The sequence below is a fragment of the Bacillus sp. 491mf genome (assembly GCF_900112415.1).
Classification (GTDB): Bacteria; Bacillota; Bacilli; order Bacillales; family Bacillaceae_G; genus Bacillus_A.
Genome location: NZ_FOLV01000002.1, coordinates 173,015 through 288,357, shown reverse-complemented (window position 1 = coordinate 288,357; position 115,343 = coordinate 173,015). Strand labels below are relative to the sequence as shown.

Below are 115,343 nucleotides of genomic sequence, written 5' to 3'. Positions count from 1 at the left end.
TACTTATTTTATTTTTATTCGGATTTTTACACTATGTACTACTTTGGGACGGCGACATTTTACATAATTACGCAATAAGTGGCTTCGTACTACTTTTCTTTTATAAAAGACAGCCAAAAACTTTATTAATCTGGTCTCTCATTTTATTAAGTATTTGGGAACTTTTTGTGTTGATGTTGAATTTAGTAGCACTAAATATGACACCTGAAGCACTTGACACTTTATCTGCACCTATCGTTCCCTTGTTAGATTGGAACTTGCAAGTTCAAGATCGCTTTACTACTTTTTACTCAGAAGAAATTAGCGGTTCTCTAATCATGCTACCAGAAACAGTTGGTCTCTTTTTACTCGGTCTATATGCCGGAAAAAAAGAAATGTTTCGCCGCGTAAACGAGATTGATACAAAACTTAAGAAATGGCAAATCATTACCTTCCTTGCTACTTTACCAACATGGGGGATTATTATTACCTACTTTACTATGAACGATCTATACGTACCGTTTTCAATGATTTCATTTATTACACTAAGTGGAAAGACACTATTCATTTTTTATATTTTTACACTTATGCGTCTCTTGCAGCATGCGAAATGGCAAAAGGTATTCCGTCCTTTCCAATATGTTGGCCGCATGGCATTAACGAACTATATCTCGCAAACAATCGTTTCGTTATTCGTATTTGGATTACTATTCAAGGCAAATATTATTTTTCCGCTTTGGGGCGGTACACTTTTTTGTATTGGCTTCTATATCATCCAAATCTTTATCAGCCGCTGGTGGCTCTCTCGTTATCAATACGGACCGCTTGAATATATTTGGCGCCTTGGCACATATGGAAAAGGCATGCCGCTAAAAAAACAAAGCAGTGTCTCATCTTGAGACACTGCTTTCTCTTACGCTTCAGAAACTGTACTTTGTATTGAAATCTGCTCTTCTTTTACCTTCGTTGTCCTTTGCGGAACCATATTAAACACAATATTTAAAAGCACTGCTGATGCACTTCCTAATACAATGCCGTTATCTGTTAAAATACGAACGCTCTCTGGAAGCTGGGAGAATAACGTTGGCACAACGGTAACACCAAGCCCCATTCCTACAGAACACGCCACAATTAATAAGTTTTCCTGTTTTGCAAAGTTAACGCTGCTTAACATTTTAATACCATATGCCATAACCATTCCGAACATAGCAAGCATTGCACCGCCTAGTACTGGCTTTGGAATAATTGTTGTTACTGCTGCAATCTTTGGAATAAATCCAAGGACAATTAGCATACCGCCGCATGTGTAAATGACCACGCGATTACGCACACCCGTTAATTGGACAAGTCCGACATTTTGTGAATATGTCGTATACGGAAATGCGTTAAAAATACCACCTAACACCATCGCAATCCCTTCTGCGCGGTATCCCTTCGCTAACTCTTTTTCACCAATTTCTTTCTTACAAATATCAGATAATGCAAAATATACACCTGTCGCTTCAACAATTCCTACACAAGCAACGAGAATCATTGTAATGACCGGCGTTAATTCAAATGTCGGTGTTCCAAAGTAAAATGGCTGTACTCCATGAAACCAGTCTGCTTGTGCTACTGCTTGTAAGCTTACTTTCCCCATTAACGCAGCAATTGCTGTGCCAAATAATAATCCTAATAAGATCGAAATAGAGCGAATGAACCCGTCAAAAAAACGGTACATGATGATAATAAATAATAATACACCGAATGCTAACGCTAAATTAGATACACTACCGAAGTCTTTACTTCCTACACCACCAGCCATATCGTTCATCGCGACTGGAACTAATGTAACTCCAATAACGGTTACAACTGAACCTGTAACAACTGGCGGAAACAGCTTTACAAGTTTTCCAAACACACGAGCAAATAACACAACGAAAAGTCCTGCTGCAATAATAGAGCCATACACTGCAGATACCCCGTACTGCTTACCAATTGCAATCATTGGTCCAACTGCCGTGAAAGTGCAGCCTAACACAACCGGAAGTCCAATACCGAAGAAGCGATTCGTTAACGCTTGTAAAATCGTCGCAATGCCGCACATTAATAAATCAATTGATACTAAATACATAAGTTCACGCTGATTCAATCCAAGTCCGCCGCCGACAATAAGCGGAACGATAATTGCTCCGGCATACATCGCAAGCATATGTTGAATACCTAAAGACGCAATTTTAAAAGGATGTTGCTTCATCATTCTACCTCCGCTACTTCGTGTTCCACAAAGCGAACTGTCCCGTTGTCAAGCGATGCAATTTCCGCAAGCGATTCTACATGAACACCACTCTCACGCAATTTACTGCCTCCATCTTGAAATGCTTTTTCAATTACAATTCCGATACCTGCTACTGTTGCTCCAGCTTGCTCTACTAAATTTATTAAGCCAAGTGCTGCCTGACCATTTGCTAAAAAGTCATCAATAATAAGAACACGATCGTCTTCGTATATATATTGTTTCGATATAGAGATTTCGTTCGTTTCTTGCTTTGTATAGGAATATACTTTTGCAGTATACATATTATCTTGTAATGTTAACGATTTACGCTTTCTTGCAAAAACAACCGTTACACCAAATTGTAATGCAGCCATCACAGCTGGAGCAATTCCTGAAGACTCAATCGTCACGATTTTTGTAATCTTTTCGTCTTTAAAACGCTTTGCAAACTCTTTTCCGATTTCTTGCATAAGCACTGGATCAATTTGATGATTTAAAAATGCATCTACCTTTAACACATCATCTGACAATACTTTTCCTTCACTCATAATTTTTTCTTTTAATAATTTCATAGTTTGTTCCTCCTCTTATGCAATAAAAAACTCCAAAAGCAGCCTTCACCCAATACAAGTGAGGGACGTGCTTTTGGAGCTTGCAAAAAAAGAATGCAACTATAGTAATATATTCGTCCTCACTCATAGTCGAAGCATTTACGGTACCTCGGTAGAAACTTGCAGGCCATATCCCTGCGATTATATGAGTGTTGCTAACTTATTTATTTTATAGAAGGATTATAACGCACTTTTTTTACTTTGAAAAGTATCTTCTTAAAAAACACGTACAAAAATTATTTATCAACCATTTTCGTTCGACTTTTGCAATCCTTTTCATTCCGTCATCATAATCCACTAATTTCAAAATCAATATTTTTACTCCTATTGTAAATCAACATGAACTTCACATTTTTTTCACATTTCATCATTACAAAAACGGCAAAAAACCATGATTTATCAACTTTTCATCATCAGCATAGTTTTAATTGTATTAATGAACAATTTTTGAAAGCAACGCTGACGATATAGAAATTGTCGGAATTTTTCGTATCATAAAACTGTAAGATTCACTTTCTCAAGGAGGGAGAAACATGGGGGAACGTAAATTACAACAACCGGTGAAGAGAAAACAAAAGGAGAGCTCACTTAAAGGTACATTAATTTTTGTTTTTTTCCTTGGATTCTTTTTAATCTTTACATGGTTTAGTGTATATCAAATTTTTGTAAATCGATTGTAGTATTACTCAGAAATAAGGGGGAGATGAGATATGCACTTGCATAAGTACGAAAAAATTTGGCTCATTTTCGGTATCGGTTCATTATTTGTTTTTTTAGCTGTAATTGGAGTAAGCGCGTTTTATATGGGAAACCAGCCGCCTAGTTGCTTAACGACAATCAATCCAGAAAAAGTAAATGCGACTGCTCCCTTTGATCACCCTGGTGTAAAGCAAGTCGGGAAAGATCATTATCAAGTAACCATTGTCTCACAAGCATTTTCCTTTACACCAAATGTCATTAAAGTGCCAAAAGGGGCCAAAGTTGACTTTGTTGTTGCAACGAAAGATGTTGTACACGGCTTTGAAATTGCGGGAACAAATGTGAATATGATGATCGAGCCCGGCTATGTGAGCACAGCTTCTCAAGTGTTTCACAAAGCTGGTGAGTATTTAATTGTATGCAATGAATATTGCGGAACAGGCCATCATATGATGAGCGCGAAAGTAGAGGTGACTGAGAAATGATCGCACTGCAAGATAAAATAAGTAAACGCGATGCAAAATTAGCAATGGCTCATATCCATGTTGCATTTATCGCTCTATTCTTAGGCGGATTATGCGGACTATTACAAGTACTTGTCCGATCTGGAAAGTTTAATCTTCCAGCTAATATTGGTTATTATCAAGTGTTAACAACACACGGCGTATTACTAGGACTCGTATTAACAACATTTTTTATTATCGGTTTTTTATTTGCTTGTATGAGTAAAACAACAGGCACTCTTTCAAAAGGCGTGCGGAGGACAGGTTGGATTGGCTTTTGGCTTATGACAATCGGGACCGCCCTGACCGCTGTTTTTATACTGTTAAATAAGGCCACCGTTCTCTATACATTTTATGCTCCGCTAAAAGCTCATCCTGGTTTTTACATCGGTCTTACCCTCGTTATTGTCGGCAGTTGGTTTAGCGGTTTTGCAATGTTCGCTCACTATCGCACCTGGAAGAAACACAATAAAGGAAAAGTCGGTCCATTGCTGAGCTTCATGGCTGTTATTACAATGCTCCTTTGGCTTGTTGCAACGATTGGCGTTGCTGCAACAGCACTCGTACAATTCATTCCTTGGAGCCTAGGCATTGTTGATAAAATTGATGTTCTTGTCAGCAGAACATTATTCTGGTATTTTGGTCATCCACTCGTCTATTTTTGGCTTCTTCCTGCTTATATGGCATGGTATGTCATCATTCCAAAAATTATTGGTGGAAAAGTTTTTAGTGATTCTCTCGCTCGTTTATCGTTTATTTTGTTCTTATTGTTTTCCGTTCCAGTTGGATTTCACCACCAATTAACAGAACCTGGAATCGATCCGGGGTGGAAATACTTACAGGTTGTTTTAACATTTATGGTTATTATCCCTTCATTAATGACGGCATTCTCTCTATTTGCATCATTTGAACAATATGGACGTTCAAAAGGAGCAACTGGACTATTCGGTTGGCTTCGTGTGCTTCCATGGTCTGACGCTAGGTTCTTTGCACCGTTCGTTGGAATGCTTATGTTTATCCCAGCCGGAGCTGGAGGACTTGTAAATGCAAGTCATCAATTAAATCAAGTAGTTCATAATACCATCTGGATAACAGGACATTTTCATTTAACATTAGCTACATCTGTTGTACTCACATTTTTTGGAATTGGCTATTGGCTAATCCCCCACTTAACAGGACGTGTATTGACAAAAGAGATGAATCGCCTTGCGATGATTCAAACTTGTGTATGGTCACTTGGAATGTTTTTCATGTCTGCTGGAATGCACTTTGCTGGATTATTAGGAGCTCCGCGCCGCTCTTCTTTTTCCACATACGGCAATGCACCACAAGCAGTTGAATGGATACCATATCAAATTGCCCAAGCAGTTGGCGGCACAATTTTATTTGTCGGAATCATTTTAGCTATCATCATTTTCCTAGACCTTGCTTTCTTCGCACCAAAAGGCCATACTGAATTTCCAGTTGCAGAAGTATCTGATGCATCTGATCAACCACCAATGGTCTTTGAGAACTGGAAACTATGGCTCGGTATTACAGCACTACTTATTTTATTCGCCTACACGATTCCGTTTATAGATATGATTCAAAATGCGCCGCCTGGTTCGAAAGGCTTTAAATTGTGGTAAATGAAAAGCAGAGGGAGCCCCCTCTGCTTCATTTCAAGTATATCTATTGAATCCATGTACCCGAAGGTCTAAATCGAATACATCATTTTTAAAAACTCATAGCGCCCGCCATTTGTCTCTTGAACAAATGTACCAACCGCTTTAAATCCTGCCTTCTTATATACTTTAATTGCCCTTTTATTAAATGTCGCGACTGATAGCGTCATATATTTAGGGTGATATTTTTTTTCACTAAAGGCTAACCCAGCCTTTACAAATTTTAATCCAAGACCATTTCCTGTTATATCAGGCCTCATCCCTAACCCAATGTCCACTGTTTGATTGTCTATCTTATGAAAACTAAAAAAGCCAACCAGCATTTTGTTTTCCTGAACTACAAATGTAGTGTCTACTCTTAATTCATCGTTTAAAAATCCTTCTAAATCTTCCATGTCTGCTTCCATATCATAAAAAGAATATTCCCCTTCATAATGCCAGTTATATGCGATTTCCCTTGCTTCCTCTTGTGTCATCGCTTTAAAAATATACCCCACTCTTTAACCCCCTAGTTCACAAAAAGGAGCTGCAATGAAGCAGCTCCTTTTCCTTTTTATAGTTCATAAATCTCTTTATACTTCGCCTCTAAATAATCTGCTAAATAATTCGCATTCAATCCTTCACCCGTTACATCTTGTAAAATTTCTAAAGGCTTTTTCGTTTTCCCATATTGGTGAATGTTTTTTGTTAACCATTCACGAATTGGTGTCACGTTTCCTTCCGCTAGTAATGCATCATAGTTTGGAATCTCTTCTAACATCTTATGTTTAAATTGCGCTGCGTACATATAACCAAGTGCATAAGATGGGAAGTAGCCAAACGATCCATCTGACCAATGCACATCTTGGAGTACACCCTGTGCATCCGTTTCTGGACGTATACCTAAATAACTTTCCATTTTATCATTCCATGCTGCTGGCAAGTCTTTTACTTCTAATGTTCCATCAAATAATTCTTTCTCCAGTTCATAACGAACCATAACATGAAGCGGGTATGTCAGTTCATCCGCTTCAATACGAATAAAGGAAGGTTTTGACTCATTAATTGCATCATAGAAATCATCTAGTGATACACTTTCAAATTGTCCATCACTAAATTGTTTCAATACATCATAATTCTTCTTCCAAAATGATTTATTACGTCCAATAAAGTTTTCAAAGAATAATGATTGTGATTCATGAATCCCCATTGATGTACCACTGCAAAGCGGTGTACCTTCTAATTCTTCTGAAATATTTTGTTCATATACAGCATGTCCACATTCATGAATTGTTCCGAAAACTGCCATGCGGAAGTCATTCTCATCATAACGAGTCGTAATGCGAACATCCCCTCTATTTAATGTTATTTCAAAAGGATGTATCGTTTCATCTAGACGACCGGCCTCGAAATTATAATTTAATTGTTTTAGTAACCCTAAAGTGAAATTCTTTTGTTGTTCTTTTGAAAAATGTTCAAATAAAGCATTTGTTTTTAATTCTTTATCGGACTTGGAAATTTCTTTTACAAGCGGAACAATACGCTCACGTAGTTGTCCAAATACATGATCTAACACTTCTACCGTAATACCTGGCTCATACATATCTAAAAGCGTATTATATTTATAAGTTTCATAACCCCAATATGTAATAAATTTCTTCTTATATTCAACAATTTTTTCTAAGTATGGCCGAAACATTTCAAAATCAGATTTTTCACGAGCTTCTCCCCAAATACTTTCCGATTTTGCTTGTAATTTGACAAACTCTTCATACTCGGTCTGTGGAATTTTTTTATTCCGATCATACTCTTTGCGGCACTCTTCTACAATTTTCTTCGTTGTTTCAGAAATTTTATTATCTGCAATTAGCTGTTCTAATTCTTTTAAATATCGTTCCATCTCATCAGAAGTCGATAATGAAAAAACCTCTGATGAAAGCATCCCAATTACTTCCGAGCGCTGATCGACACCCTTCTTCGGTGCTCCTGTTCGTAAATCCCAAAATATTAGACTTAATGCTTCCCCGTAATTTCCAATCTTTTTCACATATGCTAAAAATTCTTTTTCTACTTCATATGTAGCAATCGTCATATTATAAAAACCTCCTTTTTCTACCTCACCCTTATTTCGACATAAACAAATAAATTCCTTTTCTAATAGAAAAAAAGCTTAGCAAACGCCAAGCTTTTTCCGATTAAAAAGAGAAAGATGTCACTCTAAAGCACTGTACCTTCTACTGGAAGCACCTGTTTCACAGCTTCTACTACCTTTTCATTTTCATCTTCTGATAGGAATAACGAAATATATCCTTCATCTTCACTCGTACGAATTAAACGACCGATTCCTTGACGAAGACGTAAAATCATATATGGTACATCAACATCCCAAAATGGATCATTCACGTGCTTACGCTTCGCTTCAAATACAGGATCATTTGGAGGGAATGGAAGCGACCAAATAATAACATGAGATAAAGATGAACCTGGAATATCTAAACCTTCCCATAAATGAACCGCACAAAGCACAGTCTCTTCTTCATTTTGGAAACGAGAAACAAGCTGACTAATTTCCTGGTCTCCTTCATATAAGAACGGAACAGACATTTGCTCTTTATTCACATATTCTTTGAACGCCGCAAGCTCTTGTGTTGTGCGGAATAATACAAGCGTGCGTCCATTTGTTTTTTGAATGTTCTCAAGTGTATATTGACATTTTCGTTCCCATTCATTTTCCTTCGTATATGACGGTAAGTACACTTTCATTTGTTCTTCATAATCAAACGGTGAAGCAACAGAGAATGATAAATAATCTTTTACCCCTAAGCTATTTGCAGTAAACGCAAATGAGTCATTTTCTGATAATGTTGCAGATGAAAAGATGTACGGGATTTTTTTGGAGAATACTTTTTCTTGTAGCACTTCTTCTACAGCACGCGGCATAATTACAAGCGTAAAGGAACCATCGCTTTCTTCTCCCCACGTAATTACATTTTTCTCATGCATAAATAAGCGTAATGAATGCTCTAATACATCCAAATGCTCATCAACAATATTTAAATCATATGTGTTTACTGTGTACATTTCACTTTCAAAAACTAGCGCATCGCCGACTTCAGAGATTTTTGCATATAGGCGTTTCGCTTCTTTCGTGACTTTTTCTGTTAATTGAATTTCTAATCGATTAGAACCAGCAATTTCCTTCTTACTTTCTTTAAGCGCCTCAAAAAACTGCTCTGTTTGCCAAATTGTTTCCTCTACTAAATAAGCAAACTCTTCGCGAATATCATTTTGCAGTAGTCGTGTTAAAAGTTGTTCCATCATTGTTTGTTTTAAACGATACGTAAGTGCTTTTTGCGCTGCATACTCCACAAGATGACCTTCATCAAAAACAACGCAGCTACTCTCTGGTAACAATGGCATTTGTCCTTCACGTTTACGCGCATCATATGTCCAAATATGGTCCATATAGAAATCTTGCGAACAAATAATTAAATCTGCAGCTTTACGATAATGTTCACGAGATAATGTTTGTCCGCAGCGATGTCGGGACTCACATGTAAAACAATCTTGGAAATAATCCCACGATACTTTTGACCATTCTTCATCATTTAATAACGGAAACTCTTTGCGATCACCGTAATGAGTAAAGTTTTGCAGCGTTCCATGATCAAATACGAATTGTGGCAATTCATAATATAAATCTTCAATTACTTCTGGAGCTCGTCCACTCATTACATCTTCAAGTTTACGTAAGCATAAATAATTGTCCATTGATTTAGCTAGACGCACATCAACTGATAACCCTAATGCTTCTGATAATTTCGCAATGTCGCCTTCTTCTTTTACTAGCTGTTCAATTAATGTTTCGTCTGCACAAGCAATAACAGCTGGCTTTCCTGTATAGCGCGCATAACAAATTGCATATAGCAGATATACAATCGTTTTTCCTGTTCCAACACCCGCCTCAGCAAACATTACTTTTTTCTCTTGAAATGCTCGTTCTAATTGAAACGCCATAAAAATTTGCTCATCACGCTCTTCAAATCCCTTTTCTGGTAAAACGTCGTAAAATACGTCTCCAATCCACTCATTTAACTTGTCGAAAAAATTATCTTGTTTCCCCACTTCAAATGGCAACTTTTGCTTCGTAAACATGCTATTCCTCCAACTACTCAATTTCTATATAAAAAGACAGAGCAACTCCTCATATAAAGAGCAGTTGCTGTTTTCTTGTTGTTTGCACTACAATTGAGCGAAAAAAGTTTTCCTGAATGAAGGAAAACTTTTCTACTCTATCAATGATTTTAAATATCGCTTATCAATTAAAGTTTCATGTGATAAAGCTGATAAATACTCTTCACGTGCTCTTTCTAACTCATAATCGGCTACGCCGTGAAGGTTTACTTCCTTCTCTAATTCATCATACGTTCGATGAATAGCCTTTTGAATAATGGAAAATTGCAAACCATCCATTAGCGCTTCCTCCTTTAGATTATCGCATAATAGCAAGTATATGCGTTCTAAAGAAGTTTTATACTAATCGCGCGGCGGACGTTTACCGAAATACTGGTAGTAATCAGTGCGAATAAATCCATTAAATAACTTACGTTTCTTCGATGCATCTTTGCCAAACCATTTCTCAAATTCAGGATGGCTTGTTAATACATATAAAGACCACGTATCTAGCGGGCGGAAGGCCTGTCCCATCTCCGCATACATTTTTTCAACAAGAGGCTTTTCACTTAAACGTTCTCCGTATGGAGGATTCGTCACAACGTAACCGTATTCCTCTTTTGTAGTAAAATCTTTTACTTGCATTTGCTTAAATGTAATCAGATCACCAAGTCCTACTTCATCAGCATTATCTTGTGCAACCTGTACCATACGATGATCAATATCTGATCCGATAATTTGAAGCGGTTGATCGTAATTTGCTAAGTCCTCTACTTCTTCACGAGCTATGCGCCAATTTTCTTTACCAACCCAACCCCAACCATCAGAAGCAAATTCACGGTTAAAGCCTGGAGCAATATTTTGACCAATTAACGCCGCTTCAAGTGGAATTGTTCCAGAACCGCAAAATGGATCTACAAACGGACGATCTGGTTTCCAGTTTGTTAACATAATTAACGAAGCTGCCAGCGTTTCTTTTAACGGTGCATCCCCTTGTCCAACGCGGTATCCACGCTTATGAAGCCCAACACCACTTGCATCAATTGTCAACGTTGCCACATCTTTTAATAATGCAATCTCAATACGAAATAGTGGGCCATCCTCTTCAAACCATGTTGTACGTCTATATGTACTTTTCAATTTTTCCACGACAGCTTTTTTTACGATACTTTGACAATCCGGCACACTAAACAATGTAGATTTGATCGATTTACCGATAACAGGGAATTCTCCGTTTTCCGGGATATAATCCCCCCAATTTAGGGCCTTTGTTTTTTCAAATAATTCATCAAATGTTGTTGCCTTAAATTCACCAACTTTAATTTTCACACGATCCGCTGTACGGAGCCATAGATTACTACGACAAATAGCTTTTTCGTCCGCTTCAAACGTTACTTTACCATTGTCTACCTGGCATTCATAACCGAGATTGCGAACTTCTCTTGCAACAAGCGCTTCAATTCCCATTGCAGCAGTTGCAATTAAAGTAACTTTTCCCATCTTCATTCTCCTCATAATGTATAATCAAGCAATAATCAGCAATATAATCCTCTCTGCCGATCAGTAAAATTCATAACATCTTCATTCAATACAATTTCATTAAGTTTACAAAACTTTCTTTACCATTTTAACTCACATTCCAAAACTTCATACAAATAAAAAGCCCTCCTCTTACAAAGGAGAGCTGAACAAATTCATGATTGGTTCATAACGTTCTGTAAGCCATGTTCTGTACCTTTGTACTGCAAACGGCCCACGCCTCGTACTCCGGTGGCAATCATCTATCTACAGAGCAATTGCATCTGTCCTTTCCCATCGTTCATTTCCTTAGGAAAAGTTCCCCTACCAATATTTGGGTTTCTCGCTCGTGGGGTTTACCTCGTTCCACTCCCATCATTTCTTCTGGGACTTCGTCACTGTGGCACTTTAAAGGTAGTCAAACCATATCCAAATGGACTTAGGTTTTTTCCCTGCCGTTAATCCAGCTTTACGCCAAATTACCCTAGCTTATGACTTCGCTAGGCACGAACACTACGACCATCTCAGGTCGTGCGAGCATGGACTTTCCTCTACAACAAAAAGTTGCAGCGATTACCCAAACGTTATGACATGAATTAGTATAGTGGAAACACAAATATTTTGCAACGTTTTTTATCCGAAAAATACTACGAACTTATTTATTCTCTTCCATTACTCGTATAGTTTACTTCCAAATACAGCTTTCTCCAAATTCGAAAGACGTTTTAAAATGTCTGTATTTGTATTGTTATATACTGGTTGCGGAGTCGAAATTGGCGATGGTGTCGGTTGTACTTGTACACTCAACGCTTTTTGTTTTTGTTCTTCCAATTCTTGTTTTAAACGTGCATTTTGCTGCTTTAATTGCTCAACTTCCTTATGAAACGCCTCATAGTCCTTAATAATTAAATCTAAAAACTTATCAACTTCTTCTTGTTGATATCCTCGCATTCCTGTTTTAAACTCTTTTTCTAAAATATCTTTTGCTGTTAACTTAATTTTATCAGAAATCATTCATTCCACCTCAAGCCTTTACCAAAACTTTCATTACTTAAATTTTTTCAGAAACAGCTCATTTTGTCAATCATATATCTTTATTCCACTGTTCTTCTTCTATTATATCTTGTAAATCAGAAAAAAGTATGAAATAACATTGATAATTTTGAGTTTCTGCTTTTTTTCTTCCTACTTCCACCATATATTTAGGACTTCCGGGCTTTTCCTCATCATACATAGCAAGCAAAGCATCACTTTTTTCAATTAAAAATTGATTTTTTAAACGGAATTGCTCTGGGCTTTCATATTTTCGCTTTGTGATGCTATCCACATGATCCGCTTGCGAAAGAATAAATTCATAATACTCCCTATTGTTTTCTTTCCAATTTTCTTCCTGCTCTAAAAAAGGGGTAAATATAGCTAATTTTAAATCCGGGTATTCCAATTGTAAATCAAAGACCACTTCAGCCGTCCATAACTCTACCCCTAATTGCCCACTAATAATTACCCATTCTAATCCTTCATCTAACAACGAAAGTAACCCTTTGCGCACCGCTTTTTTTATGTACTCTACACCAGGATGTTCATTTGAGAAAAGGCCCAGTTCAAATGGTTTATATCCTGTAACAGCTACTACTTTCAAAATAATACGCCCCTTTTCAAAAAAAAAGAACTAGCAATTCGCTAGTTCTAGCATAGCACTTACTTTTTAAACATGCCACCTACATTTGGTCCCATGTTAGGCGCTGGTGATACAGCTGGACTCACATTCGGACCAAATGGCGATACTTGACCGCATGGGGTACATCCGCCGAATCCGCCAACCCCTCCAACTCCAGGGCCGAATCCGCCAACTCCTCCAACTCCAGGGCCGAATCCACCAACTCCTCCAACTCCAGGGCCGAATCCGCCAACTCCTCCAACTCCAGGGCCGAATCCGCCAACTCCTCCAACTCCAGGGCCAGGTCCACCAACTCCTCCAACTACAGTTGGCGGAGCAGGTTGTATAACATTCACGCTAGAGTTTGTTTGTGGGAAATAATGCTGCGACTGTACTACTTGGTGGTGAACATGTTTCATATGCGTTGGATGGATATGAGGTACAATCGTTTTTGAGCATGTGTGTGTTTCACAACATTTTGTCGGATGCACAACTGGCGGTGCTATTGTAATTGGTGAAACTGGGCCCAATCCTCCAAAACAAGGATGACAATGATACATAGTTTTTCTCTCCTCTCACAGTTTGAAAATAACCTTACATTTTACAATATGTGAAAAGAGTAAAAGCCGTTTGTAACAAACACCTATTTCTATATTGGAAATTTGTCTATAAAAATTGTTTAAAATTTGTGAAAATAAAAATAGTTAATGTAATCATAACAAAAAACAAAAGTAAAATAATTCTCTTCACATTCTTCCTCTCCATATACTTTATTTTTAATACTACTGCAATTGTAAAATGGATAGGAAGTCCGAACAACTATTTTTTATGACATTTCATCTGCCAAATTTGGGTATTTTATTAGTCTCCACATATCAAAATATCTTAAGACATTTCCCTATAACTTTTTACACGTCTCTTCCTATATAAAGACCTCAAAAAAACTACCTATATAATTTCAATTTTTTCAACTAACCATTCATAGGAAAGACACCCATGAATGGAAGTTTCACTTTACCCCGCTCTAACGGCTGGTATGAAGCGGAATCAGGAAGAGAATCGAACCATCCGTATGAGCCTAACCATTCATGGGAAAGGCGCCCATGAATGGAAGTTTCACTTTACCCCGCTCTAACGGCTGGTATGAAGCGGGATCAGGAAGAGAATCAAACCATCCGTATGAGCCTGATTGGTTCTACTAACCATTCATGGGAAAATCGCCCATGAATGGAAGTTTCATTTTACAAAAAAACCACCTACTTGTTTGACAATACCGGTAATTTGGTTCATTGCATTCATCATTTGGCCTGCGGTACCCATCATTTTATTAATGTCATAATTTCCGTCAGATGTTTTAAACTGCGACATAAAGCTGGAAAATTGGCTTGGCTGTTGTTTTGTAGAGTTTTGTTTATTCATCATTGGATATGGCGTATGTGGATAAAAAGAAGATTGAGTAGGTTGTTTCGGTGGATAAAACATCGACTGATTCATTTGTGGAAGTTGAAAAGGTTGAAAATAATTAGTGTAATTCATATAGTAAGGCGCAAAAGGATACATATTATAACGTAAGTATGGGTCTTGTTCATTCTGATACATGTTAGAACCTAAGTATGGGTCTTGTTCATTTTGATACATGTTAGAACGCAAGTATGGGTCTTGTTCACTCTGATACATGTTAGAACGCAAATACGGGTCCTGTTCACTCTGATACATGTTAGAACGCAAGTATGGGTCTTGTTCACTCTGATACATGTTAGAACGTTGAAACATGCATTCTCCCTCCTCTAACTGTTTTTTATACAGTTAGAATATGTAATCAAAAAAAAAATGTGTAATCGTCCTATAAATTGCAAATTTTGAATACAAACTTTAAATTTAAAGAAATTTAAATTTTCGAAAAATAAAAAAGTAAGCGTTTGTATGCTACCATTAAATAGAAAGATTCTTATGGGGGAGGAATCAACATGGTATTAGGGGACTTAAAACAAGAATTCGTCATAAAAAAGGGGTATGAACCAGAAGATTTAAATGAGTTACTTGATTTCGCAAGAAATTCTTATCTAAAAGGAAAAATTTGCTTATCAGAGTATAGAAGTATAATTCGTGAATTAGAAACAATAGGGGCTACAAAACCAACTTACGAAACAGAAAAAGATATTATAACAGAAGCATAAAAATAAGAGGGACTTTCCCCTCTTATTACTTACATTGTTCTAAAATATTTTGTAATGTATAATGAATCGCTTGATGCGTTTCAAAAAAACGTTTTCCATTCATTTTCCTCGCAAAGCACTGTAAAGAATTATTTTGTAAATTTGTACATACTTGTTCTATTTGCTGTACATGTATGTATTTAGGCTTTGTACGCTGCAACCACTCCAAAACGAATTGTTTCCATTCTTCTAAGTTTTGATCCACTAAAGATACGAATGGCTTTATATCATGATAAAAATCAAATTCACATTCTTCACTTTCTCTTTTTTTTATAATTGTTTCATCATTATACTCAATTAGTTTTTTTGTTAACTCAATCAATGTTGTATATTCCACTATTCTCACCTATATACTAACGGCTACTATTTGAAATGTTTGTACCCAGTTACCTTTCTCTTCATGATTTAATAATTTCGTTTCCATATGCTTCATATGCATTTCCATAATCTCTACTTTATTAACTACAAATTCTTTTTTATCCTTTAGCGCATGATCAACCCTAAGCGACACGTTCATTTCAAGCAAATCAAGAGTATTTAACATCTGATCCATCTTTTTCATTACATCTTCTTTCTGAACCATTTTCATCTTCAACACGCCTCCCTCTTTGCTTTTTCTTTGTCATGTTAATTCGCCAGCTCTATTTTTACTCCTGCATGCTTGACAAAACTAGTTGTAATTCGGCAAAGAAAGTGATTTTTTGTATGAAGTTTATGAAAGTGGCAACAATACGAAAGGGAGGTGTCGACATTGGCTAAAAATAAAAATGAAAACAAGAAAAAACAACCTCAAAGCAAACAAAATAAACCTGAAACAGGAAATCCAAAATTAGACGGTCCAAATTTTCCTGCGACATAAGACATAAAACTTCCATCAGTGAACATTCTTCTCACTGATGGTTAGTTAAACCAATCGGGCTCTTACGGATGGTTTCATTCCCGCTTTCCACAAAGCGGGATTTTTTTATTATATCATGAATAATACAAACTTTACTTGATTAAGATACCGACATTCTATCCCCTCTCTTCTATCTCCTGTTAAAAAAGGCTATGTAATGAAGCAAAGAAATGTAATTGTTTCTGTTTTTGACAAAACCATGCTGTCATTTCAACCTCTTCTTTCGGTTCTTCAAATAAAAACAGCTTTTCTACATCCACCCCTGTCTGAAACCAATCTTCCTCGGTCTTACGGTGATGAGAAACAACCGAAAATACATCACGAAGCTGCGGCGTATTTTGTTCATTAGTTGTAATGAAATATTGTTCATAATCGAATCTTGATCCTGTGTGAACTGTTTGAGAAGAAAATGTATAAAATAACTCCTTATAAGTTGGATGAAACAATAGCCATGCTAATCGCTTTCCGAGTTCAATTCTCTTTGTTAATGTTTCAAATTGATGTACAGAAAAACCGTATAATTCCCCCGCTATTGTCGGAAATATTACTGCACTAAAATGAAATAATTCTTGAAATTTAAACATGAATGTTTGAAAAATATGTTTTTGATAAAATGGATGCTCAATGATCGGTTCTTGAATGATAGATTGTTCATTAATAATAAGAGCTGTCATAAGTCGTTCCTCGTTTCTTTGCTGCCAAAAATGAGACCATTCCCCTTCCATAAATACCGAAACGGAAAACTTTTGTAATAAATGAAACAATGGCTTTTTCATTCGTTTGCTATATTCGTACAACAGCAACTGTGGATACGCATCTAAAAAAATAAGCCAATTCGCACGTTCATATGTAAGAAATAATTGTTTCCGTATCTCCTTAGATAAAACTTTCGGATAATATTTTCCTTCTAAATCTGTCATATTCCAGCCTGCATTGCGAGACACCATGCTAGCTAAAAACGACCAACGAATTTCTTTATTACGCTCATAATATTCCTTATAAGCATGCGTTCGTGAAATGTTATCCACATTTGCAAGAATCGTTTGTTGCTGAATATCATTTACAAGATATTTTTCTTCATTCGTATAAGAAGATATTTTTCTTTCTTGTCTTATTTTTTCATAGTTGTTTTGTGCAAACATAATGCTCTCACCTCATATCTATCTAAAAAAATAGCCCATTTTTTATTTTTTTTGATATAATCACCTTTGTAAGTAATTCTATGCAATTTGGAGTGGACAAATTATGACCATTCGTTACCCAAACGGAAGAAAGTATACTCAGACTCAACCAACTCATAGCCTGTCACCTATAAGAAAAGATACTTATAGTAACAGAGGAATGTCTCTTGAAGAGGAACTGAACGAAACAAATCAATACTATTTAACTCACAATATTGCTTGTGTGCATAAAAAGCCGACCCCTCTTCAAATCGTAAAGGTCGATTACCCAAAACGAAGCGCTGCCGTAATTAAAGAAGCGTACTTTAAGCAACCTTCTACAACTGATTACAACGGTGTGTACAAAGGCAAGTACATTGATTTTGAAGCGAAAGAAACGAGAAATAAAACGAGTTTTCCTTTACAAAACTTCCATCTTCATCAAATCAATCATATGAAAGAAGTATTAGCTCATAGCGGAATTGCATTCGTTATTATTAAATTTACTCTTTACGATGAATTTTATTTATTGGATGCAAAACATATCGTGACATTTTGGAATCGCCAAGAAGCTGGTGGACGTAAATCCATTACGAAAGAAGAAGTGGAAGAATGTGGATACTTATTACAATGTGGTTATCATCCCCGCATTGATTATATCCACACACTAGACACACTTTATTTTTCATGATAGAGTCAACAATAAGGCTCATTTTTCGACTTTTGGGGAGAAAATGAAAGGTAGGAGAAAGTATAATGTCAGAAAATTATCGTTCTCGTGAAGAACGAAAACAAGTTCAAAAACAGAAGCAAGAACATCCTAAACAAGAGAAACCAAAGAAAAAAGGTTCTTTTCTACGTAAATTTCTAATCGCTTGCTTATTGATCGGCATTGTGACACTAGTAGCTGGAGTTTCTGCTTTCTTTGTTATGGTAAAAGATGCTCCAAAACTAGATAAAGCAAAACTTGTAAATCCATTATCAACAAAGTTTTATGATAAAGACGGAAAGTTCATATATGAATACGGCGCTGAGAAGCGAACGAATGTCACATATGACCAAGTTCCAAAAGTAGTTGAAAGTGCCTTCCTAGCTACAGAGGATTCACGCTTTTACGAGCACAATGGGATTGATTTTAAGCGAACTACAAAAGCAATCTTCGAAAACGTGACAGGTGATTTTGGTTCTCAAGGCGGTAGTACTATTACACAACAAGTTATTAAAAACTATTTCTTGACGAGGAAAAAAACAGCAGAACGTAAAGTACAAGAATGGTATTTATCTTACAAGCTAGAGCAGCAATATTCAAAACATGAAATTCTAGAAATGTACTTAAACAAAATTAACTTAGGTAACCGTTCTTACGGAATTGCAACTGCTGCGCAAAATTATTACGGAAAAGATTTAAAAGATTTAAAATTACACGAAGCAGCGATGCTTGCAGGATTACCACAAGGTCCTAATAATTATGATCCTACGAAGCCGCAAAATGTGAAGGCTGCGACAGAGCGACGCGACACAGTATTATATTTAATGAACAGACATGGCTATATTACAAAGCAAGAGATGGACGATGCTAAGAAAATCCCGGTAACAGAAGGTCTTCAACCATCTCAAGAAGCAACACAAATGCCGTATCAAGCATATTTTGATGCTGCTGTAAAAGAAATCGAGTCAGAAATTAAAGATGTGAACATTGGTTCTGATGGTCTTAATATCTATTTAGCATTAGATACAAAAGCTCAAGATTTTGCGGATAAAATGTTGAACACTGAAGAGATCATTAACTATCCTGATGAAAAATTCCAAGGTGCATTCGCATTTATGGATACTGAAACAGGCGCAGTACGTGCACTCGGTAGCGGACGCGGTGAAAATAAAGCAACATTTAAAGGACATAATATAGCTGTTGATACGACAACGCGCCAAGTTGGTTCAACAATGAAGCCGATTTTTGACTACGGCCCTGCTGTTGAATACAAACAATGGTCTACGTATCACCAAGTTGATGACTCAACATACTATTATGAAACAGACCGAAAACGAGAAGTACGAAATTTTGACAACGGTCATAAAGGTACAATGTCTATGCGTGAAGCATTAGCGCAATCACGAAACGTTCCAGCTGTAAAAATCGCGAATGAAGTCGGACGAGATAAAGCACAAGCTTTCGCTGAAGGACTTGGTTTTACTTTTGGAAAAGATGGCGCTGTAGAATCATCAGCAATTGGTAGTAATGGAGCTTCTCCACTCACAGTTGCAGGAGCATATGCAGCTTACGGAAGTGGCGGTATATATCATAAACCACATTTCGTCACAAAAGTTGTCTATCCAGATGGGAAAGAAGTAAACTTTACTCCAAAAGGAAAACGAGTGATGAAGGATTCTACAGCATACATGGTTACTGATATGATGCGTAGTGTTGTAAAATCTAGTACTGGTACTGGTAAAGCGGCAAATATTCCTTCATTAGACGTTGCTGGTAAAACAGGAACAACAAACTATTCTACAGAAGACCTTAGGAAATACGATTTCCCTGATTCCGCAAGTCCTGATAGTTGGTTTGCAGGTTTTACACCACAATATACGATGGCTGTATGGACAGGGTATGACAAACCAAGTGAAGGCTATATTGACAAAAATACATCACCTATCGCACAGCGTATATTTAAAGCGATGATGAGTGAATTTGGAAGTGATACATCTCGCTTTGAAATGCCAAGTAGTGTAGAACGCATCGGTAACGAACTTTATGTAAAAGGTGCAAAAAAAGATGATATTCCAAAAATCAATGTAGATGCACCATCTTTAAATGCCTCATATGATGCTGCATCGCAATCCATTGCTTTAAGTTGGTCAGCTTCAGACGATTCAGACGTATCTTATTCTGTAAGCTATAAAGGTAGTGACGGGTCTGGCGGCAGTCCACAAATAAGTGGTACAAGTGCAACAATTAGCGGTGTCAAACCTGGCGCTACTTATACGATCTCACTTGTTGCGAAAAAGACTGGTGGTACTAGTACCCCAGCAACTAAAACCGTAGTCGTACCTGGCGGTGATGATACTAAGAAAAAAGCCGATGATGACGCAGCTAAGAAAAAGGCTGATGATGACGCTAAGAAAAAAGCCGATGATGATGCAAGAAAGAAAGCTGATGAAGAGGCTAAGAAAAAAGCTGATGATGACGCTAAGAAGAAAGCCGAAGAAGAAGCTAAGAGAAAAGCTGATGAAGAGGCTAAAAAGAAAGCTGATGAAGAAAAAAATAAACCACCAGTTGATAAGCCTCTAGTTCCACCAGCAAATACTCAGTAATTATGATAGTAAAAAAAGAAGCCATCTCCCTAACGGGAAGATGGCTTCTTTTGCATAATAAGTACTTTTACATATAACTTTTCCATTTCTTCATACAACTGTGTGAGCTGAATGAAGGAATGGTAATGATTTGGCTTATTCATAATGAATGAAAATCGTTCTAAAAAGTTAACTGGCTTTTTCTCAAGTCTGTCGATTTGTTCGCTCATATTTTGTAAACTTGTAACAGGTGTTCCATTCATCCAGTGTAAAATGGATAAAAGATGTCCTGCAAATTGCACCATCGGATCTTTCGCTTCTTTTTTGTTTCGATTTCGAAATAACATAGAAATCTCTTCTTTTTGTTCTTTCCATAAGCCTAATACAGTAGGAATGCTCATTTCCATCTCATTCCATGGCTTATATCCCTGCTCAATATCAAAGAAAAAGTACGTCTCCTCTAAAAGCTCCCCAAATGATCTCTCTGCATTGTATTCGATGACATTCATATCTTCAAAGAAAGGGTTGCACCGAAAGTCATTCGGTATTTCAAGTACTTGCTTCATTTCTTTTTCTTCTCCTTCATGCGCTTCTTTCCTTCACGACATAACTCTAATAGCTGGCATTCTTCACACTGCGGACGCTGTGCCTTACAGTGATAACGCCCAAAGAATATCATGCGGTGATGTGTTACGCCCCACTCTTCTATCGGTACTTTCTTCATTAACGTCTTTTCTACTTCTAACACAGAATCTTTCCATTTACATAAGGCAAGTCGTTTACTTACGCGCTCTACGTGCGTATCAACTGCAATTGCTGGAACACCAAATGCAACAGAGACAACAACGTTTGCTGTTTTTCGTCCTACACCTGGTAGCTTCGTTAATTCATCTCGGTCTTGCGGCACCTCTCCGCCATATTCATCAATAAGCATATGGCATAGCTTTTGAATATTTTTCGCCTTATTTCTGTACAAACCAATCGAGCGAATATCTTGCTGTAATTCTTCTAAAGACACCTTTAAATAATCTTCTGGTGTTTTATATTTCTGAAATAAACTTTTTGTTACTTTATTTACTAGAACATCTGTACACTGTGCAGATAGCGCAACCGCAATAACAAGTTCAAATGCGTTGTCATGATTCAGTTCACAATGTGCTTCCGGATACATCTCTCCCATTACATCGAGACAGTGTCTAATTTGTGTTTTATTTAGCATTATTTCCTCCTACCATTACTGCTCTAACCAATTATAAAATGGTACTTTTCCAGTATACTTCGTTTCTTGGCGTGATACTTGCTGATTCCGCTGTTGACTTTCTCTAAATTTCCGGCCTTGATTTTGTGCTTGATCGACTGTCTTAATACCGTTCTTCTTCCATTCAAACAGGATACGATCAATATAACGGAAGTTCAGTTTTCCACTCATAACAGCTTCACGAAGGGCTGCTTGAATTAAAAGAGGATCGTGATGATCTTGATCTTGCCACATCGCTAACGTCTCACACTCAAATGGAGATAAGGGTCTGCCAAATTCATGCTCAAATACTGTATATAAATTTATTTGTAATTGTTTTTGTTCTCGCTCTTCTTCTTCAATGTTTTCACTCATTAAAAAATGTAATATTTTTTCCCAAAGAGGCTGAAGTGAATAACTTTCACAAATCATTGCCCCAGGTTTCCGGCCTCCTTCTAAAGCTAAAAAACCTTTCTGAATTAACGCCTGAATAATCTCCATACACTTTGTTTGTGTAATCGTCATTCGCTCTGCAATTTCTCCTGGTGTCGGAAAAGAGTTTCCTGATTCTAAAAATGTGTGTACATGCAAAAGTACCATAAACTCAATTTCGTTTAAACCAAGTTTTTTGTAATGCATCATTAATAATTTTGGAATCGCAATACTACCTTGTTCAAACCATTCCAACATGATTTTCTTCTTCATATTCAAACACCTCGCTTTCTAGTATAACACACCTTTTCGTATTTCTTTTTGGCACAATTCGTCAAAAAAACCTCCCTTTCATATAGGGAGGTATCATTTGAACTGTCGAATAAAAAAACAGTTTGTAGAAGTCAGAATGAAAGAACTGTGCTTAGCCTTCCATTTTGTTCTTCATAAATCTATGAATACGTTCTAACGCTTTCTCTAGCTGTTCTAGTGAAGTCGCATACGATAAACGAACATTGTTCGGTGCTCCGAATCCTGTTCCTGGAACAAGAGCAACTTTTTCTTCTTCTAACAACGCTTTTGCCCATTCATCAACCGTTTCATAACCAGCTAATGCGACTGCTTCTTTTACATTGGGGAACAAATAGAATGCTCCTTGTGGTTTAATACAAGTGAACCCAGGAATTTGAATTAGCTTATCATACACGATATTTAGTCGTTCTTCAAATGCTCTGCGCATGATTTCTACAGGCTGTTGATCACCAGCATAAGCAGCAATCGTTCCGTACTGTGCAATTGAAGTAGGGTTTGACGTGCTGTGACTCGCTAAGTTTGTCATTGCCTTAATGAGTTCTTTATTACCTGCTGCATAGCCAATACGCCATCCTGTCATCGAATGCGATTTTGATACACCGTTAATAATAAGCGTTTGTTCTTGTAATTCGTTAGAAAGCTGAGCAATTGATGTATACTCGGCATCGCCATAAATTAACTTCTCATAAATTTCATCAGAAACGATTAAAATGTCATGCTCTAAACATACTTGTCCAAGCTGTTGTAGCTCTTCTTTACTATAAATCATCCCTGTTGGGTTGCTAGGTGAGTTAATAATTACAGCTTTCGTTTTCTCTGTAATTACTTGACGTAATTGCTCCGGTGTTATTTTGTAATGATTTTCTTCCAAACCATCTACATATACTGGCTCTCCGCCTGCAAGCTTCACTTGTTCTGGATAACTTACCCAATACGGAGTTGGAATAATAACTTCATCACCTTCATCAAGTAACACTTGAAACAACGTATATAAAGCGTGTTTTGCACCGTTACATACAATAATTTGAGATGGTTCATAAGATATGCCTTGGTCACGCTCAAATTTTTTGATAATTTCTTGTTTTAGCGCAGCTAATCCACCAGTTGGTGTATATTTTGTATAACCTTCTAACATTGCTTTATAGGCAGCTTCTATAATATGCTCTGGCGTATTAAAGTCAGGCTCTCCTGCTCCTAAGCCAATCACATCATGTCCTTCCGCTTTTAACGCTTGTGCCTTTGCTGTAATTTCTAACGTTGAAGATGGTGTTAGAGCAGCTACTCGCTTTGCTAATTTCATCCTGAGTTCCCCCTGCACTTATTTTTCAATACTATATCGTTTCAAAAACTTACCATCTTGAAAAGCAAGATAATAGTAAGTATAACGATTTTCATCATCAATATATGTAACTTCCCATAATGGAACATTGTTTTCGGCGCCTAATTTTGCTTTGACAAATTGCTTTGGTTTTCGTTCCTTTGCAACAATTTGCAATGCTTCTTTTTCAGAGATACCTTTGCTTGCTTTTTGCACCAAAATTTCTCCTTTTTTCTCAGGCACCCAAACGATATATTGTTCTCCTTTTTCATTCACACCTTGTACAACTTCATATGGAGTTTTGCCGTTATAATAATCGATTTTTGTTACGTTTGTGAGTTTTGCTTTTTCCTTTGCAACCTCAACTGTTTTCGATTCTTTCGGAACTTTTTTCTCCATAGACGTATTATAAATGTGACCCCCGTATAAAACAATTGCAACGATTACAATCAAAATTGTCAAAATCCACTTTTTCATTGTATCACTACGTTCTGTAAATCGTAAAAATTGCTGTCTCTTTTTCATTTTCGTCTAATGCTAATCCGAACATCAGATCTTTTTCTTTTAATGTTCGATTTAAACTATCAACAACCTTATATAAATCCGACGAGTACGTCAGACGCGTCGTTGATAATACTTCAATTTTCTTCTCCATGCAAACTCCTCCGTTACACAAAATTTCTAATTATAAAAGAACGCATTGCGGTTACAATAAGGGTACATTCTTTCCAACCCCTGCTTCATCACCCATCTATTATAGCAGGACATGTTCTTCAAAAAAAGGTTTGAAGTCGAAAACCGTTGTATTTCTATATTTAATGTATGAAAAAATAAAAATTCCTCCTACCCACATGTTACGCCTGAAGCAAATGTGCTTCAGGCGTTAACTTTTATAAAGTGAAATTTTCATTAGTTTTGAGTCTTATTCCCCCCAAAAAAAGTGGGATAAATTTATCTCAAGTTCCTCTACTGATGAAATTTCTACTCTTACTCCATTTTTTTGATTAAATCGTCTAATGGTCCTTCATACAGTGGAATACTTGGAATCGATTGAAGAAATCGTTTTCCGTAAAAAGATGCAGTAAGACGACGATCTAACACAAACACTGTTCCTGTATCCGTTGTTGTACGAATAAGACGGCCGAACCCTTGTTTAAAACGAAGAATTGCTTGCGGCAGAGCTAGTTGTGTAAATGGATCTTCTCCCTTTTCTTTTAATCGTTCACCTTTCGCTTGCATCATCGGCTGATGCGGTGATGTGAATGGAAGACGCACGATAACAAGACAACTTAATGCTTCTCCTGGTATGTCAATTCCTTCCCAAAAACTGCTTGTTCCTAATAAAACGGCCTTTTCAAACTCTTGAAACTTTCGAATCATTCTAGTGCGACTACGGTTATGAACACTTTGTGTTAATAAAAGGAATTCTTCTAGCTCATCGATCTTCTTTAATACCTCATATACTTCTTTTAACATTTCGTATGATGTAAATAAAACGAGCATTCGACCATTTGTAGCTTTCGCAATTTTTGTAATATGGTTCGAAACCGCTTTTACATACTCATCTTCCCTTACATGTTTAATATGCGGAACATCTGTTGAAACCATTAACTTTACTTTCTCTTCATAATGAAACGGTGATGGGATCGTTACTGTATTTGGTGTAAAATCCTCTAAACCAAGCTCCGCTTCTATATAATCAAACGTATCATTTACCGTTAAAGTGGCTGAGGTAAATATAACACTTCGTTTTCGCGCCAAAAATTGATCAGCAAATAAATCACTAATATTAACGGGCTGCGCGTATAAAATCGTTGCATGGATAGTTCCTTTCGTTTCAGCTTCCATCCATGTCACATGGCTCGTTTCTTCTAAAATAAGTATCCGTAACGATTGGGTCATTTTAGAAAGAACTTCAGTAAGATGCACAAACTCTCCGGTAACCATATGTAGTTCCCATTCACTTTGCTTTTGCAATATTTCACATTGTTTTTCTAATAGCGTAAGTACTCGCCCTAATTGGTGAACAAAACGATCTGTTAATTCCACAATACTGCGCCAAAGCTTACCTCTTTCCTTCTTTACATCATAACGATAAATAAGCGGGATATTTCCAGATACATGTTCCTGCTTTGTTTTTTGAAATATAAACGTGCGCATCATTTGAAATAATTCATCTGCATCAAACTTTATTTCTTTCAACATATAGCTAATCGTTTGAAACGTAGAACGTGAAGCAGTTTGTGATTGCTTCATCATATCATACGCTTTAGCTAATACATTAGATGTTTCTAGCGTACCAAATCGTGATAACACGATTTGAAAATACATACAAGAAAATTGCTCTCCTAACGCTTTACTTGCCGTTTCCTCAAGATGATGAGCTTCATCAAAGATAATATGTTCACATGAAGCAAGCAATGGTTCTCTACTTGCAAAATCCTGAAATAACAACGTATGATTTGTGACAACAACATCTGCAAATAACGCTTTGTTTTTAGCACGTTGGTAAAAGCAGCGGCTAAACCAGGCGCTTTGCATCCGACTCGGACTATGAGCATCACTGCAAATTCGTTCCCACAATAGCTTCCCGCCAGCTGGAATATTCAGCTCATCTCGATCTCCTGATTCTGTATCAAGGAGCCAAACTAAAATTTTCGCTTTCGTTAATGCATTATCATAATTGTTTTCAATTTCTCCCAATGCATGCTCAAATTTATGCAAACACAAATAATGCTTTCTTCCTTTTAACATTGCTACTTCAAATGGAAACGGAAGTATCGTTTTCAGCAGCGGGATTTCTTTTGCTAAAATTTGTTGCTGCAGCTGCACCGTTTGTGTGCTTATGACTACTGGTTGTTCTGTTTCTTTCGCATAAAAAATACTAGGGAGTAAATATGCTAACGTTTTTCCTGTACCTGTTCCTGCTTCAATTAACGAAAAACGAGCGTCTCGAAGCGCTTCGTAAACCTCATTTATCATCATTTGCTGCCCTTCTCTTTTTTCAAAAGACGGCATTACTTCCCTTAATCGGTGCATCGTTTCTGTTAAAAAAGAAGAAAAGTCAGTAGGAGAATCATCTCCAATCTGCAATGTATAATTACGTTTACCTAAAGCAATATTCCGATAGATGTCATATTGCTTCTCATCATCTGTTCCATGCATCATTTTATTTAAAATACATGCAGACATAATATCTCCAATGTTACTTTGAAACATATCACTTAGCTCATATAGCGATTGCAACGTAACGAGTGGCAAACTTTCCATTTTAGAAAGTAATTGTAAAAATATCTCTGCTGTTGCCATTGCATCACTATCAGCACGATGAGGCTGGTCATGATCAAAACCATACCTTTTGGCTAAATCGCGTAATTTATAACTATCAGCTGTTGGCAATAAAATATGCGCCAGCTCAACTGTATCAATTTTCGAACATGTTATTTCTGAGAATCCAGCTAGCCGTAATTCTTCTTTCAAAAAATTCCAATCAAAATGAACGTTATGCGCAACGAAGTACGCACCTTGTAATAGTTCAATAATCATCGGCGCCACATCTCGGAATAACGGAGCTTGTTTCACAAGTGTTTCATCAATCCCCGTCAATTCTGTAATAAATGGTGGAATGTCCCGTTCGGGGTTTACAAAAGAAGAGAAAATTTCAAGAATTTCTCCATCCTCTACAACAACTGCTGCAATTTGAGTAATTCTATCTTTTCCATCTTTCCAGGCATTCCCTGTCGTTTCTAAATCGACTACGACATAACGCTTACTCATCAATGACACCTCAATTTCTTACCTTTGCCCAACAAAATTTCTATAGTGTTACTATACCACGTTTTCCATCATCTTAATGAAAAGATACGAAAAATGAAATGATTTTGCTTTCCCATAAGAAAAGCTATCTCTTTTTTTCAGAGATAGCTTTTCTTATCCATTATAAAACCGTGCCTGCTTTTTCCGCTCCAAGCATTTCCACAATTTGATTATTATCATCTAAAACAGCAATTTTCGGAATATGTGTTAATACTTTGTCTTCTGAAACGAGTCCGTAGCAAATTATAATCACTTTATCCCCTGGTTGAACAAGACGAGCAGCTGCACCATTTAAACAAATGACCCCCGTACCGCGTTCTCCTTTTATTACATATGTTTCTAGACGTGCACCATTATTATTGTTCACAATTTGTACTTTCTCATTTTCCACAATCCCGACTGCATCCATTAGATCTTCATCGATTGTAATACTTCCTACATAATTTAAGTTTGCTTCTGTTACTGTACCGCGATGTAACTTCGCTCTCATCATTGTGCGAAACATAGTTGCTCCCCCTTATTGAACCGTAAATGTAATATTATCTATTAGTCGTGCATTTTCAAACTTTACAGCAATTGCAATAATCATACGTCCGTTTATTTGCTGGGCCTCAGTTAAATTCGGATACGCATATATATCAGCATAATCGACCATACCATGTGTATTTATTTCAATATATTCTTTAATGAAGTTCGTAATCTGTTCTGGACTACGTTCTCCTTTAACGATTTTCTCTTTTGCCATACATAAGCTTTTATATAAATGCGGTGCCTCTTGGCGTTCCCTTTCTGATAAGTAAACGTTGCGAGAACTGCGTGCTAATCCATCTTCTTCCCTTACAATGTCAACTGGCACAATTGTAACAGGAAAATTATAGTCACCAACAAATCCTTCAATAACCGCTACTTGTTGTGCATCTTTCATCCCAAAATACGCACGATTTGGCATTGTAATATTGAAAAGCTTCATCAATACTGTTACAACGCCTTCAAAATGACCAGGTCGCTGCCTTCCGCATAAAACATTCGTGCGCTTTATCACTTCAATATTCGTTGTTCGCTCTTCTGGATACATTTCTTCAACACTTGGATAAAATAAATAATCCACTTCTACTTCACGTGCTAAGCGCTCATCGCGCTCAATATCACGCGGATAACGGTCTAAATCTTCATTCGGACCAAATTGCAACGGATTTACAAATATACTTAATATAACAATATCATTTTCTTTTTTCGCTTGTCTCAGTAACGTCAAATGCCCTTCATGTAAAAACCCCATCGTTGGAACGAATCCAACTTTCTTTCCACTTGCACGAAGTTCACTTGCGATTTGCTGCATCTCTTGCACTGTTGTAATAATATTCATTACTGCTTTCCTCCGTATAGCGCTAAACATTCTTCTTCTTTCATCGTAAACGAATGTACTTTCTCTGGAAATTGTCTTAGCTTTACTTCATGAACATATTGTCCAATTCCTCTTACAATTTCTTCTTGTACAGACGTATATTGCTTCACAAATTTCGGAACACGATTAACACCATACGTAATCAAATCATGATAAACAAGAACTTGACCATCTGTTTGATTCCCAGCGCCAATTCCAATAGTCGGAATCATTAATTGCTTTGTTACAAGTTCCGCTAATTGCATCGGTACACATTCTAATACAAGTGCAATTGCTCCTGCCTCTTCACACCTTTTCGCATCTTCAAGCAATTTTTTCGCACTTTCTGCATCTTTCCCTTGCACTTTGTAGCCACCTAGCACACCGACAGATTGCGGAGTTAATCCTAAATGAGCTACAACTGGAATACCTGCATTTGTAAGGAAACGAATGATTGATACAACTTCATCTGCTCCTTCAACTTTTACAGCATGCGCACCGCTTTCTTGAATAATGCGGCGTGCGTTATTCATCGTTTCTGGCAGTGAAACGTGATAAGACATAAATGGCATATCCGTTACAACAAATGTATTTTTCGCACCGCGGCGCACTGCTTTTGTATGATGAATCATATCATCAACTGTTACTGGAATTGTTGAATCATATCCGAGCACAACCATTCCAAGAGAGTCTCCAACTAAAATCATATCAACTTCTGCTTCTTCAGCAAACTTTGCCGATGGATAATCATACGCAGTTACCATCGCAATCGGCTCATTTTGTTCTTTCATTTTCAAAAAATCCGTCACAGTTTTCACGAATTTCTCCTCCTTTATCTGGAGAGAGGAGATGGCCGGATGAAAAAACATATAAAAAAACCCTTCTGACCGTAAAAAGGCAGAAGGGTAGTATCATTCGGCAATATTCATCCCTCTGTCCTAGTCCTATTTTGGATCAAGGCAGAACCACATGTTTATTTTGATTTTCCCACATAGCGGTGCAGTTCCTATTGATACTGCCCATATTCGCCCTTATTATAACAAATAGCAAAACATAATTGCTATACTTTTCTAAAAAAGAAAATCATTTTCACATATAATAGCCCTTTGCTTTTTTTAGCAAAGGGCTCTATATAAATACAAATCTAATGAACAATAAATATGAAAGAAATGAAAAATAGCTTCTAAACGTTTCACTTTACTTCAATATCTGCGGAATGAATATGATGTACAATCCCGTCATGATCTTCAAGTACAAGGACACCGTCAGCTGTAATTCCTTTTGCAATTCCCGTAATTGTATTTGTCATCGTCCGCGCTGTAATTTCTTTTCCGATACTCACAGCGTAACTTTCCCAAAGAAGCTTAATCACTGAAAAACCACGTTCTAAATATTCTTTATATAGCTTTTCCATCTGCAAAAAGATTTGCTGCATCAGTTCAGCTCGTACAATCATTTTTCCGGATTCAATTGCTAATGAGGTAGCTATGTGCTGGATATCTTCAGCAAAATGCTCTTGCTTTTGATTCACATTAATGCCAATTCCAATAATAACAGCATTAATTTTATCAGGATCTGCTTGCATTTCTGTTAAAATGCCAACTACTTTCTTCCCATTAATTAAAATATCGTTCGGCCATTTAATGCCAACAGAAAGATTTGTGCATTTTTCAATAGCCTGCGCTACGCTCACGGCGGCTAACAATGTTAATTGCGGTGCTTGATGAATCGGAATTGCCGGGCGCAAAATAATGCTCATCCAAATTCCTGTCCCTTTTGGTGAGTACCACTTTCTGCTCAATCGGCCACGACCTGCTGTTTGCTCCTCTGCAACAACAATGGTTCCTTCAGCCGCTCCTTCATAAGCAAGACGAGCTGCGATTTGCTGTGTAGATGTTACTGACTCTTCAAAGTATACCGTTCGGCCTAGAAACTCTGTTTGTAAGCCAAGCTGAATTTCATTTGCCGTTACTTTGTCTGGTTTACTTGCAATCCGGTACCCTAAGCGTCTTACAGCTTCTAGCTCATATCCTTCTTCTCTAAGGACCTCCATGTGCTTCCACACAGCTGTTCTTGAGCATCCAAGCTTCTCACTAATCGTTTGACCTGATAGAAACTCATCATTAGCTTCAGAGAGGATTTGCAATAACTGTTTTCTTATAGCAGATTGCATCTATGCAGCCACTCCTTTATATACTCTTTCTCATTTTTTAATCGTCCGGATACAACTTCTTCTTCAATTTTTTGCAATGCATCAGCAACCCACGGTCCGGCTTGTTCCGTTGACCATGCTAATAAATCATTGCCACTAACTTGCAACTCTTGACGATTTGAAATTGGTAAGTCTTCATATACCTTTTCGACACGCTCAACATTCGAATGTAAATATGTATTCATTACGCCTTCGTATACGCGCTCCGCCATAACAGCAACATCTTTCCCTGCTTTATATAATAAAAATGCATCCCACTCTTGTTTTTCTCGTGCTTTTACATATAATATAACGGATACAATCTCTTTAATTTTTTTATTTGAGAATTTCCATTGTCGTAAAAAAACAGATGGATGTTCTTCTCTAACACAATATAAAAAGAACGCCCACGCTTCAATATCATTTTTAAAAAAGCTCCAATTATGCTCGGCCGCTTTTGAAATGAAGTCTCCGCACATTTGTAAATAAGGTAAATGCTCATATAATTTCGTTTCTACTAATAGCTGAAGTCCTTTTGCACAATGTGTACCGACAAGTAACTTTTCAAATTCAACTGCAATTCTTTCGATTGCGATATGTTCTAGTAAATGTCCATATTCTATAATGGCTTGTTTTGTTCTTTCTTCTAATGTAAAACCTAGTGAACTAACAAAGCGAATACCGCGCATCATTCGAAGAGCATCTTCTTGAAAACGGTCAACTGAATTTCCAACAGTTGCGATTTCCTTCTTGGCAATCGCTTCTTGTCCGCCAAATAAATCAACGATTTCTCCCGTTTCTTTCATTGCAATTGCATTCATTGTAAAATCACGGCGCTGCAAATCTTCATCTAACGAACGAACAAATTGCACACTGCTAGGACGCCTGAAATCTTCATAATCGCCTTCTGTTCGAAATGTCGTCACTTCATATGGAATGTCTTCTTGTAAAACAATAACCGTCCCGTGTTCAATTCCAACAGGAACGTGACGCGGAAATAGACGCATTACATCTTCCGGCAGAGCCGATGTCGCAATATCGATATCACCAATTGATCTACCAATAATATAATCGCGGACACTCCCACCTACAAAATAAGCTTCAAAGCCGTTCTCTGTTAACGTCTTAATAATTGAAGCTGCTCGTTTAAATCGTTGCATGTTTGTCATCCCTTAGTATGTCATAGTATATTGCTTCATATTGTGAAACAATCATTTCTGAGCCAAATTGTTCATACGCCACTTGGATAGAACGCTCGGCCATTTTAGCATGTAATGTATCATCTTGAAGAAGCTGCACAGCTTGCTGCGAAACGCATTCTATATCTCCTACTTCACATATGTATCCCGTTTCTCCGTGTTGAATGACTTCTGGAATCCCGCCAGTACGTGTAGCAATACAAGGGACACCGCACGCCATTGCCTCAAGTAATACGAGTCCAAAACTTTCCTTTTCAGACAACAGAAGCATGAGATCACTCATCGCCAAAAGCTCTGCCACATTATCTTGTTTCCCTAAAAATAAAACCTGATTCTCGATATCTAAATGCTTTACAAGCTGTACAATGGTACAAAACTCAGGACCATCACCAACGAGTAATAGTTTTGCTTTTACTTGTTTTACAATGAGAGCAAATGATTTCACAACATCCTGAACACGCTTTACTTTACGAAAGTTCGAAATATGAATTAATACTTTTTCGTCTTCTTGTATACCATATTCTTTTCTTAATTGTGACATATCACGCTGAAAATACACACGCTCATCAATAAAATTATAAACTGTTTGAATTTCTTTTTTTGTTTTTATTAATTCATACGTTTCTTCAATAAGTGAATGTGAGACAGCTGTCACAACATCAGATTGCTCAATTCCAAAACGAATTAAATTATTTAAAGAAGGATCAGACCCGAGTACTGTGATGTCTGTTCCGTGCAATGTCGTGACAATTTTAATATTCTCTCCAATCATTTGCTTTGCCAAATATGCGCAAACCGCATGCGGAATTGCATAATGTACATGCAATATATCTAACTTTTCTCTCTGTGCTACTTCTGCCATTTTACTTGCTAACGCTAAGTCATACGGAGGGTATTGGAAAACAGAATATTGATTCACTGTTACTTCATGAAAATAAATATTCGGATATACTTTATTTAAACGAAATGGCAATCCTGATGTAATAAAGTGAATTTCATGTCCACGCTCTGCTAACAACTTTCCTAATTCCGTTCCAACCACTCCAGAACCGCCAACAGAAGGATAACAAGTAATCCCTATTTTTAATTTCATTTTACTCCCCCTATTAAATCTTGATCTAATAGAATTGGTCTTTTGCTCATAAACCCTTCTGCATACATCACGCCAACTTCTTTTCCAAACATTTTTTCCCGTGCTACAACTGTCTCAACATATCCTTCCGTCAATGGCGTCATAACACCGCCTGGCCCTTTAGTAAATTGACTTTCATATGCCTCTAACGCAGCGATCTTGTCAGAAATAGAAGAACTAATATCAATGCAAAAATCTGGTTTATGAAAACCATTAATCATATAAAAATTGAGTGATTGCACACGATGCGGCGGAAATTCCGGCATATATTTACGAATTCCCGCTGAGAAAATGGCTTCTTCTACAAGTTTGGCGCAATTCGCATGATCTGGGTGACGATCTTCATAAAATGGTACGAATACAATTTGTGGTTTATATGTACGGATGATTTTCACGATTTCTTGAATATACTCTTCCTTCATATAGAGGCCTCGGTCTGGCATCGCTAAGTTCATACGTTTTTTGACACCAAGTGTGTGAGCAGCTTTCATTGCTTCCTGTTTTCGCAGCTCTACCGTTCCATTAGAAGAAAGATTTGCCTCAGTTAAATCACAAATCCCTACTTCATATCCTTGTTTTGTATATTTTGCTATCGTGCCTGCCATGCCAATTTCAACGTCATCGGCATGGGCACCAAAAGCTAATATATGTAATCCGTTCATGTTATTCCCCTCGTTTTCGTAACTTTCGATAATCTAAATCGCCACGCTCTAATGCATGCATTAAAAGCTCCGCACTTGCCATATTCGTTGCAAGCGGAATGGAATATACATCACATAAACGAAGAAGTGCATTCACGTCAGGTTCATGTGGCTGTGATGTCAACGGATCACGGAAGAAGATCACCATGTCTAAATCATTTTTTGCAATCATTGCACCAATTTCCTGATCTCCACCAAGCGGACCAGATTGGTATCTTGTCACAGACATACCTGTCGCCTCCATAATTCGAAGACCAGTCGTTCCTGTTGCAAACAACATATGCTTTTCTAAAATAGGTTGGTATGCATATGCAAACGAGACCATATCATTTTTCTTTTTATCATGGGCAATTAAGGCAATCTTCATCTTCATTTTTCCCCTTTAGTCAATAATATTTTCTAAACCATATACAAGATGATCTAAGTTCATCACTGTTTCAATAGAAAGTTTTACTCCTGACATAAATGATGCACGGTTAAAAGAATCATGACGAATTGTTAACATTTGTCCATCTCCGCCAAATAGTACTTCTTGATGTGCAATTAATCCTGGTAAACGTACGCTATGAATATGAATACCATCAACATTTGCACCGCGTGCACCTTCTAATTGTTCTGTTTCATTTGGATGTCCTTGTTGTTTTGACTCACGATTTTGACGAATTAAATCCGCTGTTTTCACAGCTGTACCAGACGGAGCATCTAATTTTTGGTCGTGATGTAATTCAATAATCTCAACATCTTGGAAATATTTCGCTGCCATTTGCGAAAACTTCATCATTAAAACAGCTCCAACTGCAAAGTTTGGTGCAATGATTGTACCAACTTGTTTTTCTTTTGCCGTTTCTGTTAATTGTTGTAATTCATCTTCTGTAAAGCCTGTTGTTCCGATGACAGAACGAATTCCTCGCTCTACTGCAAGTGTTACATGTTTTTTTCCGATTTCTGGTGTTGTTAAATCTAGCAAAACATCCGCTTCTACTTCATCTAAACAAGTATGTAAATCTGTATAAATTGGAGCATCTATGTTAGGCAATCCAGCAATGTCAGAAATTTTCTTGCCACCATGTTTATAATCAACAGCAGCAACTAAATTGAAATGCGGTGTTCTTTCCATAAGAAGTACCGCCTCATGCCCCATACGGCCTCTCGGTCCTGCAATAATTACTTTAATTTCTTTCATTATTCTTTCTCTCCCTCTTCTTTACGTGTCCAGCGATCCTTATCACGCGTATTAAACTTTTCCATAACTATATTATGAGCTGTTTCTAAATCGATGTTTAAGCTATTTGCCATACAAATCATCACAAATAATACATCTCCAAGCTCTTCTTCAATTGTACGCTCTTTTTCTGTGCTTTTCTTTGGTTTTTCACCATAATAATGATTAATTTCCCTCGCAAGCTCCCCCATCTCTTCTGTCAAACGAGCTAGCATTGCAAGCGGACTAAAGTATCCTTCTTTAAATTGACCAATATATGCATCTACTTCCTTTTGCAGATCTTTCATTGTTTTTTGTTCCATGATGTTCACCTCTAATCCTTCCATTATCATGTTAGCCAATTCATAACGATTTGACAAATGTTATCGCTTATTTATCACGTTTTTGAGGATACAAATCCCTTTCTAATCTTGAATGAACAGTTCCCTCTATCTCCATGATTAATATGTGTGAAGTTTTCTTGCCAATTTTTCTATATATTACGTATACTATCCATAAGAACAAGCTGTGATTATCACTACATACTAGGGGGATTCGCATGAAATTAAATTTAAAAATTCGAAACATTCTTTTCATCCTAATTGGTTCTGCTATTTTCTCATTTGGTATCGTTAATTTTAATATTGAAAACCATTTAGCAGAAGGCGGCTTTACTGGGATTACATTGCTGCTTTACTTTCAATTTTCACTGGATCCTTCCTATACAAACTTACTCTTAAATATACCAATCTTTTTTATCGGTTGGAAAATGCTCGGTCGTACAACATTTTTGTACACATTAATCGGGACATTTAGTGTTTCATTATTTCTTTGGGTGTTCCAGCGCTATGATGCGTTTAATTTACATTTAAACCTCCAAAATGATATGACACTCGCCGCTTTATTTGCTGGTTTATTTATCGGGGTTGGATTAGGAATCATTTTCAAGTATGGTGGTACAACAGGTGGTGTTGATATTATTGCACGACTTGCTCATAAATATATCGGCTGGAGTATGGGGAAAACGATGTTTATGTTTGATGCCGTAGTCATTATCATCTCAATCCTTACATATTTATCATACCGAGAAGGAATGTATACATTAGTTGCTGTCTTTATCGGAGCAAAAGTCATTGATTTTATGCAAGAAGGTGCGTACGCTGCAAAAGGAGCAACAATTATATCTGAGAAAAATGATGAAATAGCCGAAAAAATATTATCAGAGATGGACCGCGGAGCAACTTTCTTAAAAGGAATTGGTACATACACAAAAATAGAACGACATGTTTTATATTGCGTTGTTGCGAAAAATGAAATCGTAAAACTGAAAAGTATTATTACATCTGTTGATCCTCATGCTTTCGTTGCTGTAAGTGATGTGCATGATGTTGTTGGGGAAGGGTTTACATTAGATGAGAATAAAAACCCGTTACATAATTAATTATGTAGATTCTTCGCAATCACTCATTTTCTTTCTAAACAAAAGACAAGAAAAGATTTCGAACACGAGAACCTTTCTTGTCTTTTTGAATTTTAAAAGAAAAATTTTGTTTTTTATTGTCCTAAAAAGCCTTCATTGGGTCACTTTACCCGTCGTACTTTTTAGAATTTTCATGATTTAAAGAACTAATTATTACTAGATTAAACCAGTTTTTTTATTGTATTATATTTCCTAGAGATTATATATTACATTAGGGAGTGGAGCTATTTGACTACTGAAACTCTTATGTTATCAAGTAAAGAAGTATATGTATTAATCAGTCTGTTTCATCATGAAACAATGATTAAAATTGAAAGTTCACTCGATAATTGGTTGGATGTTAGGTAAAAATGCATACAAATAATAAAATAAAATCTTTTTATTTTTCATGAGGTGCATAATGGACAAATATAACGGCAACAACATAGAAGATTGTATACAAATATTAATACCATACGATATAAGAAATATTGTCGGGGCCTTCGTATGGTTTTTTATGAATTTTTTTCTACTCATCATTCTATTCATATTTCCACCGCACGCTATATATTCTTACGCGGCTCTTCCGTTTTATGTGATATGTAATCTATGGAGTATTTGGATTTTGATTTATAAGCCTCGGCAGCCTCAATTGCAGCATTTACTATATTCCGGATTTGTCGCATTCAGTATTTTATTTTGCAGCTTTATAGCTGTTCAAAAGTTAGCTTACGAATTCGTAGAACTAGAGTCACCTTTATTTTTTATCCTATCGCTGATTGCATATGGCTTAATTGTTTATAAATCCGAGTTATTCTGGATTGAATATTTTACAGCCCGCTTAAGAGGGATAACTGATCCAGATGTAAAAATTCCTAAAATCGTACTTTTTTCAGGCTTAGGCTATATGATTGGGCAAGTTAGTATTGGGATTTTGAGCCAAAAATCTATAGCGATTGTGTTGATCATTATCTTATCATTTGTTTCAATTGTTTTCCTGGCTCTAAGTACCCATTTGTATTTTTACTTTGATTTCAAAAAACAATTCATTATTTCAGGACATTCAAACATATTACATTCTCAAAAGAAGCCTAAACTTACAAGAAAGGAAAGAAGGCAACACTATTAGATTATGAAACGAAAGCATAACGATAAAGAGACAGCTTAACATATAAATACCACTATACCCCCTCTTTTAGGCGGAGAGCGCAACTGGCCGTGCATAGAAGCGGTCATTCGGTATTTAAAACGAAGGGAGAAAATGAATGCAAGTCATGTTGTATTCTACATAACGGTGACTTATAAAGAAAAGTGGAGCCGACTGTTTAGGCAGAACTAGACAAAGATGTCGAAAAATGAAAATAGATTTATAAAGAGGCAATATAATCAGTCATAGGCTCTGCACTAGAAAAACGAGTTGAATTTTATGGGGAGATTTATATGGAAAAATATCATGGAAAAAGCACAGAACAAATTATGCAAACATTGATGCCCTTTAGTGTTAGATCAAGTGTCATTATGGTATGGGTTGTTATTAACTTTATGGTCTTAACACCATTTTTATTTCCTCCGACCTTTACCATATATTTATATATAATTTTACCTTTTCTTTTGATATCTAATATATGGGGTATTTGGGTATTTTTTCATAAACCACATGAGTTAAGATTGGTACACATATTATATAATGGATTCATGGGAGCAACTTTTTCTTTCGGAAGCTTCATAGTGATTCAAAAATTTGCTTATACTTTTATTAAGATTGAAACACCGCTGTTTTTTATTGTTACTTTTTCTCTTTACATTTTTACAATTTACAAACTAATTTCCCTTGGAATAAAAAGTTTTTTAAGACGATTAAACAATGAGGAAAAAGACAACATAAAAATTTCTCCAATTGTGTATGTTTCAGGGCTGGGATATATTATTGGGCAGATATGTATAGGTTCATTATCGCAAAATGGTTTAGCAATCCTCTTAATTTTAATCTTTTCTTTACTGGCTGTTGTGTTTGGTATATATGGTATACATCTTTATTTTTATTTTGATCTAAAAAAGCAAAAAACAAGTTAGATTCCTTTAATTCTCAACATAAAACAAATACTAAACTTACAAGAAAAGAAAGAAGACAATAATATCGGATTATAAAACAATAGCATAACGATAAAGAAGGTAGCTTAACATATAAATGTTAATTAAAAAACCAACACAAACCCTCTCTTTTTAGAGGAAGAGAGCAACTGGCCGTACATAGAAGCGGCCAGATCCTTTTCCTGCCACAGCCATGTTTAAGGAAAAAATGAGTGCAAATTCTGTTGTATTCTACATAGCAGCGACTTATAAAGAAAAGCGGAGCCGACTGTTTAGGCCCGTTGGCTAAGGGTCTTTCACACAGAAGATGTTTTTTACCTTCTCGTGTGGAAGGTTCTTAGACATGAGGGCTTAGGAGGCAGAGCTAGACAAAGATGTCGAAGCATGAAACTAAATATGCTCCCTCAACTTTTCTAAATCCTCATGAATCAAATCCAATAAACTACGATTATAAAAGATTGAAGCGGGGTGGAATGTCGGGAAAATTGTATAGGTTTTCTCTGTCCAAGTATAGGTTGTGCTATTAGGATTTTCTAGTCGCCGAACAGGTTGCGTAAACAATTGACCGTGCATCTCTGACACCTTTTTATCTGAACCAACTAAACGTTTGAGGGCAATGTTTCCGAGTGTAACAATAATAGGTGCATGAATATGCTCAATTTCGTAATCTAAAATTGAAGCGTGAGCAAGTATTTCCTGCTGATTTGGCGTACGGTTGTACTTACGCTTCACAATTTCTCCATTCCTTTCTCGTTTCTCGCCCCATTTATACGGACGACTACGTACTGCACTCGTAATGTATACTTCTTCCCTTGTTATACCAATTCTCTCAAGAAAGTCCATAAGCTGTTTACCAGCTCTTCCGCTAAAAGGGATCCCGTTATGAAATTCTGTTTCACCCGGCGCTTCTCCTACAAGCATCAATTTTGGATTTTGTGGTCCTTGTCCATATACAAAGCCTTCAACAGGATAGGAAGACATTCGCTCTCTTGCTTGCTTCACTAATTGCTCTGGATATTTCATGTTTATCACCTCTTGCATGTTATACTTTTATTAAAGTACAATTTGAAACGTCCTTGAACATGGAACCTACCGCCTAAAACTCAAATTACACAAGCGATACCCTGTCTTTGAAAGTAACATGATAACTGCCCGTTTCCTTACATTTCTCCGCTAATTGTAGTCTTCCTTCAGTACTTAATAGGCTCGGCGTATATTTTCTAAGTAAATAAACTAAACAGTCGGCTCCGCTTTTCTTTATAATTCGCTGCTACGCAAAATATAATATACTCACTACTAGCTTGCTCCTTTTGTTTTAAACATTGCATGTGACAAACAAAGAACTAACTGTTTCTATGCACAGCCAGATGCTCTCATCCCCGCCTAAAAAGAAAGTTTTTATACCTTTTTATATAATCATAAAAACAAAAATCCAAAAGAAAAAGACTATCAAAATCGATAGCCTTTAATCATCATTACGTTGCATTCCTGTATAAATTAATACGAGACGAAGCAGTTCAAATACTGCTACGGCCGCTGCCGCAACATACGTAAGAGCTGCTGCATTTAATACTTTACGAGCTTGACCATATTCATCCGTTGTTACAATACCAAGCGCTTCAATTTGCTTCATTGCCCGTTTTGATGCATCAAATTCAACTGGTAATGTAACAAGCTGGAATAACACTCCGCCTGCTATCAAAATAATTCCTAATAACAACAAATTTGCCATATGTGCAAACAAACCAATCATAATAAAAACCCACGACATGTTTGAACCAAAATTTGCGATAGGAACAAGCGAATGACGGACTCTCATAAAACTATAATCTTTTGCGTCTTGAATCGCATGTCCAACTTCGTGTGCAGCTACTGCCGTACCAGCAACAGAATGACTATAATAGTTACCTGTCGATAAACGAACTGTTTTCGATCTTGGATCATAGTGATCAGATAAATGCCCTGGCGTTTCCTCTACCGCTACATTATACAAACCATTCTCATCTAAAATCTTACGAGCCACTTCTGCTCCTGTCATACCAGAAGTTGAATACACTTGTGAGTATTTACTATATGCGCTGCGTACTCTAGACTGTGCATACATCGGTATGATCATGATGATAGCAAAGTAAATTAAGTAGAAACCCATCATGAACCTCCCATTGAATTTTATTATATAGTAATAACCATTCTATTTTTTTCCCATAACATTGTCAACAAAGAAACCTTACAACATAGCTTTTATCTTTCACTTCGTTTGAAAAAAACTATCTATTTTTGGAATGAAGCGTACTTTTTTGTTTTTCTTTTTCTCCTTTATATTTTCTCCAGCCCACATAAGTTAATGTAAAAATAATAATTCCACCCGTTACAGTCATAAACCATATAAGTGAAGAATCTACCTCATCCTTTTTCGCTGTACGAAAAATTTTTGTCAAATCATCTTTTATTATTTTCACTTGCGTTTGTCCGTTCTTATTTTGGATCATCATATAACGAAATTCATCTAAGTATGACAAATGAGAATTCACACGTTGCAACTCTTCTTCAGACAAATCAACCATTAAACTTGGATAAATAATATCAAACTCATGCAAAAATACGTTTAATGCCTCTTGAAAATGATCATGCTCTTCCTTTTGCATTGCATTTTCAATTTTCCCAAATGTACTCATCACATTTTCTTCTCGTTCCACCCAAAGCGGCTGATATTTCGACACTTCTGCATCCATCACAAGACGAAGCGCGAGCACATCATCTATTTTTATTTGTTTATTAATCCCTTGTCGTTCTAATGATTGTAGTGCTTTATCATAAGCAAGAGAAATTACACGAATATGCTCCGGTGCTATTTTCTTTTTTTGATCAATCGTTAAAAATTGTTTTGAAAAATATGTTAACAGTTGCGTCGCTTTGTCATACTCTTCTTGTTTCACCAATTGCAACGAGTCATCTAATAACTCAGTTATCTCATTCCAACTAGCTGCATATATCCGAACAGGAAACAATATAAACATAAACGCTATGATTCCAGCTAATACTTTTTTCATTCTTGTCCCCCCTATAGCTTCTAGTTCAATATATGAACAAGTGGACAAGAATAGACCTTGAACCTATTACAATGAAAGTAAGAGGTTAATTTTCTGATGAGGCATTACAATTTTCTATATGTAATCCTCTCTTTTTTATAAAAAAACGATATAGAAAATAACAACAAGCACTTCCAAGCAAAATCAGTAACAAAATGATACAGGCTGCATGCATAAAGAATTGTTCTGGTAACATACGAATAATCGGATCAGTATCTGGATCAAACAACCAATAATCGTTTTGAAAAAGAAGTTCATGAAAAAATACAAAACTCTTTTCAAAATTGATTGCGATTGGGAGTATGAGTGCGATCGGAAAAATAATTGTAAAAATCGCTGCATGGAGCAAAACCTTTTCCTTTTGTTTTCGTATAAGATAAACTCCTCCGATAAAAGATATACAAATACCTATGTACATAGCATATTGAATGGCAACAAGAATATTTTTCACATCAACAAAATGAATCCTTCCCTTCTCAGACATTTCTAAAGTTGGGAAATGTAATGGTTTATGATAAAAAGGAGAAAGATAAGTAATAAGCGCATCATAATTTTGAATAATTGCTTCTTTTGTCATACTTGCCATTTGCGGTATATTTAACATATCAATCTCTACGTAATAAATTCCTTTCCCATATACAACACACATAACTGCAATTGAGAAAATACTAAAAGCAATACAAAAAGGAACAACACATAATAAGACTCCGTTCCAAATTTTCGAATATACGCTGTGTGAATTCATTCCTCTGCTCCATTCCCTATTTTTTATTTATCCCGCTATTAAGATAGTTTTGGGGATAACTGCCCGTAAAAGCCCGATTGGTGAGAACTTTCCATCAGTGGGGATAACCCGCCCCACTGATGGAAGTTTCACTTTACAAAGAAAGCGTTAATCTTTTTTCTCTTAGACAAAAATAATATGTAGTAGCCAATACAACGATACTAAGCCAAAATGTAAAATAGCCAATTTGGCGTTCATACATATACATAACACTATATTTCGGCATTTGTCCCCATACATAATCGATAACATCATTATGTAATGTCCAAATAACTGTAATGATAAAATGCCAATATTTTATTCGATAAAATGGTGCGTATAAAAGTCCTTGTACAGCCATTGCCATATGAAAAACAATGAGTATATATCCTCCTATCCCAATATATCCAATTACAATAAGAGTTAATACATTTACTACAACAGCCCAAATTCCATATTTGATTAATGTTACCACCGCTAAAGCTTCCATTAGTCCCCAATTTTTCTTTTGTATAAACGCAATTAATACAAACACAAAAAACAAACTTGCTGTTGGACTATCTGGAACAAACGGCCAAAAAATAGCCGGCGTTTCTATTAGTTGATTTTTATACCAAATATACCCATAAATTGTTCCTAATATATTAATAATGAGCAAAATCCATAGAAAAGAACGTTGTCTTAATAACAAATAAATATATGCCAAAATAGAACTACCTCAACTTTCCAAAATGAACATCACTGTGATGCATAAACTGTAGCATGAATGCATTTGGTTACAACCCTACTGCTATTGACGAGGAATAACCCCCACTAATAAGAGTCTTACTTTATTATAGCAAATTCTCTTCCTAAAATAGAAAAACTGACTACAAAATTGTAGTCAGCTCTTATTTATCCCGCTATTCGCGGACATTAAGACCTCCACTGATGGAAGTTTCACTTTATTTTTTGTTATATTTTCCAATAAATTCCGACATTTTTTTCAACTCTTCATCTGTTCCTTTAAAAACCCCTTTTGGCATTGCGCCTTTTCCATCTTTTGCAATTTTTGCAATTTCTTCTGGCTTTAATGTCAAATTTTGCAATGCTGGAGCTGCTGCTCCCCCTTGTAAGTTTTCACCGTGACAAGTTAAACATGTATTTTTTTGCATAAGTTTATAACCGTCATCATTTTTATCAACTTGTACCGTTTTTACAATCGCACCTTGTTTTTTTGCAGCTGCCCAGTCATGCGTAGCAACAGATTCCCACGTTAGGAAAACGATAGATGCCAATGCTAAAAGCATAAATCCTGTTGCAACTGGACGCTTAAATGGTCTGCGTTCTGGCCCCCGATCAAGAAATGGAGCAAGTAATAATGCGCCAAATGCGATACCCGGCATAATAAATGCACCAATGACCGTATACGGACCAGATGCGTAAGAATATTTTAACAATTGGTATAGAAATAAGAAATACCAGTCTGGAAGTGGTATATAACCTGTATCTGTAGGATCTGCAATTCTTTCCAATGGCGATGGATGCGCCACCGTCAAACAAAGATAGCCAATTAAAAAGACTGCACCAACCATCCACTCTTTTAATAAAAAGTTTGGCCAAAATGCTTCCGTTTTCCCTGGATACTCCGAGTAATCTTTTGGAATATTCGGTTTTCTAACAGCAGGTACTCGCGAGTCTCCGACAAACTTCATTCCTTTGCCGCGATGCATAGTCTCCCTCCTTTAATTATGTTCTCCCTTTAAATCTAATATCATCTTATAGCGGACCAGAAATACCTTGTTTGCGAATCATAAGGAAGTGAACTGCCATTAATCCGAGAAGTGCAGCTGGCAAGAAGAATACGTGAATAGCAAAGAAGCGAGTTAATGTTTGAGCACCGACAATTTCGGAGTGGCCGGCAAGCAACGTTTTTACATAAGGTCCAATAAGTGGTGTTTGTTCTGCAATTTGAATCCCTACTTTAGTTGCGAATAATGCCTTCATATCCCATGGTAATAAATATCCTGTAAAACCTAATCCTAACATAACAAAGAAAATAAGAACTCCAACAATCCAGTTTAATTCACGAGGCTTTTTATAAGCACCTTGAAAGAAAACTCGAAGTGTATGTAAAAACATCATCACGATAACGAGACTAGCTCCCCAGTGATGCATACCGCGAACAATTTGTCCATATGCCACTTCATTTTGTAAGTAATAGACAGATTCCCACGCATTTTTTATATCTGGTACATAATACATTGTCAAAAACATTCCTGATAAAATTTGAATAACAGTTACAAAAAATGTAAGACCACCAAAGCAGTAAACAAAGGCAGAAAAGTGATGCGCTGGGTTCACATGTTCCGGCACTTCATGGTCTGCAATATCGCGCCACAAAGGCGTAATATCAAGCCGTTCATCTACCCAATCATAAATTTTATTTAACATCTACTTTGCCCCCCCTTGTGGCTTCGCTTTCCCTAAATAAAGCGTTCCATCTTTCACCTTTGACTCATACACATCAAGCGGCGCAAGCGGAGGTGTTCCCTTTATGTTCTTTCCATCTTTCGAATAACGCCCCCCGTGACACGGGCAATAAAATTGATTTGGATGTGACTTGTCCGAATTCCAGTTTACTGTACATCCTAAATGCTTACAAATTGGAGAAAATGCCACAATGTCTCCGCTTTCATCTTTGTGTACCCAAGCTGACTTTGGTTCTTCTGATTTATACCAACCGTCAACTTGTTTCACCTTAAAATCGAAGCGTTTCGGTTCAGTCGTAATATCTTTCACCTGCGCGACTGGAACCATCTCTCCCCCTGCTTCTTTCCTTAGAACTGGGTCAAGCGCAAAACGCGTCATTGGCATTAAAATCCCTGCCGCCATAAATCCTCCTACACCTGTAAGAGTGTAGTTCAAAAACTGCCTTCTTGACACCCTGTGTTCTCTCTCACTCACGAAAATTTCCCCCCTCTATCAGAAATTGTCCCCCGTGAAAAATTGAAATAAAAGATAAAAACTAGGACACTATCATGATATAATACCCTACTACATTGGTCAATATCATACTAATTCAAATAATTAAAACCTTCTATTAATTATTTATTTTCCCATTTTTCAGTCAATATTTCCATAATATTTTTTATTTGTGCATGAACTATTTCTCTTTTCGCTTGATCACTAAGCTGGTTTAATGGTAGTGCTGGTAAACAAAATAATTGTTCTGATAAATCGTGCTCCATTTCTTTCCAAGAAAAATCACTTGTAATTAGCGCAATATGCTTCAAGTCTTTCTCTTTTAAATAGTTCGTCCATTCACATAGACGTTGGCGCTCACTTACATACGCTCCTTCTACATACGTAAATGGTGGTAATAAGAATACTCTACCTTTATACTCTCTCTCTAGCTCTCTAGTTAAAGTAGAAATAAATTCTCCTTCTACAGCAGCTGTCTTCATTCCCTTTTCAAACGAAACTGAAAGAAGCGGTATAATTCCTGTATCAATATATTCTCTCGATTTTTCATATTGTTCTACATCTGCTACAGCCCATTTCAACGTAATACCCTCCTTTTCCCTTTATTTCTCCTCTAACAATGTAATTCAACTGATTACAAAAAATTTACTTTATTTCTATTAAACCATACAGATAAAGGTAAAAAAAGAAAAACCATCTATAAAAGACGGTTTTTCTTTGGAATAGTCTAAAAATTGTCAAAATTGATTTTTCATAAAGAAATTTATAAGCGTTTTAACTCGTCTGTTAACTTGCGAAATGCTTCTTCATCTTGAGTATCAAGTGCTTCATCAATTAATTTCAAAAGTCGTTCTTTCCGAAATGAATATACGCTTTCCTCTAAAAATCGCTCTGCTAATAAACGATCTTTTTCATTTATTTCGATATTCTTCGGTAAATATGGGTTTTCTTCTAACACCGCAACATAGTTCGTATTTTGGAAAGATGACTTAAAGTTAAGTTGAATATAAATATCTTCATCTCTGTTTAGGCGAATATCATGAAAGGATTTTTCTGCATCAGTCGTCATTACATTTTGTTTATAAAAATGAAACGGTAAATCTTTCACACAATTTGCTGACATCACTAGCCCACGCGGACAATATTTCGCATGCTCTACAAAATGCACCTTATCCATTAATTGATCGTGACTCATTAAATAATTTAAAATCCAAACACATTCTCGCTGTTTCAGTTGATAATTATTTAAAAACCATTTTACGAAATCTTTCTTTTCGTTCACAGAAACAGGGGTATTCATCGCACTTAATCCCTCCTCTGCCCTTCTTTATTTACTTATTTACATTCAAGAAGTAGCATTAAGTTTCCTTCTGACTTAAGAAAAATCTTCTAAATTATATAATAATTCTTCGATATGTGTTTGCGTTGGATCTAGTTGTAATAAGCGTATAAATACTTCTTTCGCCTCTTTTCGCAATCCCTCTTCTAACAAGAAGTAGCCGTACTCCTCTAAGAAGTCTGGATGATTCTTAAAAGAAGTATATGCACTTTGGTAATGTTTTAATGCATCTGAATACAATTCTAATTGTTTTTTCGCATAAGCAATATCCCAAAGTAATTGTGTGTCCATTTCTCCGTTATCAATGGCTTTTTCTACAACAGTTATAATCTCTTCGTACCTTTCTTCTTCCTTTAAGATGTATGAATATTTTAATATAGCCCCTAAATGTGAAGGATCGAGCTCTAACGCTTTTTTAAGCGTATCTTCCGCTTCATTTCTTCTCCCTAGTTTCGCTGCAATGTTAGCAAACTCTACATAAAACGGTACCGATAATTCATCAATTTTTATTCCTTCTTGAAGCGTTTCATAACTCTCCTGAAGCATCCCTTCTTTTTCATAGCATTTTGCCAAATACATATATAAAGAAGCATACTCTGGATCTAACTCTTTTAATTCTTCCCATACACTGATTGCTCTTTGATACTGTTCTCCTTGATAAAGCGTAAACGCAAATCCAAATAAGGAATGAATGTCCTTCTGCTCTTCTAAACCTTCCTCATAATAAGAAATCGCTTCAGCCCATTGCCCAAGTGCACTTAAATTTTCAGCCAAGCGAAGTGCAACAATAACACCGCCCATTACTTTATGTTCTGGAAGTAATGATTCATAATATGAAATCGCCTTACTATCTTCACCTTTACTGCTATATAATTCCCCTAGTCCAAAAGCAACCACTGGCTCGTCTGGCATCATTGCTTTCGCTTTTAATAGTTTTTGTTCTGCTACTTCGTCAAAACCTTGCATTTGATATAAATCAGATGCAAGCAGTAGAGATTGCACATATAATTCATCATCCTCAGGAATATCGTGAAGTACTTCAATGGCTTCATCTTCTTTATCTAAATCAATATATAACTCTGCTAAAAATAGCGTGAATTCACTTTCTTCTGGATATAGCAAACGTAGGTCTTCAGCTATTTCTAGCGCTTGATCTATAAACCCTAGCGTATAGTAATAACGAGCAATATCGTACTTTTCTTCATCCGTACTTTGTTTTACTTGTTCTGCTAATAGTTGTAACCCTTTCTCTACTTCTCCGTTTTCAATATATGAAACAGCTTTTTCAAACTTTTGCATAACTCGCTCCTTCTGTATAAATACTTATGTAAACTTCATAATAAACAACTGTTTCTATGTAATCAACCATCATGATGAGGAAAAGATTCTTCTAGCTTTGCAACATGTGTAACTGTTGAAAGAAATTTGGATACGACACAGCTACAGCATCACTATTTTCAATGATAACTTCTCCATCTGCTATGCACGCTGCAATTCCTAACATCATACCAATGCGATGATCTCTAAAACTATTTACCACATTTCCATGTAATTGCACTTTACCACGCACAATCATACCATCTTCTGTCGCTTCAATATTTGCACCCAATTTTTTTAATTCATTCACAACTGTATCAATACGATTCGTTTCTTTTACTTTTAATTCTTCTGCATCCTTAATTACAGTTATCCCTTCAGCTTGCGTTGCTAACAATGCTATAATGGGAATTTCATCAATGAGTCTTGGGATGAGCGCACCACCAATCTCTATCCCTCTTAGCTGTGAAGCTTCAACTGTAATATCACCGCACGGTTCAAATTCTTCATTTCTTATATTATCTATGGATAAATTGGCACCCATTTGGGATAGTACATCAAGAATTCCAGTTCTTGTTGGATTTAATCCTACATTTTTCAGTACAATTTTACTATTTGATACAATTGCACCTGCTGCTAAGAAAAAGGCCGCTGAAGAGATATCTCCTGGCACCTCAATATTCGTGCTAGAGAGCTTTTGTCCCCCCTGTAATGATGCAGTTAATCCGTCAACCGTAACACCGCAACCAAATGCACGTAGCATACGCTCTGTATGATCACGAGATTGTAATGGTTCTGTCACAGTTGTCACGCTTTCCCCTTGTAATCCTGCTAGGAGTACAGCTGATTTCACCTGTGCGCTTGCTACAGGTGAAGAATAATGGATACCTTTTATATTCCCTCCTCGAATCGACAGGGGAGTATACTGTCCATCTTCTCTTCCATCAATTTTCGCACCCATTTGACGAAGGGGTTCTACAACACGTTTCATCGGGCGTTTTCCAATTGAAGCATCTCCAATAATTGTACAATGGAATGGTACATTTGCGAGTATACCAAGCATTAACCGAATTGTCGTCCCTGAATTCCCAACATCTAGTACTTCCGTTGGTTCTGTTAATCCTTGCAATCCTTTTCCATATACAGTGACATCGGTACCATTTTGCTCAATCGTAATGCCTAACTTTTGAAAACAAGCAATCGTATTTAAGCAATCTTCACCTTGAAGAAAATTTGTAATCTTCGTTACTCCTTCTGCAATCGCACCAAACATGACAGCACGATGAGAAATGGATTTATCTCCAGGAATAAAAATCGTCCCGTTTAATCCATTCTTAATCTTTGTTAATCGTTTCACCTCTATCACCTCGTTACTATTCACCTATGTATTCTCTCTTTATTGTACTTCTTTTTTTCTTCTTTTCGCAAATAAGATGAAAGAAACGACTCCAATTCATGGAGCCGTTTCTTTCATCTTATGAATATGTTTCTTCTTTTCTCACATTTTTTTCTATAAGCTCAGTAAGCACTGCAATAATTTCAGCATTCTCTTCTTTCGTTCCAACCGTAATACGGATACCATTTGGTAGGCCAAGTGGACCACCAGAACGAACGATGTATCCTTTTTGCAATAATCCTTCAAAGACCTCATCACCTGGAAGTCCAAGACCTAAAAAGATAAAATTCGCTTGCGATGGATAATAGAACACCTGATACTTCTCACAAAAGTCGTAATATTGCTGCAATCCTTCATTATTCACTTTTACACACTCTTGTAAAAATGCTTGGTCTTCAACAGCTGCTTGCGCAACTACTTGTGCAATTGATGACGTATTAAATGGTAATCTAGCGATTTCTAATGAACGCATTAACTTTTCATTTCCCACTGCATAACCAATGCGAAATGACGCTAATCCGTATGCTTTTGAAAATGTGCGCAATACCATAAGATTTTCATACTTCTCTAGAAGTGGTAATGTTTGCGGATAATCACTCGCCACAGCATATTCATAGTATGCTTCATCCATAATAACAAGTGTTTTTTTCGGAACTGCCTCTAAGAATGAAAGTAATTGTGTTTCTGCTACATATGTTCCAGTCGGATTATTCGGGTTACAAACCCATACAATTCGTGTATGCTCATCAATTTTTGCAAGCATTGCCTCTAAATCATGTGTACCATCTTTTAAAGGTACTTCGCGCACTTCCGCTTTTTCAATAACGGCATGATGACGATATTGCGAAAATGTCGGCTTTGCCATGACAACATTTGTTCCTTCTTGTAAAAGAGCACGGCTAATCATTTGAATGACTTCATCTAAACCGCTGCCAAATAAAATTTGTTCTCCTTTCACACGAAGATGCGCTGCTAATGTTTCACGAAGAGCATACGCCCCGCCGTCCGGATAGAGCGCATATTGCCCAGCTAACGATGCCAACACTTCATCTACTCGTTTTGAGCATCCAAATGGATTTTCATTTGACGCTAGTTTCACAATTTTAGATAGTCCATATTGTCTCTTTACTTCCTCAATATTTCTTCCTGGCACATACGCTTTGAGCGACAATAATTGCTCTTTTACTTTCATTCGAATTCCTCCTGTCATTTTTGTAAATCGGGCCTTAGTTGTACCGCTTTCTCCAAATAGACATGTTGAATTTCATGCTGCTGTTTATTTGTCATAACCGTCATCATAACGCGAATACATTTCTCAAGAGCATCTGGTACTTCTATTTCTTGCATGCACATAACCGGTACATATGACCAGCCTTCCATACGTCTTAGTGCTGCCGCTGGGAAACATGCATTTACATCTGCTGTTGTTGAAATGAGTACAGATACAATATCAACAGGAAAAACGCTATTATCGCTTGCCATTTCTTTCACTAAACGCTCCGTTGCAGTCAATATTTGTTCTGTTTCATTACAATTGACTGTAGTTGCGCCGCGAATCGCGCGGATCAAATAGATTCCCCCTCTCTTTGAAATGCTTCTAAAGCCGCTTTGACGGTTTCATCTGAAATAGATACGACATCTACTACCCCAATCTCCTGCATAACAACCATACGAATTGTTCCACCGTTCGCTTTTTTATCTTGCTTCATTACTTGAATAAGACGATTCACATCAAGTGTATTCGGCATACTTGGATAGCCATATGCCGTAAACCAACGTTTGATTTCTTTATATTGAAGGTCTTTTTCATAGATTTGTTCACTTAAAAAGATAGCAAATAACATGCCAATTGCAACGCCATCACCATGTGTTATGTTGCCATATCCCATCTCTTTTTCAAGCGCATGTCCAAGTGTGTGCCCAAAGTTTAAGTGAGCACGAATACCTTTTTCAGTTTCATCTTCTGCAACAATTTTTGCTTTTACTGGAATCGCACGTTGTAGTGTATAAATTAACTTATCATCTCGTAATTCAGTCAGCTGTTTCACTTCTTTACGAAGCCAATGATATAATTCTACATCCCCAATAAGTGAATGTTTAATTGCCTCCGCAAAACCAGAGCGCCATTCTTTTTCTGAAAGCGAATTTAAAAACGGAGTATGATAAATCACCGCTTCTGGCTGATGAAATGCGCCAATCATATTTTTTCCAAGCGGATGATTAATTGCCACTTTCCCTCCAACTGCACTATCATGCGCAAGTAAAGTTGTCGGTATTTGGACAAATCGAATCCCTCTCATAAACGTTGCTGCAACAAATCCTGCTAAATCCCCAATCATTCCGCCGCCAAGCGCCAGAATAAGCGAATGACGATCTAAACCTTTCTCAAGTGCAAACGTTTGGGCAGCATAATAATTTTCAAACGATTTTTCTTTCTCGCCACTTGGAACCACGAACGAAAATACGTCTTGTTTTACCTGCAAAGTATTGATCACTTCGTCTAAATGAAATGATGCTACCGTTTCATCAGAAATCAGCAAAATATTTGAAACAGCTGGTTTCATATTTTCTATAAGCGTTGATAGTTGTAATAGCGCATCATTTCCGACATACACATTGTATTGTTTAGAACTAGTTTGAATTTGTATTGTCTCCATTAAAACTCCCTCGCATATTCGTTATGTTTCTTTATATTTTCACGAATTAAATCGATGCGATCCGTTCCAAATTGTTCAATGACAGCTGCTGCAAGTTCCCAAGCTACAACAGCTTCTGCTACAACACTCGCTGCTGGCACTGCACAGCTATCAGACCGTTCAATACTTGCTTGAAACACTTCTTTCGTATCAATATCTATACTTTGCAGTGGTTTATATAAAGTTGGAATTGGTTTCATAACCCCGCGAACAATAACTGGCATCCCAGTCGTCATACCGCCTTCTAATCCACCAGCGTTATTTGTACGTCTTGTATATCCATTGTCCTCGTCCCATAAAATCTCGTCATGAACAAGGCTTCCAGGCTTATGAGCTGCTTCAAAGCCAATTCCAATCTCCACACCTTTGAATGCATTAATACTCATGATCGCCGCTGCAAGTTTTGCATCCAATTTACGATCGTAATGCACATAACTTCCAACACCAGTCGGCATCCCTTCAACAACAACTTCAACGATTCCTCCGATAGAATCTCCGTTTGTTTTCGCATCATCAATTGCCTGCATCATTTTCTTTCCTGCTTCTTCGTCTAAACAACGAACAGGAGAGGCCTCTGTAATCGTTTGTAGCTCTTCAATAGAGGTATACGATTGCTTTTCTGCTTTTACTCCCCCAATTTCAATAACATGTCCCGCTACTTTTATCCCCAATTCTTCTAAAATACGATTTGCAACAGCCCCAGCAGCAACACGAACCGTCGTTTCCCTAGCAGAAGAACGCTCTAATACATTTCGCATATCACGATGGCCATATTTAATTGCTCCGTTTAAATCTGCATGTCCTGGGCGAGGTCTTGTAATTTGCCGTTTTACTTCCTTAGATTCTTCATCTGTTAACGGCTCTGCCCCCATAACTTTTGTCCAATGTGTAAAATCACGATTTTCGACAACTAGTGTAATTGGTGCACCAATTGTATATCCATGACGAACACCGCTTAAAATTTGAACTTGATCTTTTTCAATTTGCATGCGGCGTCCACGACCGTAGCCTTTTTGTCTTCTTTCTAACTCTGTATTAATATCATCTGCTACTAAAGATAAACCTGCCGGAATCCCCTCTAATATTGTCGTTAGTTGCGGTCCGTGAGATTCACCAGCTGTTATATATCTCATCGGTTACTCCCCTTTACTTCAGTATTTATGTAACACTATATCATAACCTTTATTGTTTCGTAAGTATATAAGTACAAATTGAAAGCACGACATAAAATCCCCCTTTTTCAGGAGGGCAAGAGCATCTGGCCGCGTATAGAAGCGGTCAAATCCTATTCCTGCCACATGCATTGTGTAAAACAGAAGGAGAAAACAAGTTTCTTTTTGCTATGCATAACAGTGACCTATAAAGAAAAGCGGAGGCGGCTTGATCAGAATGGGAGGGGGATGGAGCTCCTAACAGAGAGACGTATTATGCCTCGGAGGAAGGCGCGAAGCCACCGACCATTCTAGCCGCAGGAGCTGGACATAAAGTAAAACTTTAATCAGTGGGGGTTTTCTTCATCCCCCACTGATTATCAGCCCTCACCAATCGGGCTTTTACGGGCAGTTTATCTCCCGCCTAACTTCTTAAGAAAAGCGGAGCCGACTGTTTTGGCCCATTGGCTAAGGTTCTTTCGCACGGAAGGTATTTTTTACCTTCTCGTGTGGAAGGTCTTAGACATGAGGGCCTAGGAGGCAGAGCTAGACAAAGATGTCGAAACAGCAAAATGAATTTATATATTTTAAAACAAAAAAATGCGCAAGAAGGAATGTTACCATCCTTTCTTGCGCATTTTTCATTATATCTACTTTTTAAAGCGGTTACAAATTATTTCGAAATAATTAGTAAATCCACTGATTCATTACTCTAGAATACTCAACTAGCTCTTCCTTTTTGAAGAAAATACCAATTTCACGTTCTGCACTTTCAAGAGAATCTGAACCGTGAATAATATTTTTGCCAACTGTTAATCCAAAGTCGCCACGAATTGTACCAAGTGCAGCTTCGCTTGGTTTTGTTTTTCCCATCATATTACGAGCTGTTTCAACAACACCTTCACCTTGCCATACCATTGCAAAAACAGGTCCAGATGTAATGAAATCTACTAACTCACCAAAGAATGGTCTTTCTTTATGTTCAGCATAGTGCTCTCCAGCAATCTCTGGTGTGATTTGCATAAGCTTAGCGCCAACTAATTGAAAGCCCTTTCTTTCAAATCTAGAAACAATCTCTCCAATGATTGCACGCTGTACACCATCAGGTTTTACCATTAAGAACGTTTTTTCCATAATAAATCTCTCCACTTCTCATTATGTATATAATTGTATATCCCCAAACACATAGTATCACCCTTATCAGAATTGTGCAATAGTTTTAAAATGGAGAGATTATTATTTTCCTCAAAAAACATTTAAAATTTACGCTTCCCAATATATTTCGCAACATTTTGCAACGCCATTTTTGCCTGTCCACGAGGCAACGGCTTAATCACTTCTAATGCCTTATGTAAATATCTTTCGCTAAATGCAAAAGCTCGATCAATTGCATCACTATTTTTAACTGCTTCAATAATACCCTTCATTTCATCCGAAGACGTATTTTCATTAACTTGAACAATTCTCTCACGAAGTGCCGGATCTTCCATTGCATATAAAACAGGAAGTGTAATATTACCTTGCAATAAATCTCCACCCGCCGGTTTTCCAAGCTTTTCTTCGGTTGATACAAAATCTAAAATATCGTCAATTATTTGATATGACATACCAACAAAGTACCCATACCAAAATAATCGATTTACTGTATCTCGACTGGCCCCAGATGCAATTGCACCTAATTGACAGCTAGCTGCAATTAACAATGCCGTTTTTCGCTTTATACGGCGTAAATATGTCCGTAAATTTTGTCCAAAATCATATTTATCTTTAATTTGCTCAATTTCACCTTTACAAACTTCAAGAATTGTATTTGATAACGCTTTATGAACTTCTGGATTTTCTAAATTTGTAATGCATTCCAAAGATTTGGCAAATAAATAGTCACCTGTATACATTGCAATGCGATCACCCCAATTGGCATTTACAGTCGCACTTCCCCTTCTTAACAGAGCGGCATCAATTACATCATCATGTACAAGAGAAGCCATATGAATAAGCTCTAATGCAACCGCAACATGTTTAATCACATCAAGCTTATAATCGCCAAATTTCCCTGCAAGCAGAACGAAAACAGGTCGGATTCGTTTTCCACCGGCCTCAATTAGTTGCAACGCCGCTTCTTCCAGCAATTGTTGCTCAGAAGCAACAACTATTTTTAGTTCTTTCTCAATTTTATCAATATCCGATCGTAAAAAAGAATACATAAGTTGTAACTTCATATCGTTCACCTTAACCTAAAACTTCTTTTCTATTTTATCCCGCTCTAATGAATAACAAGACTCCTACCTTACAGTTATCAGAAAATAAAAAAGGGAGGTAGGAGATAACTTCTGAGATGTTCCCGATTGCAGAAAGCTTTCCATCAACAAAGAATACATTTCCTCATTTACTTCGGTTTATATCCTAAATGTATTGCTGCTACTCCAAAAGTAAACGGCTTTACTTGTACTTTTTCTAATCCAGCTTCTTCAAACATACGAGCCAATTCTTTCATCCCTGGAAATGTACTTGCAGATTCTTGTAACCAAGAATATTCTTTGTAACTTTTTGCAAATAACTTTCCAAACAACGGCATGATATATTTAAAATATATCAAGTAGCCTTGGCGGATTCCAATCATTGTCGGCTGAGATGTTTCTAAACAAATAACCTTTCCACCCGGCTTTACAACACGCGTCATTTCCTTTAATACCTGCATATAATCCGGTACATTCCGGAGCCCAAAGCCAATTGTAACATAATCAAACATGTTATCTTCAAACGGCAGTTCCATTGCATTGCCGTGAAGTAACTCTACTTGATTTAATTGTAAAGCAGCCACTTTCTCTTTTCCAACAGAAAGCATATTTTTACTAAAGTCTAATCCATATGCCTTCCCGTTTGGACCGACTGCATCAGCAAGCGCAATCGTCCAGTCAGCCGTTCCACAACATACATCAAGCGCTACACTGCCCGGTTGAACGTCCATAATTCGCATTGTTTCTTTGCGCCATGCTTTATGTTTTTGAAAGCTTATAACTGAATTCATTACATCATATTTATCATATATCTTCTCAAATACGTCATGTACTCTTTCTTCTTTTGATTGTTGCATGCTATACCCTTCTTCCAACTGTAAATTCAAAATGTTCAAGTAGCCTCTTTCAATGTCGAAAGAAATGTTTCAATTCCAGTATTATTTTGCATCAAAGTATTGACCTGACTTCGCATTTTTCTTATCAATTCGTTATATACATTTTCTACCTTCATTTCACCATCATAAGATAAAATCTTTTGAATTGCAGCAAATACGGGTGACGATTCTTTCTTCATGTATATTTGATACTCGGTTTGCAAGCGATCTATTGCTAACATATTCATAATTGCAGACTTTACATGCGGTACCTGAAAATGGTCACATGTTTTCTGTAAGAGAGCCGATTCAATCATTCCGACACTTTTTAACATTTCTTCAATCGTTTCATACGTTTGCTGATATAGCATAATTTTTTGTTCATTGATCTCTTTAATTCCGTCTGCTAGGGCGCGAATCAATGTGATATCATGATTCATTGAAAGTAAATAATAATATAACCCACTGTAATAATCACCCGCTAATACCGTTAATTGGCGTCGCTTATGAAATTCATCGGTCTCTTCTTTATTTGATACTTTCTCATGCGTATCCAAAGCAATTTGTACAAGCATAATCGTTACTGCGTAATGTTCAATTTGTTCTTTATGTAAGTTTGCACTTTTTAAAACGGAATATAAGAACGCTATTTTTTTTTCATCAACAACTGGTTCTTCAATATATTTTATAAAATAAGGATGGCGTAGTTTTTTATATAGCTGCTCCTTTATATCCGCAAACCCTCTGTACATTTCACCCACTCAAATCACCCTTGTTTTCTAATTCATAAAACCTATTATAACACATTCATTCTAGATAAAAAAAGAAAAGCAGTTTCCTGCTTTCCTACTAATTCGTCTTAATAAAAGATAAAATTTCCGCACGTGCTGCTGCGTCTGCTTCAAGAGTACCACGCACTGCAGTTGTTACAGTTTTTGCACCAGGTTTTTTCACACCGCGCATCGTCATACACATATGCTCCGCTTCTACAACAACCATCACACCATGCGGCTCTAACACTTCCATAATAGAATCGGCTACTGTTGATGTAATTCGTTCTTGTAGTTGCGGCCTGCGCGCTACTGTATCTACCGTACGGGCCAATTTACTTAACCCAGTTACTTTTCCACCACGTGGAATATATGCAACATGAGCAACGCCATAAAACGGAACAAGGTGATGCTCACACATAGAAAAGAACGGAATGTCCTTTACCAATACAAGTTCTTCATGATCCTCACCAAACACTTTATGTAAATGTTCTTTTGGGTCTTCATGCATACCAGAAAATACTTCTGCATACATCTTCGCAACACGTTTTGGTGTATCTAATACACCCTCACGTTTTGGATCATCCCCAATTGCTTCTAAAATAAGGCGTACCGCATGTTCGATTTGCTCTAAGTTTACATTTGCCATCCACTAACCCTCCCCAATAAAACCTAAAAATGCTACGAACACATTCTAGCATATATATGTTTTTAAAAGCAAAAAGAAGAGTTTCCAATAAGGAAACTCTTCTTCCCCGTAATATGTAAGGATTATTTAACCGCATCTTTTAGCGCTTTACCAGGTTTGAATGCAGGTACTTTGCTTGCCGCGATCTCAATTTCCTCACCAGTTTGTGGGTTACGTCCTTTACGAGCCGCACGTTCACGAACTTCGAAGTTACCAAATCCGATAAGTTGTACTTTATCACCTTGCTTTAAAGCTTCTAAGATGGAATCAAAAACAGCGTCAACTGCTTTTGTTGCGTCCTTTTTAGAAAGGGAACTTGCTTCTGCAACAGCATTGATTAAATCTGTTTTGTTCATGCCATTCACCTCCTCCCAAAGATACGACTGTATAATGATCATAAAATGAGTCTTACCTTCATTTGTAGGCAATTTTTACAAATTCTATACTACAATGATGTAGATAAATCATTATCAAGGCCTATATTATACGATTCTCCTTTATAATTCAATATTTTTAGAGAAAATGTTGCCATGAAATTACGAAAAACTGATAAAGCTTGACAATCAACTATAAAGTATTAGATAATGACATTTTGTTTTTCTATGAAAAATTAAAAAAGACCCCCAAAATAAGGAGTCTTTCGATTATAAAATAATTGCTATTAAGCCACCTGATCCTTCATTTATGATTCGTTCTAACGTTTCTTTTAGTTTATACCGAGCATTTTCTGGCATTAATGATAATTTCGCCTGAATTCCTTCGCGAACGATCGAGCTAAGTGACCGCCCAAAAATATCAGAATTCCATATAGAAAGTGGATCATCTTCAAAATCTTGCATTAAATAGCGAACAAGCTCTTCACTTTGTTTTTCCGTTCCAATAATCGGTTCAAAAGTTGATTCTACATCAACTTTAATCATATGAATTGACGGGGCGACAGCTTTCAATTTCACACCAAAGCGTGATCCATGACGAATAATTTCCGGTTCATCCAAACTCATATCTGCTAGAGCTGGCGCTGCAACACCGTACCCTGTTTGTTTTACCATTTTTAGTGCATCCGCAACTTGGTCATATTCTGTTTTTGCATGAGCGAAGTCGAGCATTAATTTTAACAAATGATCTCGTCCTCGAATTTCAACACCAACCACTTCTTTTAAAATTTGATCGTATAATTCATCCGGTGCATATAAATCAATCTCAGCAACACCTTGCCCCATATCAATTCCTGCCAAACTTGCCCGGTCTATGAATTCATATTGACTAAATTGCCATACAACGCGATCAACATCACGAAGACGTTTAATATCTTTCACTGTTTCTTGGACAGCCTCTTGATAGCTTTGACGAAGCCAATGGTTATCATGTAACACCATTACCCAGCTCGGAAGATTAACATTCACTTCAAGAACTGGGAATTCATATAACGCCTCACGTAATACGTTATATACATCACCTTCTCTTAGTCCTTCTACACTCATCGCCAACACTGGAATATCATATTCTTCTACTAAACTTTGACGAAGTTGTTCTGTATCAGGATGATACGGTTGTACTGTATTAATAATCATAATAAATGGTTTTCCTACTTCTTTTAATTCATTTACAACCCGTCCCTCTGCTTCAATATAATCACGGCGCGGGATTTCTCCAATTGTTCCATCGGTTGTAATAACAACCCCAATTGTAGAATGCTCTTGAATTACTTTGCGCGTTCCAATTTCCGCGGCTTCATGAAACGGGATCGGTTCTTCATACCACGGTGTATTGATCATGCGGGGGCCATTTTCATCTTCATACCCTTTCGCCCCTGGGACAGTATAGCCCACACAATCTACTAAGCGAATATTTACATCAAGCCCTTCATCAACATGGATAGAAACCGCCTGGTTTGGAACAAATTTCGGTTCTGTCGTCATAATTGTACGCCCCGCTGCGCTTTGCGGCAGTTCGTCTTGTGCGCGCTGACGATCCGAATCATTTTCAATGTTCGGAATGACAACTAGCTCCATAAATTTCTTAATAAAAGTAGATTTCCCTGTTCGGACAGCCCCTACAACCCCGAGATAAATATCACCGCCTGTGCGCTCAGCAATATCTTTAAAAATATCAACCTTTTCCAAGTGATTCCCTCCCTCAAAATTTTTGGGATTAAATCATGATTATTCTTGTAGTTTGGACAATACAACATATGATTTTGTCCCAATTTCATATCACTATTTAAAAAAACCTTTATTAGCGATGCAAAAATTTCAAGAAGTAAAAAACCCTTCTTCTAGAACTTATTCGCTAAAAGAAAGGTTCATGACTTATCACTTAAAAAAAATTGGTTCTTTATCCTTCACTGTATACGGCAAAGAATATGCTGGTACAAATGGGGCATGTTTCACAAGCAACTGACGAATATCTTCTCCTTCTTTCACTTCATCACCATACTTTTGTAACATGTCATATAAATCAATACGATAATCAATATATACTTCACCTTTTTCATCCACAACAAAAGGTAAGTTTTTACCTGAATAAGGGCTTTCCACTTGAGGAATTTCTTTATACCCCATTTTATTATAATCAAGCTCATACACACCGTCTGTTATTACTTTTTTAAATGGCGGATATTGATGCTCATCACGATAGATTTGTAGTTTTAGCTTTAACTCTTGAACTCGCTCTGCTGTTCGAACATCAATTAATTTCACAGTTGGATTTGTTTCTACATCAACTAATACATACTGATACATACCGCCGCTTTCATAAGCATTTCCAGGAGGTTCTTGCATAAGTCTAGGTGTAATCTTTTGAAAATCAATTGGATATTTTTGGTATATTGGTGTATTCATGTCACGTGTTTTAATAGGCAATATATGTCCATTCTGTTCTCTATATGTATTAACTGCTGTTTGTACCGCTTGTAGTTGGTCTTCATATGGTACGGCATGTTGTTGCACTTTTCCTTTCGGATATAGGCATCCAGATAATATACTTGTACAACATAATATGAAAATTAGTAGTATTTTCTTCATTAGAAATCCGTCCTTTAATTTCTATTGTTCAATTGGCCCGCTAAATACGACAAGAAAAATAATAAACCCTGATACAGCCATACACGCATACGCAAACAAAGCTGTAAATCCTTTCAGAAATGTGTTCTTTATTTTATGACGACTTAACAAAATAAAAACAACAGAAATAAACATGAGAGCCATTGCCCCTAAAGCAAACCACATCTTTATAAGTCCAACAGACATATATACCCCCCCTTCTCTTTTCTATTTTTCTATTATTTTAACAAATTATAACTTTTAAACAAATATAAATATTTCGTTTTTATAAGTTAAAAACCCGTTTTCCTTTTAGGAGGGACGAGAGCATCCAGCCGCGCATTGAAACGGTCAGGGCCTTCTCCTACCACATAACATAGTTGAAACAATAAATAACGGTCGTGTTGTATTCTGCAGAGCTAGACAAAGATGTCGAATAATGAAAATGGATATATACTTAACAATAAGACGATACTTCACCTCAAAAAGCTGAGCGACACATACATTCACATATATGAAAACGAATAAAAAACCGAAGCAAACGAGACTCCTTCGCTTCGGTTGACCAAATACTCCCACAAACAGCTCATATTCATTCCTTCATAGTATTGTATGCAATGTATATAACAACGGTTTCTTATCCTTTATTTTTTAAACATCTTACTCAATGAACTAAAATCAGCTGGCATATTATTATTAATAATCGCATTTATAATTTGATCTTCTTTTTCTTTTGATACTTCTCTTCCCGCCATTATTGCAACTTGGTGAATTAACTGACGCAACACTTTCTCATCTCGTAAATTTGAATTTTGAACCGAAGAGGCTAATTTAAAAATATCCTCTTTATTTACTTTCGATTCCTTTTCAATATTATTAAATAAATTGTTATCCACTTTGTTCACCCTCTCATGTAATTTACACTTCATCGTATGCAAAAAATAAAAAATGGTGAAAAGACCCAAAAGAAAAAGCTGTACAAATGTTTTTTACATTTGTACAGCTTTTTTTACAGCAAGTCTGGAATCGCTTCTACTTCGTGTTTACGCACACGTCCCATCAACATTCCAACAGCATCTTTTACATCTTTTTCATTAAATAACACGTCATATAAAACAGTTGTAATCGGCATTTCTACTTCCATTTTCTTCGCCATCTCATATGCCGCTTTCGTTGTCCGCACGCCTTCTACAACCATTCCCATATTATCTAATACTTCTTGTAACGAGCAGCCTTTACCGAGCATGTTACCAGCTCGCCAATTTCGACTATGAACGCTTGTACACGTAACAATGAGGTCACCCATACCTGTTAGGCCAGCAAACGTCAATGGGTTCCCACCCATTTTACGTCCTAAACGAGCAATTTCTGTTAATCCTCGCGTCATAAGTGCCGCCTTTGCATTATCTCCTAAACCAATTCCATCAGTAATACCCGCCGCAAGAGCAATAATATTTTTTAATGCTCCTCCAAGTTCAACTCCAATAATATCTGGGTTTGTATATACACGGAAATAGCTATTCATAAATAAGTCTTGAACCTCTTCAGCTGCTTCCATACGCTTTGCAGCTGATGTAACTGTTGTAGCTTGGCGCAAACCAACTTCTTCTGCATGACTCGGCCCTGATAAGACAACGACATCTCGAATGAGATGCGCCGGAATTTCTTCTTCTATCACTTCCGAAATACGTTTTGAAGTTCCTGGTTCAATTCCTTTACTCGCATGAATCCATGTAATTGGCTGCGAAACAATTTTTTTCATATTTTGCAATACTTCTCGATATGCTTTTGTAGGTACAACGAGAAGTACTGTATCTACTCCTACTAATGCCTCTTCTAAGGAAGAGTAAGCAACGATACCGGTTGGCAGTGTAATTCCCGGAAGATAACGACTATTCTCATGTTTTTCATTTATTTCATCCATAAGTTCTGCTCGGTTACCCCAAAGACGTACATCATGGCCGTTGTCAGCTAATACCATCGCTAACGCCGTTCCCCAGCTACCTGCTCCTACTACTGTGATTTTTTTCATAAAATCACACCCTCTCCATTAGTCTCGTGCTCTTGCAATAACTTTAATCGGTGTTCCTACGAAACCAAACGAATCGCGCAGACGATTTTTCAAGAAACGCTCATAAGAGAAGTGCAGTAATTCTGGATCGTTTACGAACACAACAAATGTCGGTGGTTTCACCGCGACTTGTGTTGCATAGAAAATTTTCAAACGTTGTCCATTATGCGTTGGTGTTGGATTCATTGCAACAGCATCCATAATTACATCGTTTAATACATTTGTTTGTACACGAATACTATGACTTGCATTTACCTCATTAATAACAGGAATCAGTGTGTGTGTACGTTTTCTCGTTTTTGCAGATAAGAATACGATTGGTGCGTAATCCAAAAATTGGAAATGAGCACGAATATTCTCTTCGAATTCCTTCATCGTTTTCTCATCTTTCTCAACCGCATCCCATTTATTCACAACAATAATAACCGCACGCCCTGAATCATGGGCATATCCAGCGATTTTTTTATCTTGTTCAATGATTCCTTCTTCACCATCTAAAACAACTAAAACAACATCAGAGCGTTCAATTGCTCGAAGTGCACGAAGTACGCTATACTTTTCTGTACTCTCATATACTTTTCCTTTTTTACGCATTCCTGCTGTATCAATAATAACGTAGTCTTGTCCATCTTTACTATATGGCGTATCAACTGCATCACGTGTAGTACCCGCTACATTACTAACAATTACGCGTTCTTGACCAAGCAATGCATTCACCATTGATGATTTCCCAACATTCGGACGACCAATTAAACAGAATTTAATTGTTTCATCATCGTATGGCTCTTCTTCAATTTGCGGAAAATGGTTTGCTACTTCATCTAATAAGTCCCCTAAACCTAAACCGTGTGTTCCAGATATAGGAAAAGGTTCCCCAAAGCCTAACGCATAAAAATCGTAAATTTCGCTGCGCATCTCTGGATTATCTACTTTATTCACAGCTAATACAACTGGCTTTTTAGAACGATATAAAATCTTTGCAACTTCTTCATCAGCAGCTGTTACACCGTCGCGACCGTTTGTCATAAAAATGATAACATCAGCCTCATCAATCGCAACTTCTGCTTGTTGACGAATTTGTGTCAGGAATGGCTCGTCTCCAATATCAATTCCACCCGTATCAATAATGTTAAAATCATGATTTAACCATTCTCCTGCACTATAAATACGATCTCTTGTTACACCAGGAATATCCTCAACAATTGACACTCTTTCTCCAACAATTCTATTGAAAATAGTAGATTTCCCTACATTCGGGCGTCCTACTATTGCCACTACTGGTTTAGGCATATACTTTCATCCTTTCTATTTGCTTCTGTTATTATGTAAAAAACCCTTCTTTGTGCAAGAAGGGATTTGCATTCCAGAATATTTCTCTCATATCAAAACATCTCATATTATAACACATTTCAAGAATGTTTCACAATAATATATAAATTCTCTTGCAAGCGGTGGGCAATTCCATCTAAAATCGCTTCTAAATTACTAGCAACAAACTCCGCTTCCTCTACTGTCTCACATACAAATAACGGTGCCCCGCCAGCGAACTTTTCCGGAATTGTTGTAATAACAGCAAGAATACATTTTTCTAATATCATCCTTTTTCTCCCCTTCCGTTTGGGGCCTCAGAAGACATATGAATAGCACTTTCTAGCGTTGGAACATTTCCAATGACCTGAATCGCTTTATTTACATCTTGATCTTGCGGCAAAACAAATATGCCTATTCTTCCATCATTCAAATCACGTTTTGCAAGCGGTACAAGTGCAGGTGTTCCAGAATCTCGATATACACCAAGCGCAACAGATATATCATGCAAAATCGCTTGTCTTTGCCCAAGGTTTGCTAATGTTACCCGAGCGTCAATAGATTTTGGTTTTAAAATAAAACCCATACCATATTTCATAATTTCCTTTTGCCTTGCTGGTAAACCGATATTCATAATATAAATATTATCAACATAAAGACCTGCTCCTTCAAAATGCAATGGAACATGCTCAACTTCAACAAGGTCGCGCAACCGTTTACCAGACATCAACTTTTTCGCGAAAAAGAAAGCTATGATTCCAGCTAAAATACCGGCATACCACGATTTAAATCCTAAATAAGCAAAAGTAGCTATAAAAGAAGTTAACATCGCTAAATAATTACGGCTCTCAAACACAATGGCAATTCCCTCAATATATGTATTGCCCCTAGGTACAAGTTCGTATCCGTCTAATTGCTGCAATGTATTCCGCTCCATATTCCGCACATCACGAAACTGCGATGCTGCCAATGTCAAAAATGTAATCGCAGAGAAATCCTTTTTCAATATAGCTGGAATGGCAACCGCCCCAAGAGCAGCCGCAATAATTCCCATGGCAATATGAATAATCTTGCCATGTAAACGAGTTGGATACTGCCTTGTATCCGTTTGAAGCATTAAAATTCGCGTGACAGTTCCAACGGTTACTCCAAGCAACATAGCTGATGTATACGAGTTCATAAATTAACCTTGTCCCTCCTTTACTTGCTTTTGCTTAAATTGTTCTGTATATGTCATTATTTTTCCAATTCCGTATAAAAGACTACAGAACATCGTGGACACAGCAATCATATTAAAAAATTGTAAACTCCCTAATTGATACGGAAAATTGAATGTCTTTAAAATAAATGCTATAAACAACTCACCTTGCAACGCCCCTGCATATAATCCCCATATACGTAATAGACGGTCCCTATGCAATAAAACAGATGTATAAACGAGAATACTACTTAACATCCATGTACGATCTACAACAATCCAAATCGGGTCATAGAGTTCGATTAAAGAAAAACTTGCATATAGCATCGCGATTATAAGTGCACATAATAAAGTGTAGACCTTTTTCCATAATGAATATACCGCAATTCCAATAAATGAAATTCCCGCTAACAATAGAGCATTTACCGATATTGTAATAAAAGCAAATGAAATCACTGTTTGCGAACAAATAATAAATAATAAAATGACCGCACTAACCTTAAGTCTAACCGTATCTTTTTTCAAAAAAAACGTCGTAACAATCCAACCCATCCACGCTAAAAAATAAAAATATCCACCTTCCAATTGAACACCTCCTATTATTTCCATTATGGGAATTGTTTATGAAAAATAATCATCGTCTATCGCTGCATATTTTAAAAAATAACAGCAACACTTTGTACTAAGGAGGTGGGAACACCATGGGTAAAGATCGTCAAGAAAAGAAATTGAAACAATCACGACGCGTAGAATCTGACCGCAGCCAATCATTACAATATCCAGGTGCTACAGGACTCGACACACCGGAGCAAGCACGAAAACAAAATCAACATTAAAACAAAGGAACAGCCAACATATTGTTGGCTGTTCCTTTGTTTATATATAAATTCATTTTGATTTTTCAATATGTAAATTGCTGCTATGCATGGCTAGATACTCTCGTCCGCCCAAAAAGAAGGGATTAGTGTTCGTTATATTCACACATATAAATACATACTGTATAAACCCTTTTTCAACGGCTTTCTTTATTGCTTCAACGCGATTAAATACATGGATCTTTGAATAAAAAATGCATCGTTTAGGACTTTGCATGAACTTTATCCCGCTATTCGTGGGCAGTAATACTCCCACCTCAAAATTCAGCGAAAGCATTGTCCAGCTCTAGCGGCTAGAATCTCCGGCCGTTTCGCCCCCTCGGACGAGGCAAAAAGCGCCTCTCTGTCAGGGGCGTGGGCGTCCTGCGATTCTGAACGAGCCGCTTCCGCTTTTCTTAAGAAGTTAGGTGGGAGATAAACTACCCGTAAAAACCCGATTGGTGAGGGCTGATAATCAGTGGGGGATGAAGAAAACCCCCCACTGATTAAAGTTTCACTTTATCAAAAGGTCTCCTAAGATGCATTTTATTTAACGCCTACTATATGTTGTTGTATCAATCCCGCGCTCGTTAAGCCAATGGTATGTATCACCTTTAACAACAACTGGTACTTGCCTAAGTTCAGCGATTGTTCGTACTCCAAGCGCTGTCATGATAAACTGCAAATCTGTATGTAGTAATTCAATTTCTTCAATTAGTTTCTCTATACCTTCTTGCATCAAAATTCGTAAAAAATGACCAGCAAATGCAGTTGCTGACGCTCCTAATGCTAATGCTTTCGCAACATCAAGTGCTGTTTGAATACCACCTGATGCAATAATAGACAGAGGTTTTTTTGTAGAGGATACTTCAATTAAAGAGGAAGCAGTCGAAATGCCCCATTCATTGAAAAAGGAAAGTACTCGCTGTCTTCTTTCATTTTCAACCGCTGCAAAGTTTGTACCGCCATATCCACCAATATCTATAATAGAAACTCCAACACTGGCTAACTCTTCCGCGGCCTCTTTACTCATACCAAAACCAACTTCTTTTACTATAACAGGAACAGAAGAATGTTTGACAATTTGTTCGATTCTTTTTAATGAACCCGTAAAATCACGATCGCCTTCTGGCATTGTCAATTCTTGAATGACATTCAAATGAATTTGTAATGCACTTGCTTCAATCATATCAACAGCTCGTTTCGCTTGTTCTACTGTTGCTTCATTGCCTAAGTTTGCAATAACAATTCCATTCGGATTCACTTTTCTCACGATTTTAAAAGACGCTGCTTCATTAGCATCTTTTAACGCCGCCATTTGTGAACCGACAGCCATTGCAAGCTGATACTGCTGTGCAGCTTTTGCTAGTTGTTCATTAATATGTAATGTGTGCTCTCCGCCACCACCAGTCATCGCATTGATAAAAATCGGCGAACTTAAAGCAAGTTCGCCGATTTCTGTTTGAAATGATATACTTTCATAACTGATATTCGGTAAGCTTTGATGAACAAAAGCAACGTCACAAAAGCCATGCGTACGAGACTGTCCAGTAGAAAGAGCATACTCAATATGTTCTAATTTACGCTTTGCTCTTACCACACAAACCCCTCATTATTTCTTTAAATTTTTTAGCTTCTCTCCAATAATATCACCTAATTGGAATGTTGCAGAATCAGAAGTTGGTTCATATTTACTATAATCTTCTGTTACATTATTTTCCTCAAGCGCTTCTTTTATACTTAAAGAAATACGTTTTTCTTCTGAATGAATTTCTAATACTTTCACTTTCACATCTTGTCCAATGCTTAATACCTCATTCGGATTTTTTACATGACGGTTTGCGATTTGTGAAACGTGAACAAGTCCTTCTACGCCAGGAAAAATCTCAACGAATGCTCCGAAAGTAACAAGACGTTTTACTTTCCCATCTAGTAGATCACCTACTTTTACTTGGTTTGAAACATTCGACCATGGACCTGGTTGTACCGCTTTCATAGATAAAGAAATACGCTGCGTATCAGCATCAACAGATAGCACTTTTACTTTTACAGTTTGCCCCTCTGTTAATACATCAGATGGTTGTTCTACACGATCATGAGAAATTTGAGAAATATGAACTAAGCCGTCTACACCGCCAACATTTACAAATGCCCCGAAGTCAGTTAAACGTTGAACCTTTCCCTCTACAACATCGCCTGCTTGTAACGAAGAAACCGCTTCTTTTTTCTTCATGTCTAGCTCTTTCTCTACAACTGCCTTATGAGAAAGAATCACACGATTTTTCTCGCGATCTAATTCTACAATTTTTACTGCCAATGTTTTTCCTTTATAATCAGTAAAATCTTCTACATAATGCATCTCTACAAGTGAAGCTGGAATAAAGCCACGAACACCAAGGTCAACAACTAGGCCTCCGTTAACGATATCTTTAATTGTTACATCAAAGACTTCACCCGATGTAAATTGTCCTTGCAATACTTCCCATGCTTTTTCTGCATCTACTGCACGTTTAGACAACACTAAATCATCATCTTCTAATTTAATTACTTTCAATTCAAGAGTTTGTTCTACTTCTACAACATCGCTTGCTTTTTCAATATGAACATTCGCCAATTCACTAATTGGAATAACACCATCAGTTTTGTACCCAACATTTACAAATACTTGCTTATCTTCAACCTTTGTTACTGTACCTGTAACAATATCACCTACTTGTAATGCCTTTGTGTTTACAACTTCTTCATTCATTTTTTCTACCATGGAAATACCTCCCTACTGAAATGGCAAAGCATCTTTATGTATATACGAAATGGAAACAATGGCTTCCATTTGCATGTATGTAAAATATTTAGAAAATACCCTCTTTTACTAACTTCTAACAAATCGATGAATTTGTCAAGGAAATTGTCTCCTTATTACTAGACAGAAACAAAAATAAAGGAAGAGAGTTTAACCCCTTCCTTTATTTTACGAACGTTGCTGATACAATATCCATAATCTTTTGGACTACTTCTTCAATAGCTAAAGACGTTGTATCTAACTCAATTGCATCCTCAGCTTTCTTTAATGGAGACACTTCACGTTCAGAATCTAATTTATCACGAAGCGCAATTTCTTCTTTTAGTTGCTCTAAATTAGAAGGGAATCCTTTTTGTGCGTTTTCTAAATGTCTTCTTTCTGCTCGCTCTTCAACAGAAGCTAACATAAAGATCTTCACTTCCGCATTCGGTAATACATGCGTCCCAATATCACGACCATCCATAACAACGCCGCCTTTTTCCGATAAAGCCTGCTGACGACGGACCATTTCTTCTCGCACGAGGCGATGTCTTGCCACAATCGATACGCGATTTGTTACTTCTGGTGTGCGAATCACTTCTGATACATCTTTTCCGTTCAAAAAGACAAGTTGTGCATTGTCTCCATGCTGAAACGAAATGTCTATACCCTTAACGATTCCCATTAATTTTTCTTCACTTTCAATATCAATACCTTGCTCTAATGCCGCATATGTTACAGTACGATACATCGCACCCGTATCAATATAAACATAAGACAATTTTTTAGCAATAATTTTAGCAACCGTACTTTTCCCTGCAGCTGCCGGGCCATCAATTGCAATTGAAATTCGTTTCTCCATTGTAACACCCCATTTTTCACTTATAAGAACAGAAGGAAAAGCAGGTATTCCCTGCTTCTCTCATCATTGTTTCATTTCACATTAACAGGAAGTAAAAATCCGATTGGTTCCATTAACGATCATCTTTTTCTTCAAATAACCGTTTCACTTTACCCCGTTTCAAGTCCTAAACCATTGTAGCACACTCTTTCTTAGAAGCAAATGATAAAAACTACTGATTTACCTCTAAAATATTTGTTATAACCCCTTTTGTAACTCCTTCATAATAGACAACTTTTGATATATTTTTCGCTATATGTTCTTGTGTTAACAACAATTGAACAATACATAAACAAACACATTGTCCAATAAGTAGCCAAATTAAAATTTTCTCCATTGTTTTCAAAAAACGACATCACCTTTCTCTTATGATTCCGTTCTAACAAGCTGTAAAACTCTCGCCTTAAAGTTTTATTGCGGATAACCCTTGCGGGCAGGATGAAGCCCCACTGATTAAAGTTTCACTTTATTTTCATTGTGATTATCACTTAGAAATTTTATACTTTTCCCATTGTCGAATCCGATCAAATCGTGTTATGGTTTTTATGTATTTGCATTGATTGGAGAGGGGTAAAGGCATTGAAAAAAATTCTTGTTTTACACACAGGTGGGACAATTGCGATGGAGGAAGATAAAGAAACTGGAGTTGTTCAACCAGGCGCACAAAATCCACTTTTAAAATTCATTCCAAATTTAGAAGAAGATATCGATTTAATTGTTGAAGATGTCTTTCATCTTCCATCTCCTCACATGACACCAAATGAAATGCTGCAATTGCAAGTCATGATTGACGAGAAGGTTAAAAACGATAACATACAAGGTGTTGTTATTACACATGGAACAGACACACTAGAAGAAACAGCTTATTTTCTAGATTTAACTGTACAAGCCGATGTTCCAATTGTCGTTACAGGAGCAATGCGCTCAAGTAATGAGCTAGGAGCAGATGGTTTATATAACTTTTTGTCAGCAGTAAAAGTTGCGAGTAGTGAAGAGGCAAAAGGAAAAGGCGTTCTTGTCGTATTAAATGATGAAATTCACTGTGCAACGAATGTGACAAAAACACATACAAGTAATGTAGCGACATTCCAAAGTCCACAGTATGGACCAATTGGAATGGTAACAAAGCGCGGTGTTGTCTTCCATCACGCATTAGTGCATTATGAAAAATATGCTGTTACACAAATTACAAAAAATGTTGTCATCTTAAAAGCATATGCTGGTATGGATGAGACATTATTGGCTGCAATCGAGCAATTGCCAGTTGACGGAATCATTATCGAAGCACTTGGACAAGGAAATTTACCACCACGTACACTTGCTGCTCTGCAACGTTTGATAGATAAAGATATTCCGGTTGTTCTTGTTTCTCGCTGTTTTAACGGGATTGTCCAAGATGTATATTCTTACGAGGGCGGCGGCAAACAATTGAAAAATATGGGCGTTATCTTCACATACGGTCTAAATGCTCAAAAGGCTCGTATTAAGCTACTCGTTGCACAAGAAGTAACAAAAGAACAAACAGAAATTCAAGCCATGTTTAAACATTAAAATTTAATTGTAACAAAAACACCTTCGTCTAATTCGTAAGTTAAAGAATTAGACGAAGGTGTTTTTCACTTCTTACCGTTCCATTATCAACTTTTCTGTTCTCGATTTGCAATGAGTTGCGCAATTGCAACCCCATGAAACCGGCCATTTTCTATAAAAATTTCATTTGCGTTATTACCAGCGGCAATTACACCTGCAATATAAATTCCTTCCACATTCGTTTCCATCGTTTCTTCGTTATACAGCGGTCTTCCTGTTTCAGAGTCAATTTCCACACCCATTTTTGTTAAGAAACTATGGTCCGGATGATAACCTGTCATAGCAAAGACAAAATCATTTGAAACCGTACATTCTTCGGTTCCTACTGTATATGTAACTGTATGTTCTGTAATTTCTTTTACATGCGCACCGAATTCCATTTTTATCGTTCCTTGCCGTACTAACGCTTCGAATTCTGGTAAAATCCACGGTTTAATACTTGGAGAATATACGTGACCACGATATAAAACTGTCACACGTGCTCCGCACTTTACAAGTTCTAACGCCGCGTCTACGCTTGAATTCTTTCCTCCAATGACGATAACGTCACGATTAAAATAAGGATGCCCTTCTTTGAAATAATGCATTACTTTTTCTAACTCTTCTCCAGGAACATTCATATAATTTGGGTTATCATAATATCCAGTTGCGATAACAACATATTTTGCCTTATACTTCTCTTGCTTGCCGTCACTCTTTAACGTTTGAACAAGGAAAGCATCTTCTTCTTTTCGCACTTCTTCTACGCGTTCAAACGCGTTCACACGCACTTGTTTCCGTTTTACTACTTCCCGGTAATACGCTAATGCTTGATTGCGAACAGGCTTACGGTTTTCTGTAATAAAAGCAACTCCACCAATTTCTAGTTTTTCACTAGAAGAAAAAAACGTTTGATGTGTTGGATAATTATAAATTGCATTAACAATATTCCCTTTTTCAATCACAAGTGGATTAATCCCAACATTTTGCATCGCAATCGCTGCCGCTAATCCGCACGGTCCGCCTCCGATGATAATTACTGTTTCCTTTTGCATGTAAGGTTCAACTCCTAGTCTTCTACTCTCTCTATTCAAAAAACAATGCAAACAAGAAAAAACCTACTTTCAGCAGTAGGCACCTATCTATATTGTATTCATTTTTCATATATTTGTCATCTATACGATACGTACATGCGATAGACGTCCGCTAAAAACTGTTTAAAAGGTATGCCTTGATTTGTTAATACACGTTCCGGATCAATCTTACGAGCAGGATCAAGCTTTTTATGTGACACAATATCTGTCCTTGGATTTAACCCAAAATTATGACACAAATAGGCATGATACCAAGTAAAACGTGTATATGCATTCCAAAAATTTATATTTCCCCCGTAGCAAAGTTCAACACCAATCGCTGCGCTATTAGCATTGTAACCATATATATCATTATCTGTTGGAACGTTATATCGAACATGATAAGCTACCTCATTGATTGGAATAATTTCGAGTATGGTTGTATCATCAATAAATGTATGAGCTGAAGCTTTCGGTTGCACTTCATTAAAATAGTCTCGGTTTCCAATCGCATTACTACCTGGATTCCCAGTGTCATGACTGACAATAAAACGAACTTTTGAAAGTGGAAAACCAGGCCGAGAGCTTCCATGTTTAATGTAATTTCGCTGTATAGGAAACTTCGCCATTCACATCATCTCCGCTCTAATAGAATAACCTACCTAATCTTATATGTATTCAGATGATGTGTCCCTATCACAATCATTATCACGAAAACAGAAAATCCATCATATTCGAAACAAATACCATAAATAGTAACACACTTACTGCCAACGTATAGAAACCATAAAACCAAACTTCATCTTGCTTCGTTTCTAAACCAAAAAAACGATTCACTGTCTGGAAGAAGGAATACTCTTTCACGTTCTTTTTACGTAAATTTTCAACTCGCTCCATTACATGTGTTGGCATCATAAAACGTTGTTCTGCAGTCGTTTTCATTACAATCTCCCCTTTATTATTAGCGAATGCTTTCCACCAATGAATCCCGAATAAACTGATCACTATGGAACTTTCACTTTATTTCCGTTTTTCTATCTAAGGAGAGTATAGCACAAACGTTCTGTTAGAACAAGTGTTCTTTTCTATTTTTTACTAATTCATGTAACTCATAAGTAATACAACTAATGCGTATACACCTGTAATAAGTGGACCGATAATAACTACTCCGAACAACAGCGAAGCAAGTGCCTCCCAAAACAGCCGAATAGGCGATATTGTTTCCATTTGTTTTCTCTCTAGCTTCTTTTCTAAATTCATAATTCGCTTCTCTAATTCAACCACTTGTTCCATTAAATCCATTTGCATGTTTCTCCCCTTTCCCCCAGCACTTTTCTATATAAATCTGTTTTAATACTTTGACACCTTTATCTAGTTCTGCCTCCTAAGCCCTCATGTCTAAGAACCTTCCACACAAGAAGGTATAAAAGAACCTTAGCCAACAGACTTAAACAGTCGGCTCCGCTTTTCTTTATAAGTCGCTGCTATAGAGAATAGCTTGCTCCCTTTGTTTTAAACCAAGCATGTGGACCGCTCACACTCTCGTCCTCCTATAAAGTGAAACTTTAATCAGTGGGGGTTTTCTTCATCCCCCACTGATTATTAGTTGAACCAATCGGGCTTTTACGGGCAGTTTATCTCCCGCCTAACTTCTTTGCTTCCGCTGAATTTTGAGGCGGGAGTATTACTGCCCGTTAATGCGGGATAAACATGAAAGGGCTTTTATGGCAGTTTTTTAACTTATATACATATATATTCCTCCAACTTACCATCAGTAGAAATACGAATGGAAACCCCACTTAATCTCACAATCTAAATACGACAAAAAACCGCAACTTCCTTTAAGGAAATTGCGGTTTTCATAATCGATAGTTGGCTTATACCCAGCCTCTGAAGCGACTTGCTTCTGCCATTTTACGAACACCAACCATATAAGCTGCTAAACGCATATCCACTTTACGAACTTGCGATGTTTCGTAAATAGAATCAAACGAGCTTACCATTACTTTTTCTAAACGAGCCTCTACTTCTTCTTCAGTCCAATAGTAACCTTGGTTGTTCTGTACCCACTCAAAGTAAGAAACTGTTACGCCACCAGCACTTGCTAATACGTCTGGAACAAGTAAAATGCCTCGCTCTGTTAAAATTCTTGTTGCTTCTAATGTTGTAGGACCGTTTGCTGCTTCTACAACAATTTTCGCTTTAATATTCGCTGCATTTTCTTCTGTAATTTGATTTTCAATCGCAGCTGGTACTAAAATATCACAATCTAATTCTAATAATTCTTTATTTGAAATTGTATTATTGAATAATTTTGTTACTGTACCAAAGCTATCACGACGGTCTAATAAATAATCAATATCTAAACCATTTGGATCATGAAGGGCACCGTAAGCATCCGAAATCGCAATTACTTTCGCTCCCGCATCGTGCATAAACTTCGCTAAGAAGCTACCTGCATTTCCGAATCCTTGTACAACAACACGTGCACCTTTAATATCGATATTACGTTTTTTCGCTGCTTCACGAATACAAATTGTTACACCTTTTGCAGTCGCTGTTTCACGGCCATGAGATCCACCTAATACAAGTGGTTTCCCTGTAATAAATCCAGGTGAATTAAATTCGTCAATACGGCTATATTCATCCATCATCCATGCCATAATTTGTGAATTTGTAAATACGTCTGGAGCTGGAATATCTTTTGTTGGCCCTACAATTTGACTAATTGCTCTTACATAGCCACGGCTTAATCTTTCTAACTCACGGAAAGACATTTCACGTGGGTCACAAACGATACCACCTTTACCACCACCGTATGGTAAATCAACGATACCACATTTTAAGCTCATCCAAATTGAAAGTGCTTTTACTTCATTTTCCGTTACATTCGGATGGAAGCGAATACCACCCTTTGTTGGACCAACAGCATCATTATGCTGAGCACGATATCCTGTAAATATTTTAACAGTCCCATCATCCATACGAACCGGAATCTTCACTGTCATCATACGAATTGGTTCTTTAAGTAATTCATATACCTCGTTTGGATAACCCAATTTTTCTAAGGCTTCTTTAATAACAATTTGCGTCGAATTCAACAGTTCAAAATGTTGTTCTCTTTGTTGTGTTTGTGTTTGAGCTCCCTTTTCGGCTACCATAGTAAGTAAACCCCCTGTAATTTCACTTGTTTAGTAAACCTTCATTGCTTAGTATACACTCTTAAAATAGGAATGCAAGAGAAAACGCTAACAAAAGTATACAAACCTTTTTTTACTTTGCAAACGTTTTCAATATCATTATAGTATTTTTGTTATTTCTAGAAAAGCAAAATGATTAAAAAGTTAACATTTTTTATATAATATAATGTTTAAATATTTTATATATAGAAAACCTCAACTAAATTACTTAGCTGAGGTTTTCTTTTGCGATAAAGTAATTGTAGATTTGTTTAATTGCATCATTTGCCATCAGTTCTTTTCCATATTCCATCATTCGATAAATTGTAATTGTGGAGGAGTTACCAAACTCCGCCAAAATAGCAATCATATCTTCTTTTAATAACGTAGCCGTTTCCTCTTCTATCCATAAATAAAAACGATCTTGCCATCCATAAAGCTTTCCACCTATTATTCCAAGACTATATAAACGACCAGCTAATGCAATCATATCGTCTAACGAATTAAATTCGTATAATATATGCTCACTCTCATCAAGAGTAACTTGCATTTCAATGTATTCATCTTGGAATTCTTCTTCCGTATCTAACTCTTGATTTTCTTTTGTGACAATAACAACCATCCCTTGCGCTTGCAATGAAAACACTTCTACTGCAATTGGACCATCAGCTTCAAAGCCGAGCTCTTTATTAGCTTCTAGCATCATATCTCGAAATAACTGTTGAACTTTAGGAGCATTTTTCCATAAATCTTCCTTCGTAAGCCCACGTTCTGACAAATCATCGAACGTCAGAAAGATCTTTATTTTATTATAATTTAAACGTTCCAGCCTCATCCCGTAACCTCCTTACGCAACCGTTGCATCTAATTTTTATTATATGAAACAGAAAATAGATGGTTCTTTCCGAACAACTATTCTAACATTTTTAACCATTCATTCCACTCTTCTTTCGTATCCCCAACAAACAAGTTATGAATCTCTTCCTTTTCTTCATTAGAAGCAAACCTAAAGGCAACACCGGCAAGTCCGATAGTAAGATTCTTATATTGCTCACGTAATCTCTTTGCAAGCTGAACACTTCCCATTATATTTTCTTGCATTGTACAAGAAATAAACAAAAATTTAGGGTTTACTCGTGTAATTACATCATGAATACCAGCTTCCTCTATGCCTGTCCCAATATAGATTGTTGGATAACCTTTTCGGCGTAAATATGTTGTAAAAATAAATAATTCGAGTTCATCTACTTCTCCTGGAGCACATATAGAAAGTACCTTTGATGTTCCTGCATTGGTGGGTATACTATGGTAAATCGCTCCCACACGTGATCGTAAAAGAGATACTGCATATTGTTCCTCTACGCTTGTGTTTTTTTCATTCAAGCGTTTCTCTCTTAGCTTGAACAATAATTTTGTGAATACCTCTGTAACCACTTTATCTATAGAAAAAATACTAAACGCTTCATCCAATAATTCAAGAGCTTGTTTTTCATCAAATTTTAACAAAGAATACAAGATATCGTCTACTAAAAGTTCTACTTTATTATATTCTTTTTCTGATAAATTGTGATTTCTTAATTGATCATTTTCTAATAAACTTACTGCTTGTCCAATGGTAAATCCTTGATTCAGTTTATTAATAAGCCATTTGAAAATTTGAACATGTTCTTCCGTATATAAGCGATGTCCAGCATCATTACGTTTCGGTGTAATGATTCGATATCGTCTTTCCCAAGCTCGCAATGTTCCCGGATGTATACCGAGCATATTGGAAATAGCTTTAATATTATATTTTCCAGTTGAATTTGGCATATTTCTTCCCACCTTAAAAGCAGCGTCAATCTTTTCTTCGTAAGGTAATTAAATGCGTTTGTGCAGGAGCTCGAAACCGTAATGGTACAAATGTTGTTCCATAACCATTACTTACAAACAAAGTCGTATGTGGATATCCATAAATTCCACCTTTCAAAAAACGTGTAGCATGAAACAGCCGAATTTGTCCGCCGTGCGTATGACCACTTAATATACAGGAAATACGTTCCATTCCATTTAATTTATATAAAATATCAGGGTTGTGGCTCACAAGGATGCGAAAGCCCTCTTCTTTACAATCCGCTAACGCTAAATCTAATCGATCACGCTTCAAACCTACATCATCGACACCTAGTAGCCATATTTTCTCTCCAAGATCCGATTCAAATAACGTCCCTGTATTATCTAAAATTTTCACGCCATTTTGAAGAAGTAACGCATCTAATTCGTGAAAATTAATTTCATAATCGTTATTTCCCCAAACAAAATATACTTGTCCTATTTCATTTAACCGTTTAATATTTTCAGCTACTCGTGATAGAGGTACTCCTCGTTCAGCTAAATCCCCACCTATAATAACAAGGTCTACTTTTCCTTTTACTTTCTGTATTAAAGATTGAGATACCGTTCTTTTGTGAATATCTGAAATAAAGAAAATTCGAACTTCCCCAAAACTTATTGGAAAATCTGCAAATAATATGGTGTGCTCTAGCAATGTATTACGTATCGCTTCTCTATACATCATCATAAAACAAACCATTACAATACATACAATGAAACAACCTAACACGACCCAAGTCATACACTTTCCCCATCTTTCTTCTTAACAGAATCTATCTATATATACAAGTTAAAAAACGACATAAAAACCCCTTTCTTTTAGTGAAGGACGAGAGCATCTGGCCGTGCATAGAAGCTGTCAGGGCCTTTTCCTGCCACATTCGAGGTTTCAAACAAAGAAAACAATCAAGTACAGGTCATGCTGTACTCTGCATAGAAGCAAATTATATGTCGAAAAATTAAAATGAATTTATATAATCACATCATAACACATCTTGAAGAAAAACCTTCTACGATCAGTAGAAGGTTTTCTTCATCAAATTACTTATTTGTAATAAGATTGATACACACCAGCAGTTATCCCCCGGCTATCTTCTTCAAATTTCTCACAAACTTTAGATAGGGGCTTACCATCAGCGAATAACAGGATGAAAATTTCTCTTTATTTCTTCTTTTCTGCCCCTGTCTTCTTCGGAATTTTCAATACCTGCCCTGGTTTCAATCCTTCTGCTATCTCATTATATTTCTTTATAATTGCTATTCCATCTTCGTTCGGAAAATATTTCTTTGCAACCTCTTCCAAAGTCTCTCCTTCTTTCACTGTATGAAACTGAAATGCCTCTGATGAGGATGATTTTGATTCATGATTTGTTTTCTTTTTTGAATCAAAAAAAATAACTTCAAATGGACTTTGTTCAGAATTAGCCTCAGATTCTTTGTTTTTCTCTACAACGTAACGCTCGGTATACCATAAAACCCCAATAGGGAGAAGGATAAATAATACTGTTAAAATCCGAACAAAAAAGTGCTTTATTTTAAATTTTGATTTTTTATTTTTTTTGTCTTTATGAACTTCACTACGTGGCGGTAAACCCTCTTCTGTTTGCGTTGACTCATTCAAACTCTCTTCAAACTCTGTTGTCGGCCTTGTCGTCATCTCGGTCACCACCATCTATCATTTGATTTCTTAATTGTAATCCCATTATGAAATCGACTAAAAAATGCGCAAAAATTGTAATTACTAAATTCCCTGTATATTGAAACACAAAACCAAATACAATGCTAATTAACAACACAAAACCAAATAAAAATGGCTTAGTAATGTAGCGAATATGTAAAACAGCAAATACTACACTTGCAAAAATTAGGCCAAAGTACGTTTGTATCACACCACGAAATAGAAATTCTTCTGCTGTTCCGATCAAAAGAGTAACAGCCAATATTTGCAACACAGACATTCCTTGAAACATACGATCATTAATCCCACCGTCATCAAACCACGATTCAGGAAAAAGATACATTGCAATATGATCCAACAGAACAATAATACAAGCTACTCCTCCACCTATAAAAAAAACAGATGAAAAGTCCCAGTACCATAAATTCAAAAATGTATCCATACTCGGAAAAAATGTATACGCTAATAGTATTCCCACACATATAACAATTGCTTGTGTAATATATAAATTCAGTCTGATTTCTTTTGGGCTCATGTCTTCAATACTTTTCTTGCGTATATCCATCATTCCTTCCCTCTAAATCCGAAAAGCAATTGTAACTCCGCTTCCCAATTATATTCGAAAACAGATTGTCTCGCTTGCTTTTTTTTATAATCTTCCATATGAATTCCGCAATGATTACAACAATTTTCCGGCTGTATTTCCTTTATATATCCAAATTTCGAAAGGATTTCCTCTCTTTTGCAATCTGTTCGCCTTATCCATTCTTTCATCATTTCTAATTGACCATATTTATTATAAAGTCGCGTTCTCACTTCTGTAATTAATTTCTGCTCAGCTTCATCAGACAAGGATTCAATCATCAATTGCCTATGCTGTATGATTTTCATCTTTTCAAAATGATAGCGAATAAATCTCCAGTATTGTTCATTCAATCCTGCTGCATTATAGCAAATTTCTTCTACATCTTCTAACGATAACACTTTTTTTTGTAACGTTGTTTCACGTAATAAGGAAAATAAAAACCGAATTTGTTGTTCATTTGGTAATTCTTCTTCAATAATGGTGAGCGGCAAATCATGATCAAGCGGGCTACATAATAAAATAGCAATGCTCGGTTCTCCATCACGACCCGCTCGTCCAATTTCTTGTAAATAAGATTCTATATTAATTGGATAATGGAAATGAATAATATATCGTGTATTTTGCTTATTCACACCCATTCCAAATGCACTTGTACAGACAACAAGTTGCAGTTGATCATTCATAAATTGTTGCTGAATTAACATCCGCTCTTCATGTTCCATTCCACCGTGATAATATGCAACATCATTAATGCCCTCATCCCTTAAATACGCTGCAAGACGCTCAGTCCAAGCCCTACTTGAACAATAAATGATCCCAGGTCCTTGTAGATATTTCACGTAAGATAATAATGCCTCTTTTTTCTCTTGAATCGTTTGGACAAACTCGATTTTCATAGCGATATTAGGGCGATCAATCGAATATAAATGTTGCTTCACATCTTTCAAATGTAAGCTTTCAATAATATCTTGTAATACTTCTTTCGTAGCTGTGGCTGTTAAAGCAAGAACTGGGGGGGAACCTATGGATGCAATAACTTGATCTAGCTTTTTATAATCTGTTCGAAAATCATATCCCCATTGTGAAATACAATGCGCTTCGTCCACAACAAATAAAGAGATATGAATTTTTCTTAGTTCTTTTAGCAGTACATCTGATTGCAACATTTCAGGAGATACAAATACAAATTTATAAGAATGCAATCGTCGCATCGCTTCTTTTTTTTCTATTATTGTTCGAAAGCTATTCAGAGCAATAACTTGATTTTTCACTATATATTTTAATTGTGTAACTTGATCTTCCATTAAAGACAATAATGGTGACACAATTAGTACCGTTCCATCTTGTACAAGCCCTGGCAACTGATAACAAAGCGATTTTCCGCCCCCTGTTGGCAGCATCGCGACAACAGAGTTTCCCTTTAATAAATCTGCAACGACTTCCTTTTGTCCAGATCGAAATGTTCGGTATCCAAACCACTGATATAAAACATCTTCAAGTCTCATGTCATCCCCCTACTCGCGCTAATACAAGACGAATTTCAAAATAGGAAACATGCTCTCCAGCAGCTTGTTTTAATATTCGCAGCTTCCGTGTTTGTAACTTCTCAATCACATTCTGTATTTGCTTCATTTTTTCTTTTTCTATAAATTGCTCCACCTGAAATTCTTTCTCACGTAATGCAATTTCTACAATATGATCTTCAATTGTTGCAACTTTCAATTTTCTAATCCGCGCAATTTCATCCATACTTCTTCCTTGTTTCCATAATTGATACGTTTTTTGTGTGGATATACTTAATAGATCTGCTTTTTCATTTGGATACGCAATAATTTGTGTTAGCAATGGAAACTGTTGCTTATGATGTTGCACATGTTGAATGATGAAATGAATTGTTCCCCAAAATAAAAGATATACGCGATGTTCATCTTGTTTCATCATATCTCCAAGCTGCTCCGTTGTATAACCAATACGATGATATCCCGTTAGACGGTACACAAAACTATTTGCTTCTATAGGAGTCACATTCATTAATATGAAATGGATTTCTTTATATAACTGTTCCGCTAAATATTCTCTTGAAAAAGAAGAGCTCGTAATAAATTGTTTGACCCATCTCGTAATTTCTGTATCTTGCTGAATCGGAATAAATTTCACATTTTGCTGCTGTAAATTTGAGACAGTTTGTATAATTAAGGATAGTCTTTTCCAAAAATTCTCTCCAAGTTCACCATATTGAAGACCATGTAAATGTTTCGGGAAATAAAATTTTCCCCTCCATTCATTTAATTGTTTTTCTCCTACTTCAGATAAAATGTAAGTATTTTCATGAACACATGTAATAAGTTGTGCGTTTAATAATGTTTCAATCTGTTTATCATAATCATGACGTCTTATAGATTTATATACACCAAATAAAAAGGAAAGATGAAACATATTCCCATCCTGAAACGTTTGCGAAGAACGCTTTCCTTTTAAAAGGTGATAAATGGAAGAAACTGTCCGTTCACCTTTTAATTGCTTTAAACAGTATAGTACAGTATATTGTAGCTGCAATGACGCTTCCATCCTTTCACTCTACTTCTATTTCCATTGTAACAAAATGCATCTTATTTAGATATTTTTAAAATATCATGAACGATTGAAGAAATTAGTTGACATTTTTAATTGATAAGAATTATCATTATAACTTTGTATTGAAAAGTTATAAAAACCGTTTTACAATAAGATTAGAATTTTTATCAGTGTTTTTATACATATTCTCGAGGAGGTAATTTAAAGATGGCAAAATATACAATTGTTGATAAAGATACTTGCATTGCATGTGGAGCTTGCGGAGCAGCTGCACCAGATATTTATGATTACGATGATGAAGGTATTGCATTCGTAACATTAGACGACAACCAAGGTATCGTTGAAATTCCAGATGTATTAGTTGATGATATGATGGATGCATTTGAAGGTTGCCCAACAGATTCTATTAAAGTGGCAGACGAAGCATTCGACGGCGACGCATTAAAATTTGAATAGTCTCCAAAAATAACCCTCAAATAATGAGGGTTATTTTTTACTAAAAAAAAATTCCCCTTCTAAACGAATGGAAACCTCTTAGCAGTCAGACTTTTACAAGATAAAAAGGCATCAGCAGAAAAATATCCACTGATGCCAAATCTTCTATTTACGCATTTTTCATTTTCGCAAACACCCATACTTTTAATCGAGAAAATAAAGGAACAAAAACAATTGTTACGATAATTCCTTTAATTAAATTAAATGGTAAAATTGCCGCCACAATCATTTGACGCATTGCACCGCTAGACATAGCAGGTTGACCTAAGAACCAAGTGTAGGCTGGTAAAATGATGAAATAATTTAGTACACTCATAATAAGAGTCATACAAATTGCTCCTAACATCAATCCAGTTGTTAAACTTTTAATTGTACGATGTTTACGGAACAACATAGATGCTGGAAGAATAAAGAGACATCCCGCTATAAAATTCGCCACTTCCCCTACTGGCACTCCTGTTAAACTTCCTTGGATACCATAATACAGTACGTTTTTTATCGCCTCTACAATTACACCTGAAAGTGGTCCAAAAATAATAGCTACAATTAATGCTGGGACATCACTAAAATCAATTTTCAAAAACGGTGGTAATCCTGGAAATGGAAAATCCAGCATCATTAGCAAATACGCAATGCTAGAAAGCATCGCAATGCTCATCATTTTTACTACACTCTTCTGTTGTTTCATATTTCTCTCTCCTTTTCCATCGATCATCTCATGGAATGTGGAAAGGTTCTGCTATGCCCAAATATTCTAGCATGAAAAAACCCTTTGCATTCGAAACGCAAAGGGAGAAATTTAAGGCACATCAAATAGACGTTCAAATACTTATCTTTTTTGAACGTTGAACCTCCATCTTCTCCCATCCAGACTGTACTGTCGGCTTTGGAATCGCACCAAATCCTGCCTTAACGGCTCGCGGGCTTAGAACAAATACATGCGTTCATCACCGCCGGTCGGGATTTTCACCCTGCCCCGAAGATAGACCGATATTCTATTTTCCTCATCATTATACAACAACTTTAGAACAATGTGAATCAAAATGCTTCTTTTTCATTCACATTGCATAGCAGATTTTGCTTATACGTAGAACAAAAGATAACTCGCATTCGCTTTCTCATTTTGTTTTCATCATTACATACGACAGCATATTCAGATATACTTGCTCGGCGAAAAAGAATTAAAATTCTTTGTCTTTTTATTTTATAAACTCTATCTAATCAAGCCTTCATAATTGCATGACATTTTAACGATTTGTAAATAATATGACAAAAAAGAACACTTTTTTCGTGTCTCTCTCTTTTTGTTAGTAATTCTCTAGCCATTCATATGCGAAAGTGATAAGATATGATATTGTTAAGAAAACAGCATTTTCTTACAGTGGAGGAAATGTCATGCGTAAAGAAAAAAAACAATCAATACGAGAAATTATGAAAAAAAATCTTCGCAAAGAATATTTTTATTTAAAAAAAGAATTACTGTTCTATTGTCCTGTTGATTCAGGAAAATTCTCAGGAGATACATATTATGCTGCCTTTGATAAACACGGGATTAGTATATACCAATATGATAAACACTCAGACAGTAAGCTAAAACTTTGCGAACGACACCCATGGAAAAGCTGGAGAAAAGTGAAAATCGATCATTATTTAACAAAAACCCAATTCGTCTTTCAAGGAGAACGAAATTGGATTCTTTCTTTGTTTCACCAAGGAAAGAAAGCTGAAAAAATCATTCAAACTTATACATCTTTAGAAATGGAGATTGTTTCTAGATCATTTTTAAAGAAACTGCCTGGTTATCGCTCGAATACAACATTAAATATGTATATTGGAACAATTTGCTATACCGCACTAATTGCGTTTATATTAAAAGTTATCGTTCCATTTCAAGTCTTCCGAGTCGCTTTGTATTCACTGTCCCTCGGCTGTATGTTGCTCGGTCTACTTTGTTTTGTTATCGGCCTTATCGAACCTACTATTGTCCTATTTAGAACAGAAGAGAAAACAAGAGCGAAAGTATTTTATTATTATAGCTATTTAGCAATTGCTGGATTTATTTGTCTCTTTATTTTTTGGTAACAAACAAAAGAGCTAGGCTTACTAGCTCTTTTTTCAATTGATATGTAATTTTTGTGATGGATAAATGATATCTTTTTGTAGACGATTTTTTACTTTCAATTCTTCAACAGTTGTCCCAAACTTTCTAGCAATACTCACTAGTGTATCATCCTTTTGCACAACATATACAGAAGCAGATACTACTGTATTTTGTTTTTCCCCAAGTATTTGCAAGGGATTAATCGCATTTGTTTTTGCTATCGTCCAAGCCCCTTTATGAATTTCTAAATGTAAATGCGCACCATTAGATTGTCCAGTATTCCCTACTTGTCCAATTATTTGCCCTTGCAAAATCTCTTCTCCTTCTTTCACAAGCCGTTTATTCATATGTGCATATACCGCTTCATAATCTCTATGTTTAATAAATATAACATGACCATAACTATCAGAAAAATAAGATCTTGTTACAATACCACCTTGCATGGCTGCAATTGAAGTTCCTGTTGGTGCAGCAATATCAATACCAAAATGCTTTCCATTTCTCGTTCCAAAATAATCGCTAATTCTTCCCTCCACTGGCCACTTCCACTGTTTTTCCTCAGCAGCACCTTCTGCTTGTCCTATAAAAAAGATACAAAAGAAAAACAATATTACCTTTAAAACTCTCATTGTAAATCCTCCGTTTTCTAAATAACCATTACACTTTCTCTATTTTGGTTATTTATAGAAAAAAGTATACAAAAAAAAGAAAGAGTCTATTCCTCTTTCTTTTCTTCCTTATCCCGAAATACAATTGCGCTTCTTTTATATTCTACATCATTCACGTGAGAACGAGCATTCACAATCCTTGCAACCGCAAATAAATAATCCGATAATCGATTTACGTATTGCAAAACATGTTCATTTATCTCATCTTGTTTCTTTAAAGAAACGATGCATCGTTCTGCTCTTCTTGTAACAGTACGAGCGATATGAATAATTGCTGCTCCTTCACTTCCTCCTGGTAAAATAAAGCGTTCTAGCGGCGGTGCTTCTTTTACATATACATCAATCCTTTTCTCTAGAAAAGTAATGATATCCTCTGTTACTTTATACGGAATTTTTTTCTGTACAATCGCTAAATCGCCGCCGCAATCAAACAACTCATGCTGAATTTTTTCAAGTTCCAGGTAAATATCTTGAAACAACTCACCTTGCAATAGTGTCATCGCATGCCCAATAAATGAATTCGCTTCATCAAGTGTTCCGTACGCCTCGACACGCAAATCATCTTTATCTACGCGTCCTCCAATAATACTTGTTGTGCCCTTATCTCCTGTTTTTGTATAGAGCTTCATACTTTTCCCCCTACTCTTATGTATTTTTCCTATACAAACACTTCTGTCGCTAACCAATATATAGAGAAAATAGACAACCCCGAAAAATCCAATTGATGCTCATTAAAGAATACAGACCGCGCTGCTCACGGTTTTATTTTATGAAAAAAGCTTATCAAAAAGATAAGCTTTTCATCATATGTCTGATGGTAAATATACAGAGAATGTTGTACCTTCACCTACTACACTCGACACTGTTATTTTACCCTCATGTCCGCGCACAATGTTTTTTGCAATCGCAAGCCCTAAACCTGTACCACCTGTTTTTCCGCGTGTACGGGCTTTATCTGCTTTATAAAAGCGCTCAAATAAGAACGGAATATCCTCTTCTGGAATACCAACTCCAGAATCTGATACTTCGAATACAATTCCGTTACTTTTCTCATCAATAATAAGCGATACTTTACCGCCAGTATTTGTATGCCTAATCGCATTATCAATTAAATTTGTTAACACTTGTTCCATTCGATCAGGATCAAAAGAATGCTGCTCTATAGAAGTTCGATAATCAACTAATAATTGTACTTCTTTTTCCTTCGCTATCCCTTGAAATTTCCGTGCAATCTTTTCAACAAACGGAACGACATCTACCTCAGATATATGTAATTCTACATGACCGCTCTCCATTCGAGCTAGATCTAATAATTCATTTACAAGACGCCCTAATCGTACAGATTCATCATAAATGATTTGCACAAATTCATGCACTTCTTCTTTCGTTTGAACAATATCATCTAAAATTGCTTCACTATATCCTTGCAGCATAACCATTGGTGTACGTAATTCATGCGATACGTTTGCAATAAAATCTTTCCGCATTTTTTCAAGTCGGCGCTCTTCTGTCATATCACGAAGTACTGCAACAGCTCCGCGAATCTTTGTCTGATTGTATAGCGGGGTCATCAGTACAACATAATTACCTTTTTCTAAATTTATTTCCACAACTTGCTCTTGTTCACTTTCTACAACTAAATGAAACAGTTCAACAAGCTCAGATGGTAAACTTACACTTAACTCTATCTCTTTTTCTTCATGCCATACTTGTAAGAAACGCTCTGCTGGCGGATTAATTACTACAACTTCTCCTTCTTGATTTAGCGTAATAACACCATCGGCCATACTACTTAAAATACCTGAAAGCTGTTCTTTTTCTTGTTGCAGGGCATTCATATTAAACTTCAATTGTTTCCCCATTTGATTTAAAGCTGTTGCCAATTCACCGATTTCATCTTGCGAAACCATCGGTACCTTCGCATCAAATTTTCCGCGCGCTACTTCAAAAGCGACTTCACGCATTTTACGAAGTGGTGCTGTAATTCGAGTTGATAAGAAAAACGCAAAGAATGTTGTTAAAATAATTGCAATTCCCGCAGATAAAAAGATAAAATCTGTCGATTTTTCTATTCCCTGTTTTGGTACTTGTAACGATTGATATACAAAAACAGCACCATCTTTTGATGACTTTAACGGAACACCGACAATCATCATATCATTTTCATGATTTTTCTTGTTTTTTTCATCTGGGACGCTTTTTATTTTTTGGACCTTTTTACGTTCTGTAAATACAGCTTGTAACTCTTTATCATGTTTTAAATCATCTAATGTTAATGTTACCAATCCTCGTTGAGCCGGAGATGCAGATACTTTATCATCCTCTTTAACAATAATAATCCGCGAAAGAGGGTCAGCGAATTTATATGCGATATGTTCTATCGTCTTCTCATCCGCCCCCTCTTCTATTAATTCAGAAACGCTCGTTGCAACATTTGTCAGCCTTGTTTCTCCCATCGTCACATAATAATTGTCGAAAAACTGAGAAAGTAAAATAGCGACAAAGCCTAGGACGAATGAAACGAGGAGTAAAATTGTCATCCATAACTTCCCAACAACACTTTTCCAAAGCATCAATCGTTCACAACCTCAAACTTGTAACCAACACCCCATACTGTTACAATCATTTTCGCTGCATTTGCTGATTTTTTGCTTAATTTCTCACGCAAACGCTTTACATGCGTATCAACCGTGCGTAAATCACCGAAAAATTCATACTGCCATACTTCTTTTAATAATTGTTCACGGTCAAACACTTTATCAGGTGCCTTCGCTAAAAATAGTAATAATTCATATTCTTTTGGTGTTAAATTCACTTCTTCTCCATCTGCTGTTACACGATGTGCATCATTATCAATTGTTAAGTGCGGGAATACAGTAACATCCTTTGTTGTTGTATCTTGCGTAAAGAATGTTGTTGTAACGGAACGACGTAGCACAGCTTTTACACGCAACACAACTTCACGTGGGCTAAACGGTTTTACGATATAATCGTCTGTTCCAACTTCGAATCCTTGCACTCGATTTATTTCTTCTCCTTTTGCCGTTAGCATAATAATTGGTGTTGCCTTTTTCTCACGAATCCCTTTACAAACTTCAATACCATCCATTCCAGGCATCATAATGTCTAAAAGGATAAGATCATAATCATTTTGCAATGCTTTTTCTAAAGCCGTTTCTCCATTGTCGGCTTCATCAATGATGTACTGCTCTCTCTCTAAATACATTTTTAATAAACGACGGATACGATCTTCATCATCTACAATTAAAACCTTTAGTTCATTTCCCATGGCTATCCGCTGTACATATGCATGTTACAACGGTTCACACCTACCTTTCTTCAATAAAGCGAAACTTTCCTTATGAGAATGAATGAAATCCATTTGGCGCATGCTAACAGTTATACCACGCTTATTAGTAAAGTCGAAATCCTACTTTCCCATTAGAACGAAATAACTTCTCACAGACTAGCCTTTTCACGATTGAAAGTTCACCTTCGCATTATGTTTCACATAAATAACAAAATTTGTTCATAGTTTTTCCAAAAATATGTATTTTACCTGAACAATACATTTTGTCTCGACATTATTTTACAAAATCCCTCTATACTTTGTCATGTTTTTCTCAAAAAAGAAAAGAAATGAACAAAATTAAAATAGGAAAGTGACAGTCACCTTCCTATTTTATACCGCAATAATGAACTGCACAATAGAATTCGTTAAACTTCAACTTTTGTTATGCATATGAATGTAAACCTGCGATCACTAAATTCACTACGACAAAGTTAAACATAATAATTGCAAAGCCAATTACTGCCAGCCACGCTGACTTTTCACCGTGCCACCCTTTAGACAAACGTAAATGTAAAAACGCTGCATAAAAGAGCCAAGTAATGAGTGCCCAAACTTCTTTCGGATCCCAGCCCCAAAAACGCGTCCATGCAATTTGTGCCCAAATCATCGCAAAGATTAAAGCACCTAGCGTAAAGACCGGGAATCCAATTGCAACAGAGCGATACCCGATTTCATCAAGTAAATCACTATCAACTTTCTGCACTGCTGGTTGAAGAGTTGCGGCAACTCGTTTTCGTAAAATTAATCTTAGGACAATATAAAGCAACGTTCCTACAAAAACTGACCAAATGACAGTGTTTAATTTTTTCGCATTGATAATAGCTGGTGTATTTATTACAGGCTCAAATTTTTCAGCTGTAATTAACTTTCCTTCATGAGGACCGACTAAAGCTGGTAAATTATATACCATTTCAGCTTTCTGCTCATCTTTATTTACCCATTGGAACTTAGCTTCATACTTTACACTTGAAAAAGCAGTTGTCGCCCCTATAAATCCAATTACACAAACAAGCGAAAAAATAACTGCTTCGAGCCAAAATGTTTGCTTACTTTTTTTGGACTGATCCACATTTTTCAATAAATATATAACTCCTGTTATAAAACTAATCGATAAAATAGCTTGACCAGCCGCTGCTGTTGTTACATGAATATGGAGCCAGTTACTTTTTAATGATGGAATAAGCGGTGTAATTTCTCTTGGAAACATACTTGCATAGGCTATTAGTAAAATAGCAACCGGAAGTGCAAATAGGCCAAGTATACTTGTCCGATACATAAAATAAATAATTATAAACGCACCGACCATCATCATACCGAAAAATGTACCGAACTCAAAAAAATTACTAACCGGTGCATGCCCTGATGCAATCCATCTCGTAACAAAATATACTGACTGAGCAGCAAAACCTAAAATTGTGATAGTTATCCCGATGTTTGCCCACTTTCGCCCTTTTTCTTTAATCGCTCCTCCAAAGAACAGTGTTGCAACTAAATACAATACGAAAGCAGTAAATAAGAAATTACTACTTATTTCTACCATACTCTCTCCCCACCTTAACTAATTTTTTTCTCATTTACTTTATCATTTGGCTGCGGAATACTTGTCCCTTCTAGCACCTTTTCAATCTCTTTTCGCAAACCATACCAATTTTTATTTGTATGACCCGCAATCCACCATTCGTTATCAACACACTGCACCCAAATACGACGATGATTCCAATACATCCCCTGGATAACGCCGACCATGAAAATAAAGCCTCCTAAAGCGATTACCCAAAGTGTTAAATCTTTCCGAACAGTAAGTGCTGTAACGTTTCGCGTTTCGATGCCTGCAAAAGACATTTTGTATAAATTATTTCCTTCAGGCTCTATATTTTGTTGAATTCCAACAAAACTCACTTCTCCATTTGGCGTTTCAGGCGTAAACATTTTAAAGACAAAAGCAGGGTTGTTAGGAAGCTTCGTTTTTGTATTTGGCTTGCCGCTTTCATCAAAATAAAAATCAGGAAAATAACTTAACAGATGCAGAGAATACCCATTTCCTAAATCGTATGTTTCTTTTGGATTTGCTAGATCAACAGTAATCGGGCCCCATTTTTGACCACCTTCTTTCTTTTGTAAAAAGAAAGACATTTTATTTAATTCGCCTTCTTTATAGGAAACCTGATAAAGTGCATAGTCATCAAATTTAAGAGGTTCATTTACTCGAATGTTTTCGTCTTTCACTTTCTCAAGCTTCGGCTCTTCACCAGCAACGCTTCTCCCGACTACTTTATACAAAACAGCATTTGTTTGAAAATTTTTCTCTATCATCTTATTTCCAACACGATCAATCGCATCGTTAAATACTTTATTTTCTTTACTTTTATCATAAACTTCTTTAATAAATTTCTCATTTTTCAAATAATACTTTCCGTCTGTTCCAGGAATTTCTTTCGTTTCACCTTCCCGAAGCCAAAGTGATGCATCAACATACATACCAGGAACAACACGAAGCATCGTTCCAAATAAAAAAATGATAAGACCAATATGATTAACGTATGGACCCCAACGCGAAAAACGACCTTTTTCTGCTAAAATATTATTATCTTCAACTTGAATATTGTATTTTCTCTTTTTCAAGTTCTCTTTTACACATTCAATCTCTTCTGTAGTCGCATCTGCTGTTCCATATAACCGCTGTCTTTTTAAAAAACTTGGATGTCTTGTTACCCGTTGTTTTTTCAGCGCTTTATATAAAGGAACAACACGATCTAAACTACATATAACGAGAGAAATCCCAATAGATGCCACTAAAATCATATACCACCAAGAACTATATAAATTATTAAACCCTAAATGATAATACAATTGCCCAAGGAAACCATACTGCTGTTCATAGTATTCTCCAGGCGTGACAGTTGGTGGAATATACATTTCTTGCGGGAAAATCGTTCCAATTCCAGATGCGATCAGTGTAATAACAATAAGCCATATTCCAACTTTTACAGAAGAAAAGAAGCTCCAAATTTTATCTACCACTGTTTTGGAATGCGTAATAGAACGCCGCGCACTTCCTTCATATCGCATATCTAGTAATTTTGTATCCTGCTTATCTTCAAAAGGTTTTCCGCAAGCTTCACAAAAAATTGTACCGATTGGGTTTACGTGACCACAATCACATTTTACTTGTCCCAAATCTTTCACCGCCTTTTTCATATTTCTATGTATCTATGTTTTATGTATAAATTAACAAAATACTCAGAAATTTAATGATAGGTGCTGAAAACCATGTACAGCACCTCGATTGTCGAAGAACTTGAATAAACTTTCTATCCTCTTCTCATTATGGAGTAATTTTCTTTAAGTATTCTTCCATTTGTTCTCTCGATTGTGTACCTGTAATTTTTTCGATAATCTTGCCATCTTTATCAATTAAAAACGTTGTCGGTAGTGGTCCTACACCATATGTATTTAAAATTTCTTGTCCTTTATCAATAGCTACAGGAAATTTCAATCCGTACCCACTCACAAAATTCTTCACAGCGAGTTCTGTTTCGTCTGCATCTAATGCCAATATTTCAACACCTTTTTCCTTATATTTCGGGTACAGTTCGTTCATATATGGCATTTCTTTCTCACAAGGTTTACACCATGTCCCCCAAAAATTTAAAAACACACCTTTTCCTTTTAACTCTTTTAACGTAATCTTTTTACCTTCTAAATCAGTAGCTACGAAGTTTGGCGCTGCCTTTCCTACTTGTACTTTCTCTTTATCAACAAAAAAGTTTTGATATAGCGTAAAACCTAACGCTCCTCCTAAGATGAGCAAAATAATTACGCGAAATAACAGTCTATTTTTCTTCACAGTGTCTCTCCTTCCTTAACCGAATAAAGAAGTTTAGCACATACTAAACTTTTCTATAAAAATGCCCATTGAAAAACTGACATAAAACCCTTTTTAAGGTAGGCAAGAGGATCTAGCCATGCATAGAAGCGGTCAGGGCCTTTACCTGCCAAGTGCAAAGTTTTAAAACAAAGAAAGATAGGTCCGTTTTGATCTTCATGATAGTAGTCTATATGCCGAAAAATGAAAGTAACTTTCTATAGATAATAAGGGGCATATGTTCACTGGAATAATCCCCTTATCAAACTTCTAAATGAAATGTATGACTGAGTAGTTACAATAAATTTATATATGTATTCACTTCTATCAGTAAAGTTTTCTTTACTGATAGAAGCCTTTATATTCTATACTATCTCGGTTTCGTTGAAGCGAGAGCACGAAGTTGTTTTACTTCATGAGGAGTTAGTTCTCTCGCATCCCCTGGGCGCAAACTCCCTAACTCTAAGAAGGCATAACGCTCACGCTTTAATTTCATCACGTTACATCCAACTGCTTCAAACATTCTACGTACTTGGCGATTTCTTCCCTCGTGAATTGTCAATTGTACAATTGCAATTTCTTTACGCTTATCCCATGAAAGGATTTTCACACGTGCAGGCGCCGTCTTTCCTTCTTCTAGCATAACACCTTTTTCTAACATGCGGATTTTTTCACCAGTTAGCGGACCTTTTACCTTTGCTACGTATGTTTTCTCAACCTTATACTTTGGATGCATTAAAATGTTCGCAAACTCTCCGTCATTTGTCATCAATATTAAACCAGATGTATCATAATCTAATCGGCCAATTGGAAACAGACGCTGTGGAATATCTAAAAAGAAATCTGTCACAACTTTTCTTCCTTTATCATCTGTTACGCTCGAAATAACACCCGTTGGTTTATATAATAAAAAGTAAGCAGGCGTTTCTTTTTCAAGAGGAATGTTGTTTACTTCAACTTTATCTTGCGCACTCACTTTCGTTCCTAGTTCAGTCACGATTTTTCCGTTAACCTTAACTTTACCTTGTTGAATGAGTTCTTCTGCCTTTCTTCTCGACGCAATACCTGCTTGCGCTATTACCTTTTGTAGTCGTTCCATTTCGTTTCTTCACCTCAAATTCATCTTACCTTCATTAGAAGGACTTGGCAACTGTCTAGCCTTAATGGCGATTATCCTTCCTTACCGTAAACAACATCGCCAACTTTATAAGCTAATAAAGGAATAAAATGCATTTTTCTTCTTTATTATGATTTACATCCTTCCATTTTCTCACAACAATTGTTCACGGTTTTGTCAAAAATAATCCATAAAAAAGCCACTATTAAGCACATTCTTAATAGTGGCTGTATCCGTATTATAGTCTAATTGGAATGAAAAATGAATCATTATTGCTGAAACATGAGTGAAACAAATACAATTGAGCACACAATCCCAATTAAATCAGCAAATAAGCCTACCTTTAAAGCATCGCCCATTTTCCGAATCCCAACCGCTCCAAAATAAACTGTTAAAATATAAAAAGTTGTATCTGTACTTCCTTGCATCGTAGACGCAAGTCTCCCAATAAATGAATCCGGCCCATATGTGGCAATTAAATCAGTTGTAATACTTAGCCCTGCTGATCCAGAAATAGGGCGAATAAGAGCAAGAGGAACAATCTCTGCTGGCACATGGATAGCATCTAGCATTGGTTTCATTACATGGATCATTGCATCTAGCGCGCCTGAAGCACGAAAAATTGAAATAGAAACGAGCATACCGACCATAAATGGCAAAATAGATATAGCAATTTGAATTCCTTCTTTCCCGCCTTCTACAAATGATTCATACGTCGGTACTTTTTTTATCGTACCATATAATAAAATAAATCCAATTACACAGGGGATTACCCATAAAGAAATCGTATTAACGAGGTTCATTTTTTCTTCCCCTTTCTACTTCTTCTTCGGTAAAAGTAACGATCAATCCAAATCGCTCCAATCATAGATAAAACCTGAGCGATAAACGTTACGCCTACAATTTCAGTTGGATTTGCAGAATGATACGTCATCCGAATCGAAATAACAGTAGTGGGAATAAGTGTAATAGCTGATGTATTTAAAGCAAGAAATGTAATCATAGAGCGGCTTGCAAAGTCTCTTCCTCCATTTAATTCTTTTAAATGTTCCATTGCTTTAATCCCAAGCGGCGTGGCTGCATTGCCTAATCCAAAAAAGTTTGCCATCATATTAGACAAAATGAACCCCAGTGCTGGATGATTCTTTGGCACTTCTGGAAACAGTTTTTTTACAAGAGGCATAAACAGTGCAACAAGTTTCTTTAGCAAACCAGCTTCCTCGGCAATCTTCATTAAACCTAGCCAAAAAACAAGAACACTAATCAGTCCGATACAAATGGTTACAGCATTTTTTGAACCTTCGAAAACTGCTTTATTTACTTCGTCCATCGTTCCATTAAACATTGCATATACAATACCAATTATCGCCATCGCAACCCATATAATATTAACCATCTATTTCCACACCTAACATATGAGAAAATACTTCCTGAAAATCTCTCCAAAACAAACCCGTGCTCACAATAAGTTTCCGTTTACTATAAAATAGGTTACGCTCTCCAATTTCTTCTTCGTTTAAATAAGCGACAGCACGCCCCACTTTCTCTCCATCTATCAGCTTGGCTGTTTTATCAAATTCAATTTTTATAACAACCTTTTTAGCCTCTTCTTTTGTTAGCGGCACTAATAAATCATTTTTCGTATATATATGATTGGTATACTTTTTGTCTTGCAGTTCAGATAGAGGCCCCTTCGCTACTACCGTAGTTGCTGTATATTGTTTAAATCCTTCATTAAATAAGTACATATGGTCATCCCAATCACCCGAAGCTTGCAATGTTACAACAATTAAATCTAGCCCATCCTTTGATGCAGTTGTTACAAGTGTTCGCCCTGCCTTTTTCGTAAATCCAGTTTTCCCTCCCGTTGCATACTCGTACATAGAAGTAACAAGCTTATGTTTATTTTTCCATGGATAGTCCCATACTTTAGATTGATACGTTTTCGTTCCAAAAATTTTACGAAATGTCTCGTTTTCCATGGCATACCGGGTTAACTGTGCCATATCATATGCTGAAGAATAATGTGTCCCGTCGCCGTCTAAACCATGTGGATTAGAAAAATGTGTATCCTTCATTCCAATTTGTGCTGCTTTTTCATTCATTAGATATACGAATCCATCTATACTCCCGCCAACATATTCTGCAATTGCTTGAGCTGCATCATTTCCAGAGCGCAGCATTAAACCATATACTAAATCTTCTAATGGTACTTTCTGTCCTGGTTTTAAATAAATAGCTGATCCTTCCACACGAACCGCTGTATTACTAATGGATACCTTTTCTTTCATTTTCCCTGATTCGACCGCTAAAAGTGCGGTCATAATTTTTGTAATACTTGCGATTTTTTCAGATTCATGCTCTAACTTCCCATATAATACTCGCCCCGAATGTTGCTCCATCAACACAGCATTACGTGCACTAACATTATTCATTTGTGCATATGTATCATGTGGCAACATACTTGCACATATTAGAATAAGTGCAATCACGATCCATCTTCTCCGCATATATCCACGTCCTTTTTGGCACTTTTTGTACAAGTGTATGCTTGGACCTTTAAAATATGAATGGAAGTTGAGATGGATAACTAGCTTGCAACCGAATAGAAAGACAACTAAAAAAGACGCATTGTGATGCGTCTAATATGGTATCCACTGTAAATTCTTCGCACTTTCAAATCTTTTCTCTACATCTCCCCAGTTGACAATATTCCACCAATTCTTTATATATTCTTCCTTTCGGTTTTGATATTGTAAATAATAGGCATGTTCCCATACATCCAGTACTAATAGAGGAATTGTATCCCACTGTGTAAATAATTGATGAAGTGTACTTTGTAAAATTTCTAATCGTCCAGAACGAGGCGCCCAAACGAGAATAGCCCATCCTGAACCTTCCACCTTTGCTGCTGCTTCTGTAAAATGTTTTTGAAAACGTAAAAAGCTCCCAAAATCTTTTTCAATTTCCCTCGATAAGTCTCCATGCGGGCTGCCACCACCATCTCTTTTCATATTATTCCAAAAAATGGTGTGTAAATAATGACCAGAACCATGAAAGGCAGCTTCTCTCTCCCAATGTTTTATTAAATCAAATTGATTTGTTTTTCTTGCTTCTGCCATCATCTTCTCTGCTTTATTTAATCCCTCTACATAACTACGATGATGCTTATCGTGATGAAGCATCATAATTTCCCTTGAGATATAAGGCTCTAACGCATTATACGGATACGGAAGCGGCGGCAAGGTATGTCCGCCAATTGGTACAGAAGCTCTTTCATAATTTCTTTCATATAATGCATATTCCGAATCAGTCATTAACGCTTCTTGTAAGTAGTGTTGAATATGCTCGACATCATCACTAATTTCATAAACAAACTCTGCATCGTAATCATATTCATTTTCTTTAATGCGATCTAATAGCATTTGAATTTTATATGCAAGCATATGAACATCATACACTTCTGTTGCCCGGCTATCTAATACGTGGAGAACACTTTCACACCAACTTTCAACCTCATGAAAGTAATCAGTGAATACTTCTTGCTGACTCATATGACACCTCCATCAATATATCCTTCTTAAATGTATTCAAAATTCCGGTTGTATATGACGATTCAAAAAGCAAAAGAAGCTAGGAATCACCTAACTTCTTACAGTAGTTAATATTTTTGGATCATTTTCGTTTGATAGTCGGTCTCATAATATTCTAGCTCTTCACGCAGCATTTGAAATTTCCCTTCTAACTCTTTCATCATTTGTTCAATCGACATAGGAGGTTGCTTTTGAAACGCAATTGAATTCTTTCCCGTATAAGCTGATCGGCTATTTTCATACCAATGATCATTTTTAGGTGAAAAAAACTCTGCAATCACTTGATGATAGATTTTATATAACGTTCTTTCCGCTGCACTTTTCCGAAACGGTTTATTATTCAGTAATACAGAGCAAGCATCTAAGCCTTCTTCACAAAATACAAGCAAGCGCCGAATGGAAGCTAATAATCCAGCAAAATACTGTTCATCGCCGGATGGTGTTTCTTCTAATAATAAAGGTAGCGTATAATAGTTTACATATTTAGTGATTACTTCAACTACTTCTCCCAAAAAAACAGTTACTTGCTGCGTTTGGTTTTCAACCATTAAATTGGACATGTTAGTTTCTCCCCCTACCATTTGAACTAATTTTGAAAGTTAATTTTTCTGTTATATATTTATTTTGGATCAGCTTCTTTACAAAACGCCTTACTCCCAATTGTATCCTCATCAAAATATACGCAAAATTCTTCGAACGTATTAATATGAAAATCCTCACTCACACTATCTCTTTTTTTATCACATAACTACAGAATGACATCACGCAAATATATGTTTTGATTTTCGATTTTAAAAACAAATTTCCTTCAAAAGAAGGAAATTCTTTCAAAAAACCTTCGAAATAAAGTGGGATTTTTCAGATTTTTAAGTATAAAGTTTTACCGATTATTAATAGATAATGTTTACATATATAAATTACAACTACATTTTCAAAGAATTTTTCTTTTTATTTTTATTGAAGTTTGTCATAATAAAAATATTGTCTCAGTTTTCTAATACAAGGAGAGTTGTCTTTATGTCGTTTTCATGGAAACGTATATTACAAATTGGAAAATTTATTTTTCCCTTTGTTGTATTAACAATCGTGTTTTTTCAAGCACGCAAAGAACTATCTGGTGTTTCATTTCGAGAAGCAGTTGAAACGATTAAACATATTCCACCCGGTGGATTTTTCTTAGCCGTTATACTCGGTGCATTTGCTGTTGCTACAATGTTCTTTTACGATTTTGTAATGTTGCGGCATCTACAAGCAGATATACCAATTAAAAAGATTTTTCGTATTTCTTGGACTGCTAATACATTCAATGGATTTATAGGATTTGGCGGTCTTGTTGGGGCAGGTATACGTACAATGTTATATCGTCCTTATGTACAAGAAAATGGTAAACTTATTCGAAGTATCGCCTGGATGACAGCAGCTTTTATTAACGGACTAGCATTATTATCTTTTCTCGGTCTAATTGGCATACTAGATACAAGATTTATTTTACACGAAAAGCCTTGGCTATGGCCCGTTTTCATCTTTTTTGCTCTTTTTGTTCCGTTATACATAGGGATTTCTAAAATAAAAAGTCGCAAGCAAAGAAAAGAAGAAGAACAAGTTGAAAAAAATCCAACTGTCCTCTACTCCCTTGTTTCATTAGTAGAGTGGGTATCAGCGGGTATAGTAATATATGTCATCTTACTTCTATTCGGAATTGAAATAGATTTCCATAAAGTTCTCGGTGTATATGTTATTGCAGCTTTAGCTGGCGTTGTGAGTCTTGTACCAGGGGGGCTTGGTTCCTTCGACTTTGTTTTTTTAACAGGGATTGGACAATATGGTGTAGATACAGGTGTATTACTTCCTGCTATGTTATTATATCGCCTTGTATATTATATTTTACCGTTTGGACTCGGTTTAATTTTTGCAGCATTTGAAATGACAGGAGCTGCTTTAAAGAAATTTGAAGATAAACCATTTATTGCACCTGCCCTGGAAACAACTGGGGTCATTTGGTCATTACAACGTGATTTTCTTGGAAAACTAGGTTCTTGGGCATCTGCTGCATTAACAATTTTCGCAGGACTTATGGTTATTTTTTCCACCATTTTCCCTACAAGTATTGAACGTGCTCATGCATTGCATATTTTAGTTCCTAAATACCTTGTACAAATTTCCTTTAGTTTATCACTAACATTTGGTATTTTACTCGTTATTTTATCACGTGGCATTTATCACGGAACGAAACGCTCCTATTATATGACAATTGTATCTCTCATCGGAGCTGCGATCTTCAATACACTAAAAGGAATTGATTTAGAAGAAACCTTTATTTTACTCATTGTGCTAACTGTACTATATATGATTCGCAAACGATTTGTTCGTGAGAAAATAGCGATTTCATTTTCAGATGTAGTAAAAGTTTGTCTCTTTGTACTGATTACGTTGTATCTGTACAAAAAACTTGGGGTACAATTTGCCGATGCCAAAGAAGTATTTAAACCTGATTTTGTTGTTCGTAATATTAAACAAGTACAGCGCAGTGCAATTGCAGCAGCTTTTTTTGTACCAAGTTTTCTGCTAATTGGTTCCCTAATTGCCAATCGTTACAAAACTAAATTTCCCGGGCAACCAGCCAATATGACACAACTACAACACTTTTTAGATGAATATGGTGGAAACGTGTTAAGTCACCTTGGTTTTTTAGGAGATAAGCAATTCTTTTTCAGTAACGACGGAAAAGCAATGATTCAGTTTGCTCCTGCCGGTAAACGTCTTATTATACTTGGTGATCCAATTGGACAACCTTCTTCTTTTCGTAACGTTTTAGAAGAATTTTTAACAGAAGCGGATCGTTTCGGCTATATTTGCGTATTTTATCAAATTGAAAGTAAATGGCTGGGTTTATATCATGATTTTGGATATAACTTCTTCAAGCTTGGTGAAGAGGCAGTTGTCGATTTAAATAATTTCACAATTTCAGGAAAAAAACGAGCTGGATTGCGTGCAACTTTCAATCGTTTCGAGCGAGATGGTTATACTTTTGCGATTCACGAACCACCATTTACAGATGAATTGTATGATGAACTAAAAAAAGTATCAGATGCATGGCTTGGGGGGAAAAAAGAAAAAAGCTTCTCTCTCGGTTATTTTGATCGTGATTACATAAATCGTGCGCCCATCGCAACACTTTCTGATATTGATGGTAAAATTATTGCTTTTACAACATTTATGCCAGTTTACCAAGACGGTGAATTATCTGTTGATTTAATGCGCTATTATCCTAATGCACCTAGCGGAATTATGGATGCTATGTTCATTCATTTATTCCAATGGGCAAAAGAAAATGGCTATCAATACTTTAATATTGGAATGGCTCCGCTTTCTAATGTTGGGTTATCAGCACAATCATTTTGGTCAGAGCGTGTTGCAGCAGCCATTTTTAATAACGTTCGTTATACATATAGTTTTAGTGGCCTGCGACATTTCAAAGAAAAATATAAACCAACATGGAGCGGGAAGTATTTAGCATTTCGTAAAAATCATTCCTTACCAATTACAATGCTCGCTGTAACAAAATTAATCGGAAAACGAAAAGACAGCTAATTTTAGCTGTCTTTTCGTTTCTGAACTTGCAAAGTAAATTGTTCTTCATATTTCTTTCCGTCAATATAAAAAGTGCCCCATATTTTATAAAGTCCTTCACTCGGAAACGTAACGCGAAATTGTAATTGTTCCTCATTATTATTAGGAACAACGTATAAAAAATGCTGTCGCTCTCCATCCACTATACGTAATTCAGAACGTTCTCCTGCATTTGAACGAAACTTTACCTTTTGTCCTTTTCCCACTTGAAATTGAAACGTTAATGTTTCTTCTTCATTTGGATATAACGTACGAAATAATAGCGATGTTTTATATGGACCAATAGATTTCGTTAATACCGTATCTGCAGCAATTGGATTTTGTTTTTTTTCTACTACTTTTTTTCCCGCTACTATATTCTTTTCAGCAAATTGTTTAGTTGTATCCCCTGTTTCTTCATATAGGAAAATGGTATATTCTCCTTCTTTTTTAAACTGGTATGTAGCTTTGTAAGAGCCATCTCCAACAAAAGTTGGTCTCGCTTCATATGATTGTGTTAACTGCCTGTCCACAATAAACATGCGAATATGGTCGTTTACACCGCGAATTTCGGCTCCTTTTTTATTTTGCAATTGAAATGTAATATTTGCGATTTCATTTATATCCATATCATGTAGTTGCCACTTCACCTGCTGTATCTGCCCTGTTGTTTCTTCACTGCTTTTATATTTTTTCATATAAAATCCACCAAGAACAATAAGAAGCAAAGCGATAACTCCTATAATAACATTTTTCATGAAATCACCCATCTATTTTTTAATAAATTGTAACATAATTCTGATTATTAATCAGACAAAAACATCTATTAAAGCACAATTATTTTCTTTTGCCTGAATAGATCTATAGATAGAAATATACTATTGTAAACGCTCTACTTCGTGTATACTACAAAGTGAAGTAAATATTTAGTAATATTGATTGCTACATAACAAGGAGGATTTTATATGAGCATACACATTGGAGCAAAAGAAGGCGAAATTGCAGAATCTATTTTATTACCTGGAGATCCTTTACGTGCAAAGTATATTGCAGAAAATTTTTTAGAAGATGTAACATGCTATAACAATGTGCGTGGCATGCTAGGGTTTACAGGAACATATAAAGGAAAACGCGTCTCTGTTCAAGGTACAGGTATGGGAGTTCCTTCTATTTCTATTTACGTAAACGAGCTAATTCAAAGCTATGGGGTAAAGAATTTAATTCGTGTTGGAACATGCGGTGCCATTCAAAAAGACGTAAAAGTACGTGATGTTATTATTGCAATGACTGCTTGTACAGACTCAAACATAAATCGTTTAACATTCCCTGGATTTGATTTTGCACCATGTGCAAACTTTGATTTATTGAAGAAAGCATACGATGCTGGTATAGAAAAAGGGTTACACATCCGTGTTGGGAACGTACTGACAGCCGATGTATTTTATCGTGAAAGCATGGATATGGTAAAAAAACTTGGCGACTACGGTGTATTAGCTGTTGAAATGGAAACAACTGCACTATATACATTAGCTGCAAAATACGGTGTAAATGCATTATCTGTCTTAACAGTAAGTGACCATATCTTTACTGGTGAAGAAACAACGGCCGAAGAACGTCAAACAACATTTAACGAAATGATTGAAATTGCATTAGACGCTGCAATCCAATCATAAATCCGATAAGAACTTGTCATACGTCTGGCAAGTTCTTTTTTATCCTCTACTATATACACCCATTTTGATTTTCAGATATATAAGTCACTTTTATGCATAACCATATGCTCTCGTTCTCCTTAGAAAGAAAGGATTTTATGTCAGTATATACTCACTTTATATGACTTTTTGAATTGAACTATCTCAGCATGCGACAGATTTTCGCTCCTACTATGTTTATTCGTTTGCTATAATAAAGTGACGATTATGGAATTTACATCTTATGAGGTGAAAAAGTGAAAAAAAGAAGTATTGTGTTTAAGCTTTTCTTATTAACATCAGCATTATTTACTGCTACATTTCTACTCTTTTTCCTTGGACAATCACTATTTTTAGAGAAATTTTATATTAATAAAAAAGTTCAAACGGTCCAAACTAATTTCGAAAAATTTGTAAACAAATATGAAAAAAGCAACGGAACTTTCGAGGAGCTTTCAAAGCTAAAACAAGAGTTTTATGAAAAAACAAACGCTGAACTCGTACTTTTAGATCGCAATGGTATTATTAAGGATGATAAAAATTATCACATTGAAATTGTTAACAAATTCAATAATACACTGTTTATTCCATTGAATAATACTTTCACAATTCCTGAATATTCTTCGTTTATTAATTTAGGATTAAAAATATCTGACCCAATCAGTGTACAAGGTATCTTAAAAAACAATATGATTATTCCTGTTACAATTACTACTGCTGATAATAAAACATGGCAAAATGATAATATCATTTCAGATTTGAAGCTATTTGGCATTCAACTTACAGATATCAAAAGAAACTTATATACAAAAGATTTTAGTACTAGCATTAACAAATTCGATGGTACGATATCAAAATTGCATATGCCTTCTCCAAACGATATTCGTCTTGCAAATAAAGATACATTAATGCAAGGCATCCAACATTGGGAGCTTTCTGTCGCATTAGGGAAAACAAATGCGAGTGAAATGACAACATATACACTCGGCGGAGAAAACGACATTAAAAGTCAGATTTTTGTTAAACCCGTAGTTACAAATGGAGAAATAAAAGAATTTGCATTTGCAATGACATCATTGCAGCCCGTTAATGAGGCTATGCTTGTTTTGAAAGATTATTATGTCTATGCGTTAATGATCGTCTTTATTGTCATAATTTTATTATCGTTTTATTACTCAAAAATCATTGCAAATCCGCTTATTAAAATGAATCGTGTTACAAAAAAAATGGCAAACTTTGATTTCTCTGAAAAACTTCCTATATCCACTGAGGATGAGATAGGGAGTCTATCAGGTAGTATTAACTCTCTTTCTGTAAATTTAAAAGACCGAATTGATAAATTACATGTAGTAAATACAAAACTACAGCAAGATATTGAAAAAGAGCGGCAACTAGAAAAAACAAGAAAAGAATTTATATCTGGCGTATCGCATGAATTAAAAACACCATTAAGTGTAATCCGAAGTTTCGCTGAAGGCATTAAAGATGGCGTAAGTAAAGACACTACGTATTATACTGACGTTATTTTAGAAGAGACTGATAACATGAACCGCCTTATTGTCGAAATGCTAGAACTTGCAAAACTTGAGTCCGGCACATATAAATTAGAATTAGAACCGTTTTCAATAGGAGAATTAATTCAACAAGTATATACAAAGCTGTTATTTAGCATCGAAGAAAAAGATTTACAAGTAGAGCTTGCCTTTGATTCCACTATTTATGTACAAGCAAATCGAAATCGTATTGAACAAGTTGTCGTCAATTTATTAAGCAATGCGATTCGTTATACACCAGTTGGAGAGCAAATAAAAGTAACTATCAGTGAGAATGAAGAAACCGTAAAAGTGGAAATTGAAAATAACGGTGCACCTATTCCCGAAGAAAGTTTAGATAAAATATGGGATCGCTTCTATCGAATAGATGCATCACGTAGCCGTCATACGGGTGGAACTGGTCTTGGACTATCCATCGTAAAAAACATTTTAGAATTGCATCATGCTAATTATGGTGTCTATAATAAAGAAAATGGCGTTGTCTTTTACTTTCATTTGTCAAAAGTGGAAGTAATCAAATAATTTGTCCTAATTTCACGAAAAGTTCACATGAAATTCACACTCTTCCTTTACAGTAATAACTAGTTAATCCTTTCCTTTACACATACAAAAAGAGGAGAGTGCGTGAAATGAAACAAGTAGGACAACCAATTCAAAACGAAAAACAATTAGAAAAAATCAAAGATATACTAATACAATCATCAAAGCGCGATGCTTTATTATTCGTATTAGCTGTGAATTCCGGATTAAAAGTAAGTGAAATATTGCAGTTAAAAGTTGGCGATGTTATCGATGAAGATGAGCATGTTCGTCACTCAATTTTGTTCTATAATGACAAAATGAAAAAGCATAAATGGTTCGCTGTAAATGAAGAATTGCAACATACAATTGAACAATATATGAAAGAACGCAAAGTCTGGAAGCGAAATGAACCATTATTAAAATCTCAAAAAGGAACAAAATCTATTACAAGGCAACATGCTTGGTACATTTTAAACAAAGCAGCAAAAGAAGTTGGTTTAGAAGGGATTAGCTCGCATACACTTCGAAAAACATGGGGATATTGTGCTTATAAATCTGGCGTAGATATTGCCTTTTTACAACACTTTTTTGATCATAGTACCCCATCCAAAACTTTGAAATACATCGGTATTGCTTAACAATACTTACTGTAAAAATCGTAAAAGAAGGTAGCTATTTTAAAAATAGTTACCTTCTTTTTTTATACATATAAATTAAAATCGATTTATATACTTCCTGTCACATCTTATATATCTTTCTCTTTTCTTGTTTCTCTCCTCTTCTAGTGATACTCTAATAGCAGGGGGGAGAAATATGAACACATTAACAATTGAATTGCCGAAAGAAACATTAGAAAAGCTAAGTTTATTACAACAAGCTTATAAAAAGAAAACAGGTACTGTCGTTACCGAAAGTACACTTATTCAATCTCTTATTTCAAGAGAATTTATTCAAGAAGTTTCACCATTTGATTTACAGCAATACATACAACAAAAAGAACAGCAATAAGTCTCTAATGACAGAAAAACTCTCATTTATCTTTACAATGAGAGTTTTTCTATCTTTTCAAGCAAGTTATCACTAGCGTACATAATTGATCACCCATCTTAATTTTTATAAGGCGTGAATTTTTTAAGATTAAAACTAGAAAAACAATTGACGTTGATAATGATAACCATTATCATTAATTACGAAGCCAACAATTGATGAAACAACCAAACGCTCAGTAACATTGTTACCCCTCTTTTTTCATAAAGAAACACACTGTACATTCCCCCTGTTTGTACAGTGTGTTTCTTTTTATTTTAACTCTTTAGTTAATATTTTACTTCATTCAAATAAATTTAGTTGTTCAGGTTTAGGCTCTCCGTATGTGATCCCCAGCATATCCATTAACTGTTTCGCATTATCTGCTGCATCTCCGCCAGAATTATTATTAAATAGAAGATAAACTTCCTTTGTTTTTGTTTTCAATTCCTCTATTCGTTCTATCCATTCTTCTAATTCCTGTTTATTATAGCGATATAAACAACGAACAGCCCGCCAGTTCTCTCCTTTATCCAGCCACCCGTGTACATTGCGTCCGTGAAATCGAACTAAAGTCATTTGTTCATGCGTTGATTCTAATACAATTGGAATAGAGCCAACTCCCGCTTGTGGTTCATCACAAATTGTATGAATCCAACCTTCTTGTTTCATAAATTCCAACGTTTGATTACGAAATTGTGGATAAAACCAAGTCTGATTCCGAAACTCTAATGAACATGGGATATCTTGCATTTTTTCCTTTGTATAGCGTAATAAATCCACATTTTTCTTTCGACAATCAAACCAAGGTGGATACTGGAATAATACCATTTTTAACTTATTGGCTTTTTGAAGAGGAGCGATTGACTCTTTAAATGCGTGAAACATATCATCAATATTTGCAAACGGAATTTCACCGCGCATATGACCTGTCATTCCTTGATAGGCTTTCACAATAAACGAAAAATTTGACGGTGTTTCTAAAGCCCATTTCTCATAATTTCTTACAGGCTGCATAGCATAAAAAGAACTATCCACTTCCACAATTGGAAAATGATCACTATATGTTTGCAGTTTATGCTTTATTTCATATGGATCCTTATATAAAGAATCGTGATCACCCCATCCCGTTACCCCAATAGAAATCATTTAAACACCATCCCCTATCTACCTTTAAGTCTAAAAAACATATAATTATATATAAAAAAATGAAAATGAAAACATTATTTCATTTTCAAACAACTCATAACGCGTTTACACTCTTTAAAATCCTATAACCTCTTATTAACTATAACAAATCTAAGAGATTTTTCTATATACATTCATTTTGATTTTCACCATATACATCGCAGCTATGCAAAATACAACATGACCTATACCTGCTTGCTTCCTTTGTTTTAATAACAGGAAAGGGCCCTGACCGCTTCTACGCATGGCCAACCCCTCTCGCCCCCTAAAAAAGGGTTTTTATATCTTTACTTTTCTTTACCACAGCTTAACGTTAATTTAATGCTCATTTTGTATAATTCATAATGAAAGAACTTATAGGAAACGAGGGTGAATACTAATGAAAGTATTATCATCTATCCGCTTTTGGCTTATTCTCATGTCATGTATAACATTATGCTTTGCACTCTTTTTAATTGGAGAATACAATAGACCAAGAGCAGAATCAAATGACGACACCATTCCTTATCAAGTCCTATATATAAATGAAAACCACATACCACTAACACAAACTAGACAAAAAGAAAAAATTGTTCTAAAGGGAATGGTAATAACTGATGCCACTTCCTATAAACAACTAGAAACAATTGCAACACAAATCAAAGAAAAATATGCAAATGCAAATCTCGACTCTATTGAACTAACAGTCCATAACAAAAATAACGGCCAATTCGATGATCTTGCTTATGAACCTATTGCCAAAGGTAATATTGTCATCTCTTATACAACATTAACTAAAACCGAGCGCAGTGTGCATACAAATATAAATATTCAACTCAACAAGCACTCTTAATCTAATAGAGTGCTTGTTTTTTTATCCCGCTATTCGTGGGCAGTATTACTCCCACCTCAAAATTCAGTGAAAACATTGTCCAGTTCCAGTGGCTAGAATGTTCGGTGGCTTCACTTCTTCCTGCGAGGTAAAAAACACCTCTACGTCAGAAGCTCCATCCCCCTCACATTCTGGACGAGCCACTTCCACATTTCTTTGTTGTCCAGCTTTAGCGGCTAGAATCTCCGGTCGTTTCGCCCCCTCGGACGAGGCAAAAAGTGCCTCTCCGCCTTGTGCGTGGGCGTCCTGCGATTCTGAGCGAGCCGCTTCCGCTTTTCTTAAGAAGTTAGGCGGGAGATAAACTGCCCGTAAAAGCCCGATTGGTGAGGGCTAATAATCAGTGGGGGATAAAGTCCCCCACTGATTAAAGTTTCACTTTATGTATACGCACATTTTTTATAAATTAGTCAAGTATCCTAGGTCTTGTCCTGTAAAGATGAATATCATATAACGACAAATGATTTAAAGAGAAATAATTTCCATTAAGGAGGAACTATGTATGATGTATCCATATAATCAGTCGAACTATTCTCGAAATTCGATGAGAAATTTTAAAAATTTAATTGGCACAAACGTAAGTGTTAATTTAGGGGGTCCAGAAAAAGGAGAGGGAACATTATTAAAAGTTCAAAGTGATTTTTGTGTAGTACAATCTGACGACGGTGTTGTTTATTATCCGTTACATCATATTAATGGCTTTGCCGAGCAATATGAAGATGAATCTGAAGAATCTGATGATAATGAACAAAACGACAATCAAAATAATCAAAATAATCAGAATGAAGACCCTATCATTGTAAGCGGAACTCGTTTTGGAAGTGTTATTAACCGGCTAAAAGGAGAAACGGTTCAATTGAACCAAGGTCCGAAGAAAATAGAAGGGACTGTTGTCGGCCGTACTAATAGTCATATTCTACTAGAGGTTGATGGTCAGGTTACGTATGTACCATCGTTCCATGTTCAAAGTATGCGCTGGAACTATAACAACAATGATAATGATAACAATAACGACAACAATAACAACAATGAGAATAACAATGAGAATAACAACAATGCTAATAACAATGATGATAATGAAACACGTAACCAAGATCGTAAGAAAGATGAGTGCAAAAGAAAGAAATGTAAACGACGCGAAAGACGTTGTGACTAAAGTAATAACGATCCCTATACTAACAATTTAAAATACATGTAAATCCCAGGTTATTTTATAACCTGGGATTTACTCTCTAAAAGGATGAAAACCATTCTTTTATTTTTTCCATCAAGTTCCCTTGTTGTTCTTTTCCTTGTTTGTCTTCTTGACGTTTTTTCTCTTCTTTTCGCTTCATTTCTTCTTCAATTGTTTGTAACTGTTTTGTATACTCAGCTTCTGGTATAAGAGACAAATCAAAGTTTTTTTGAATTGGCTTTCCAATTGCTTTATTCATAATATCACGAAACATCGTCGTCGTTATTTGACTACCTGCCGGCACAAAATGTTCATTATCTGTTTTATCGTAACCAACCCAAATAGATGCAAGCAATTCTGGTGTATAGCCAACAAACCATGAATCTTTTGAGCCGTTATTTGATTCATCCGCTAATTGTGTTGTTCCTGTTTTCCCAGCAGTCTCTGCATATTTAAGTTTCGCTTTTTTTCCAGTTCCTTTCTCTACAACTCCTTTTAATAAGTATGTCATCTTTTGAGCCGTTTTTTCATCCGTAACACGAATTTCCTTTTTGTACCATTTCCCTACTATATTCCCTTCACCATCTTGAATTTCTCGAATGGCATGTGCTTCCATTTGCACACCATCATTTGCAAATGTTGCGTACGCTTGTGCCATAACAAGAGGAGATGTGCCTTCACTCATTCCTCCTAGCGCTAATGGATACGATCGATCCTTTTCTTGCAGCGGAATACCAAACCGTTCTAAAGACTTCAATCCCTTTTCTAAACCAATTTGTTTTAATAGCCAAACAGCTGGTACATTATAAGAATTAGCGATTGCCTCATACATCGTCACATTACCATGGTATACATTCCCGCTATTTTTTGGTTTATATTCATTAATTTCAAGCGGTTCATCTTTTAATACATCATATACCTCATATCCTTGCTCTAATGCCGGTGTATACACTGCTAGCGGTTTTAACGTGGAACCTGGCTGACGTTTTAATTGTACCGCATGATTAAACTGTAAAAATTGATACGGTCCTCTCCCGCCTACAAGGGCTGGAATGCCGCCTGTTTTTGGATTCATAAGTACAACACCTGTTTGCATGATTTGATCAGAATTAGTCTTTGGAAAATATTGTTCACTATTTACAACCGCTTCTGTAGCTTCTTGCATTTTTGGATTTAATTCTGTGTAAATATGATAACCGCCTGATAAAATTTCATTTTGTGTTAATTTATATTTATTCATTGCCTCTCGAACGATGTAATCAACATATTGAGAGTACTTTCCTTTATATTTATCTTCGACACCGCGCTGAAGTGAAAGCCCTTCATCTTTTGCTATTTGAAATTGCTTCTCTGTAATATAACCTTGTTCTTTCATTAACGAGAGAACAATATTTCTTCTTTCAATCGACTTATTAAAATCTTTAAAAGGTGAATACGTAGAAGGTGCTTTAATTAACCCGGCTAAAGTAGCAGCTTCTGGAATCGTCAATTCCTTTACCTCTTTGTCAAAATACGTTTTTGCCGCTTTTTTAATCCCCCAGGCTCCTTCACCAAAATAAATTTGATTCAAATACATCTCGATAATTTCATCTTTTGTATATGTGCGTTCAATTTTCTTTGCGATAAAATACTCTTTAAATTTTCGTGAAAATGTCCGATCCTGTGTTAAAAATACGTTTTTAGCCAACTGTTGTGTAATTGTACTTCCTCCAGCAACAACTTCTCCTGCTGTTATATTTTTAACAATCGCATGGAAAATTCCACTATAATAGACGCCGCTATGCTCATAAAATTTTTTATCTTCTACTGCAACAACAGCTTCGACCATAACTTTCGGAATATCTTTCCGTTTAATTCCATCCGTTTTCGAAGAAGACAATTTTGCTGCTACTTCCTTATTTGCATCATAAATAACTGTCGGCTGAGGCACTGCTTGTTTTAATGCCGAAATATCTTGGATTGTGATCATAATATTAACAAAGATAAACAAGGATAAGAAAATTAAGCTAATCGTTAACAATGTGATTCGCAATTTTTTTCTTATTTTGAACCACTCCCGTATCTTTTGTAAATGAGTGCTACTCAACTTCATTCATTCACTTCCTCTATCTTACTTTCAAATGTATATATGTACAGTATGCCTTTTCAAATTTTCCATGATACTGCTATAATTCGTCAAGTATAAGCTCTCTTTATGAGTCATACTTTTATAAGAAAAGGACATTCTATAGACAAGAGCATCGCTAATTTATATTAATATTGCTAATTTTTCAATATGTCTAATGTTAAGTTTTTGTAAACTTTTCGATAAAATGTTTTAAAAAACGACAGCTTTTTGATAGAATGAACTAGCCAATATGCTTTACATAACTATTTTTTTGGTGGGGGTAACAATATGGTTTTTAAATCGAAGAAAGATAAATTTTCAGAAATGTTAGCGAACATTTCCGAAAATTTAAAAGAAGGCGCACAATATTTTGTGGAGTATAAAATTAAAAACGCAAGTGATTTAAAAGAATTCTCCATGCGCATGAAAGAATATGAGTCAAAAGGCGACTCATATATTCACGAAATCATTATGGAATTAAACAAAGCGTTTATCACTCCAATTGAACGTGAAGACATTTTACAACTTGCAATGAGTATGGATGATGTATTAGACGGATTAGATCATAGTGCTGGTCTATTTGAAATGTACTCTATTACAGAAGCTGATGAGTACATGATTAAGTTCGTTGATGCAATTAACCAATGTGCGATTGAGATTGCATCGTCTATTGAATTGATGTCTAATAAAAAGCTACTCGATATTCGTACAAATGCAATTAAGATTAAAGATTACGAATCAAAATGTGATGATATTCGCAGACATGCAATTAAACATCTGTTCTCTCGTGAAAAAGATCCAATTAAGATTATTCAATACAAAGAAATTTACGAAGAACTAGAAGAAGTTGCTGACAGCTGCCAAAGCGTAGCAAATGTTTTAGAAACAATTATTATGAAGAACGCATAAGGAGTTTGATCATGGATACACTCTTGATTTTAACCGTTTTAGTTGTCATATGTGCCCTAGCTTTCGACTTTATTAACGGGTTCCATGATACAGCAAATGCCATCGCAACAGCTGTCTCAACAAAGGCTTTAAAGCCAAGGCAAGCCATTATTATGGCATCTATTATGAACTTTTTAGGTGCAATGACATTTACGGGTGTAGCAAAGACGATTACAAAAGATATTGTTGATCCATTTACATTACCAAATGGTTCTGTCGTTATTTTAGCAGCACTAATTGCTGCTATTGCATGGAACTTAATTACTTGGTATTACGGGATTCCAAGTAGTTCATCTCATGCTATTATCGGTGCTATTGCTGGGGCAGCTATTGCCGCTGCTGGTGTACATTCATTAAACTATAAAGGTTTCATTAAAATCATTGAAGCTTTAGTTACTTCACCAATTATCGCTTTCGTCATTGGTTACATCGTGTATAGTATTTTTAAAGTTTCCTTTAAAAACTTTAACCTGACGAAAACGAACAAAAATTTCCGTTTATTCCAAGTGTTCACAGCTGCATTACAAGCTTACACACATGGTACAAACGATGCTCAAAAAGCGATGGGTATTATTACAATGGCACTTATTGCAAATAATTATCACACTTCATCAGATATCCCTTTTTGGGTCCAACTTGCGTGTGCGACTGCAATGGGTCTTGGTACTTCTATTGGAGGATGGAAAATTATTAAAACTGTCGGTGGACAAATTATGAAAATCCGCCCTGTAAATGGAGTAGCTGCTGATTTATCATCATCACTTGTTATTTTCGGCGCAACTTTCATTCATTTACCAGTAAGTACAACACACGTTATTTCATCTTCTATTTTAGGTGTTGGCGCTTCACATCGCGTAAAGGGTGTAAAATGGGGAACAGCAAAACGTATGTTAATTACATGGGTGATTACACTTCCTATTTCAGCTTCATTAGCTGCTTTATGCTATTACGTATTAAATCTTATTTTCTAAAAAAAGTCGTCTTCTTATATAGAAGGCGACTTTTTTGCAAACACACATCATTTTCATTCAAAACGTTGTATAATGAGTGATGTATTTGCTATAAAAGAGGAGATGTTATTGTTGGAATATATTATGCTACTACTTGTTGGATTATTAGCAGGTACGATTGGAAGTCTAGTTGGTCTTGGTGGTGGAATCATTATTGTTCCATTACTGATAGGCTTACACAGCCTATCCCCACAATTAGCCGTCGGCACTTCAATTGTTACTGTCGTATTTACAGGTTTGGCTTCTACCCTTACTTATATGAAGCATAAACGAGTTGATTATAAAAGTGGTCTTATTTTATTTATTGGGAGTGGCCCTGGTGGAATCATCGGATCTTGGGCAAATAAATTTTTAAATCAAGAATCTTTTTCTTTATATTTTGGAGTCTTTCTTATTTTCGTATCGATTTTACTAATGCTACGTGATAAAATGAAACCCATTTCCGTTTCAAGTAGTTCTGTTATTAAACGTTCTTTTACAACTTCAGAAGGAGAAGTCATCACCTATCAGTTTCCACCTTTTCTTGCAATCATTATTTCATTAGGTGTAGGTTTTATTTCTGGCTTATTCGGGATTGGCGGAGGTGCCTTATTAGTTCCAGCAATGATGCTTCTTTTTGCTTTTCCGGCTCAAATCGCCGTTGCTACATCCATGTTTATTGTTCTTTTATCTGCAATTGTAAATTCAGCAACTCATATTTCCCTTGGTAATGTTAGCTGGCTCTATGCCCTTGTTTTAATCCCAGGGGCATGGATTGGTGGGAAATTAGGAGCTTATATTAATACAAAGTTAAGTGGTAATGCCATTATCAACTTATTACGCATTACCTTAATTATTCTCGGCACACGCTTGATTATTAGTTCTATTTTATAACGCATTCTTTTTTAGAATGCGTTTCTTTATATACATATATATAAAAACACCCCTAAAATAATACATAAAACTGCGCAGACACATAATAAAATAAGGTTAGAAACATGTAATTTCCCCAAAACAATCACTCCTATGTTTGTTGCATCTTTTTCACTTAATCCCGCTCTAACGTACTGTATGACTCCTACCGAAAAAGGTAAAAATGAAAATTTCCTATTTACTTTATCATACCGAAAAAACACAACATGTACATTTACAATGCCCTAACAATATAGAAATGAGTATTACAAATCCTATATAATTATTACATTATATATACAATCTTATTGTTTTATATTTATAAATATATTCAATTTAATTTTCCAACCCATAAGCGCCAATATGACCATGACTTGCTTTTTCCTTTTGATTTAAACATTGCACGCGGTGGGACGTAGCCTCTCGCCTATCTAGACTTTCTTTCAGTTTTTATCTTGTAAATATAAAACAATCCAATACATGCTTCTCTCCTAAATGAAAAGAAGCATGTATTGGATT

Annotated in this window: 118 protein-coding genes, 1 other RNA gene, 1 pseudogene and 2 riboswitches (1 of these 122 cut by a window edge); of the genes and pseudogenes, 24 read left to right on the top strand and 96 right to left on the bottom strand. The window is 36.1% G+C overall.

Features of this window, described 5'->3' with window-relative positions; all coding sequences use genetic code 11:
• Positions 1-878 carry the 3' portion of a DUF418 domain-containing protein gene (locus BM211_RS04305; protein WP_035434965.1) on the top strand. The gene continues 289 nt to the left of window position 1, outside the view, so only the last 878 of its 1,167 coding nucleotides appear in the window; its start codon lies off the left edge, out of view; it ends in the stop codon at positions 876-878.
• A gap of 14 nt (positions 879-892) precedes the next feature.
• On the opposite strand, the gene pbuX is transcribed toward BM211_RS04305, so the two are convergent.
• On the bottom strand, positions 893-2,215 hold the full coding sequence (gene pbuX / locus BM211_RS04300; RefSeq protein WP_090995270.1) for a xanthine permease PbuX: 1,323 nt from the start codon (positions 2,213-2,215) through the stop codon (positions 893-895).
• A complete protein-coding gene (locus BM211_RS04295) occupies positions 2,215-2,808 on the bottom strand; it encodes a xanthine phosphoribosyltransferase (protein WP_035434970.1) in 594 nt (197 codons plus the stop codon). Before BM211_RS04295 ends, pbuX begins: the two co-directional genes overlap by 1 nt.
• Positions 2,809-2,914: 106 nt before the next feature.
• A riboswitch (purine riboswitch) is annotated at positions 2,915-3,016 on the bottom strand.
• Between the two features lie 364 nt (positions 3,017-3,380).
• On the opposite strand from BM211_RS04295, the gene BM211_RS04290 reads away from it, so the two are divergent.
• Genes BM211_RS04290 through BM211_RS04280 form a run of 3 tightly spaced genes read left to right on the top strand, consistent with a single transcriptional unit; the run spans position 3,381 to position 5,677 of the window.
• The gene (locus tag BM211_RS04290) at positions 3,381-3,527 is read left to right on the top strand and encodes a cytochrome c oxidase subunit 2A (protein ID WP_090995267.1); all 147 of its coding nucleotides are present in this window, start codon (positions 3,381-3,383) and stop codon (positions 3,525-3,527) included.
• 30 nt (positions 3,528-3,557) lie between these two features.
• Complete coding sequence (locus BM211_RS04285; protein WP_035434971.1) at positions 3,558-4,031, top strand: cytochrome c oxidase subunit II; 474 nt, start codon at positions 3,558-3,560, stop codon at positions 4,029-4,031.
• Positions 4,028-5,677, top strand: coding sequence for a b(o/a)3-type cytochrome-c oxidase subunit 1 (locus BM211_RS04280; RefSeq protein ID WP_090995264.1), 1,650 nt, complete (start codon positions 4,028-4,030; stop codon positions 5,675-5,677). The genes BM211_RS04285 and BM211_RS04280 overlap by 4 nt, the downstream gene beginning before the upstream one ends.
• A gap of 68 nt (positions 5,678-5,745) precedes the next feature.
• Here the strand turns inward: BM211_RS04280 and BM211_RS04275 are convergent, their stop codons facing one another.
• The 10 genes from BM211_RS04275 to BM211_RS04230 form a co-directional block, all read right to left on the bottom strand.
• Positions 5,746-6,210, bottom strand: a complete 465-nt coding sequence (locus tag BM211_RS04275; protein WP_035434975.1) for a GNAT family N-acetyltransferase — start codon at positions 6,208-6,210, stop codon at positions 5,746-5,748.
• Positions 6,211-6,266: 56 nt separating this feature from the next.
• Positions 6,267-7,784, bottom strand: coding sequence for a carboxypeptidase M32 (locus BM211_RS04270; protein WP_035434977.1), 1,518 nt, complete (start codon positions 7,782-7,784; stop codon positions 6,267-6,269).
• A gap of 125 nt (positions 7,785-7,909) precedes the next feature.
• Entirely contained in the window at positions 7,910-9,847 is a 1,938-nt protein-coding gene (locus tag BM211_RS04265) for an ATP-dependent DNA helicase (RefSeq protein ID WP_035434979.1), read from the bottom strand.
• 132 nt (positions 9,848-9,979) lie between these two features.
• On the bottom strand, positions 9,980-10,165 hold the full coding sequence (locus tag BM211_RS04260; protein WP_035434981.1) for a DUF3921 family protein: 186 nt from the start codon (positions 10,163-10,165) through the stop codon (positions 9,980-9,982).
• 63 nt (positions 10,166-10,228) lie between these two features.
• A complete protein-coding gene (locus tag BM211_RS04255) occupies positions 10,229-11,365 on the bottom strand; it encodes a THUMP domain-containing class I SAM-dependent RNA methyltransferase (RefSeq protein ID WP_035434983.1) in 1,137 nt (378 codons plus the stop codon).
• Positions 11,366-11,578: 213 nt separating this feature from the next.
• Positions 11,579-11,968: RNase P RNA component class B (gene rnpB / locus BM211_RS04250), an RNA gene on the bottom strand.
• 87 nt (positions 11,969-12,055) lie between these two features.
• Positions 12,056-12,397, bottom strand: a complete 342-nt coding sequence (gene gpsB, locus BM211_RS04245; protein WP_035434984.1) for a cell division regulator GpsB — start codon at positions 12,395-12,397, stop codon at positions 12,056-12,058.
• A 70-nt stretch (positions 12,398-12,467) separates the two neighbouring features.
• The gene (locus BM211_RS04240; protein WP_035434986.1) at positions 12,468-13,022 is read right to left on the bottom strand and encodes an SLOG family protein; all 555 of its coding nucleotides are present in this window, start codon (positions 13,020-13,022) and stop codon (positions 12,468-12,470) included.
• 59 nt (positions 13,023-13,081) lie between these two features.
• Positions 13,082-13,600, bottom strand: a complete 519-nt coding sequence (locus BM211_RS04235) for a CotD family spore coat protein (protein ID WP_090995262.1) — start codon at positions 13,598-13,600, stop codon at positions 13,082-13,084.
• Positions 13,601-14,276: 676 nt separating this feature from the next.
• Positions 14,277-14,813 carry a YppG family protein gene (locus tag BM211_RS04230; protein ID WP_035434989.1) on the bottom strand — a complete coding sequence of 179 codons (537 nt, stop codon included), beginning with the start codon at positions 14,811-14,813 and terminating at the stop codon, positions 14,277-14,279.
• Between the two features lie 194 nt (positions 14,814-15,007).
• Between BM211_RS04230 and BM211_RS04225 the strand changes: the two genes are divergently transcribed.
• Entirely contained in the window at positions 15,008-15,217 is a 210-nt protein-coding gene (locus tag BM211_RS04225) for a YppF family protein (protein WP_035434991.1), read from the top strand.
• Between the two features lie 25 nt (positions 15,218-15,242).
• Here BM211_RS04225 and BM211_RS04220 read toward each other — a convergent pair whose 3' ends face one another.
• The 3 genes from BM211_RS04220 to BM211_RS04210 all read right to left on the bottom strand — a co-directional run bounded on the left by BM211_RS04220 (position 15,243) and on the right by BM211_RS04210 (position 17,296).
• The gene (locus tag BM211_RS04220; RefSeq protein WP_035434993.1) at positions 15,243-15,593 is read right to left on the bottom strand and encodes a YppE family protein; all 351 of its coding nucleotides are present in this window, start codon (positions 15,591-15,593) and stop codon (positions 15,243-15,245) included.
• 9 nt (positions 15,594-15,602) lie between these two features.
• Positions 15,603-15,845: a hypothetical protein gene (locus BM211_RS04215; protein ID WP_035434994.1), complete on the bottom strand. Its 243-nt coding sequence runs from the start codon at positions 15,843-15,845 to the stop codon at positions 15,603-15,605.
• Positions 15,846-16,294: 449 nt separating this feature from the next.
• Positions 16,295-17,296 carry a DUF2515 domain-containing protein gene (locus tag BM211_RS04210; RefSeq protein WP_035434996.1) on the bottom strand — a complete coding sequence of 334 codons (1,002 nt, stop codon included), beginning with the start codon at positions 17,294-17,296 and terminating at the stop codon, positions 16,295-16,297.
• A gap of 103 nt (positions 17,297-17,399) precedes the next feature.
• Here BM211_RS04210 and recU point away from each other — a divergent pair, with 103 nt between their 5' ends.
• Together recU and BM211_RS04200 are read left to right on the top strand one after the other, a co-directional pair.
• Positions 17,400-18,005 carry a Holliday junction resolvase RecU gene (gene recU, locus BM211_RS04205; protein WP_035434997.1) on the top strand — a complete coding sequence of 202 codons (606 nt, stop codon included), beginning with the start codon at positions 17,400-17,402 and terminating at the stop codon, positions 18,003-18,005.
• A 65-nt stretch (positions 18,006-18,070) separates the two neighbouring features.
• Complete coding sequence (locus BM211_RS04200) at positions 18,071-20,626, top strand: penicillin-binding protein 1A (RefSeq protein ID WP_090995259.1); 2,556 nt, start codon at positions 18,071-18,073, stop codon at positions 20,624-20,626.
• A gap of 29 nt (positions 20,627-20,655) precedes the next feature.
• Here BM211_RS04200 and BM211_RS04195 read toward each other — a convergent pair whose 3' ends face one another.
• The 17 genes from BM211_RS04195 to BM211_RS04115 form a co-directional block, all read right to left on the bottom strand.
• The gene (locus BM211_RS04195; protein WP_090995257.1) at positions 20,656-21,171 is read right to left on the bottom strand and encodes a YpoC family protein; all 516 of its coding nucleotides are present in this window, start codon (positions 21,169-21,171) and stop codon (positions 20,656-20,658) included.
• On the bottom strand, positions 21,168-21,824 hold the full coding sequence (nth, locus tag BM211_RS04190; RefSeq protein ID WP_090995254.1) for an endonuclease III: 657 nt from the start codon (positions 21,822-21,824) through the stop codon (positions 21,168-21,170). The genes BM211_RS04195 and nth overlap by 4 nt, the downstream gene beginning before the upstream one ends.
• Before the next feature lie 15 nt (positions 21,825-21,839).
• Positions 21,840-22,547, bottom strand: a complete 708-nt coding sequence (gene dnaD / locus BM211_RS04185; protein WP_090995252.1) for a DNA replication protein DnaD — start codon at positions 22,545-22,547, stop codon at positions 21,840-21,842.
• A gap of 151 nt (positions 22,548-22,698) precedes the next feature.
• Complete coding sequence (locus BM211_RS04180; protein ID WP_035435005.1) at positions 22,699-23,886, bottom strand: pyridoxal phosphate-dependent aminotransferase; 1,188 nt, start codon at positions 23,884-23,886, stop codon at positions 22,699-22,701.
• 18 nt (positions 23,887-23,904) lie between these two features.
• The gene (locus BM211_RS04175; RefSeq protein ID WP_090995249.1) at positions 23,905-24,381 is read right to left on the bottom strand and encodes a cell wall elongation regulator TseB-like domain-containing protein; all 477 of its coding nucleotides are present in this window, start codon (positions 24,379-24,381) and stop codon (positions 23,905-23,907) included.
• A 7-nt stretch (positions 24,382-24,388) separates the two neighbouring features.
• Complete coding sequence (locus BM211_RS04170; RefSeq protein WP_081904925.1) at positions 24,389-24,559, bottom strand: YpmA family protein; 171 nt, start codon at positions 24,557-24,559, stop codon at positions 24,389-24,391.
• A 332-nt stretch (positions 24,560-24,891) separates the two neighbouring features.
• Positions 24,892-27,681, bottom strand: coding sequence for an ATP-dependent DNA helicase DinG (gene dinG, locus BM211_RS04165; protein WP_035435009.1), 2,790 nt, complete (start codon positions 27,679-27,681; stop codon positions 24,892-24,894).
• Positions 27,682-27,841: 160 nt separating this feature from the next.
• A complete protein-coding gene (gene panD, locus BM211_RS04160; protein ID WP_035435011.1) occupies positions 27,842-28,225 on the bottom strand; it encodes an aspartate 1-decarboxylase in 384 nt (127 codons plus the stop codon).
• Between the two features lie 12 nt (positions 28,226-28,237).
• Positions 28,238-29,086: a pantoate--beta-alanine ligase gene (gene panC, locus BM211_RS04155; RefSeq protein ID WP_090995246.1), complete on the bottom strand. Its 849-nt coding sequence runs from the start codon at positions 29,084-29,086 to the stop codon at positions 28,238-28,240.
• Positions 29,086-29,922, bottom strand: a complete 837-nt coding sequence (gene panB / locus BM211_RS04150; RefSeq protein ID WP_035435016.1) for a 3-methyl-2-oxobutanoate hydroxymethyltransferase — start codon at positions 29,920-29,922, stop codon at positions 29,086-29,088. The genes panC and panB overlap by 1 nt, the downstream gene beginning before the upstream one ends.
• Positions 29,923-30,296: 374 nt before the next feature.
• Positions 30,297-31,277: a biotin--[acetyl-CoA-carboxylase] ligase gene (locus BM211_RS04145; protein ID WP_035435018.1), complete on the bottom strand. Its 981-nt coding sequence runs from the start codon at positions 31,275-31,277 to the stop codon at positions 30,297-30,299.
• On the bottom strand, positions 31,262-32,455 hold the full coding sequence (locus BM211_RS04140) for a CCA tRNA nucleotidyltransferase (protein WP_035435021.1): 1,194 nt from the start codon (positions 32,453-32,455) through the stop codon (positions 31,262-31,264). Before BM211_RS04140 ends, BM211_RS04145 begins: the two co-directional genes overlap by 16 nt.
• Positions 32,442-33,587: an N-acetyl-alpha-D-glucosaminyl L-malate synthase BshA gene (gene bshA, locus BM211_RS04135; RefSeq protein ID WP_090995243.1), complete on the bottom strand. Its 1,146-nt coding sequence runs from the start codon at positions 33,585-33,587 to the stop codon at positions 32,442-32,444. The genes BM211_RS04140 and bshA overlap by 14 nt, the downstream gene beginning before the upstream one ends.
• Positions 33,584-34,288 carry a bacillithiol biosynthesis deacetylase BshB1 gene (bshB1, locus tag BM211_RS04130; protein WP_035435025.1) on the bottom strand — a complete coding sequence of 235 codons (705 nt, stop codon included), beginning with the start codon at positions 34,286-34,288 and terminating at the stop codon, positions 33,584-33,586. The genes bshA and bshB1 overlap by 4 nt, the downstream gene beginning before the upstream one ends.
• A gap of 1 nt (position 34,289) precedes the next feature.
• A complete protein-coding gene (gene mgsA / locus BM211_RS04125) occupies positions 34,290-34,694 on the bottom strand; it encodes a methylglyoxal synthase (protein ID WP_020059582.1) in 405 nt (134 codons plus the stop codon).
• A gap of 15 nt (positions 34,695-34,709) precedes the next feature.
• The gene (gene dapB / locus BM211_RS04120) at positions 34,710-35,510 is read right to left on the bottom strand and encodes a 4-hydroxy-tetrahydrodipicolinate reductase (RefSeq protein ID WP_035435028.1); all 801 of its coding nucleotides are present in this window, start codon (positions 35,508-35,510) and stop codon (positions 34,710-34,712) included.
• Positions 35,510-35,851 carry a nucleotide pyrophosphohydrolase gene (locus tag BM211_RS04115; RefSeq protein WP_035435029.1) on the bottom strand — a complete coding sequence of 114 codons (342 nt, stop codon included), beginning with the start codon at positions 35,849-35,851 and terminating at the stop codon, positions 35,510-35,512. Before BM211_RS04115 ends, dapB begins: the two co-directional genes overlap by 1 nt.
• 236 nt (positions 35,852-36,087) lie before the next feature.
• Here BM211_RS04115 and BM211_RS04105 point away from each other — a divergent pair, with 236 nt between their 5' ends.
• From BM211_RS04105 to BM211_RS04095, 3 genes and pseudogenes are all read left to right on the top strand, one after another.
• Positions 36,088-36,969, top strand: a complete 882-nt coding sequence (locus BM211_RS04105; protein ID WP_035435033.1) for a YitT family protein — start codon at positions 36,088-36,090, stop codon at positions 36,967-36,969.
• 427 nt (positions 36,970-37,396) lie between these two features.
• Positions 37,397-38,107 (top strand): annotated as a pseudogene (locus BM211_RS04100) (hypothetical protein); the annotation flags it as partial.
• A gap of 320 nt (positions 38,108-38,427) precedes the next feature.
• Positions 38,428-39,060, top strand: coding sequence for a hypothetical protein (locus tag BM211_RS04095; protein WP_035435037.1), 633 nt, complete (start codon positions 38,428-38,430; stop codon positions 39,058-39,060).
• A 408-nt stretch (positions 39,061-39,468) separates the two neighbouring features.
• Here BM211_RS04095 and BM211_RS04090 read toward each other — a convergent pair whose 3' ends face one another.
• The 31 genes from BM211_RS04090 to BM211_RS03935 form a co-directional block, all read right to left on the bottom strand.
• Positions 39,469-40,110 carry a uracil-DNA glycosylase gene (locus BM211_RS04090; protein WP_035435631.1) on the bottom strand — a complete coding sequence of 214 codons (642 nt, stop codon included), beginning with the start codon at positions 40,108-40,110 and terminating at the stop codon, positions 39,469-39,471.
• A gap of 433 nt (positions 40,111-40,543) precedes the next feature.
• A complete protein-coding gene (locus tag BM211_RS04085; protein ID WP_035435039.1) occupies positions 40,544-41,227 on the bottom strand; it encodes a zinc metallopeptidase in 684 nt (227 codons plus the stop codon).
• A 118-nt stretch (positions 41,228-41,345) separates the two neighbouring features.
• Positions 41,346-42,128: a sporulation protein YpjB gene (gene ypjB / locus BM211_RS04080; protein ID WP_035435040.1), complete on the bottom strand. Its 783-nt coding sequence runs from the start codon at positions 42,126-42,128 to the stop codon at positions 41,346-41,348.
• Positions 42,129-42,213: 85 nt separating this feature from the next.
• Positions 42,214-42,912 (bottom strand): lipoprotein intramolecular transacylase Lit, encoded by a 699-nt coding sequence (locus BM211_RS04075; RefSeq protein ID WP_035435043.1) that lies wholly within the window; start codon positions 42,910-42,912, stop codon positions 42,214-42,216.
• 133 nt (positions 42,913-43,045) lie between these two features.
• Positions 43,046-43,636 carry a lipoprotein heptaprenylglyceryl N-acetyltransferase LhaT gene (locus tag BM211_RS04070; RefSeq protein WP_090995240.1) on the bottom strand — a complete coding sequence of 197 codons (591 nt, stop codon included), beginning with the start codon at positions 43,634-43,636 and terminating at the stop codon, positions 43,046-43,048.
• A gap of 238 nt (positions 43,637-43,874) precedes the next feature.
• The gene (locus BM211_RS04065) at positions 43,875-44,642 is read right to left on the bottom strand and encodes a menaquinol-cytochrome c reductase cytochrome b/c subunit (protein WP_035435047.1); all 768 of its coding nucleotides are present in this window, start codon (positions 44,640-44,642) and stop codon (positions 43,875-43,877) included.
• A 46-nt stretch (positions 44,643-44,688) separates the two neighbouring features.
• Positions 44,689-45,363, bottom strand: a complete 675-nt coding sequence (gene qcrB, locus BM211_RS04060; RefSeq protein WP_035435049.1) for a menaquinol-cytochrome c reductase cytochrome b subunit — start codon at positions 45,361-45,363, stop codon at positions 44,689-44,691.
• Positions 45,364-45,876 carry a menaquinol-cytochrome c reductase iron-sulfur subunit gene (gene qcrA / locus BM211_RS04055; RefSeq protein WP_035435052.1) on the bottom strand — a complete coding sequence of 171 codons (513 nt, stop codon included), beginning with the start codon at positions 45,874-45,876 and terminating at the stop codon, positions 45,364-45,366.
• A 140-nt stretch (positions 45,877-46,016) separates the two neighbouring features.
• A complete protein-coding gene (locus BM211_RS04050; RefSeq protein ID WP_035435056.1) occupies positions 46,017-46,475 on the bottom strand; it encodes a YpiF family protein in 459 nt (152 codons plus the stop codon).
• Between the two features lie 182 nt (positions 46,476-46,657).
• The gene (locus BM211_RS04045; RefSeq protein ID WP_035435058.1) at positions 46,658-47,194 is read right to left on the bottom strand and encodes a ReoY family proteolytic degradation factor; all 537 of its coding nucleotides are present in this window, start codon (positions 47,192-47,194) and stop codon (positions 46,658-46,660) included.
• A 75-nt stretch (positions 47,195-47,269) separates the two neighbouring features.
• Complete coding sequence (locus BM211_RS04040) at positions 47,270-48,532, bottom strand: tetratricopeptide repeat protein (protein WP_090995237.1); 1,263 nt, start codon at positions 48,530-48,532, stop codon at positions 47,270-47,272.
• 91 nt (positions 48,533-48,623) lie between these two features.
• A complete protein-coding gene (gene aroA, locus BM211_RS04035) occupies positions 48,624-49,913 on the bottom strand; it encodes a 3-phosphoshikimate 1-carboxyvinyltransferase (RefSeq protein WP_090995322.1) in 1,290 nt (429 codons plus the stop codon).
• A gap of 112 nt (positions 49,914-50,025) precedes the next feature.
• Positions 50,026-51,138, bottom strand: a complete 1,113-nt coding sequence (hisC, locus tag BM211_RS04030; protein WP_090995234.1) for a histidinol-phosphate transaminase — start codon at positions 51,136-51,138, stop codon at positions 50,026-50,028.
• Positions 51,139-51,152: 14 nt separating this feature from the next.
• On the bottom strand, positions 51,153-51,515 hold the full coding sequence (gene aroH, locus BM211_RS04025) for a chorismate mutase (RefSeq protein ID WP_035435065.1): 363 nt from the start codon (positions 51,513-51,515) through the stop codon (positions 51,153-51,155).
• Positions 51,512-52,603 (bottom strand): 3-dehydroquinate synthase, encoded by a 1,092-nt coding sequence (aroB, locus tag BM211_RS04020; protein ID WP_035435068.1) that lies wholly within the window; start codon positions 52,601-52,603, stop codon positions 51,512-51,514. The genes aroH and aroB overlap by 4 nt, the downstream gene beginning before the upstream one ends.
• Positions 52,603-53,775: a chorismate synthase gene (gene aroC, locus BM211_RS04015; RefSeq protein ID WP_090995231.1), complete on the bottom strand. Its 1,173-nt coding sequence runs from the start codon at positions 53,773-53,775 to the stop codon at positions 52,603-52,605. The genes aroB and aroC overlap by 1 nt, the downstream gene beginning before the upstream one ends.
• A gap of 705 nt (positions 53,776-54,480) precedes the next feature.
• Positions 54,481-54,927 carry a nucleoside-diphosphate kinase gene (ndk, locus tag BM211_RS04005; protein WP_035435072.1) on the bottom strand — a complete coding sequence of 149 codons (447 nt, stop codon included), beginning with the start codon at positions 54,925-54,927 and terminating at the stop codon, positions 54,481-54,483.
• Between the two features lie 122 nt (positions 54,928-55,049).
• Positions 55,050-56,012: a heptaprenyl diphosphate synthase component II gene (gene hepT / locus BM211_RS04000; RefSeq protein ID WP_035435074.1), complete on the bottom strand. Its 963-nt coding sequence runs from the start codon at positions 56,010-56,012 to the stop codon at positions 55,050-55,052.
• A 167-nt stretch (positions 56,013-56,179) separates the two neighbouring features.
• Positions 56,180-56,887 (bottom strand): demethylmenaquinone methyltransferase, encoded by a 708-nt coding sequence (locus tag BM211_RS03995; protein ID WP_090995320.1) that lies wholly within the window; start codon positions 56,885-56,887, stop codon positions 56,180-56,182.
• A 35-nt stretch (positions 56,888-56,922) separates the two neighbouring features.
• Entirely contained in the window at positions 56,923-57,666 is a 744-nt protein-coding gene (locus BM211_RS03990) for a heptaprenyl diphosphate synthase component 1 (protein ID WP_035435077.1), read from the bottom strand.
• Positions 57,667-57,754: 88 nt separating this feature from the next.
• The gene (gene folE, locus BM211_RS03985) at positions 57,755-58,324 is read right to left on the bottom strand and encodes a GTP cyclohydrolase I FolE (protein ID WP_035435079.1); all 570 of its coding nucleotides are present in this window, start codon (positions 58,322-58,324) and stop codon (positions 57,755-57,757) included.
• A gap of 122 nt (positions 58,325-58,446) precedes the next feature.
• The gene (locus BM211_RS03980; protein WP_001043860.1) at positions 58,447-58,719 is read right to left on the bottom strand and encodes an HU family DNA-binding protein; all 273 of its coding nucleotides are present in this window, start codon (positions 58,717-58,719) and stop codon (positions 58,447-58,449) included.
• Positions 58,720-59,007: 288 nt separating this feature from the next.
• Positions 59,008-60,486 (bottom strand): stage IV sporulation protein A, encoded by a 1,479-nt coding sequence (gene spoIVA, locus BM211_RS03975; RefSeq protein ID WP_035435081.1) that lies wholly within the window; start codon positions 60,484-60,486, stop codon positions 59,008-59,010.
• Positions 60,487-60,675: 189 nt separating this feature from the next.
• The gene (locus tag BM211_RS03970) at positions 60,676-61,386 is read right to left on the bottom strand and encodes a hypothetical protein (protein WP_090995228.1); all 711 of its coding nucleotides are present in this window, start codon (positions 61,384-61,386) and stop codon (positions 60,676-60,678) included.
• 21 nt (positions 61,387-61,407) lie between these two features.
• Positions 61,408-61,611: a DUF2768 domain-containing protein gene (locus tag BM211_RS03965; protein WP_035435085.1), complete on the bottom strand. Its 204-nt coding sequence runs from the start codon at positions 61,609-61,611 to the stop codon at positions 61,408-61,410.
• 437 nt (positions 61,612-62,048) lie between these two features.
• The gene (locus tag BM211_RS03960) at positions 62,049-62,300 is read right to left on the bottom strand and encodes a stage VI sporulation protein F (protein ID WP_035435087.1); all 252 of its coding nucleotides are present in this window, start codon (positions 62,298-62,300) and stop codon (positions 62,049-62,051) included.
• A 113-nt stretch (positions 62,301-62,413) separates the two neighbouring features.
• Complete coding sequence (locus BM211_RS03955; protein WP_035435089.1) at positions 62,414-63,436, bottom strand: NAD(P)H-dependent glycerol-3-phosphate dehydrogenase; 1,023 nt, start codon at positions 63,434-63,436, stop codon at positions 62,414-62,416.
• Between the two features lie 18 nt (positions 63,437-63,454).
• On the bottom strand, positions 63,455-64,765 hold the full coding sequence (gene der / locus BM211_RS03950) for a ribosome biogenesis GTPase Der (RefSeq protein WP_035435092.1): 1,311 nt from the start codon (positions 64,763-64,765) through the stop codon (positions 63,455-63,457).
• Between the two features lie 119 nt (positions 64,766-64,884).
• Entirely contained in the window at positions 64,885-65,073 is a 189-nt protein-coding gene (locus BM211_RS03945; RefSeq protein ID WP_035435095.1) for a capping complex subunit for YIEGIA, read from the bottom strand.
• Entirely contained in the window at positions 65,070-65,963 is an 894-nt protein-coding gene (locus BM211_RS03940) for a YIEGIA family protein (RefSeq protein WP_090995225.1), read from the bottom strand. Before BM211_RS03940 ends, BM211_RS03945 begins: the two co-directional genes overlap by 4 nt.
• A gap of 3 nt (positions 65,964-65,966) precedes the next feature.
• Positions 65,967-66,566, bottom strand: coding sequence for a YphA family membrane protein (locus BM211_RS03935; RefSeq protein ID WP_035435099.1), 600 nt, complete (start codon positions 66,564-66,566; stop codon positions 65,967-65,969).
• A 116-nt stretch (positions 66,567-66,682) separates the two neighbouring features.
• Between BM211_RS03935 and BM211_RS03930 the strand changes: the two genes are divergently transcribed.
• On the top strand, positions 66,683-66,817 hold the full coding sequence (locus BM211_RS03930; protein ID WP_020059616.1) for a YpzI family protein: 135 nt from the start codon (positions 66,683-66,685) through the stop codon (positions 66,815-66,817).
• A 568-nt stretch (positions 66,818-67,385) separates the two neighbouring features.
• On the opposite strand, the gene fni is transcribed toward BM211_RS03930, so the two are convergent.
• The 4 genes from fni to BM211_RS26335 all read right to left on the bottom strand — a co-directional run bounded on the left by fni (position 67,386) and on the right by BM211_RS26335 (position 70,861).
• Positions 67,386-68,435, bottom strand: a complete 1,050-nt coding sequence (fni, locus tag BM211_RS03920; protein WP_035435103.1) for a type 2 isopentenyl-diphosphate Delta-isomerase — start codon at positions 68,433-68,435, stop codon at positions 67,386-67,388.
• A 12-nt stretch (positions 68,436-68,447) separates the two neighbouring features.
• Complete coding sequence (gene rpsA, locus BM211_RS03915; protein ID WP_035435105.1) at positions 68,448-69,596, bottom strand: 30S ribosomal protein S1; 1,149 nt, start codon at positions 69,594-69,596, stop codon at positions 68,448-68,450.
• A 202-nt stretch (positions 69,597-69,798) separates the two neighbouring features.
• Positions 69,799-70,476 carry a (d)CMP kinase gene (cmk, locus tag BM211_RS03910; protein WP_035435107.1) on the bottom strand — a complete coding sequence of 226 codons (678 nt, stop codon included), beginning with the start codon at positions 70,474-70,476 and terminating at the stop codon, positions 69,799-69,801.
• Positions 70,477-70,687: 211 nt separating this feature from the next.
• Positions 70,688-70,861, bottom strand: a complete 174-nt coding sequence (locus BM211_RS26335; protein WP_090995221.1) for a DUF5359 family protein — start codon at positions 70,859-70,861, stop codon at positions 70,688-70,690.
• Positions 70,862-71,094: 233 nt separating this feature from the next.
• Here BM211_RS26335 and BM211_RS03900 point away from each other — a divergent pair, with 233 nt between their 5' ends.
• Positions 71,095-72,066: an asparaginase gene (locus BM211_RS03900; RefSeq protein ID WP_081904926.1), complete on the top strand. Its 972-nt coding sequence runs from the start codon at positions 71,095-71,097 to the stop codon at positions 72,064-72,066.
• 86 nt (positions 72,067-72,152) lie between these two features.
• Here the strand turns inward: BM211_RS03900 and BM211_RS03895 are convergent, their stop codons facing one another.
• From BM211_RS03895 to BM211_RS03840, 12 genes are all read right to left on the bottom strand, one after another.
• Positions 72,153-73,139 carry a YpdA family putative bacillithiol disulfide reductase gene (locus BM211_RS03895; protein ID WP_035435109.1) on the bottom strand — a complete coding sequence of 329 codons (987 nt, stop codon included), beginning with the start codon at positions 73,137-73,139 and terminating at the stop codon, positions 72,153-72,155.
• 116 nt (positions 73,140-73,255) lie between these two features.
• Positions 73,256-73,786: a peptidoglycan recognition protein family protein gene (locus BM211_RS03890; protein WP_035435111.1), complete on the bottom strand. Its 531-nt coding sequence runs from the start codon at positions 73,784-73,786 to the stop codon at positions 73,256-73,258.
• 79 nt (positions 73,787-73,865) lie between these two features.
• Entirely contained in the window at positions 73,866-74,099 is a 234-nt protein-coding gene (locus BM211_RS03885) for a DUF3961 domain-containing protein (protein ID WP_090995217.1), read from the bottom strand.
• A 153-nt stretch (positions 74,100-74,252) separates the two neighbouring features.
• Positions 74,253-74,465 (bottom strand): hypothetical protein, encoded by a 213-nt coding sequence (locus BM211_RS03880; RefSeq protein ID WP_035435115.1) that lies wholly within the window; start codon positions 74,463-74,465, stop codon positions 74,253-74,255.
• A gap of 569 nt (positions 74,466-75,034) precedes the next feature.
• On the bottom strand, positions 75,035-76,318 hold the full coding sequence (gene gudB / locus BM211_RS03875; RefSeq protein WP_035435117.1) for an NAD-specific glutamate dehydrogenase: 1,284 nt from the start codon (positions 76,316-76,318) through the stop codon (positions 75,035-75,037).
• Positions 76,319-76,565: 247 nt separating this feature from the next.
• Positions 76,566-77,171 carry a genetic competence negative regulator gene (locus tag BM211_RS03870; protein ID WP_090995214.1) on the bottom strand — a complete coding sequence of 202 codons (606 nt, stop codon included), beginning with the start codon at positions 77,169-77,171 and terminating at the stop codon, positions 76,566-76,568.
• A gap of 77 nt (positions 77,172-77,248) precedes the next feature.
• On the bottom strand, positions 77,249-78,148 hold the full coding sequence (locus BM211_RS03865) for a MerR family transcriptional regulator (RefSeq protein ID WP_090995210.1): 900 nt from the start codon (positions 78,146-78,148) through the stop codon (positions 77,249-77,251).
• A 25-nt stretch (positions 78,149-78,173) separates the two neighbouring features.
• Positions 78,174-78,950, bottom strand: coding sequence for a metallophosphoesterase (locus BM211_RS03860; RefSeq protein ID WP_090995205.1), 777 nt, complete (start codon positions 78,948-78,950; stop codon positions 78,174-78,176).
• A 420-nt stretch (positions 78,951-79,370) separates the two neighbouring features.
• Entirely contained in the window at positions 79,371-79,865 is a 495-nt protein-coding gene (locus BM211_RS03855) for a LysM peptidoglycan-binding domain-containing protein (protein WP_090995202.1), read from the bottom strand.
• The gene (locus tag BM211_RS03850; RefSeq protein ID WP_090995198.1) at positions 79,837-80,451 is read right to left on the bottom strand and encodes a CPBP family intramembrane glutamic endopeptidase; all 615 of its coding nucleotides are present in this window, start codon (positions 80,449-80,451) and stop codon (positions 79,837-79,839) included. Before BM211_RS03850 ends, BM211_RS03855 begins: the two co-directional genes overlap by 29 nt.
• Complete coding sequence (locus BM211_RS03845; protein ID WP_035435128.1) at positions 80,451-81,977, bottom strand: RecQ family ATP-dependent DNA helicase; 1,527 nt, start codon at positions 81,975-81,977, stop codon at positions 80,451-80,453. The genes BM211_RS03850 and BM211_RS03845 overlap by 1 nt, the downstream gene beginning before the upstream one ends.
• Position 81,978: 1 nt before the next feature.
• A complete protein-coding gene (locus BM211_RS03840) occupies positions 81,979-83,028 on the bottom strand; it encodes a YpbB family protein (protein ID WP_090995318.1) in 1,050 nt (349 codons plus the stop codon).
• A 225-nt stretch (positions 83,029-83,253) separates the two neighbouring features.
• On the opposite strand from BM211_RS03840, the gene BM211_RS03835 reads away from it, so the two are divergent.
• Positions 83,254-83,502 (top strand): ferredoxin, encoded by a 249-nt coding sequence (locus tag BM211_RS03835; RefSeq protein WP_035435130.1) that lies wholly within the window; start codon positions 83,254-83,256, stop codon positions 83,500-83,502.
• A 148-nt stretch (positions 83,503-83,650) separates the two neighbouring features.
• Here BM211_RS03835 and BM211_RS03830 read toward each other — a convergent pair whose 3' ends face one another.
• Positions 83,651-84,229, bottom strand: coding sequence for an ECF transporter S component (locus BM211_RS03830; protein ID WP_035435132.1), 579 nt, complete (start codon positions 84,227-84,229; stop codon positions 83,651-83,653).
• Positions 84,230-84,392: 163 nt separating this feature from the next.
• Positions 84,393-84,529: riboswitch (FMN riboswitch) on the bottom strand.
• A 407-nt stretch (positions 84,530-84,936) separates the two neighbouring features.
• Between BM211_RS03830 and BM211_RS03825 the strand changes: the two genes are divergently transcribed.
• The gene (locus tag BM211_RS03825) at positions 84,937-85,623 is read left to right on the top strand and encodes a hypothetical protein (RefSeq protein WP_090995195.1); all 687 of its coding nucleotides are present in this window, start codon (positions 84,937-84,939) and stop codon (positions 85,621-85,623) included.
• Between the two features lie 33 nt (positions 85,624-85,656).
• Here the strand turns inward: BM211_RS03825 and BM211_RS03820 are convergent, their stop codons facing one another.
• The 13 genes from BM211_RS03820 to BM211_RS03760 form a co-directional block, all read right to left on the bottom strand.
• The gene (locus BM211_RS03820) at positions 85,657-86,271 is read right to left on the bottom strand and encodes a peptidoglycan DD-metalloendopeptidase family protein (protein WP_090995192.1); all 615 of its coding nucleotides are present in this window, start codon (positions 86,269-86,271) and stop codon (positions 85,657-85,659) included.
• Positions 86,272-86,357: 86 nt separating this feature from the next.
• On the bottom strand, positions 86,358-86,939 hold the full coding sequence (locus BM211_RS03815) for a cob(I)yrinic acid a,c-diamide adenosyltransferase (protein ID WP_035435140.1): 582 nt from the start codon (positions 86,937-86,939) through the stop codon (positions 86,358-86,360).
• 174 nt (positions 86,940-87,113) lie between these two features.
• On the bottom strand, positions 87,114-88,850 hold the full coding sequence (locus BM211_RS03810; RefSeq protein ID WP_035435639.1) for an ATP-binding protein: 1,737 nt from the start codon (positions 88,848-88,850) through the stop codon (positions 87,114-87,116).
• A 32-nt stretch (positions 88,851-88,882) separates the two neighbouring features.
• Positions 88,883-89,599: a response regulator transcription factor gene (locus BM211_RS03805; RefSeq protein WP_035435142.1), complete on the bottom strand. Its 717-nt coding sequence runs from the start codon at positions 89,597-89,599 to the stop codon at positions 88,883-88,885.
• Positions 89,600-90,044: 445 nt separating this feature from the next.
• Positions 90,045-91,202 (bottom strand): c-type cytochrome biogenesis protein CcsB, encoded by a 1,158-nt coding sequence (gene ccsB, locus BM211_RS03800; protein ID WP_035435143.1) that lies wholly within the window; start codon positions 91,200-91,202, stop codon positions 90,045-90,047.
• A gap of 14 nt (positions 91,203-91,216) precedes the next feature.
• Positions 91,217-92,860: a cytochrome c biogenesis protein ResB gene (locus tag BM211_RS03795; RefSeq protein WP_081904927.1), complete on the bottom strand. Its 1,644-nt coding sequence runs from the start codon at positions 92,858-92,860 to the stop codon at positions 91,217-91,219.
• A gap of 127 nt (positions 92,861-92,987) precedes the next feature.
• Positions 92,988-93,509, bottom strand: coding sequence for a thiol-disulfide oxidoreductase ResA (gene resA / locus BM211_RS03790; protein ID WP_035435149.1), 522 nt, complete (start codon positions 93,507-93,509; stop codon positions 92,988-92,990).
• A 388-nt stretch (positions 93,510-93,897) separates the two neighbouring features.
• Positions 93,898-94,626 (bottom strand): 23S rRNA pseudouridine(2605) synthase RluB, encoded by a 729-nt coding sequence (gene rluB / locus BM211_RS03785; RefSeq protein WP_035435151.1) that lies wholly within the window; start codon positions 94,624-94,626, stop codon positions 93,898-93,900.
• 287 nt (positions 94,627-94,913) lie between these two features.
• Complete coding sequence (spmB, locus tag BM211_RS03780; RefSeq protein WP_035435154.1) at positions 94,914-95,447, bottom strand: spore maturation protein SpmB; 534 nt, start codon at positions 95,445-95,447, stop codon at positions 94,914-94,916.
• Positions 95,444-96,040 carry a nucleoside recognition domain-containing protein gene (locus BM211_RS03775; protein WP_035435157.1) on the bottom strand — a complete coding sequence of 199 codons (597 nt, stop codon included), beginning with the start codon at positions 96,038-96,040 and terminating at the stop codon, positions 95,444-95,446. The genes spmB and BM211_RS03775 overlap by 4 nt, the downstream gene beginning before the upstream one ends.
• The gene (locus BM211_RS03770) at positions 96,033-97,154 is read right to left on the bottom strand and encodes a D-alanyl-D-alanine carboxypeptidase family protein (protein ID WP_035435159.1); all 1,122 of its coding nucleotides are present in this window, start codon (positions 97,152-97,154) and stop codon (positions 96,033-96,035) included. The genes BM211_RS03775 and BM211_RS03770 overlap by 8 nt, the downstream gene beginning before the upstream one ends.
• 132 nt (positions 97,155-97,286) lie before the next feature.
• Positions 97,287-98,198: a superoxide dismutase gene (locus tag BM211_RS03765; RefSeq protein WP_035435161.1), complete on the bottom strand. Its 912-nt coding sequence runs from the start codon at positions 98,196-98,198 to the stop codon at positions 97,287-97,289.
• Positions 98,199-98,305: 107 nt separating this feature from the next.
• Complete coding sequence (locus BM211_RS03760; protein WP_090995186.1) at positions 98,306-98,797, bottom strand: DUF3907 family protein; 492 nt, start codon at positions 98,795-98,797, stop codon at positions 98,306-98,308.
• Between the two features lie 457 nt (positions 98,798-99,254).
• Between BM211_RS03760 and mprF the strand changes: the two genes are divergently transcribed.
• Positions 99,255-101,828 carry a bifunctional lysylphosphatidylglycerol flippase/synthetase MprF gene (gene mprF, locus BM211_RS03755; protein ID WP_035435167.1) on the top strand — a complete coding sequence of 858 codons (2,574 nt, stop codon included), beginning with the start codon at positions 99,255-99,257 and terminating at the stop codon, positions 101,826-101,828.
• 2 nt (positions 101,829-101,830) lie between these two features.
• Here mprF and BM211_RS03750 read toward each other — a convergent pair whose 3' ends face one another.
• The gene (locus BM211_RS03750) at positions 101,831-102,604 is read right to left on the bottom strand and encodes a hypothetical protein (RefSeq protein ID WP_090995184.1); all 774 of its coding nucleotides are present in this window, start codon (positions 102,602-102,604) and stop codon (positions 101,831-101,833) included.
• Between the two features lie 207 nt (positions 102,605-102,811).
• Here BM211_RS03750 and deoD point away from each other — a divergent pair, with 207 nt between their 5' ends.
• From deoD to BM211_RS03730, 4 genes are all read left to right on the top strand, one after another.
• Complete coding sequence (deoD, locus tag BM211_RS03745) at positions 102,812-103,519, top strand: purine-nucleoside phosphorylase (RefSeq protein WP_035435171.1); 708 nt, start codon at positions 102,812-102,814, stop codon at positions 103,517-103,519.
• Between the two features lie 275 nt (positions 103,520-103,794).
• Positions 103,795-105,612: a sensor histidine kinase gene (locus BM211_RS03740; protein ID WP_035435173.1), complete on the top strand. Its 1,818-nt coding sequence runs from the start codon at positions 103,795-103,797 to the stop codon at positions 105,610-105,612.
• Positions 105,613-105,719: 107 nt separating this feature from the next.
• Complete coding sequence (locus BM211_RS03735) at positions 105,720-106,250, top strand: tyrosine-type recombinase/integrase (protein WP_035435176.1); 531 nt, start codon at positions 105,720-105,722, stop codon at positions 106,248-106,250.
• Between the two features lie 175 nt (positions 106,251-106,425).
• Entirely contained in the window at positions 106,426-106,620 is a 195-nt protein-coding gene (locus tag BM211_RS03730; protein ID WP_035435177.1) for a DUF3924 family protein, read from the top strand.
• Positions 106,621-106,941: 321 nt separating this feature from the next.
• Here the strand turns inward: BM211_RS03730 and BM211_RS03725 are convergent, their stop codons facing one another.
• Positions 106,942-107,787 carry a DUF72 domain-containing protein gene (locus BM211_RS03725; protein ID WP_035435180.1) on the bottom strand — a complete coding sequence of 282 codons (846 nt, stop codon included), beginning with the start codon at positions 107,785-107,787 and terminating at the stop codon, positions 106,942-106,944.
• Between the two features lie 418 nt (positions 107,788-108,205).
• On the opposite strand from BM211_RS03725, the gene BM211_RS03720 reads away from it, so the two are divergent.
• Together BM211_RS03720 and BM211_RS03710 are read left to right on the top strand one after the other, a co-directional pair.
• Entirely contained in the window at positions 108,206-108,658 is a 453-nt protein-coding gene (locus tag BM211_RS03720; RefSeq protein ID WP_035435182.1) for a hypothetical protein, read from the top strand.
• 538 nt (positions 108,659-109,196) lie between these two features.
• Complete coding sequence (locus tag BM211_RS03710) at positions 109,197-109,850, top strand: hypothetical protein (RefSeq protein ID WP_035435185.1); 654 nt, start codon at positions 109,197-109,199, stop codon at positions 109,848-109,850.
• A 76-nt stretch (positions 109,851-109,926) separates the two neighbouring features.
• Here the strand turns inward: BM211_RS03710 and BM211_RS03705 are convergent, their stop codons facing one another.
• Complete coding sequence (locus tag BM211_RS03705; RefSeq protein WP_035435187.1) at positions 109,927-111,960, bottom strand: transglycosylase domain-containing protein; 2,034 nt, start codon at positions 111,958-111,960, stop codon at positions 109,927-109,929.
• Positions 111,961-112,263: 303 nt separating this feature from the next.
• On the opposite strand from BM211_RS03705, the gene BM211_RS03700 reads away from it, so the two are divergent.
• From BM211_RS03700 to BM211_RS03690, 3 genes are all read left to right on the top strand, one after another.
• Positions 112,264-112,884, top strand: a complete 621-nt coding sequence (locus tag BM211_RS03700) for a DUF47 domain-containing protein (RefSeq protein WP_035435189.1) — start codon at positions 112,264-112,266, stop codon at positions 112,882-112,884.
• Positions 112,885-112,895: 11 nt separating this feature from the next.
• A complete protein-coding gene (locus tag BM211_RS03695) occupies positions 112,896-113,894 on the top strand; it encodes an inorganic phosphate transporter (RefSeq protein ID WP_035435191.1) in 999 nt (332 codons plus the stop codon).
• A 111-nt stretch (positions 113,895-114,005) separates the two neighbouring features.
• Complete coding sequence (locus BM211_RS03690; RefSeq protein ID WP_035435193.1) at positions 114,006-114,806, top strand: sulfite exporter TauE/SafE family protein; 801 nt, start codon at positions 114,006-114,008, stop codon at positions 114,804-114,806.
• Positions 114,807-115,343: the final 537 nt, after the last annotated feature.

Excerpts from the sequence above, each read along its gene's own strand:
- pbuX (WP_090995270.1), bottom strand. The coding sequence starts at position 2,215 with ATGAAGCAACATCCTTTTAAAATTGCGTCTTTAGGTATTCAACATATG.
- BM211_RS04295 (WP_035434970.1), bottom strand. The coding sequence starts at position 2,808 with ATGAAATTATTAAAAGAAAAAATTATGAGTGAAGGAAAAGTATTGTCA.
- BM211_RS04290 (WP_090995267.1), top strand. The coding sequence starts at position 3,381 with ATGGGGGAACGTAAATTACAACAACCGGTGAAGAGAAAACAAAAGGAG.
- BM211_RS04285 (WP_035434971.1), top strand. The coding sequence starts at position 3,558 with ATGCACTTGCATAAGTACGAAAAAATTTGGCTCATTTTCGGTATCGGT.
- BM211_RS04280 (WP_090995264.1), top strand. The coding sequence starts at position 4,028 with ATGATCGCACTGCAAGATAAAATAAGTAAACGCGATGCAAAATTAGCA.
- BM211_RS04270 (WP_035434977.1), bottom strand. The coding sequence starts at position 7,784 with ATGACGATTGCTACATATGAAGTAGAAAAAGAATTTTTAGCATATGTG.
- BM211_RS04265 (WP_035434979.1), bottom strand. The coding sequence starts at position 9,847 with ATGTTTACGAAGCAAAAGTTGCCATTTGAAGTGGGGAAACAAGATAAT.
- BM211_RS04260 (WP_035434981.1), bottom strand. The coding sequence starts at position 10,165 with ATGGATGGTTTGCAATTTTCCATTATTCAAAAGGCTATTCATCGAACG.
- BM211_RS04255 (WP_035434983.1), bottom strand. The coding sequence starts at position 11,365 with ATGGGAAAAGTTACTTTAATTGCAACTGCTGCAATGGGAATTGAAGCG.
- gpsB (WP_035434984.1), bottom strand. The coding sequence starts at position 12,397 with ATGATTTCTGATAAAATTAAGTTAACAGCAAAAGATATTTTAGAAAAA.
- BM211_RS04235 (WP_090995262.1), bottom strand. The coding sequence starts at position 13,600 with ATGTATCATTGTCATCCTTGTTTTGGAGGATTGGGCCCAGTTTCACCA.
- BM211_RS04230 (WP_035434989.1), bottom strand. The coding sequence starts at position 14,813 with ATGTTTCAACGTTCTAACATGTATCAGAGTGAACAAGACCCATACTTG.
- BM211_RS04225 (WP_035434991.1), top strand. The coding sequence starts at position 15,008 with ATGGTATTAGGGGACTTAAAACAAGAATTCGTCATAAAAAAGGGGTAT.
- BM211_RS04215 (WP_035434994.1), bottom strand. The coding sequence starts at position 15,845 with ATGAAAATGGTTCAGAAAGAAGATGTAATGAAAAAGATGGATCAGATG.
- BM211_RS04210 (WP_035434996.1), bottom strand. The coding sequence starts at position 17,296 with ATGTTTGCACAAAACAACTATGAAAAAATAAGACAAGAAAGAAAAATA.
- recU (WP_035434997.1), top strand. The coding sequence starts at position 17,400 with ATGACCATTCGTTACCCAAACGGAAGAAAGTATACTCAGACTCAACCA.
- BM211_RS04200 (WP_090995259.1), top strand. The coding sequence starts at position 18,071 with ATGTCAGAAAATTATCGTTCTCGTGAAGAACGAAAACAAGTTCAAAAA.
- BM211_RS04195 (WP_090995257.1), bottom strand. The coding sequence starts at position 21,171 with ATGAAGCAAGTACTTGAAATACCGAATGACTTTCGGTGCAACCCTTTC.
- nth (WP_090995254.1), bottom strand. The coding sequence starts at position 21,824 with ATGCTAAATAAAACACAAATTAGACACTGTCTCGATGTAATGGGAGAG.
- dnaD (WP_090995252.1), bottom strand. The coding sequence starts at position 22,547 with ATGAAGAAGAAAATCATGTTGGAATGGTTTGAACAAGGTAGTATTGCG.
- BM211_RS04180 (WP_035435005.1), bottom strand. The coding sequence starts at position 23,886 with ATGAAATTAGCAAAGCGAGTAGCTGCTCTAACACCATCTTCAACGTTA.
- BM211_RS04175 (WP_090995249.1), bottom strand. The coding sequence starts at position 24,381 with ATGAAAAAGTGGATTTTGACAATTTTGATTGTAATCGTTGCAATTGTT.
- BM211_RS04170 (WP_081904925.1), bottom strand. The coding sequence starts at position 24,559 with ATGGAGAAGAAAATTGAAGTATTATCAACGACGCGTCTGACGTACTCG.
- dinG (WP_035435009.1), bottom strand. The coding sequence starts at position 27,681 with ATGAGTAAGCGTTATGTCGTAGTCGATTTAGAAACGACAGGGAATGCC.
- panD (WP_035435011.1), bottom strand. The coding sequence starts at position 28,225 with ATGTTTCGCACAATGATGAGAGCGAAGTTACATCGCGGTACAGTAACA.
- panC (WP_090995246.1), bottom strand. The coding sequence starts at position 29,086 with ATGAATATTATTACAACAGTGCAAGAGATGCAGCAAATCGCAAGTGAA.
- BM211_RS04145 (WP_035435018.1), bottom strand. The coding sequence starts at position 31,277 with ATGCAATCTGCTATAAGAAAACAGTTATTGCAAATCCTCTCTGAAGCT.
- BM211_RS04140 (WP_035435021.1), bottom strand. The coding sequence starts at position 32,455 with ATGCAACGATTTAAACGAGCAGCTTCAATTATTAAGACGTTAACAGAG.
- bshA (WP_090995243.1), bottom strand. The coding sequence starts at position 33,587 with ATGAAATTAAAAATAGGGATTACTTGTTATCCTTCTGTTGGCGGTTCT.
- bshB1 (WP_035435025.1), bottom strand. The coding sequence starts at position 34,288 with ATGAACGGATTACATATATTAGCTTTTGGTGCCCATGCCGATGACGTT.
- mgsA (WP_020059582.1), bottom strand. The coding sequence starts at position 34,694 with ATGAAGATTGCCTTAATTGCCCATGATAAAAAGAAAAATGATATGGTC.
- dapB (WP_035435028.1), bottom strand. The coding sequence starts at position 35,510 with ATGAAAGAAATTAAAGTAATTATTGCAGGACCGAGAGGCCGTATGGGG.
- BM211_RS04115 (WP_035435029.1), bottom strand. The coding sequence starts at position 35,851 with ATGGAACAAAAAACAATGAAAGATCTGCAAAAGGAAGTAGATGCATAT.
- BM211_RS04105 (WP_035435033.1), top strand. The coding sequence starts at position 36,088 with ATGAAATTAAATTTAAAAATTCGAAACATTCTTTTCATCCTAATTGGT.
- BM211_RS04095 (WP_035435037.1), top strand. The coding sequence starts at position 38,428 with ATGGAAAAATATCATGGAAAAAGCACAGAACAAATTATGCAAACATTG.
- BM211_RS04085 (WP_035435039.1), bottom strand. The coding sequence starts at position 41,227 with ATGGGTTTCTACTTAATTTACTTTGCTATCATCATGATCATACCGATG.
- ypjB (WP_035435040.1), bottom strand. The coding sequence starts at position 42,128 with ATGAAAAAAGTATTAGCTGGAATCATAGCGTTTATGTTTATATTGTTT.
- BM211_RS04075 (WP_035435043.1), bottom strand. The coding sequence starts at position 42,912 with ATGAATTCACACAGCGTATATTCGAAAATTTGGAACGGAGTCTTATTA.
- BM211_RS04065 (WP_035435047.1), bottom strand. The coding sequence starts at position 44,642 with ATGCATCGCGGCAAAGGAATGAAGTTTGTCGGAGACTCGCGAGTACCT.
- qcrB (WP_035435049.1), bottom strand. The coding sequence starts at position 45,363 with ATGTTAAATAAAATTTATGATTGGGTAGATGAACGGCTTGATATTACG.
- BM211_RS04045 (WP_035435058.1), bottom strand. The coding sequence starts at position 47,194 with ATGAATACCCCTGTTTCTGTGAACGAAAAGAAAGATTTCGTAAAATGG.
- BM211_RS04040 (WP_090995237.1), bottom strand. The coding sequence starts at position 48,532 with ATGCAAAAGTTTGAAAAAGCTGTTTCATATATTGAAAACGGAGAAGTA.
- hisC (WP_090995234.1), bottom strand. The coding sequence starts at position 51,138 with ATGAAAGTAAAAGAGCAATTATTGTCGCTCAAAGCGTATGTGCCAGGA.
- aroB (WP_035435068.1), bottom strand. The coding sequence starts at position 52,603 with ATGGAGACAATACAAATTCAAACTAGTTCTAAACAATACAATGTGTAT.
- aroC (WP_090995231.1), bottom strand. The coding sequence starts at position 53,775 with ATGAGATATATAACAGCTGGTGAATCTCACGGACCGCAACTAACGACA.
- ndk (WP_035435072.1), bottom strand. The coding sequence starts at position 54,927 with ATGGAAAAAACGTTCTTAATGGTAAAACCTGATGGTGTACAGCGTGCA.
- hepT (WP_035435074.1), bottom strand. The coding sequence starts at position 56,012 with ATGAAGTTACAACTTATGTATTCTTTTTTACGATCGGATATTGATAAA.
- BM211_RS03995 (WP_090995320.1), bottom strand. The coding sequence starts at position 56,887 with ATGCAACAATCAAAAGAAGAAAGAGTACATGACGTATTTGAGAAGATA.
- folE (WP_035435079.1), bottom strand. The coding sequence starts at position 58,324 with ATGGCAAATGTAAACTTAGAGCAAATCGAACATGCGGTACGCCTTATT.
- BM211_RS03980 (WP_001043860.1), bottom strand. The coding sequence starts at position 58,719 with ATGAACAAAACAGATTTAATCAATGCTGTTGCAGAAGCAAGTTCCCTT.
- BM211_RS03970 (WP_090995228.1), bottom strand. The coding sequence starts at position 61,386 with ATGAAGAAAATACTACTAATTTTCATATTATGTTGTACAAGTATATTA.
- BM211_RS03965 (WP_035435085.1), bottom strand. The coding sequence starts at position 61,611 with ATGTCTGTTGGACTTATAAAGATGTGGTTTGCTTTAGGGGCAATGGCT.
- BM211_RS03955 (WP_035435089.1), bottom strand. The coding sequence starts at position 63,436 with ATGAAAAAAATCACAGTAGTAGGAGCAGGTAGCTGGGGAACGGCGTTA.
- der (WP_035435092.1), bottom strand. The coding sequence starts at position 64,765 with ATGCCTAAACCAGTAGTGGCAATAGTAGGACGCCCGAATGTAGGGAAA.
- BM211_RS03945 (WP_035435095.1), bottom strand. The coding sequence starts at position 65,073 with ATGATATTAGAAAAATGTATTCTTGCTGTTATTACAACAATTCCGGAA.
- BM211_RS03940 (WP_090995225.1), bottom strand. The coding sequence starts at position 65,963 with ATGAACTCGTATACATCAGCTATGTTGCTTGGAGTAACCGTTGGAACT.
- BM211_RS03930 (WP_020059616.1), top strand. The coding sequence starts at position 66,683 with ATGGGTAAAGATCGTCAAGAAAAGAAATTGAAACAATCACGACGCGTA.
- rpsA (WP_035435105.1), bottom strand. The coding sequence starts at position 69,596 with ATGGTAGAAAAAATGAATGAAGAAGTTGTAAACACAAAGGCATTACAA.
- cmk (WP_035435107.1), bottom strand. The coding sequence starts at position 70,476 with ATGGAGAAACGAATTTCAATTGCAATTGATGGCCCGGCAGCTGCAGGG.
- BM211_RS03895 (WP_035435109.1), bottom strand. The coding sequence starts at position 73,139 with ATGCAAAAGGAAACAGTAATTATCATCGGAGGCGGACCGTGCGGATTA.
- BM211_RS03890 (WP_035435111.1), bottom strand. The coding sequence starts at position 73,786 with ATGGCGAAGTTTCCTATACAGCGAAATTACATTAAACATGGAAGCTCT.
- BM211_RS03885 (WP_090995217.1), bottom strand. The coding sequence starts at position 74,099 with ATGAAAACGACTGCAGAACAACGTTTTATGATGCCAACACATGTAATG.
- BM211_RS03880 (WP_035435115.1), bottom strand. The coding sequence starts at position 74,465 with ATGCAAATGGATTTAATGGAACAAGTGGTTGAATTAGAGAAGCGAATT.
- gudB (WP_035435117.1), bottom strand. The coding sequence starts at position 76,318 with ATGGTAGCCGAAAAGGGAGCTCAAACACAAACACAACAAAGAGAACAA.
- BM211_RS03870 (WP_090995214.1), bottom strand. The coding sequence starts at position 77,171 with ATGAGGCTGGAACGTTTAAATTATAATAAAATAAAGATCTTTCTGACG.
- BM211_RS03865 (WP_090995210.1), bottom strand. The coding sequence starts at position 78,148 with ATGCCAAATTCAACTGGAAAATATAATATTAAAGCTATTTCCAATATG.
- BM211_RS03860 (WP_090995205.1), bottom strand. The coding sequence starts at position 78,950 with ATGACTTGGGTCGTGTTAGGTTGTTTCATTGTATGTATTGTAATGGTT.
- BM211_RS03855 (WP_090995202.1), bottom strand. The coding sequence starts at position 79,865 with ATGACGACAAGGCCGACAACAGAGTTTGAAGAGAGTTTGAATGAGTCA.
- BM211_RS03850 (WP_090995198.1), bottom strand. The coding sequence starts at position 80,451 with ATGGATATACGCAAGAAAAGTATTGAAGACATGAGCCCAAAAGAAATC.
- BM211_RS03845 (WP_035435128.1), bottom strand. The coding sequence starts at position 81,977 with ATGAGACTTGAAGATGTTTTATATCAGTGGTTTGGATACCGAACATTT.
- BM211_RS03835 (WP_035435130.1), top strand. The coding sequence starts at position 83,254 with ATGGCAAAATATACAATTGTTGATAAAGATACTTGCATTGCATGTGGA.
- BM211_RS03830 (WP_035435132.1), bottom strand. The coding sequence starts at position 84,229 with ATGAAACAACAGAAGAGTGTAGTAAAAATGATGAGCATTGCGATGCTT.
- BM211_RS03825 (WP_090995195.1), top strand. The coding sequence starts at position 84,937 with ATGCGTAAAGAAAAAAAACAATCAATACGAGAAATTATGAAAAAAAAT.
- BM211_RS03820 (WP_090995192.1), bottom strand. The coding sequence starts at position 86,271 with ATGAGAGTTTTAAAGGTAATATTGTTTTTCTTTTGTATCTTTTTTATA.
- BM211_RS03815 (WP_035435140.1), bottom strand. The coding sequence starts at position 86,939 with ATGAAGCTCTATACAAAAACAGGAGATAAGGGCACAACAAGTATTATT.
- BM211_RS03810 (WP_035435639.1), bottom strand. The coding sequence starts at position 88,850 with ATGACAATTTTACTCCTCGTTTCATTCGTCCTAGGCTTTGTCGCTATT.
- BM211_RS03805 (WP_035435142.1), bottom strand. The coding sequence starts at position 89,599 with ATGGGAAATGAACTAAAGGTTTTAATTGTAGATGATGAAGATCGTATC.
- ccsB (WP_035435143.1), bottom strand. The coding sequence starts at position 91,202 with ATGGTAGAAATAAGTAGTAATTTCTTATTTACTGCTTTCGTATTGTAT.
- BM211_RS03795 (WP_081904927.1), bottom strand. The coding sequence starts at position 92,860 with ATGAAAAAGGCGGTGAAAGATTTGGGACAAGTAAAATGTGATTGTGGT.
- rluB (WP_035435151.1), bottom strand. The coding sequence starts at position 94,626 with ATGGAACGACTACAAAAGGTAATAGCGCAAGCAGGTATTGCGTCGAGA.
- spmB (WP_035435154.1), bottom strand. The coding sequence starts at position 95,447 with ATGAACCTCGTTAATACGATTTCTTTATGGGTAATCCCCTGTGTAATT.
- BM211_RS03775 (WP_035435157.1), bottom strand. The coding sequence starts at position 96,040 with ATGGTTAATATTATATGGGTTGCGATGGCGATAATTGGTATTGTATAT.
- BM211_RS03770 (WP_035435159.1), bottom strand. The coding sequence starts at position 97,154 with ATGCGGAGAAGATGGATCGTGATTGCACTTATTCTAATATGTGCAAGT.
- BM211_RS03765 (WP_035435161.1), bottom strand. The coding sequence starts at position 98,198 with ATGAGTCAGCAAGAAGTATTCACTGATTACTTTCATGAGGTTGAAAGT.
- BM211_RS03760 (WP_090995186.1), bottom strand. The coding sequence starts at position 98,797 with ATGTCCAATTTAATGGTTGAAAACCAAACGCAGCAAGTAACTGTTTTT.
- mprF (WP_035435167.1), top strand. The coding sequence starts at position 99,255 with ATGTCGTTTTCATGGAAACGTATATTACAAATTGGAAAATTTATTTTT.
- BM211_RS03750 (WP_090995184.1), bottom strand. The coding sequence starts at position 102,604 with ATGAAAAATGTTATTATAGGAGTTATCGCTTTGCTTCTTATTGTTCTT.
- deoD (WP_035435171.1), top strand. The coding sequence starts at position 102,812 with ATGAGCATACACATTGGAGCAAAAGAAGGCGAAATTGCAGAATCTATT.
- BM211_RS03735 (WP_035435176.1), top strand. The coding sequence starts at position 105,720 with ATGAAACAAGTAGGACAACCAATTCAAAACGAAAAACAATTAGAAAAA.
- BM211_RS03730 (WP_035435177.1), top strand. The coding sequence starts at position 106,426 with ATGAACACATTAACAATTGAATTGCCGAAAGAAACATTAGAAAAGCTA.
- BM211_RS03725 (WP_035435180.1), bottom strand. The coding sequence starts at position 107,787 with ATGATTTCTATTGGGGTAACGGGATGGGGTGATCACGATTCTTTATAT.
- BM211_RS03720 (WP_035435182.1), top strand. The coding sequence starts at position 108,206 with ATGAAAGTATTATCATCTATCCGCTTTTGGCTTATTCTCATGTCATGT.
- BM211_RS03710 (WP_035435185.1), top strand. The coding sequence starts at position 109,197 with ATGATGTATCCATATAATCAGTCGAACTATTCTCGAAATTCGATGAGA.
- BM211_RS03705 (WP_035435187.1), bottom strand. The coding sequence starts at position 111,960 with ATGAAGTTGAGTAGCACTCATTTACAAAAGATACGGGAGTGGTTCAAA.
- BM211_RS03700 (WP_035435189.1), top strand. The coding sequence starts at position 112,264 with ATGGTTTTTAAATCGAAGAAAGATAAATTTTCAGAAATGTTAGCGAAC.
- BM211_RS03695 (WP_035435191.1), top strand. The coding sequence starts at position 112,896 with ATGGATACACTCTTGATTTTAACCGTTTTAGTTGTCATATGTGCCCTA.